The organism is Thermosipho ferrireducens (assembly GCF_017358165.1).
Classification (GTDB): Bacteria; Thermotogota; Thermotogae; order Thermotogales; family Fervidobacteriaceae; genus Thermosipho_B; species Thermosipho_B ferrireducens.
The window spans coordinates 922,747-1,038,089 of sequence record NZ_CP071446.1 but is presented as its reverse complement, the minus strand read 5'-3'; the positions used below and the strand labels follow the sequence as shown (position 1 = coordinate 1,038,089).

General features: G+C 32.7%; 118 protein-coding genes, 2 tRNA genes, 4 CRISPR repeat arrays and 1 riboswitch (2 of these 125 only partly in view). Of the genes, 80 read left to right on the top strand and 40 right to left on the bottom strand.

Annotation, left to right across the window (positions count from 1 at the left end):
• On the top strand, window positions 1-119 hold the 3' portion of the coding sequence (locus JYK00_RS05155) for a hypothetical protein (RefSeq protein ID WP_207565866.1). It extends 115 nt beyond the left edge of the window; only the last 119 of its 234 coding nucleotides appear in the window; its start codon lies off the left edge, out of view; it ends in the stop codon at window positions 117-119.
• A 31-nt stretch (window positions 120-150) separates the two neighbouring features.
• Window positions 151-1,032 (top strand): DUF1385 domain-containing protein, encoded by an 882-nt coding sequence (locus JYK00_RS05150; RefSeq protein ID WP_207565865.1) that lies wholly within the window; start codon window positions 151-153, stop codon window positions 1,030-1,032.
• On the opposite strand, the gene JYK00_RS05145 is transcribed toward JYK00_RS05150, so the two are convergent.
• The 8 genes from JYK00_RS05145 to JYK00_RS05110 all read right to left on the bottom strand — a co-directional run bounded on the left by JYK00_RS05145 (window position 928) and on the right by JYK00_RS05110 (window position 8,065).
• Window positions 928-1,659, bottom strand: a complete 732-nt coding sequence (locus tag JYK00_RS05145) for an MraY family glycosyltransferase (RefSeq protein WP_207565864.1) — start codon at window positions 1,657-1,659, stop codon at window positions 928-930. The two genes, JYK00_RS05150 and JYK00_RS05145, sit on opposite strands and share 105 nt — an antisense overlap.
• A gap of 152 nt (window positions 1,660-1,811) precedes the next feature.
• On the bottom strand, window positions 1,812-2,699 hold the full coding sequence (locus JYK00_RS05140) for a phospho-N-acetylmuramoyl-pentapeptide-transferase (RefSeq protein WP_207565863.1): 888 nt from the start codon (window positions 2,697-2,699) through the stop codon (window positions 1,812-1,814).
• A 55-nt stretch (window positions 2,700-2,754) separates the two neighbouring features.
• Window positions 2,755-3,222 (bottom strand): hypothetical protein, encoded by a 468-nt coding sequence (locus JYK00_RS05135; protein WP_207565862.1) that lies wholly within the window; start codon window positions 3,220-3,222, stop codon window positions 2,755-2,757.
• A complete protein-coding gene (locus JYK00_RS05130) occupies window positions 3,219-4,697 on the bottom strand; it encodes a UDP-N-acetylmuramoyl-L-alanyl-D-glutamate--2,6-diaminopimelate ligase (protein WP_207565861.1) in 1,479 nt (492 codons plus the stop codon). The genes JYK00_RS05135 and JYK00_RS05130 overlap by 4 nt, the downstream gene beginning before the upstream one ends.
• Before the next feature lie 156 nt (window positions 4,698-4,853).
• Complete coding sequence (gene asnS / locus JYK00_RS05125; RefSeq protein WP_207565860.1) at window positions 4,854-6,149, bottom strand: asparagine--tRNA ligase; 1,296 nt, start codon at window positions 6,147-6,149, stop codon at window positions 4,854-4,856.
• A 42-nt stretch (window positions 6,150-6,191) separates the two neighbouring features.
• Window positions 6,192-6,818 carry a hypothetical protein gene (locus tag JYK00_RS05120; protein WP_228288112.1) on the bottom strand — a complete coding sequence of 209 codons (627 nt, stop codon included), beginning with the start codon at window positions 6,816-6,818 and terminating at the stop codon, window positions 6,192-6,194.
• Between the two features lie 46 nt (window positions 6,819-6,864).
• Entirely contained in the window at window positions 6,865-7,668 is an 804-nt protein-coding gene (locus JYK00_RS05115; RefSeq protein ID WP_207565859.1) for an HAD family hydrolase, read from the bottom strand.
• A 13-nt stretch (window positions 7,669-7,681) separates the two neighbouring features.
• Window positions 7,682-8,065, bottom strand: a complete 384-nt coding sequence (locus tag JYK00_RS05110) for a methylglyoxal synthase (protein ID WP_207565858.1) — start codon at window positions 8,063-8,065, stop codon at window positions 7,682-7,684.
• A gap of 190 nt (window positions 8,066-8,255) precedes the next feature.
• On the opposite strand from JYK00_RS05110, the gene JYK00_RS05105 reads away from it, so the two are divergent.
• The 3 genes from JYK00_RS05105 to JYK00_RS05095 are packed head-to-tail and all read left to right on the top strand — an operon-like array spanning window position 8,256 to window position 11,507.
• Window positions 8,256-8,573 carry a (2Fe-2S)-binding protein gene (locus tag JYK00_RS05105; RefSeq protein ID WP_407701715.1) on the top strand — a complete coding sequence of 106 codons (318 nt, stop codon included), beginning with the start codon at window positions 8,256-8,258 and terminating at the stop codon, window positions 8,571-8,573.
• On the top strand, window positions 8,567-10,372 hold the full coding sequence (locus JYK00_RS05100) for an FAD-dependent oxidoreductase (RefSeq protein WP_207565857.1): 1,806 nt from the start codon (window positions 8,567-8,569) through the stop codon (window positions 10,370-10,372). Before JYK00_RS05105 ends, JYK00_RS05100 begins: the two co-directional genes overlap by 7 nt.
• A complete protein-coding gene (locus JYK00_RS05095) occupies window positions 10,365-11,507 on the top strand; it encodes an NAD(P)/FAD-dependent oxidoreductase (protein ID WP_207565856.1) in 1,143 nt (380 codons plus the stop codon). The genes JYK00_RS05100 and JYK00_RS05095 overlap by 8 nt, the downstream gene beginning before the upstream one ends.
• Before the next feature lie 45 nt (window positions 11,508-11,552).
• Here the strand turns inward: JYK00_RS05095 and JYK00_RS05090 are convergent, their stop codons facing one another.
• Window positions 11,553-11,912: a hypothetical protein gene (locus JYK00_RS05090; protein ID WP_207565854.1), complete on the bottom strand. Its 360-nt coding sequence runs from the start codon at window positions 11,910-11,912 to the stop codon at window positions 11,553-11,555.
• A 23-nt stretch (window positions 11,913-11,935) separates the two neighbouring features.
• A complete protein-coding gene (locus JYK00_RS05085; RefSeq protein WP_207565853.1) occupies window positions 11,936-12,616 on the bottom strand; it encodes a 16S rRNA (uracil(1498)-N(3))-methyltransferase in 681 nt (226 codons plus the stop codon).
• Between the two features lie 298 nt (window positions 12,617-12,914).
• Between JYK00_RS05085 and leuS the strand changes: the two genes are divergently transcribed.
• The 37 genes from leuS (at window position 12,915) to JYK00_RS04900 (ending at window position 47,447) form a co-directional block, all read left to right on the top strand.
• The gene (gene leuS, locus JYK00_RS05080) at window positions 12,915-15,392 is read left to right on the top strand and encodes a leucine--tRNA ligase (RefSeq protein WP_207565852.1); all 2,478 of its coding nucleotides are present in this window, start codon (window positions 12,915-12,917) and stop codon (window positions 15,390-15,392) included.
• Between the two features lie 21 nt (window positions 15,393-15,413).
• Window positions 15,414-16,448 carry a peptidyl-prolyl cis-trans isomerase gene (locus tag JYK00_RS05075; RefSeq protein WP_207565851.1) on the top strand — a complete coding sequence of 345 codons (1,035 nt, stop codon included), beginning with the start codon at window positions 15,414-15,416 and terminating at the stop codon, window positions 16,446-16,448.
• Window positions 16,449-16,466: 18 nt separating this feature from the next.
• Window positions 16,467-17,513: an S-methyl-5-thioribose-1-phosphate isomerase gene (gene mtnA / locus JYK00_RS05070; protein ID WP_207565850.1), complete on the top strand. Its 1,047-nt coding sequence runs from the start codon at window positions 16,467-16,469 to the stop codon at window positions 17,511-17,513.
• 4 nt (window positions 17,514-17,517) lie between these two features.
• Complete coding sequence (serS, locus tag JYK00_RS05065; RefSeq protein WP_207565849.1) at window positions 17,518-18,792, top strand: serine--tRNA ligase; 1,275 nt, start codon at window positions 17,518-17,520, stop codon at window positions 18,790-18,792.
• A gap of 96 nt (window positions 18,793-18,888) precedes the next feature.
• Window positions 18,889-20,730 carry a 1-deoxy-D-xylulose-5-phosphate synthase gene (gene dxs, locus JYK00_RS05060; RefSeq protein ID WP_207565848.1) on the top strand — a complete coding sequence of 614 codons (1,842 nt, stop codon included), beginning with the start codon at window positions 18,889-18,891 and terminating at the stop codon, window positions 20,728-20,730.
• On the top strand, window positions 20,705-21,034 hold the full coding sequence (locus JYK00_RS05055) for an Asp23/Gls24 family envelope stress response protein (RefSeq protein WP_207565847.1): 330 nt from the start codon (window positions 20,705-20,707) through the stop codon (window positions 21,032-21,034). Before dxs ends, JYK00_RS05055 begins: the two co-directional genes overlap by 26 nt.
• Window positions 21,035-21,047: 13 nt before the next feature.
• Window positions 21,048-22,667 (top strand): DAK2 domain-containing protein, encoded by a 1,620-nt coding sequence (locus JYK00_RS05050; RefSeq protein ID WP_228288110.1) that lies wholly within the window; start codon window positions 21,048-21,050, stop codon window positions 22,665-22,667.
• Between the two features lie 12 nt (window positions 22,668-22,679).
• Window positions 22,680-23,069 carry a SoxR reducing system RseC family protein gene (locus tag JYK00_RS05045; protein ID WP_207565846.1) on the top strand — a complete coding sequence of 130 codons (390 nt, stop codon included), beginning with the start codon at window positions 22,680-22,682 and terminating at the stop codon, window positions 23,067-23,069.
• A 22-nt stretch (window positions 23,070-23,091) separates the two neighbouring features.
• The gene (locus JYK00_RS05040; RefSeq protein WP_207565845.1) at window positions 23,092-23,862 is read left to right on the top strand and encodes an alpha/beta hydrolase; all 771 of its coding nucleotides are present in this window, start codon (window positions 23,092-23,094) and stop codon (window positions 23,860-23,862) included.
• Between the two features lie 5 nt (window positions 23,863-23,867).
• Entirely contained in the window at window positions 23,868-24,314 is a 447-nt protein-coding gene (fliW, locus tag JYK00_RS05035; RefSeq protein WP_207565844.1) for a flagellar assembly protein FliW, read from the top strand.
• Between the two features lie 5 nt (window positions 24,315-24,319).
• Window positions 24,320-24,550, top strand: coding sequence for a carbon storage regulator CsrA (gene csrA / locus JYK00_RS05030; protein WP_207565843.1), 231 nt, complete (start codon window positions 24,320-24,322; stop codon window positions 24,548-24,550).
• Window positions 24,534-24,815 carry an Asp-tRNA(Asn)/Glu-tRNA(Gln) amidotransferase subunit GatC gene (gatC, locus tag JYK00_RS05025; RefSeq protein WP_207565842.1) on the top strand — a complete coding sequence of 94 codons (282 nt, stop codon included), beginning with the start codon at window positions 24,534-24,536 and terminating at the stop codon, window positions 24,813-24,815. The genes csrA and gatC overlap by 17 nt, the downstream gene beginning before the upstream one ends.
• Complete coding sequence (locus JYK00_RS05020; RefSeq protein ID WP_207567634.1) at window positions 24,769-25,158, top strand: YraN family protein; 390 nt, start codon at window positions 24,769-24,771, stop codon at window positions 25,156-25,158. Before gatC ends, JYK00_RS05020 begins: the two co-directional genes overlap by 47 nt.
• A 19-nt stretch (window positions 25,159-25,177) precedes the next feature.
• Window positions 25,178-25,627: an SsrA-binding protein SmpB gene (smpB, locus tag JYK00_RS05015; protein WP_207565841.1), complete on the top strand. Its 450-nt coding sequence runs from the start codon at window positions 25,178-25,180 to the stop codon at window positions 25,625-25,627.
• A gap of 12 nt (window positions 25,628-25,639) precedes the next feature.
• Window positions 25,640-26,359, top strand: a complete 720-nt coding sequence (gene deoC / locus JYK00_RS05010) for a deoxyribose-phosphate aldolase (RefSeq protein WP_207565840.1) — start codon at window positions 25,640-25,642, stop codon at window positions 26,357-26,359.
• 4 nt (window positions 26,360-26,363) lie between these two features.
• Window positions 26,364-27,479: a glucose-1-phosphate adenylyltransferase subunit GlgD gene (gene glgD, locus JYK00_RS05005; RefSeq protein ID WP_207565839.1), complete on the top strand. Its 1,116-nt coding sequence runs from the start codon at window positions 26,364-26,366 to the stop codon at window positions 27,477-27,479.
• 11 nt (window positions 27,480-27,490) lie between these two features.
• Entirely contained in the window at window positions 27,491-28,735 is a 1,245-nt protein-coding gene (locus JYK00_RS05000) for a glucose-1-phosphate adenylyltransferase (protein WP_207565838.1), read from the top strand.
• A 24-nt stretch (window positions 28,736-28,759) separates the two neighbouring features.
• On the top strand, window positions 28,760-29,749 hold the full coding sequence (locus tag JYK00_RS04995) for a DUF4899 domain-containing protein (RefSeq protein ID WP_207565837.1): 990 nt from the start codon (window positions 28,760-28,762) through the stop codon (window positions 29,747-29,749).
• 19 nt (window positions 29,750-29,768) lie between these two features.
• On the top strand, window positions 29,769-30,764 hold the full coding sequence (locus JYK00_RS04990) for a 2-C-methyl-D-erythritol 2,4-cyclodiphosphate synthase (protein ID WP_207565836.1): 996 nt from the start codon (window positions 29,769-29,771) through the stop codon (window positions 30,762-30,764).
• A gap of 118 nt (window positions 30,765-30,882) precedes the next feature.
• Window positions 30,883-31,494, top strand: coding sequence for a hypothetical protein (locus JYK00_RS04985; protein WP_207565835.1), 612 nt, complete (start codon window positions 30,883-30,885; stop codon window positions 31,492-31,494).
• Window positions 31,491-32,291, top strand: a complete 801-nt coding sequence (gene rsmA, locus JYK00_RS04980) for a 16S rRNA (adenine(1518)-N(6)/adenine(1519)-N(6))-dimethyltransferase RsmA (protein WP_207565834.1) — start codon at window positions 31,491-31,493, stop codon at window positions 32,289-32,291. Before JYK00_RS04985 ends, rsmA begins: the two co-directional genes overlap by 4 nt.
• 35 nt (window positions 32,292-32,326) lie before the next feature.
• Complete coding sequence (fmt, locus tag JYK00_RS04975; protein ID WP_207565833.1) at window positions 32,327-33,244, top strand: methionyl-tRNA formyltransferase; 918 nt, start codon at window positions 32,327-32,329, stop codon at window positions 33,242-33,244.
• On the top strand, window positions 33,234-34,550 hold the full coding sequence (gene trmFO, locus JYK00_RS04970; RefSeq protein WP_207565832.1) for a methylenetetrahydrofolate--tRNA-(uracil(54)-C(5))-methyltransferase (FADH(2)-oxidizing) TrmFO: 1,317 nt from the start codon (window positions 33,234-33,236) through the stop codon (window positions 34,548-34,550). Before fmt ends, trmFO begins: the two co-directional genes overlap by 11 nt.
• 125 nt (window positions 34,551-34,675) lie before the next feature.
• On the top strand, window positions 34,676-35,953 hold the full coding sequence (murD, locus tag JYK00_RS04965) for a UDP-N-acetylmuramoyl-L-alanine--D-glutamate ligase (RefSeq protein ID WP_207565831.1): 1,278 nt from the start codon (window positions 34,676-34,678) through the stop codon (window positions 35,951-35,953).
• A complete protein-coding gene (gene lepA / locus JYK00_RS04960; protein ID WP_207565830.1) occupies window positions 35,950-37,755 on the top strand; it encodes a translation elongation factor 4 in 1,806 nt (601 codons plus the stop codon). Before murD ends, lepA begins: the two co-directional genes overlap by 4 nt.
• Complete coding sequence (locus JYK00_RS04955) at window positions 37,752-38,624, top strand: phospholipase D-like domain-containing protein (RefSeq protein ID WP_207565829.1); 873 nt, start codon at window positions 37,752-37,754, stop codon at window positions 38,622-38,624. Before lepA ends, JYK00_RS04955 begins: the two co-directional genes overlap by 4 nt.
• A complete protein-coding gene (locus JYK00_RS04950) occupies window positions 38,599-39,597 on the top strand; it encodes an L-threonylcarbamoyladenylate synthase (protein ID WP_207565828.1) in 999 nt (332 codons plus the stop codon). Before JYK00_RS04955 ends, JYK00_RS04950 begins: the two co-directional genes overlap by 26 nt.
• A 4-nt stretch (window positions 39,598-39,601) precedes the next feature.
• Entirely contained in the window at window positions 39,602-40,150 is a 549-nt protein-coding gene (hslV, locus tag JYK00_RS04945; protein ID WP_207565827.1) for an ATP-dependent protease subunit HslV, read from the top strand.
• Window positions 40,151-40,429: a DUF503 domain-containing protein gene (locus JYK00_RS04940; protein ID WP_207565826.1), complete on the top strand. Its 279-nt coding sequence runs from the start codon at window positions 40,151-40,153 to the stop codon at window positions 40,427-40,429.
• Window positions 40,426-41,013 (top strand): bis(5'-nucleosyl)-tetraphosphatase (symmetrical) YqeK, encoded by a 588-nt coding sequence (yqeK, locus tag JYK00_RS04935; protein ID WP_228288109.1) that lies wholly within the window; start codon window positions 40,426-40,428, stop codon window positions 41,011-41,013. Before JYK00_RS04940 ends, yqeK begins: the two co-directional genes overlap by 4 nt.
• Window positions 41,014-41,025: 12 nt before the next feature.
• Window positions 41,026-41,703 carry a hypothetical protein gene (locus JYK00_RS04930; protein WP_207565825.1) on the top strand — a complete coding sequence of 226 codons (678 nt, stop codon included), beginning with the start codon at window positions 41,026-41,028 and terminating at the stop codon, window positions 41,701-41,703.
• 4 nt (window positions 41,704-41,707) lie between these two features.
• Window positions 41,708-42,193: a hypothetical protein gene (locus JYK00_RS04925; protein WP_207565824.1), complete on the top strand. Its 486-nt coding sequence runs from the start codon at window positions 41,708-41,710 to the stop codon at window positions 42,191-42,193.
• Window positions 42,194-42,208: 15 nt separating this feature from the next.
• On the top strand, window positions 42,209-42,994 hold the full coding sequence (locus JYK00_RS04920) for a tRNA (adenine-N1)-methyltransferase (protein WP_207565823.1): 786 nt from the start codon (window positions 42,209-42,211) through the stop codon (window positions 42,992-42,994).
• Window positions 42,994-44,202 (top strand): S41 family peptidase, encoded by a 1,209-nt coding sequence (locus tag JYK00_RS04915; protein ID WP_207565822.1) that lies wholly within the window; start codon window positions 42,994-42,996, stop codon window positions 44,200-44,202. The genes JYK00_RS04920 and JYK00_RS04915 overlap by 1 nt, the downstream gene beginning before the upstream one ends.
• Before the next feature lie 94 nt (window positions 44,203-44,296).
• Complete coding sequence (locus tag JYK00_RS04910) at window positions 44,297-44,734, top strand: hypothetical protein (protein WP_207565821.1); 438 nt, start codon at window positions 44,297-44,299, stop codon at window positions 44,732-44,734.
• A complete protein-coding gene (locus tag JYK00_RS04905) occupies window positions 44,731-45,150 on the top strand; it encodes a hypothetical protein (protein ID WP_207565820.1) in 420 nt (139 codons plus the stop codon). The genes JYK00_RS04910 and JYK00_RS04905 overlap by 4 nt, the downstream gene beginning before the upstream one ends.
• On the top strand, window positions 45,120-47,447 hold the full coding sequence (locus JYK00_RS04900) for an efflux RND transporter permease subunit (RefSeq protein ID WP_207567564.1): 2,328 nt from the start codon (window positions 45,120-45,122) through the stop codon (window positions 47,445-47,447). Before JYK00_RS04905 ends, JYK00_RS04900 begins: the two co-directional genes overlap by 31 nt.
• On the opposite strand, the gene JYK00_RS04895 is transcribed toward JYK00_RS04900, so the two are convergent.
• The 13 genes from JYK00_RS04895 to JYK00_RS04835 are packed head-to-tail and all read right to left on the bottom strand — an operon-like array spanning window position 47,431 to window position 58,705.
• Entirely contained in the window at window positions 47,431-48,435 is a 1,005-nt protein-coding gene (locus JYK00_RS04895) for a lysylphosphatidylglycerol synthase transmembrane domain-containing protein (protein ID WP_207567563.1), read from the bottom strand. The two genes, JYK00_RS04900 and JYK00_RS04895, sit on opposite strands and share 17 nt — an antisense overlap.
• The gene (locus tag JYK00_RS04890) at window positions 48,432-49,181 is read right to left on the bottom strand and encodes a glycosyltransferase (protein WP_207567562.1); all 750 of its coding nucleotides are present in this window, start codon (window positions 49,179-49,181) and stop codon (window positions 48,432-48,434) included. Before JYK00_RS04890 ends, JYK00_RS04895 begins: the two co-directional genes overlap by 4 nt.
• Before the next feature lie 11 nt (window positions 49,182-49,192).
• Complete coding sequence (locus tag JYK00_RS04885; RefSeq protein WP_207567561.1) at window positions 49,193-50,332, bottom strand: glycosyltransferase; 1,140 nt, start codon at window positions 50,330-50,332, stop codon at window positions 49,193-49,195.
• A 19-nt stretch (window positions 50,333-50,351) separates the two neighbouring features.
• Entirely contained in the window at window positions 50,352-51,815 is a 1,464-nt protein-coding gene (locus JYK00_RS04880) for a hypothetical protein (RefSeq protein WP_207567560.1), read from the bottom strand.
• A complete protein-coding gene (locus tag JYK00_RS04875; RefSeq protein WP_207567559.1) occupies window positions 51,812-52,987 on the bottom strand; it encodes a hypothetical protein in 1,176 nt (391 codons plus the stop codon). The genes JYK00_RS04880 and JYK00_RS04875 overlap by 4 nt, the downstream gene beginning before the upstream one ends.
• Before the next feature lie 9 nt (window positions 52,988-52,996).
• Window positions 52,997-53,644, bottom strand: coding sequence for a RadC family protein (gene radC / locus JYK00_RS04870; protein WP_207567558.1), 648 nt, complete (start codon window positions 53,642-53,644; stop codon window positions 52,997-52,999).
• Complete coding sequence (locus JYK00_RS04865; protein ID WP_207567557.1) at window positions 53,601-54,197, bottom strand: Maf family protein; 597 nt, start codon at window positions 54,195-54,197, stop codon at window positions 53,601-53,603. The genes radC and JYK00_RS04865 overlap by 44 nt, the downstream gene beginning before the upstream one ends.
• Window positions 54,103-54,660, bottom strand: coding sequence for a Gx transporter family protein (locus tag JYK00_RS04860; protein ID WP_207567556.1), 558 nt, complete (start codon window positions 54,658-54,660; stop codon window positions 54,103-54,105). Before JYK00_RS04860 ends, JYK00_RS04865 begins: the two co-directional genes overlap by 95 nt.
• Window positions 54,654-55,022, bottom strand: coding sequence for a NusG domain II-containing protein (locus tag JYK00_RS04855; RefSeq protein WP_207567555.1), 369 nt, complete (start codon window positions 55,020-55,022; stop codon window positions 54,654-54,656). Before JYK00_RS04855 ends, JYK00_RS04860 begins: the two co-directional genes overlap by 7 nt.
• Window positions 55,006-56,205, bottom strand: a complete 1,200-nt coding sequence (gene hutI / locus JYK00_RS04850) for an imidazolonepropionase (RefSeq protein WP_207567554.1) — start codon at window positions 56,203-56,205, stop codon at window positions 55,006-55,008. Before hutI ends, JYK00_RS04855 begins: the two co-directional genes overlap by 17 nt.
• Window positions 56,206-56,220: 15 nt before the next feature.
• The gene (locus JYK00_RS04845) at window positions 56,221-56,964 is read right to left on the bottom strand and encodes an undecaprenyl-diphosphate phosphatase (protein WP_207567553.1); all 744 of its coding nucleotides are present in this window, start codon (window positions 56,962-56,964) and stop codon (window positions 56,221-56,223) included.
• 21 nt (window positions 56,965-56,985) lie between these two features.
• On the bottom strand, window positions 56,986-57,654 hold the full coding sequence (locus tag JYK00_RS04840) for a hypothetical protein (RefSeq protein WP_228288214.1): 669 nt from the start codon (window positions 57,652-57,654) through the stop codon (window positions 56,986-56,988).
• A gap of 46 nt (window positions 57,655-57,700) precedes the next feature.
• On the bottom strand, window positions 57,701-58,705 hold the full coding sequence (locus JYK00_RS04835; RefSeq protein WP_207567552.1) for a M42 family metallopeptidase: 1,005 nt from the start codon (window positions 58,703-58,705) through the stop codon (window positions 57,701-57,703).
• Window positions 58,706-59,028: 323 nt separating this feature from the next.
• Here JYK00_RS04835 and tilS point away from each other — a divergent pair, with 323 nt between their 5' ends.
• From tilS to JYK00_RS04810, 5 genes are all read left to right on the top strand, one after another.
• Complete coding sequence (tilS, locus tag JYK00_RS04830; RefSeq protein ID WP_207567551.1) at window positions 59,029-60,330, top strand: tRNA lysidine(34) synthetase TilS; 1,302 nt, start codon at window positions 59,029-59,031, stop codon at window positions 60,328-60,330.
• Window positions 60,327-62,180 carry an ATP-dependent zinc metalloprotease FtsH gene (ftsH, locus tag JYK00_RS04825; RefSeq protein ID WP_207567550.1) on the top strand — a complete coding sequence of 618 codons (1,854 nt, stop codon included), beginning with the start codon at window positions 60,327-60,329 and terminating at the stop codon, window positions 62,178-62,180. The genes tilS and ftsH overlap by 4 nt, the downstream gene beginning before the upstream one ends.
• Entirely contained in the window at window positions 62,164-62,544 is a 381-nt protein-coding gene (locus JYK00_RS04820; protein WP_228288213.1) for a thioesterase family protein, read from the top strand. The genes ftsH and JYK00_RS04820 overlap by 17 nt, the downstream gene beginning before the upstream one ends.
• Window positions 62,522-63,937 (top strand): B12-binding domain-containing radical SAM protein, encoded by a 1,416-nt coding sequence (locus JYK00_RS04815; RefSeq protein ID WP_207567548.1) that lies wholly within the window; start codon window positions 62,522-62,524, stop codon window positions 63,935-63,937. Before JYK00_RS04820 ends, JYK00_RS04815 begins: the two co-directional genes overlap by 23 nt.
• 260 nt (window positions 63,938-64,197) lie before the next feature.
• Window positions 64,198-64,964: direct repeats of the CRISPR family, unit length 30 nt; unit sequence GTTTTTACCGTACCTATGAGGAATTGAAAC.
• 181 nt (window positions 64,965-65,145) lie between these two features.
• Window positions 65,146-65,221, top strand: a tRNA-Met gene (locus JYK00_RS04810).
• A 97-nt stretch (window positions 65,222-65,318) separates the two neighbouring features.
• Here JYK00_RS04810 and JYK00_RS09870 read toward each other — a convergent pair.
• Both JYK00_RS09870 and JYK00_RS04800 read right to left on the bottom strand, forming a co-directional pair.
• The gene (locus JYK00_RS09870) at window positions 65,319-66,197 is read right to left on the bottom strand and encodes a M23 family metallopeptidase (RefSeq protein WP_207567547.1); all 879 of its coding nucleotides are present in this window, start codon (window positions 66,195-66,197) and stop codon (window positions 65,319-65,321) included.
• A 77-nt stretch (window positions 66,198-66,274) separates the two neighbouring features.
• Complete coding sequence (locus JYK00_RS04800; RefSeq protein ID WP_207567546.1) at window positions 66,275-67,213, bottom strand: Gfo/Idh/MocA family protein; 939 nt, start codon at window positions 67,211-67,213, stop codon at window positions 66,275-66,277.
• A gap of 173 nt (window positions 67,214-67,386) precedes the next feature.
• Between JYK00_RS04800 and JYK00_RS04795 the strand changes: the two genes are divergently transcribed.
• The 8 genes from JYK00_RS04795 (at window position 67,387) to mutL (ending at window position 75,514) form a co-directional block, all read left to right on the top strand.
• Window positions 67,387-68,493 carry an NAD(P)H-dependent flavin oxidoreductase gene (locus tag JYK00_RS04795; protein ID WP_207567545.1) on the top strand — a complete coding sequence of 369 codons (1,107 nt, stop codon included), beginning with the start codon at window positions 67,387-67,389 and terminating at the stop codon, window positions 68,491-68,493.
• Window positions 68,494-68,644: 151 nt separating this feature from the next.
• Window positions 68,645-69,019, top strand: coding sequence for a DUF2089 domain-containing protein (locus JYK00_RS04790; protein ID WP_207567544.1), 375 nt, complete (start codon window positions 68,645-68,647; stop codon window positions 69,017-69,019).
• On the top strand, window positions 69,012-69,974 hold the full coding sequence (locus tag JYK00_RS04785; protein WP_207567543.1) for a bactofilin family protein: 963 nt from the start codon (window positions 69,012-69,014) through the stop codon (window positions 69,972-69,974). Before JYK00_RS04790 ends, JYK00_RS04785 begins: the two co-directional genes overlap by 8 nt.
• A 209-nt stretch (window positions 69,975-70,183) precedes the next feature.
• A complete protein-coding gene (locus JYK00_RS04780; RefSeq protein ID WP_207567542.1) occupies window positions 70,184-71,128 on the top strand; it encodes an ABC transporter ATP-binding protein in 945 nt (314 codons plus the stop codon).
• The gene (locus JYK00_RS04775; RefSeq protein ID WP_207567541.1) at window positions 71,125-71,880 is read left to right on the top strand and encodes a hypothetical protein; all 756 of its coding nucleotides are present in this window, start codon (window positions 71,125-71,127) and stop codon (window positions 71,878-71,880) included. The genes JYK00_RS04780 and JYK00_RS04775 overlap by 4 nt, the downstream gene beginning before the upstream one ends.
• A 105-nt stretch (window positions 71,881-71,985) precedes the next feature.
• Entirely contained in the window at window positions 71,986-72,471 is a 486-nt protein-coding gene (locus JYK00_RS04770) for a metallophosphoesterase family protein (RefSeq protein ID WP_207567540.1), read from the top strand.
• A complete protein-coding gene (locus tag JYK00_RS04765; RefSeq protein ID WP_207567539.1) occupies window positions 72,465-73,832 on the top strand; it encodes an alpha-amylase family glycosyl hydrolase in 1,368 nt (455 codons plus the stop codon). The genes JYK00_RS04770 and JYK00_RS04765 overlap by 7 nt, the downstream gene beginning before the upstream one ends.
• On the top strand, window positions 73,832-75,514 hold the full coding sequence (gene mutL / locus JYK00_RS04760) for a DNA mismatch repair endonuclease MutL (protein WP_207567538.1): 1,683 nt from the start codon (window positions 73,832-73,834) through the stop codon (window positions 75,512-75,514). The genes JYK00_RS04765 and mutL overlap by 1 nt, the downstream gene beginning before the upstream one ends.
• A gap of 1 nt (window position 75,515) precedes the next feature.
• Here the strand turns inward: mutL and JYK00_RS04755 are convergent, their stop codons facing one another.
• Together JYK00_RS04755 and JYK00_RS04750 are read right to left on the bottom strand one after the other, a co-directional pair.
• Window positions 75,516-76,499 (bottom strand): LacI family DNA-binding transcriptional regulator, encoded by a 984-nt coding sequence (locus JYK00_RS04755; protein WP_207567537.1) that lies wholly within the window; start codon window positions 76,497-76,499, stop codon window positions 75,516-75,518.
• Entirely contained in the window at window positions 76,496-77,716 is a 1,221-nt protein-coding gene (locus tag JYK00_RS04750) for a competence/damage-inducible protein A (protein WP_207567536.1), read from the bottom strand. Before JYK00_RS04750 ends, JYK00_RS04755 begins: the two co-directional genes overlap by 4 nt.
• 132 nt (window positions 77,717-77,848) lie before the next feature.
• Here JYK00_RS04750 and JYK00_RS04745 point away from each other — a divergent pair, with 132 nt between their 5' ends.
• The 3 genes from JYK00_RS04745 to JYK00_RS04735 are packed head-to-tail and all read left to right on the top strand — an operon-like array spanning window position 77,849 to window position 80,772.
• Window positions 77,849-78,472: a hypothetical protein gene (locus JYK00_RS04745; protein ID WP_207567535.1), complete on the top strand. Its 624-nt coding sequence runs from the start codon at window positions 77,849-77,851 to the stop codon at window positions 78,470-78,472.
• A 14-nt stretch (window positions 78,473-78,486) separates the two neighbouring features.
• Window positions 78,487-79,659: a vWA domain-containing protein gene (locus JYK00_RS04740; RefSeq protein ID WP_228288212.1), complete on the top strand. Its 1,173-nt coding sequence runs from the start codon at window positions 78,487-78,489 to the stop codon at window positions 79,657-79,659.
• A 15-nt stretch (window positions 79,660-79,674) separates the two neighbouring features.
• A complete protein-coding gene (locus tag JYK00_RS04735; protein ID WP_207567534.1) occupies window positions 79,675-80,772 on the top strand; it encodes an ABC transporter permease in 1,098 nt (365 codons plus the stop codon).
• A 22-nt stretch (window positions 80,773-80,794) separates the two neighbouring features.
• Here JYK00_RS04735 and ndk read toward each other — a convergent pair whose 3' ends face one another.
• From ndk to JYK00_RS04680, 11 genes are all read right to left on the bottom strand, one after another.
• Entirely contained in the window at window positions 80,795-81,238 is a 444-nt protein-coding gene (gene ndk / locus JYK00_RS04730; protein ID WP_207567533.1) for a nucleoside-diphosphate kinase, read from the bottom strand.
• Window positions 81,214-81,759 carry a hypothetical protein gene (locus JYK00_RS04725; RefSeq protein WP_207567532.1) on the bottom strand — a complete coding sequence of 182 codons (546 nt, stop codon included), beginning with the start codon at window positions 81,757-81,759 and terminating at the stop codon, window positions 81,214-81,216. The genes ndk and JYK00_RS04725 overlap by 25 nt, the downstream gene beginning before the upstream one ends.
• Before the next feature lies 1 nt (window position 81,760).
• Window positions 81,761-83,668: a transglycosylase domain-containing protein gene (locus tag JYK00_RS04720; RefSeq protein ID WP_207567531.1), complete on the bottom strand. Its 1,908-nt coding sequence runs from the start codon at window positions 83,666-83,668 to the stop codon at window positions 81,761-81,763.
• Between the two features lie 7 nt (window positions 83,669-83,675).
• Window positions 83,676-84,278, bottom strand: coding sequence for an MBL fold metallo-hydrolase (locus tag JYK00_RS04715; RefSeq protein ID WP_207567530.1), 603 nt, complete (start codon window positions 84,276-84,278; stop codon window positions 83,676-83,678).
• A 22-nt stretch (window positions 84,279-84,300) separates the two neighbouring features.
• Window positions 84,301-85,437, bottom strand: a complete 1,137-nt coding sequence (gene aspC, locus JYK00_RS04710; RefSeq protein WP_207567529.1) for an aspartate aminotransferase — start codon at window positions 85,435-85,437, stop codon at window positions 84,301-84,303.
• Window positions 85,438-85,450: 13 nt separating this feature from the next.
• Window positions 85,451-86,449: a polysaccharide deacetylase family protein gene (locus JYK00_RS04705; RefSeq protein ID WP_207567528.1), complete on the bottom strand. Its 999-nt coding sequence runs from the start codon at window positions 86,447-86,449 to the stop codon at window positions 85,451-85,453.
• 123 nt (window positions 86,450-86,572) lie between these two features.
• Window positions 86,573-87,463, bottom strand: coding sequence for a tRNA dihydrouridine synthase (locus JYK00_RS04700; protein WP_207567527.1), 891 nt, complete (start codon window positions 87,461-87,463; stop codon window positions 86,573-86,575).
• The gene (gene nadD, locus JYK00_RS04695; RefSeq protein ID WP_207567526.1) at window positions 87,453-88,085 is read right to left on the bottom strand and encodes a nicotinate (nicotinamide) nucleotide adenylyltransferase; all 633 of its coding nucleotides are present in this window, start codon (window positions 88,083-88,085) and stop codon (window positions 87,453-87,455) included. The genes JYK00_RS04700 and nadD overlap by 11 nt, the downstream gene beginning before the upstream one ends.
• Window positions 88,036-89,343, bottom strand: coding sequence for a GTPase ObgE (gene obgE, locus JYK00_RS04690; protein ID WP_207567525.1), 1,308 nt, complete (start codon window positions 89,341-89,343; stop codon window positions 88,036-88,038). The genes nadD and obgE overlap by 50 nt, the downstream gene beginning before the upstream one ends.
• 69 nt (window positions 89,344-89,412) lie before the next feature.
• Window positions 89,413-89,488: transfer RNA gene (locus JYK00_RS04685), tRNA-Thr, on the bottom strand.
• Between the two features lie 578 nt (window positions 89,489-90,066).
• Window positions 90,067-90,660: a CRISPR direct-repeat array (repeat unit 30 nt; unit sequence GTTTAGCTTCTACCTATAAGGAATGAAAAC).
• A 293-nt stretch (window positions 90,661-90,953) separates the two neighbouring features.
• Window positions 90,954-92,114 (bottom strand): IS110 family RNA-guided transposase, encoded by a 1,161-nt coding sequence (locus JYK00_RS04680; RefSeq protein ID WP_207567524.1) that lies wholly within the window; start codon window positions 92,112-92,114, stop codon window positions 90,954-90,956.
• Between the two features lie 412 nt (window positions 92,115-92,526).
• On the opposite strand from JYK00_RS04680, the gene JYK00_RS04675 reads away from it, so the two are divergent.
• The 4 genes from JYK00_RS04675 to JYK00_RS04660 all read left to right on the top strand — a co-directional run bounded on the left by JYK00_RS04675 (window position 92,527) and on the right by JYK00_RS04660 (window position 94,463).
• Entirely contained in the window at window positions 92,527-92,715 is a 189-nt protein-coding gene (locus JYK00_RS04675) for a hypothetical protein (protein WP_207567523.1), read from the top strand.
• 49 nt (window positions 92,716-92,764) lie between these two features.
• A complete protein-coding gene (locus tag JYK00_RS04670) occupies window positions 92,765-92,959 on the top strand; it encodes a hypothetical protein (RefSeq protein WP_207567522.1) in 195 nt (64 codons plus the stop codon).
• An 84-nt stretch (window positions 92,960-93,043) separates the two neighbouring features.
• Entirely contained in the window at window positions 93,044-93,802 is a 759-nt protein-coding gene (locus JYK00_RS04665; RefSeq protein ID WP_228288222.1) for a DUF4433 domain-containing protein, read from the top strand.
• Between the two features lies 1 nt (window position 93,803).
• Window positions 93,804-94,463, top strand: a complete 660-nt coding sequence (locus tag JYK00_RS04660) for a macro domain-containing protein (protein WP_207567520.1) — start codon at window positions 93,804-93,806, stop codon at window positions 94,461-94,463.
• A gap of 509 nt (window positions 94,464-94,972) precedes the next feature.
• Window positions 94,973-95,910: a CRISPR direct-repeat array (repeat unit 30 nt; unit sequence GTTTAGCTTCTACCTATAAGGAATGAAAAC).
• A gap of 184 nt (window positions 95,911-96,094) precedes the next feature.
• On the opposite strand, the gene JYK00_RS04655 is transcribed toward JYK00_RS04660, so the two are convergent.
• Window positions 96,095-96,358, bottom strand: a complete 264-nt coding sequence (locus tag JYK00_RS04655) for a hypothetical protein (RefSeq protein ID WP_207567519.1) — start codon at window positions 96,356-96,358, stop codon at window positions 96,095-96,097.
• A gap of 339 nt (window positions 96,359-96,697) precedes the next feature.
• On the opposite strand from JYK00_RS04655, the gene JYK00_RS04650 reads away from it, so the two are divergent.
• The 16 genes from JYK00_RS04650 to cas6 all read left to right on the top strand — a co-directional run bounded on the left by JYK00_RS04650 (window position 96,698) and on the right by cas6 (window position 110,723).
• Window positions 96,698-97,330, top strand: a complete 633-nt coding sequence (locus JYK00_RS04650; RefSeq protein ID WP_207567518.1) for a hypothetical protein — start codon at window positions 96,698-96,700, stop codon at window positions 97,328-97,330.
• A 104-nt stretch (window positions 97,331-97,434) separates the two neighbouring features.
• Complete coding sequence (cas2, locus tag JYK00_RS04645) at window positions 97,435-97,695, top strand: CRISPR-associated endonuclease Cas2 (protein WP_207567517.1); 261 nt, start codon at window positions 97,435-97,437, stop codon at window positions 97,693-97,695.
• An 11-nt stretch (window positions 97,696-97,706) separates the two neighbouring features.
• Complete coding sequence (gene cas1b, locus JYK00_RS04640; RefSeq protein ID WP_207567516.1) at window positions 97,707-98,693, top strand: type I-B CRISPR-associated endonuclease Cas1b; 987 nt, start codon at window positions 97,707-97,709, stop codon at window positions 98,691-98,693.
• Complete coding sequence (gene cas2, locus JYK00_RS04635) at window positions 98,690-98,968, top strand: CRISPR-associated endonuclease Cas2 (protein WP_207567515.1); 279 nt, start codon at window positions 98,690-98,692, stop codon at window positions 98,966-98,968. The genes cas1b and cas2 (JYK00_RS04635) overlap by 4 nt, the downstream gene beginning before the upstream one ends.
• A gap of 69 nt (window positions 98,969-99,037) precedes the next feature.
• Entirely contained in the window at window positions 99,038-99,457 is a 420-nt protein-coding gene (locus JYK00_RS04630) for a hypothetical protein (RefSeq protein ID WP_207567514.1), read from the top strand.
• Window position 99,458: 1 nt separating this feature from the next.
• Entirely contained in the window at window positions 99,459-100,112 is a 654-nt protein-coding gene (locus tag JYK00_RS04625) for a sigma-70 RNA polymerase sigma factor region 4 domain-containing protein (RefSeq protein ID WP_207567513.1), read from the top strand.
• Window positions 100,113-100,129: 17 nt separating this feature from the next.
• Window positions 100,130-100,921 (top strand): hypothetical protein, encoded by a 792-nt coding sequence (locus JYK00_RS04620; RefSeq protein WP_207567512.1) that lies wholly within the window; start codon window positions 100,130-100,132, stop codon window positions 100,919-100,921.
• 2 nt (window positions 100,922-100,923) lie between these two features.
• Window positions 100,924-102,354: an SAVED domain-containing protein gene (locus JYK00_RS04615; RefSeq protein WP_228288211.1), complete on the top strand. Its 1,431-nt coding sequence runs from the start codon at window positions 100,924-100,926 to the stop codon at window positions 102,352-102,354.
• Between the two features lie 6 nt (window positions 102,355-102,360).
• Window positions 102,361-103,743 carry a CRISPR-associated CARF protein Csx1 gene (csx1, locus tag JYK00_RS04610; protein WP_207567511.1) on the top strand — a complete coding sequence of 461 codons (1,383 nt, stop codon included), beginning with the start codon at window positions 102,361-102,363 and terminating at the stop codon, window positions 103,741-103,743.
• Between the two features lie 55 nt (window positions 103,744-103,798).
• Window positions 103,799-106,096, top strand: coding sequence for a type III-A CRISPR-associated protein Cas10/Csm1 (cas10, locus tag JYK00_RS04605; RefSeq protein WP_323128249.1), 2,298 nt, complete (start codon window positions 103,799-103,801; stop codon window positions 106,094-106,096).
• Complete coding sequence (csm2, locus tag JYK00_RS04600) at window positions 106,086-106,550, top strand: type III-A CRISPR-associated protein Csm2 (protein WP_207567509.1); 465 nt, start codon at window positions 106,086-106,088, stop codon at window positions 106,548-106,550. Before cas10 ends, csm2 begins: the two co-directional genes overlap by 11 nt.
• 16 nt (window positions 106,551-106,566) lie before the next feature.
• Entirely contained in the window at window positions 106,567-107,391 is an 825-nt protein-coding gene (gene csm3, locus JYK00_RS04595) for a type III-A CRISPR-associated RAMP protein Csm3 (RefSeq protein ID WP_207567508.1), read from the top strand.
• Window positions 107,392-107,395: 4 nt separating this feature from the next.
• Window positions 107,396-108,325, top strand: a complete 930-nt coding sequence (gene csm4 / locus JYK00_RS04590) for a type III-A CRISPR-associated RAMP protein Csm4 (RefSeq protein ID WP_207567507.1) — start codon at window positions 107,396-107,398, stop codon at window positions 108,323-108,325.
• Complete coding sequence (gene csm5 / locus JYK00_RS04585; protein ID WP_207567506.1) at window positions 108,322-109,362, top strand: type III-A CRISPR-associated RAMP protein Csm5; 1,041 nt, start codon at window positions 108,322-108,324, stop codon at window positions 109,360-109,362. Before csm4 ends, csm5 begins: the two co-directional genes overlap by 4 nt.
• Before the next feature lie 9 nt (window positions 109,363-109,371).
• Entirely contained in the window at window positions 109,372-109,992 is a 621-nt protein-coding gene (locus tag JYK00_RS04580) for a hypothetical protein (RefSeq protein ID WP_207567505.1), read from the top strand.
• Entirely contained in the window at window positions 109,968-110,723 is a 756-nt protein-coding gene (gene cas6, locus JYK00_RS04575; protein ID WP_323128254.1) for a CRISPR-associated endoribonuclease Cas6, read from the top strand. Before JYK00_RS04580 ends, cas6 begins: the two co-directional genes overlap by 25 nt.
• 640 nt (window positions 110,724-111,363) lie before the next feature.
• A CRISPR array of direct repeats spans window positions 111,364-112,293; the repeat unit is 30 nt; unit sequence GTTTAGCTTCTACCTATAAGGAATGAAAAC.
• Between the two features lie 299 nt (window positions 112,294-112,592).
• Here the strand turns inward: cas6 and JYK00_RS04570 are convergent.
• Window positions 112,593-113,834: an SDR family NAD(P)-dependent oxidoreductase gene (locus JYK00_RS04570; protein WP_207567503.1), complete on the bottom strand. Its 1,242-nt coding sequence runs from the start codon at window positions 113,832-113,834 to the stop codon at window positions 112,593-112,595.
• A 213-nt stretch (window positions 113,835-114,047) separates the two neighbouring features.
• Window positions 114,048-114,224: riboswitch (Lysine riboswitch) on the top strand.
• 78 nt (window positions 114,225-114,302) lie between these two features.
• Between JYK00_RS04570 and JYK00_RS04565 the strand changes: the two genes are divergently transcribed.
• Window positions 114,303-115,271, top strand: coding sequence for an aspartate-semialdehyde dehydrogenase (locus tag JYK00_RS04565; protein ID WP_207567502.1), 969 nt, complete (start codon window positions 114,303-114,305; stop codon window positions 115,269-115,271).
• Window positions 115,268-115,343 carry the 5' end (the start) of a diaminopimelate epimerase gene (gene dapF, locus JYK00_RS04560; RefSeq protein ID WP_207567501.1) on the top strand. 653 nt of this gene lie beyond the right edge of the window, so only the first 76 of its 729 coding nucleotides appear in the window; its start codon is at window positions 115,268-115,270; its stop codon lies off the right edge, out of view. Before JYK00_RS04565 ends, dapF begins: the two co-directional genes overlap by 4 nt.

Here is a 115,343-nt window from a genome sequence, read left to right as displayed (position 1 = left end):
TTCGCAAGTATTTTTTATTAAAAAACAGTGAAGAAGATCAAGAGGCCTACAAATTTTTTAAAGTTATTTTAAAAGATAAGAACGCGTTAAAAATTTTAGAATTTATTGGGTGCAAATAGCACCCTTTTCTATTGGAAATGGAGGGAAAAGATGAAAATAGGTGGTCAGGCAATCATTGAAGGTGTATTAATGATGGGAAAACGAGTAGCAATCGCTGTTAGAAATAAAGATGGTGAAATTGTCACTGAAGAGATAGGAAAAATCAAAAAAACAAAATTTCTTAAAATTCCGTTCATTAGAGGACTTTTCAGCCTTTTTTATTCTTTATATTTTGGCATAAAGGCCCTGGATCGCTCTGCAGAAATAGCAACGGGAGAAGAAATGAAAAAATCAGAAACAGTTTTTTCATTTCTAATAGCTTTAGTTTTAGGTATAGGACTCTTTGTTATATTACCTGTGTGGATAACACAACTTTTGGGTTTTAAAAATAACGAATTTACCTTTTCGCTCGTTGATGGTTTTCTACGAATATCTTTTTTCCTCATATACGTCTGGGTTATTTCCTTTTTTAAAGATGTAAAGAGAGTATTTCAATACCATGGAGCGGAACACAAAACTATACATGCTTTTGAAAAAAACGAACAGCTTTTACCCGAAAACGTTAAGAAATATACCACCATACATCCAAGATGTGGAACAAATTTTATAATGATATTTTTAATTGTAGCTGTTATAATTTTTAGTTTATTTGGATTTTACAAACCACTCAATGGATTGGAAAGAATATTAATCAGAATAGTGTTTATACCAATTGTTGCCTCTATATCGTATGAGTTTTTAAAATTTTTTGACAAATTCAAATTCCTGAGTTTTTTATCATTTCCAGGACTAATCCTTCAAAAGCTTACAACTGCTGAGCCCGATAATTCACAAATTGAAGTGGCTATTGCCGCTCTCAAATTTTCTCTGGAAGGAATAGATAAAAAAGCAAACACCAATGTAGATAATGATACTATAGAATTTATGGGGTAAAACACCAAAAAACAACGCTAATGAATACGCCATGACCAGGAATAAACGTTCACCAATTTTCTTTGTAAACACATGATGCAGATGTCCGCGATCTGCTAAAAATGGATTTTTCTTTGAAAATATTCTTCTCAAAAAACTGGAAGCAACTTCGTATGAAGGATAACCAAAAAATATTGTTAGATACAAAAGATCATTGCTTATTTCTGTGGAAAATTTTATGATCATATAGGAAAGAAAAAACGTTCCTGAATCACCAAGGAAAATCTTCCCATAAATATTAAATAAAAATACCGGGAATATAGTCCATATCCACGTCACATTTCCCGTCAATAAAAAATAAATGATAAAAATTCCGGTAGAAAGTCCATTTAACCCATCAACCATATTAAATCCATTAGTTACAGCAAGAAACCAGAAAAACGTAATTATATATACCAGGTTTCCATGGAAACTAAATAGAGTCATGTCATTTTGTAAAACAAATATAAATGCCACAACACTTCCTAAAAAAAATTTTAACTTATACGTTAAATGTAACATATCATCTAAAAATCCCGCAGCGAAAGCCGCTATAAGTCCTAAATCCAGGTTTCTATTGTTAACTACTGCGGTGACAAGATAAACCAAAAATAAAACAATACCTCCTATTTGCGGAGTAGGCTTTTGGTGATTTTTCCTATCGGTAGGGTAATCTATAAAAACATTCAGTTTTCTGGACACCCAATAAAATATCACAGTAAACGTTAACGATAAAGTGAATAAAATATATCCCACCAAAATCACCACATCTTGTAAACAATGAAAGTTAAAGCAATCAATAAGTTAATTCCTGCGAATATCCCAACAATTTTCTCCTCTTTCCATCCCAGAAGCTCAAAGTGATGATGAATAGGAGACATTTTAAATAGTCTTTTATTAAAAAGTTTGAAAGAAGAAACCTGTATAATAACACTAAGAGTCTCTACAATAAATATAGTGGATGTAAATACTAACGCGTCTTCTGCGTTGTAATGCATTGCAAATGTTGCCAGAAACGCTCCCAGAGCAAGTGAGCCAGTATCTCCCATAAAAATAGAAGCTGGTCTTGTATTATAAAGCAAAAAAGACAATACTGCCGCAGCCACTATTATTGCGAAAATGTCCTGTTTCAAAAATCCAAATGGTAAAATAGCTGTTATAAACACCCAGCCCGCCAAACCATCTAAACCATCAGTAAGATTTACAGCATTCGAAGCTCCCACTATTACAAAAATCCAGAAAATATTATACAAAGTTCTTGAAACTTCTACTCCAAAAATCGGTTTTGTACTTTCTAAACTTACAAGTCCAAAAGCAAAAATAATTTGCAATAAAAATTTTTGCCAGGCTTTGAGACCTAACGCATCTTTTTTATAAATACTTGCTACATCATCCATAAATCCAATAAGGCCGAAAAGCGATAGGGAAAGCAAAAACACCAGGGGAACTTTTAATATAACTCCGAATAATACTGAAATTAAAATAAACAAAATTCCCCCAGCTGTGGGAGTTCCTGTTTTGTAATTGTGTAGATCTGGACCTTCTTCTCTTATATATTGACCTATGTTTTTTATCTTTAACATCCTTATAAATAAAGGATAAAGAATCGCCGCAAGAACAAACGATAAACCTATAAAATATGCTTCCATTTCATCCCTTCCTTTTAATAAAATTTCAGGAGGTAAAATTCTACCCCCTCCACTCTTATAATAATTCCGCTGTGAGAAAAACAGATACCAAAAAATGAAGGATTTCATCATTAGAAAGCATTTTTCTGAAAATAAATATTCCTTTTTCGTTTCTCATTTTTACAATATATCTAAAAAAATTATCAGAACTTTTAAAATCTGCAATACTATAATCCCCGGAATTTATACCTATAAAGCCTGCTATTTCTAAGTTTGCAATGTCCCTAATTATTACAACATCGGAATCGATTATTTTGCCCGATTTTAAATGAATAAGATCTTTTTTTGCAATTAAATAATCTATTTTTTCACCATTACTTTTTCTTGCATCGTTAATTTCCTTAAATTCCACAAATCCAAAAGGAACGTTCTCATATAAAGTTTTCGACTTTTTTAAATCTTCATGTGAAAAAACAGGTATTTTTATTCCAGAGTATTTACATATAAGTTCGGCACTTAACCCCAGAAGTCCTATTATTTTCATCTAAAACTTTTTTCTCCCTTATTTATTTTATGAAGAATTATATCCATGGCAACATCTCTATCTTTAAAATGGATTTTTCGGTGATCATCAAAAACCTGATAAGGTTCATGACCACGCCCGGCTATAAGAACAACGTCTCCTTTATTCGCAAGCGTTATAGCAGTATCTATGGCCTCTTTCCTATCGATAATAGATAAATGTAAACTGTTTGGAATCAATCCTTTCTCAATATCACTGATTATTTCTCTTGGATCTTCCCCCCTTGGATCATCGGTTGTTACAATGGTTATATCAGCATATTTTGAAACTATCTCCCCCATCATTGGTCTTTTTCCTTTATCTGATTGGCCCCCTGCACCAAAAACTACTATTATCCTTCCTTTTGAAAGCTTTCTCAAAGATATTATAACCTTTTCCAGGGCATCTGGTGTATGGGCAAAATCAATTACCACTTCTATTCCCAGTTTTTTCGCTTCTGGAATCACTTCAAACCGTCCATCCACGCCTCTAAAGGTTTTCACAGCTTCTATTACTTCATCTATATCATAACCGATTTCAACAAGACCAGCAATAACCAGGGTTACATTGTAGGCATTGTATCCTCCTATTAGTTGTGTATAAACTCTTTTAGCCCCATAAGGTGTTTCAAGAATAAAATTTGTACCTGACCAATTAGTGTTAACATCCTTTATCACGTAATGTGCTTTACTATTTGTTCCAAAAGTTATTATGCGCAAATTACCGTTTCTTACATCACTAAAATAATCATAGTTTATTACCGCTATTCCGTTAGGTTTAAGCAAATCAATAATATGGAGCTTCGCTCTCTTATAATTTTCAAAAGTAATATGAAAATCCAAGTGATCCCTGGTAATATTAGTTAATCCAACAATATCGTATCTTATACTTTCAACCCTATACTGATCAAGTGCATGGGAAGAAACTTCCATTCCATAATATTCTCCTCCATCATTCAACGTTTTTGCCATGTTTCTAAGAATTTCAATGGCACTTGGTGTGGTATTTTGATGATAAAACTTATCTCCCATGATGTCATTCATCACTGTTCCGCTAATACTTCCTCTGTTTCCAAACATATGCATTACATGATGAAATAAATGCACACATGTAGTTTTACCATTTGTTCCAGTAACACCAAAAGTAATAAGTTTTTCATAAGGTTTTCCATAAAACTCACCTGCTAAAACTGCCTCTGCAATTCTTGAATCAACAACCTGAATATGTGGAAATTCTTTTGAAACATCCTTTTCAACTATGAAGGCTGTAGCTCCTTGCTGGTACACTTTATCTATTATCGCATGGGAGTCAAAAGAATATCCTTCACGACATATAAAAAGCGTCCCCTCTCTCACCTCTCGAGAATCCGAAGAAATGTGAGAAATCTCTAAGTTATTATCACAATTAACTTTTAAAATAAGAGGCTGTAACAAATCTAAAAGGGTGGAAATATTCAAAAATTATCACTCCTTAAAGGGAAGGTAGTGTCTTGTTAATATTATATAATGATTTTTTAAATTATTCAAGAGTAAATATTTAGAAACAGTTTAAACTAAAAGATTTTTGATAAATCATAAAATGTATTTAACATTAAAAGGCGAGAAAACTCGCCTTTATGGATAAACTCTATAAAGTGTTCTTGCAAAAGGTATGGCTTCTCTAATATGCTCAAGTCCCGCTATCCATGCAATAGTCCTTTCTACTCCCAATCCAAATCCACTGTGAGGAACTGTTCCAAATTTTCTGAGATCAAGATACCAGTCGTAAGCTTCTACAGGTAAATTAAATTCTTTTAACCTTTCTAAAAGCAAATCATAATCATGTATTCTTTGAGAAGCTCCTATTATCTCTCCATAACCCTCAGGGGCAAGTAAGTCATCACATAAGACCACTTCTGGATTATCCGGATCAGGTTGCATATAAAATGCTTTGGCTTTTCTGGGATAATGTGTAACAAAAACAGGTTTCTCAAATTGTTTAGCTATTTCAGTTTCCTCATCGCCACCGAAATCTTTTCCCCATTCAATATCGTATCCTTTCTTTTGAAGAAATTTCACCGCTTCAGTGTAAGTAATCCTCGGGAAAGGTGCTTCTACTTTCTCAAGTTTTGTAATGTCTCTTCCAAGGGCCTTCAAATGTTCTCCAGCGTTTTCTATCACATATTTAACTATATAACTTACTAAATCTTCCTGAAGTTTCAAATTGTCATCATGTTCATAATAAGCCACTTCCGCCTCGTTCATCCAGAATTCTATTAAATGGCGCCTTGTTTTTGACTTTTCCGCTCTAAATGTTGGACCTAAATTGTACACCTTTCCTAAAGCCATGCAGGCAGCCTCAAGATATAACTGACCAGTTTGTGCAAGATATACTTTACCGTAATCAAAATAATCTAATTCAAATAAATTACCAGCCGCTTCACCAATTGCCCCGGTAAAAATGGGAGTATCCACCTGAACAAAACCTCTCTCCCAGTAAAATTTTCTTATTGCCTTTAACACAGCATCTCTGATATTTAATATGTGCACCTGTCGCCTTGAACGAATCCAGAGATGTCTGTGTTCCATTAAATAATCTATACTGTGATCCGGCTTCTGTATGGGAAAATCATCCTTAGGAATCTGAATGGGTTCAACTTCACTTGCAAATATTTCAATACCACCTGGAGCCCGAGGCTCTTCTTTTACCTTACCCCTTACTATAAGTGAAGATTCCAATCTTAACATTTTAGTATTTTTAAAAACTTCTGGCGATACACTGGATGCCTCTACAACAACCTGAACTATCCCTGTACCATCCCGCAGGTTTACAAACGCAATTTTTCCACTACTTCTACTTCTCCATACCCATCCTCTCAATTCCACTTCTTTGCCTATATGTTTTTTCAAATCCTTAACATAAACCCACACGAAAGCCACCTCCAAACTATCGACATTTATAACTATTAATCATCATTTCCATGGAATCCTTCCTGGTGCTGTTTCATAACCTTTTAATACATCATAAGCTCTTGAAATAATTTCTGGCTCATCTGAAAAAACCAATATCCCATCTTTAACAAAAGGCTCCTTTACGTGAACATCCCCGCCTCTGGAAATCATAACTATTGAATTCAGCAATATCTCTAATCTTGTTTTTTCTATGTCCTGTCTATTATATATAGGTGTCCAGAAAAATTTTAACCTCTCAACAGAGCTTTCCAAACTATCGTAAATTAAGATTCTACCTTTGTATCCAAGATTTTCCAGATACAATTTTTTTGATTGATTCTCAACAAGAACAGGAAACATAGCCTTTCTGGTTACAAGAGACACCACAATAGATTTTTCTATTTTTCCACGTCCATCAATTATTGGTACAACCCCCGCAGCTGACAAACCCTTTCCCATGAGCTCATACACATAAGCAGTTATAAACGGTGATGCATTAACTCTATTTAAAGGAGTTGCGTCGTCCTGACTTAAAGTATCAAGACTTCCTATAACATAATAGTCATATCCTTTACTTTTTAAAATAACGCCTGTATAATAACCCGCTTCAAATGCCAGAGTTAAATCGCCCAGGCTCCCCAAGGTCATTAAAGACACGTTTTTTAGTATATCTTGCAGTGGAGCGAAAGAAATATCAATCGATAAGCTCAGGGAAGAAATTAACAAAAAAGCTATATATACCATCTTCATCATTGGACGGTACAACATAATCAGCCACCTCTTTTAACTCTTTAACCGCATTTTTTACAGCAACTCCAACATTTGCTACTTCAAATAAAGGAACATCGTTATGGTTATCTCCAAAAGCTATTATTTTTTCATTCTCTTTTCCAGATTCTTCCAACATCACTTTCAAAGCAACTGCTTTATTAATTCCACGTGGAACTATATCCAGAAAATTTTTCATACTCTTAAAAATATCCACACTTAATTTGAAATCAGTCAAATCCTTTTTTATTTTATCCAGCATATCAGGCTCACCAATTGCAAGAATCTTAGTAGCCTTTCTCTTTTCGTCTTTAATTAATTCCAATAAATCTTCGCACAAATAATAATCAACATTCGCGTGTCTGGCATACATCTTTATTTCATCATTGTCTTCTTCTGAATACAACTTATCATTTATATAAATTTGCCTGTGAATTTTTTTCTCTCTCAAAAACTGTATGATTTTAACACTTGTATCAAAATCTAACCCCGTTTCAAAAATAATACCTTTTTCAGGATGCCAGACAATAGAACCGTTATATGCGATTACTGGAAATTCTTTTTTGAAATGGCTTAAAATTATTTTTTTTACAGAAATCAACATTCTCCCACTTGCAAAAATAACAACATGTCCATCTCTATCTAACTTATTTATTATTCCTGTCATATTTTCAGATATTCTGTAGTTTTTTAAAAGCAATGTTCCATCAAGATCGAAAACAAAAACCATTTTTTACCTCCCGCTAAATTTTTTCTAATTTCTTTTTTATCTCAAGCACAAGCCCTTCTGCAGTTGCAAGATTTGTTGCGAGTGGAATGTTATGAACATCACAAACCCTTAACAATGCGGATACATCTGGTTCATGAGGTTGGGCAGTCAACGGATCTCTCAAAAATATAACAAAGTTAATTTTACCTTCAACAATTAATGAACCTATTTGTAAATCTCCACCATATGGACCTGATTCCATTTTATTAACTAAAAGTCCTATTTTTTCTTCTAAAATTCTTCCTGTAGATCTTGTAGCATATAAATCGCATTTCTCAAATACTTCCTTCCATTCTTTTACAAACATCGCAAGATCTAATTTTTTCTTATCGTGAGCTATTAAAGCTATTTCTAACATTGCACCCCCTCCTTCTCCTCTTCAAAAACATTATACCATCAATCTTTCTCAAATGGCTAAAAAAAACATTTCTGGCCAAAAACATCGCAAATATTACGGTATGCTCCTTTGCTCTATATTTCACTTTTATTACATCAAAAATATATAATTAAGTTGTACAATCTTTAAAAATACCAGGGGGGGATTGGTGTTGAAAAGACGTGTACTTGACCATCCAATACTCGGACATAAAACCGACCACAGGGAAGAAATTGAATTTTTCTTTGAAGGAGAAAAGTTAAAAGCTTATCCTGATGACACCATTGCAAGCGCATTAATAGCAAACGGAATAGACATATTTGGATTCTCCTCTTCAGGAAAACCTCGTGGACTTTTCTGTGCAATTGGCAAATGTTCATCCTGCCTTGTAGAAGTCAACGGTATCCCGAACATAAGAGCGTGTATAACTCCTGTAAAAAACGGGATAAAAGTTAAACGACAAAAAGGAAAGGGGAAACCAACATGGTAAAACATCAGGCATTAGTTATCGGAGCTGGCCCTGCAGGCTTATGTGGAGCAATCGCAATGGCTGAAAATGGTGTGGATGTTCTCGTTGTAGATGAAGGTTTAGAACCTGGGGGTCAATTACCAAAACAAACCCATAAATTTTTTGGACATGAAGGATTTTTTGCCTCATTAAGAGGATTTGAAATAGGGAAAATTTTAATAGAACGCGCCAGAAAAAATGGGGTAAAGCTACTTTTAAAAACAACAGTCGCAGGTATATACGAAGATGCTATAGTTCTTTATAATAGAGAACTTGAAAAGACTCAGGAACTAAAAGTTGATTACATACTTATCGCTACAGGTGCTTCAGAAAAATTTATTTCCTTTAAAAAGAATTATTTACCTGGTATTTATGGTGCTGGAGCGGTTCAAACTTTGATGAATCAATATAGAACTCTTCCAGGGAAAAATTTCATAATAATCGGTGCCGGAAATATTGGACTCATCCTTGGATATCAACTTTTGCAGGCAGGTGCTAACGTTAAAGCTATTATAGAGGCTTCTTCTAAAGTTGGTGGTTATGCAGTTCATGCTAACAAAATTAAACGTATGGGAGTTCCTATAATATTGAACCACACTATTGTAGAGGCAATTGGTGAGGAAAAAGTCAATGGGGCAATAATTGCAAAAGTGGATGCAAGTTTTAAGCCAATTCCTGGAACTGAACGTGAATTTGTCGTTGATACCATTTGCCTTGCAGTGGGCTTACAACCTAATGTTGAACTTGCTGCACAAATCGGAGCCAGAATAGAATATGTTCCAAAACTTGGAGGATATGTTCCATACAGGGACGAAAATATGAAAACCAGCCTTGAGAATGTTTATATCGCTGGCGATCTTGCAAGTATAGAAGAAGCTACAACAGCTATGATAGAAGGTTATATTGCAGGTTACAACATTGCTCAAAAAATAACAGGAAAAGATTTTTCTGAACAAATTACCAAAATGAAACGAGAACTTGTCGAATTTAGAAAAGGTCCTTTCTCGCAAAAAGTCCGCGAAGGCCTTAAACATTTTAATATAAGTTTTTCCGAAGGAGGTTATAGAACAAAAATTCAGAACAACGAAGAACCTGTTGGAAAATTACGTGTAAAAATAGAATGCCCGCAAAATATCCCATGTAATCCCTGTGAAACTTCCTGCCCGACTGGAGCAATAACTGTAGGTGAAAATATAAATGGCATACCTCATGTGGACTATGATAAATGTATTGGCTGCGGTATATGTGTCACAAAATGCCCGGGCCTTGCTATATTCCTTATCCAGGAATTTGAAAAAAGTTCTATTGTTGGTATCCCATATGAATTTGAATTACCAGATGAAAACGAAAAAGTTATCTTGCTCGATAAAAACGGTAATGAAATAGGTTATGGAAAAGTTGAAAAAATAGTGAAAAACAATAGATTCCACACTCATATAGTCTTTCTTAACATTCCTAAAGGATTTGAAAATGATGTCAGACATTTCAAAAAAATAGTGAAAAACTATGAAGAAATTATTTGTAGATGTGAAAGCATAACACGTAAAGAAATTGAAGACGCCATAGAAGAGGGCTTTACAGATTTTGAAGAGTTACGGCGCTATCTCCGAATTTCCATGGGGCCCTGTGGAGGACGTGTTTGTAGATTACAAACGCTATCGATAATCTCAGAAAAAACAGGAATCCCTATAAGTGAACTGGATTCCGGCCGATACAGGCCTCCCAGTATCCCTCTTTCATTTAAAGCTATACTAAATGGAGAGGATGATAAAAATGAGTAAAAAATATAAAGTTTGTATAATTGGTGGTGGAATAATAGGAACTGCTATTGCCTACAATCTTTGCAGATTGGGAGAAACATCCGTAGCAATTTTTGAGAAAAGATATTTATCATCTGGAGCTACTGGAAGATGCGGGGGAGGAATTCGTCAGCAATGGAGCACAAAAGCAAATGTAAAATTGGCTATGCGAAGTGTAAAGCTGTTTGAAAGATACAAAGAGGATATAGGAATGGACATTGAATATACTCAGGGAGGTTATCTCCTTTTATCCTATTCTGAAGAGGAAGCTGAACAGTTCGAAAAAAATGTTAAATTACAGCGGGAAGAAGGCCTTAATGTTGAAATCATATCCCCAAAAACTGTTAAGAAAAAATATCCATTTATAAACACTGAAAAACTTGTTCTGGCAACTTTTTGCCAGACTGACGGTCACGCAAACCCACATAAAGCAACGTTTGGATACGCAAAAGCCGCTAAAACAATGGGAGCAGATATTTTCACGCACACAGAGGTATTTGGAATAGATATTGTAAACAAAACCGTTAAGGGAGTTCACACTTCGAAGGGATTTTTCGAATGTGAAATAGTTGTAAACGCCGCAGGCGCATGGTCAAAAGATGTAGGCAAAATGGCAAATCTTAATATTCCAACAGAAAGCTACAGGCACCAGATCTTTGTAACAGAGCCTTTAGAATATTTCTTCCCATTCATGGCTATCAGTTTTTCAGGTAACTTTTATATGAGACAGGCTTTACATGGACAATTCATAATGGGACAGGGTGACAAAGACGAGAAGCCCGGCATAAATGAAAATGTAACTTTTAAATTTGAAAAAGAAATGGCCAGAAAAATGACACGTATTTTTCCGTTTTTAAAAAATTTAAGGATCTTAAGACACTGGTCAGGTGAATACAATATGTCACCAGATGCCCAGCCCATAATAGGAGAAAGCAAAGACATAAAAGGGTATTATTACGCAGTAGGATTCTCGGGTCACGGATTTATGCTTGCCCCTGCTGTCGGTGAAGCTGTAGCAGAGCTAATAACCTTTGGAAAATCCATTCACAACGATATATCACACCTGAACACAGATCGTTTATCAAAAGCCACAGAAATTGAGAAAAATGTAGTATAAAAAAGGGTGGTCAAAAATGACCACCCTTTTTCGACATTATTTAACCTAAACATTTCTCATATTAAAATAATTTGTATTTTCATCATTCTCTATTTTTAAATATCGATGAAATGCTGTATGATAAAATCTATCTATAATAGCTTTTAAATCGCTATTTTCAAAGTATTTTTCCATTACCTCCTTTAACCTTCCATGGAATCCATATCCATCTTTTGAAAAAGTGATATACTCTCTAAAGGAGCTATCAATATTTTCTCCTATCTTTTCCAATAACGTTAATACAAAATCTGCAAACACTTCTCTTACTTCCGATTTTCTTTTCGCCTCTGTTAGTCTCTCTCTATACTCAGATTCAAGCTCATGCTCATATTTTACGTAAGACATCATTTTTTCACTATTTCTCATAATTCCACCCCTTTCTCCTTTCATCAAATTTTCGAAAGTTTATATGCCAACATCCCAAGGCCGAGAAGGGCTGCCGTTTCGTATCTTAACACTTTATCTCCAAGTGAGACTGGAATATACCTGGATTGCAAAATTTCCTTTTCCTGAGAAGAAAATCCACCTTCAGGTCCAACTATTAAACCAACATCACCTGTGAATTGTTCTGGAAATCGCTTTCCATTAAAATCCAGATAAAAAGTAGATTTCGGAGCAAACTTTGTTACTTCAGAAAAACTTATCGCACGAACTTCAGGAAAAACATACCTTACACACTGTTTACAACTGTCCCTTACAACCAGATTGATTTTTTCCATTTTTTCAAAATATTTTCTATTAGAATATTCCGTATGCATTATATAAATTTTATCCACTCCCAATTCTACAGATTTTTCCAGCAACCATCTTAACCTTTCCCAACGACCAGCTGGAGCAAAAAAAGTTAATTTAATGTTAACTTTATTACCTACATATTTAGACTCAACTATTTCTCCAAAAGATTCCTTTTTACCTATTTTTTTTATTTTCACCTTATACAAATTCCCTTTTCCATCTGTACATTCCACTATATCATCTAATTTAATTCGAAGCACTTTTAAATGTTCTGTTTCATGTTTGTCGAAATATATTATATCATATTTAGTATTTCCAAAAAAAATGTTTGGCATCTAATCACTCCTTCAAAACTTTTCCTAAAATAAATTATACTAAACTTATACCACGAAATAAACTGTTCAAAATAAATATTTTTGTTAAAAAAATTAACGTTTAGCATTTGATAATATAATATTTTCTTATTCGTTTCACAAAACGTAACAACGAGAAATTTTTACCTAACAAACTTAATAAAACAATTCACATTCTACTGGCAGAGACTTTGAATATTCAAAATTTGTGTAAATCAGTTGTTTGTAGTATAATTTCCATGATATAATGACTAAAAAAATGCTTATCAGGAGGGATTGTATGAAAGAATACACACCCGCAAAAATAGAACAAAAATGGCAAAAAATTTGGGAAGAAGAGAAAATGTTTGAAACTCCTCAGTTTTCTGATAAAGATAAATACTATGTTCTTGTAATGTTTCCTTATCCTTCTGGCACATTACACGTTGGACACGTTAAAAATTATGTAATAGGAGATATAGTAGCCAGATACAAAAAAATGAAAGGATTTAACGTGCTTCATCCTTTCGGCTATGACGCTTTTGGACTTCCAGCAGAAAATGCCGCTATAAAAAATAGAATCCATCCTGAAGACTGGACATTAAAAAACATCGAAACAATAAGAAATCAGATCAAAAAGATAGGTATAAGTTATGACTGGAATAGAGAAATTAAAACTTGCTCTGAAGATTATTATAAATGGACACAATGGCTATTTTTAAAACTTTATGAGAAAGGGCTCGCATATAAGAAAAAAGGTGCAGTAAATTGGTGCCCCAGCTGTCAAACAGTTTTAGCAAATGAACAGGTTAAAGACGGAAAATGTGAAAGATGCGGCACAGAAGTTACAATAAAACATTTAGAGCAGTGGTATTTTAAAATAACAGAGTATGCGGAAAGACTATTAAAAGATATAGAAAAGCTCAAAGGATGGCCTGAACACGTTAAAACAATGCAAAAAAATTGGATAGGAAAAAGTGTCGGAGCAGAAATTGATTTTCCGGTAAAGGATCTTGATATGAAAATCAGAGTTTTTACAACACGACCGGATACACTCTGGGGAGTTACTTTTATGGCTCTGGCTCCTGAATCACCCCTCGTTGAACTTTTAGTAACCGACGACAGAAAAGAAGGGCTTGAAAAATTTCTAAAAAAGGTATCCCTTGAAGATAGATTTAAACGCACAAGTACAGAGGCTGAAAAAGAAGGATATTTTCTGGGAAGATATGCTATTAACCCCGTTAACGGAGAACACATACCTATTTATGTTGCGAACTACATACTTTATGAATACGGCACAGGCGCTATAATGGCAGTGCCTGCACATGATCAAAGAGATTTTGAATTTGCAAGAAAATATAATTTACCAATTAGAGTGGTTATAGATAATCCAGAAAAACACCTTGAACCAGATACCATGAATGGTGCATATGAAAGTGATGGCATAATGATTAACTCTGGGCCTTTTGATGGAATTAATAATAAAGAAGCTATAGATAAAATTACAAAATATCTTGAAGAAAAGGGAATTGGAAAAAAAAGTGTTCAATACAAATTAAGAGACTGGCTCATATCAAGGCAAAGATATTGGGGCGCACCTATACCTATAATTTACTGTGATGAGTGTGGAACAGTACCCGTGCCTGAAAAAGACTTACCCGTAAAACTTCCGAAAAATGTGGAGTTTTTGCCTACAGGTAAATCTCCGCTGCTTTCAAATCAACAATTTATAAACACAGTTTGCCCTAAATGTGGAAAACCCGCAAAACGTGATGTAGATACAATGGATACTTTTGTAGATAGTTCCTGGTATTACCTGAGATATATAAATCCTCGCCTCGATGATATGGCTTTCAAAACTGAAGATGTGAACTACTGGCTCCCGGTAGATCAGTATATAGGAGGCGTTGAACATGCAGTGCTCCATTTGCTCTATTCTCGATTTATTACAAAAGTACTTTATGATTTAGGTTATGTGAATTTTGAAGAACCTTTCACCAACCTTTTCACCCAAGGTATGATTTACAAAGATGGGTGGAAAATGAGTAAATCAAAGGGGAATGTAGTTTCTCCAGATGATATGATATTAAAGTATGGAGCCGATACGTTAAGAACTTACATCTTATTCATGGCGCCTCCTGAAAAAGATGCCGAATGGAGTGAAGCTGGAATAGAAGGGGTTCACAGATTTTTAAAAAGGCTCTGGAATAACTTCTATACCATTCTTCCTGCAATAAAAGAAGAAACTTCAGAAAATGTCTTGGTCAAAAATAAAGCAGAAAAAGAGCTCAGAAGAAAGCTTCACCAATCGATAAAGAAAATAACAGAAGACATAGAAGGAGGCTTTAAATTCAACACAGCAATCGCCGGTCTCATGGAATTTAATAATCATTTAAGTGAATATTTAAACAGCACGCCACAAAACGAATGGAATGTTCCTTTATTAAAAGAAATAGGGGAAAATCTCTGTTTAATACTTTCACCATTTGCTCCTCATATGGCAGAAGAAATGTGGCATGATTTAGGAAAATCAACCTTTATAGTTAAAGAAAATTGGCCGTCTTATGATAAAAATGCACTGGAAATTGATGAAATTACTATAGTAGTACAGATAAACGGAAAAGTTCGTGGCAAAGTAGTTGTGCCTGCTAATGAAACAGAAGAAAATATCAAAAAGGCTGCTCTTCAAAATCCTAAAATAGCTTCATATACTAAAAATAAGCAGATTATAAAAATAATATTTGTACCAAATAAACTCATGAATATCGTTGTTAAATAAAATTATTAGGAGGCGATCTTAATGAAGAAATTTTTTATGGTAGTTTTTCTGATCGGAATTTTATCAACAACAATTTTCGCAGTGGATACTTCTTCAAAAACAGCTACCACTACAACCAGTAACGCCACAACAGTTGTAGCACTTGTTAATGGTGAACCTATAACATTAGATATCCTTAACTCCGAAGCAAATATTCAAAATCTCCTCATCAGCATAAATCAGGTCAATGAAACTTTTTTCAATGTTTTGACAAACACTCAAGAAGGCATTAATTTAATAATGCGATATAAAAGAGCCGTCCTTGATAATATGGTTCAAAAGCTGTTAATAGTTCAATTTGCTCAGAAATACAACTTAAGACCATCTGATATAGAAGTTACAAACCTTGTTAATAAGCAAGTTAAAGAATATTTAACTTCTCAGGGAATAGACGAACAAACATTTGATTCCTATTTAAAATATGCAAACATGGGCTCATTGGAAGACTTTAAAAAAAGACTCTATTTCAATACTTTAGTAAATCTCTCACTCAAAAATTTATACGATTTTGTGGCTAAAAACGCTACTGTTACAAACGAAGAAATAAAAATCTATTATGAAAACAATATAACGCGTTTTTCTACCCCTGCTCAATATGATTTATACTTACTAAACTTTAACAGCAACATTGAAGCAAATGCTGCAAAGCAAAAGCTCCTTTCCGGCGAATCTTTCGAAAATATTGCAGGGAATTATGGGATTAATAACCCACTTTTAGAAAAAATTGAAGACGGAAATAAACTCATCCCGGAAAAGATCTGGAATTACATCAGAAACTCACTTCCCGGTTCCATACTTGGACCCATCGAAGCTGATGGAAAATATTATTTAATTAGACTGTTAAATGTTATTCCAGCTCAAACAAAAAAATTAGAAGACGTGAAAAACGACATAATCAGTATTATATTGAATGAGAAGCAAAGTAAAATCTGGGCAAAATTTATAGACAATGAATTTTCGAAATTCAAACAGCAAAGTGATATTAAGATTTTTTATAACATCGAAACCAAGAAATAAACAGAGGAGGGATTAGTTTTGAAACTTAAAACTATGACTTTAGAATGGACTGGGGAATCTCTTATACTCATAGATCAACGAAAAATACCACTTGAAGAAACATATATAGAATGCACAAATTACAAGGAAGTAGCTACTGCTATTAAAGAAATGGTTGTTCGCGGAGCACCTGCAATAGGTGCAACTGCAGCTTTTGGATTCGTACTTGGAGCCAGAGAATACATTAATACCAGCAGTTCTTTCGAGATTTTTTTAGAAAAAATGAATGAAGTCAAAGAAACTTTAGCAAATACCAGACCAACTGCCGTTAATCTTTTCTGGGCATTAAATAGAATGGAAAAAACATTAAAAAATTATGGTTATTTTGAAAAAATATTAGAAGTATTAGAAAATGAAGCTATAAATATTGCTAATGAAGACATAACCGCAAACAAACAGATGGGTGCTTACGGAGCCAGCCTGTTAAAGGATGGTGATACTGTACTTACACATTGCAACGCTGGAGCATTAGCCACAGTAGATTACGGGACAGCACTTGGCGTAATAAGAGCCGCCGTTGAACAGGGGAAAAAAATAAAAGTTTTTGCTGATGAAACTCGACCTTACCTCCAGGGCGCCAGATTAACTGCGTGGGAACTTATGAAAGATGGTATAGAAGTAACTCTAATAAGTGATAATATGGCTGGATGGGCGATGAAGCTGGGGAAAATAAATGCAGTGATAGTAGGTGCTGACAGGATTGCCGCAAATGGTGATGTTGCAAATAAAATAGGTACGTACATGGTTGCGGTACTTGCAAAAAGACATGGAATTCCCTTCTATGTCGCAGCACCAACGAGTACTATAGATTTAAATACACCAACTGGAAAAGATATTCCTATAGAAGAAAGAAATCATAAAGAAGTCACTCACTGTGGTGGTAAAAGAATCGCCCCGGAAAATGTAAATGTTTTCAATCCAGCATTTGATGTAACAGATGCTGAATTAGTAACGGCAATTATAACGGAAAAAGGAATTGTTTATCCTCCATATAATGAAAATTTAAAAAAGCTTTTTGAGGAGTGATCTTATGATAGATATTAAACTTTTAAGAAAAAATCCAGAAATATTTAAAGAAGCTTTAAGTAAGCGGAACACGAGTAGTGATGTAATCAGCAAAATATTAAAATTAGACAAAGAGTGGCGCGAACTTACCACAAAAGTCAATGAACTAAAAGCAAAACGAAACACCCTCTCAAAATTGGTTGCCAAAGCAAAAGCCGAAAAAAATGAATCAGAAGCAAAAAGAATTATTGATGAAAGTAAAGAAATAGGAGAAAAAATAAAACAGGTAGAAGAAAAGCAACGACTAATCGAAGATGAAATAGAAACACTTGCTTTAAATATTCCTAACATTCCGCACGAAAGTGTGCCTTATGGAAAAGACGAAAATGAAAACATTGTTGTTAGAACATGGGGGACTCCCAGAAAATTTGATTTTACTCCAAAAGCCCACTGGGACTTAGGTCCTGAGCTTGGTCTTATGGATTTTGAACGCGCTGCTAAATTAAGTGGAGCAAGATTCGCTGTCATGTATGGTTGGCTTGCTCGCCTTGAAAGAGCTTTAGTTCAATTTATGTTAGATGTTCACATAAAAGAACATGGATACACAGAAGTCTGGCTCCCACATCTTGTAAAAAGAGACGTAATGCTCTGGACCGGTAAATTACCAAAATTTGAAGAAGAAGCGTATCTTATAGAAAAAGATGATTTATTCTTAATCCCAACAGCTGAAGTGCCTTTAGTTGCCCTTCACGCAGAAGAAATATTGGCGGAAAAAGAACTGCCAAAAAAATACGTAGCTTACACCCCATCCTATCGTAGAGAGGCAGGCAGTTATGGAAAAGACGTAAGAGGAATAATTAGACAACATCAATTTGATAAAGTTGAGCTTGTATGGATTACCACACCAGAAACTTCTTTTGAAGACCTGGAAACATTAACTGAAAATGCAGAAAAAATATTGCAATTACTGAAACTCCCTTATAGAGTCGTCTCTTTGTGTACAGGGGATCTTGGATTTGCAGCTGCTAAAACGTACGATCTGGAAGTCTGGTTACCATCTTATAATGATTATAAAGAAGTTTCTTCATGTAGCAATGACACTGATTTTCAGTCACGGCGAGCAAATATAAGATACCGAGGCTCAGACAACAAACTCCACTTCACACACACATTAAATGGTTCCGGACTCGCCATTGGAAGGACACTTGTCGCTGTAATTGAAAACTATCAAAATCCTGACGGCTCAATTACAGTTCCAGAAGTACTCGTACCTTATATGGGAACAGAAAGAATACCTTAATAAAATGAACCCGCTTGGCCTGAAAGCGGGTTTAATAATGACTTTATGGTAAAATATAAATGCAAAAAAATTGCGAGGAGGATAAAACCAATTACAATGGATTATATTAAAAAAATCCGTGAAATGAATTATAAAGATTTGAATAAATTTGCTCAGCAGATTCGAGAATATATCATAGATGTGATTTCCAGGAATGGCGGTCATCTTGCATCAAATTTAGGTGTTGTAGAGCTTACAATAGCTCTTTATAGAGTTTTTAACCCATTTGAAGATTACATAATATGGGATACCGGTCACCAGACATATACCCATAAATTGTTAACCGGTCGATGGGAGCTGTTCCCTTCCATTAGAAAGTTTGGAGGAATCAGTGGATACACAAATATAGCAGAGTCCCAGGCTGATAGGTTTGGGGCTGGCCATGTAGGAACATCAATAGCGGCAGCCTTAGGAATTGAACAAGCTTTGAGAAAAGAAAATAAAAAAGTAAATGTTGTTGTAGTGATAGGAGACGGAGCCTTCACTTCCGGCGAAGCTCTTGAAGCTTTAAATCAAATAAAATCTTTAAATTCAAAGATAAAAATAATTGTAAATAGTAACTCAATGTCTATATCAAAAAACGTTGGGGGACTTTCTCATTTTCTCGATAACCTGAGAACAAGTAAAGTTTACCTTGATATAAAAAATATTATGAAACGGAATATCAGTGAACCGTTAGAGGATGAATTAAAAAGGATAAGAGACGCAATAAAAGTTACGTTTTCCGGTGACGACTTTTTTGAAGCTCTTGGTTTAAAACACCTTGGGCCTTTAAATGGACATAACATTCAGGAAATGGAAAAAGTGTTCACACGAGTCAAAGATTATGATTATCCCACAGTTATAACAGTTAACACTATAAAAGGGAAGGGATACAATTCATCGGAAGATGATCCCGAATCCTTTCACAGTGCCAGCAAATTTGATATTTCTTCTGGAACATTTTTAAGTAAAAGTGGTTTCATATCATATAGTGAAGCTTTTGGAAATATTCTTGTTAAACTTGCTGAAAAAGACGAACATATAATTGCTATAACAGCTGCAATGAAAACAGGTACTGGATTATCTTTGTTTGCTCAAAAATTTCCTGACAGATTTTTTGATCTGGGAATAACTGAACAATCGTGTGTAACTTTCGCTGGAGGTCTGGCTATTTCCGGATTTAAACCTGTCTTTGCGGTATATTCAACATTTTTGCAAAGAGGTTTTGATCAACTAATACACGATATTGCTTTGCAAAACCTTCCTGTAATATTTGCAATAGATAGAGCAGGCGTAGTCGGTGAAGATGGACCAACTCACCACGGACTATTTGATATTGCTTACTTAAAAATGATACCAAATATTCGAATACTGGCCCCCATGAATATTCAGGATTTAGTTAACACAATTTATACCGTGTTCAAATTTCCAATAGACGCTCCTATAGCTATAAGATATCCCCGAGATTCAGAATTTGGAGACTTTAAAAAGATTTATGATAAAATACAACTTGTAGAACTTTATAAATGGGAGATCCTAAGAACAGGAAAAAATGTAGCTATAATCTCAACCGGGACAATTACCCAAGAAGCAGTTAAAGCTGCTCAAAAAAATAATTGGACTGTAGTTTTTGCTCGTTCCATTAAGCCTGTAGATATTAACACAATAAAATGGGTTTTAAATAACCATAATTATGTTTTTACCCTTGAAGAAGGTACAACCTATGGAGGATTTGGTGAAAGCGTGGCGCGATACGGAAAAGTTACAATCCTGGGTATAGAGGATATTTTTCCGACTCATGGAAGCAGGAGAGAACTTTTGAAATTTTTAAAACTCGATAAAGATGGCATAGAAACTAAAATATTTGAATCTATTGAAAGGGGGCAATATTATGAAAATGCAAACAGAATTTGGTGAACTTGATATTACTCTAAATGCTATAAGAAAATTGGTATATTTTGCCATTTTAGAAACTTATGGACCTGTGAATATTTCTTCAGATAGCTGGTTCTCAAAATTGGTTAGTAGTGAAGAGGGAAGGGTAAAAATTCAAGAAGATGAGTTTGGACATATAAAAGTTGACGCTTTTGTCGAACTTGAGTATGGAACAAAAATTTCAGAAGTTGGAAGGAATATTATTGAAAATGTAAAACACAAACTTAAGACACTCGCAGGTTGCGATAATGTTGAAGTTAATGTCCATGTAATAGATGTAAAATAAGGAGGGTCTCATTTTGAAAAAGCTTACACCCGAAAAGCTGATGTTTTGTTTTATGAAAGGGACAGAAAATCTTTTAATGCACAAAGATGAAATAAATGCATTAAATGTTTTCCCCGTACCCGATGGGGATACAGGTTCTAACATGTCAGCTACAATGCTGGAAGGATGTAAATATTTAGAATCACTTGAGACAAAAGATATGAGTTCCATATTAGATGCGATAAAAAATGGAACCCTTATGGGTGCCAGAGGAAACTCAGGAGTCATACTTTCGCAAATTTTCAGGGGCTTTTGCGACTCGTTAAAAGGAAAAAAACAGATTTCTATTTCAGAATTTTCGCATGCTATAAAATCTGCTAAAGAAGTTGCTTATGGAGCAGTTATGAAACCCGTAGAAGGGACAATTTTAACGGCAGTTAGGTACCTGGCTGAAAATGTTGAATTGTTAAACAGTCAACCTGATTATGAAAGTCTTTTTGAAAAAATGGTAGAAATTTTGAAAAAAGCTGTCCATGACACCCCAACTATGTTAAAAAAATTGCGAGATGCTGGAGTAGTAGATGCCGGAGCGAAAGGATTTTATTATATAATAGAAGGTTTTTATAAATACATAAAAGGGGATACAACTATCGACCTCGACATAAAAACTACAGCAAAACCTGTTGAAGAAATTCAGATGATACCTGAGGATCTTACCTATCAATATTGTACAGAACTTGTTGTAAAATCTTATGGAGAAGTCGAAAATAACACTGTAGAAGAAATCAGAGACTTTTTACACAGGATAGGAAATTCTGTTGTATTTTTTGTCCAGGATAATATCTTCAAACTTCATGTACATACGAATAACCCGGGAAATGTTATAGAAAAACTTATTACTTTTGGTGAACTTGTAAAAGTAAAAATAGACAATATGAAACTTCAACATGAGCATTTCGTTTCCACGGATTTAAAAGAGGAACTCCAGAAAAAGAAAAATGGATTAGTTGCAGTGTCTCCCAGTGAAGGAATATCAAAAATTTTCACAGACTTTGGAGTTGATTCCATAGTAATTGGTGGTCAAACAATGAATCCAAGTACAGCAGATATAAAAATAGCTGTTGAAGCAGTCAATGCTGAAAACATTTATGTATTTCCAAATAATTCAAATATCATACTTGCAGCTCAGCAGGTAGCAAAAAGTATAGAAGACAAAAATGTTCACGTAATACCAACAAAAAACGTTCAACAATGTGTCGCTGCACTGATAAGATATATTCCTGAGGAAGATAGTGATATACTTATAAAAACTTTTGAAGAAGCAATTAAAGAAATAATAACAATATCTATAACCCGCGCTGTTAGGGATGCAAAACTCAACGGAGAAAAAATCAAAAAGAACGAGTACCTGGTATTTCTCGACAACAAACTTTCAAGTCACAATCTTGATTTCAAAGCTGCTTTGCTAAAAACATTCGAAAAGATTGGAGACATATCAGAGCGTGAAATTATAACAGTATTTGTCGGAAAAGACGCTACTCCAATAGAAAACAATATATTAAGAAAGATTATTGATGAACAATACAATCACTTAGAACTTGAAACATACGAAGGCGGACAACCTCATTATCCTTTTCTTATAATGATAGAATGAGGAGGTATAAAATTGAAGGAGATTTTAAAAGTTTCAAGAGTTGACGAACAATATATATACCTTGAGAAAGATTTATCAGCTTGTGGAAGCTGTCAACTTTCTGGAAGTTGTAGTGTAAAAAGTAAAAGTGAAATAAAAGTTAAAAAAAGTTCAGATGTTCAAGTTACCCCAGGGGATGAAGTGGTTGTTGATATAAAACTGCGCGGTGCAGCAGTTGCGTTTTTTCTCTACGGATTACCAATTATTGCTTTAATCACTGGAATGGGTATTGGTTATCTCTTTTCTTTAAACGACATTGAAAGTTTCGGGATAGGTTTTATTTTCATGTCTCTGGCTTTTGTCCAAAATTATTTTTTAGAAAAGAAGTATTCTCCTGAGATCATAGAAGTAAAAAAAGATTAGAAAGGGGAAGAGGGGGGAAGCTGTGCTTCATTCTTTCAAAAAAGGAACTCCAGAAAAAGGTTGGGTCGTTTTAATTCATGGACTGGGTGAACATATTGGAAGATACGAAAAATTAGTTTCCAATTTAGTAAATAGAAACTTTGGTGTAATAGGTTTTGACCTTCCCGGACATGGTAAAAGTCCCGGGAAGAGGGGTCATACATCAATTGAAAAAGTTTTAAAGATAATAGATGAACTTACAGACACAATCGATAAGTTTTTTATATTTGGCCATAGTCTTGGGGGATTAATTGCTATTAGATATGCGCAGGAAAACAATAATAAAATACGTGGGCTCATTGCTTCTTCGCCTGCGCTACATATAAAAACCACTTCATTAAAAAAATTCCTTTCAAACGTTCTGGACTTGTTTGTACCATCTATTACTATGTCAAACGGAATTGACCCTGAATTATTATCAAGAAACAAAGAAGCTGTTGAAAACTATTTGTCTGATGAATTGGTACACGACAGGATTAGCGTTAGGTTAGGGAAAAGTTTGCTCAAAAATATAAAGCTTGCTCATGAAAAAGTAGGATTAATTTTTACTCCAACTCTTTTACTTGTTGGAACTAAAGACAGAATAACCCCTATAACAGGAAGTATACTATTTTATAATGATCTTCAAGTAATGGATAAGAAAATTATTCGGTTTGATGGAGGATTTCACGAACTTTTCGAAGATCCCGAACATGGTGAAGAGTTTTACAATATTATATACAATTGGTTAGAAGAACATGCAGAAAAGAGGTGACACTTTTGATATTCAAAACAAAGTTTGGAGAAATAGATCTTCAAGAAAATGAAATCATAACATTTCCAAATGGATTACCAGGATTTGATAACCTAAGAAAGTTTGCAATAATTTCTTTTGAAAATACTTCTCCTATACTGTGGCTCGTATCTTTAGAAGACTCAAACATTACATTACCTATTGTGGATCCATGGATTTTTTTAAAAGATTATGAATTTGAAATTTCTGAAGAAGATATAAAAGAATTACAAATAAATTCTGAAGAAGACATAGCTATCTGGGCTGTTCTTACTATTCCAAAAGGAAAACCAAAAGAAACCACAATAAATCTTTTAGCACCTATTGTAATAAATATAAAAAAAGGAATCGGCAAACAGATCATACTCAATACGGAAAAATATACTATAAAGCATCATTTGAGAGAACTTGTTAGAAGTCAGCAGAAGAGGTGACGCATGTGCTTGTACTGTCAAGAAAAATAGGGGAAAGTATAATTGTTGGAAATAACATAGAAATTGTAGTAATAAGGATTGATGGAAACACAGTCAAACTGGGTATCAATGCTCCCAGAACTATAAAAGTTTATAGAAAAGAAATATATGATCAACTTCTTGAAGAAAACAGAAAAGCTATTGAATTCGATTTAAAAGACATATCGGAGGTGACCAAATTTGATAATAAACGATAAAATTGTTCACGATACGGCAATGCTCGCAAGAATTAAAATAGATGATGTAGAATTATTTAAAAGAGAAATGCAAAAAATTGTGGATTACTTTGAAATTCTATCGGAACTGGATGTTTCTGACGAAACTCCTATGTACAATCCTATAGAAACTCCCACTACTTTGAGAGGGAATGATGTGATATGTTTTGAAAACACAGAAAAAATTATTCAAAACTTTCCTGAAAAAGAAGAAAGATTTATTAAAATCCCAGGAATCCACAAATAACTCAACAAGGTTCTCTTGGAAATCAGCCGAAAATGCTGCAATATCTTTTTTGAAAAGAAAAGGATATAAAATATTATCCAGAAATTTCAGGACTAAATTTGGCGAAATAGATATTATCGCGTTAGACGATGATACTTTAGTTTTTATAGAAGTAAAATCGGGAAATAGCGACAAAGTAGATCCTTTTGAAAGAATAACCAATCAAAAAATATCAAAAATAGAAAGAGTGGCAGAGTTTTATATGAACTATAACAGAAATTTTGTTTATTCCAGAACCAGAATAGATGCTATAAAAGTTCATAAGAATAAAATCTTTCACCAAAAAGGAATTACAGATCTTTGATTTTCAAGGAGGATTTTCAATGAAAATAATAGCTAAAAATAAAAAAGCATACACAGATTATCACTTGCTTGAAACTTATGAAGCAGGTATTGAATTAAAAGGTACAGAAGTTAAATCTTTACGAGAAGCAGGGGCAAATTTCAAAGACAGTTTTTGTAGAATCAAAAATGGAGAAATTTTTTTGCTAAATTTAAACATACCACCGTATAAAAGTGGAAATATATTTAATCACGATCCAGAAAGACCCCGAAAACTTTTATTACACAAAAAAGAAATTCATAGATTAATGGGCAAAGTAAAAGAACAGGGATTAACGATAATACCGACAAAAATCTATTTCAATAATCGAAATCTTGCAAAAGTAGAAATTGCCGTAGCTAAAGGTAAAAAATTGTACGACAAACGCGAAGAAATCAAGAAAAAAGAAATAAACAAAAGAATGAAAGAATATTTAAAAAAGAAAAGATAGGAGGGAAATTTCATGACAATTCTCGACAAAATTGAAGCGAAAATCAATGAATACAGGAAAAACTATGCTCCAAAGGAATTTTCAACAGAAAATGTGGATGTTGCAAAATATATTGAACACACTAATCTCAAACCAACCGCTACCGAAGAAGATATCAAAAAATTATGCGAGGAAGCTATAAAATATTCTTTCAGAGGTGTATGTGTAAATCCATCTTTTGTAAGCTTAGTAAAAAATATATTAAATGGAACGGATGTAAAAATAGTTACAGTAGTGGGATTTCCATTGGGAAGCACACTTTCAGAGGTAAAAGTTCAGGAAACTTCATCGGTGGTACTGGCAGGCGCCGATGAAGTAGACATGGTGTTACACATTGGACATCTCAAAGCTAAAAATTACGATTACGTCTATGAAGAAATCAAAAAAGTTGTTAATGCAGCAAATGTACCTGTCAAAGTTATAATTGAAACATGTTATTTAACAACCGAAGAAAAAATAGCAGCCTGTGTTATATCAAAAGAAGCTGGTGCCGCTTTTGTTAAGACATCTACAGGTTTCGGTACTGCTGGTGCAAAAGTTGAAGACATTCAATTAATGAGGTGGTGCGTGGGAGACAACATGGGAGTAAAGGCTTCAGGAGGTGTTAAAAGTTATCAGGACGCACTTAATATGATCAAGGCAGGGGCTAACAGTATAGGAACGAGTTCTGGTGTTCAAATAATCAAGGGGTGATAGATTGAAAGTCCTCGGACTGATTTTAGCCGGTGGTAAAAGTGAAAGATTGGGAAAACTCGTTTATAAAAGAGCAAGTGCTGCTGTTCCTATTGCCGGGAAATACCGTGCAATTGATTTTACTCTTAGCAATATGGTTAACTCTGACATAATAAAAGTAGGAGTTCTAACTCAGTATAATCCAAGAAGTCTTATGGATCATCTTGGTTCGGGGAAAGAGTGGAACCTGGACAGAAAAAAAGGTGGGTTATATATTCTTCAACCGTATCTGGGGTTGACTGGAGAATATTGGTATAAAGGCACTGCTGATGCCATTTTTCAAAATATGTCAGTTTTAAAAAGAAGTGAAGAAGATTACGTTCTTATAGGATCAGGAGATCATATTTATAAAATGATCTACAACAATTTGTATATGTTCCACTTTCAAAAATCTGCCGACGTAACGCTTCTGACAAAAAATCTGGATGAAAGCTATAATATGTCAGATTATGGAAGTGTAATAGTTGACAAGGACATGCGAATAATTGACATTCGTGAAAAAGTTAAAAACCCTCCTTCAAACAGAGCTTTTCTGGGGGTATACTTTATAAACAAACATCTTTTAATGGAACTCTTGTATTCTTCTGTTCCAGCAGGTGGGAATGATCTGCTTCTTGATATCATAATACCAAGACTTAAAGAACTTAGAGTTTTTGCATATGATTTTAACGGCTATTGGAGAAATATAAAAAAAGGAATAAACGAATATTTTAAAACAAACATGGAAATACTCCTGAATAAAGAAATTAGAAGGGAGCTTTTTTATAGACATGGAAAAGTATACACAAAATTAAAAGATTATCCACCGGCTAAATTCACTTCTACCTCCAAAATAAAAAATTCAATAATAGCAGACGGTTGTATTGTATCTGGAACTGTTGAAAACTCAATTCTTTTTCGAGGGGTTGTTGTAAAAGCAGGTGCTTGCATAGAAAACTCAATAATAATGCAGGATTCAATTGTTGAAGAAGGAGCAGTAGTTAGAAATGCAATTTTAGATAAAAACTGCATTATCAGATCAGAACAAAAACTCATAGGCGATTTTGAACCTGTAGTTATGGAAAAAAGAATGGTACTTTAGGAGTGATTTAAATGAGAAATATAGTTGCACTTATACTTGCCGGTGGTCAGGGAACACGCCTGGGCGTTTTAACAGATAAAATAGCAAAACCCGCCGTGCAGTTTGGTGGTAAATATAGATTAATTGATTTCACACTAAGCAACTGTGTCAACTCAGGTATCTACAAAGTTGGGGTTCTAACACAATATAAACCCCATCTTCTCAATAAACACATTGGTATTGGAAAACCATGGGATCTCGACCGTAAAGACGGTGGAGTTACGATCCTTCAGCCTTTTTTCACTGAAAAACAAAAAGTGTGGTTCAACGGTACAGCAGATGCTGTTTATCAAAATATAGAATTTGTAGATGAATACGATCCAGAATATATTCTGGTGCTTTCTGGTGATCATGTTTATTCCATGGATTATAACGAACTTATAGATTTTAATATATCTAAAGGTGGTGTAGCAACAGTCGCTTGCATAGAAGTACCTTTAAATGAAGCCAGCAGATTTGGAATAATGGTTACGGATCTGGAAGACAGAATAATAGAATTTCAAGAAAAACCTGAAAAACCAAAATCAACACTTGCTTCACTTGGAATTTATGTATTCCAGTGGGATTTTATCAAACAGGTTTTAATTGAGGATGCCAGAAATCCGGAAAGTTCACATGATTTTGGAAAAAATATAATTCCAAAAATTATAGAAACCAACAAAGTTTTTGCCTTTCCTTTTGAAGGATACTGGAAAGACGTAGGAACTATAAAATCCTATTGGGAAGCCAATTTAGAATTAACAAGACCAATACCACCCTTTAATATTTACGATAAAAATTGGAGAATATATACACACTCAGAAGAAATGCCCCCTGCATATATATCTAACGATACTTACATTAGAAATTCAATAATAAGTGAGGGTTGTGAAATTTACGGACAAGTTGAAAACTCTGTTCTTTCTCAGGGAGTGGAAGTAGGAAAAAATACCATAATAAAAAATTCTGTAATAATGACAAAGGTAAAAATCGGAAACAATTGTTACATTGAAAATACCATAGTCGCAGAAAACTGTGTGATAGAAGACAATGTCAAAATAGGTGTCGGAGATTTCTCAAAAAGCAAACTTGACAACAAAATTTATAATTCAGAAATTACTGTGATAGGAATGGATAGTGTTATAAAACAAAACGTAACCATAGGGAAAAATTGTGTGGTTGGTGTAGAAAAAACAATAACCAATAATACTAAGATACCATCAGGTGGATACTTTTAACCATTCTAAGGAGGTTATTCAAGAGTGGATTTATACTTTGTGAAAGTGAAGGGAAGAAGCAAAGCAACTGCTGAAGAGTTCATAGGATATTTCTTCGGAAAAGCAAACAATGCTCCGGAATATGATTTTATAATAGTTCCCATGAGGTTCTCTGAACATCTGGATTCTTTTACTATGGAAGAAAATATCATCGAATTTCGAGAAAAACTCGAAAAACTAAAAAAAGACCTTTTAGAAGAGGAAACTGTAGTATCTGATCTTACATTATCCTTCAACACATTTTTAAATACCATGATGAACAAACGTGGCAAACTTGCACTTGGCATAGAATTTACAACGGCAGTAAAAGAAAATGATGAAGGTGTTCTTGAACTCATTATCTCCAACCTCATAGAAGATTGGTCTCCAAAAGCTGAGTTGAAAATAGCTTTTGATGGTATAAGTCTGGAGGAATATTCCGCACTAACCGTTTTAGAAATGAAAGGAGACTTTGAGGATGAAGAGATAGCAAAAATTTACAAACGACCAGACTTAGAAAACATTCCGGAATTTTTCCCGGTAATTGATCCAATCAACGGAGTTTCCATAACCAAGTTTGATATAGAAGATATATTATATGTCGTACCTGTAGATATAAGTTCAACGGAAGAAAAATTAAAGGAAGTATATCCTAACAATTTTTCAGGTTCGAAAATCAAACCTTTCCCTGGAAAGATCATAGGAAAAGAAATCATAAAAACGAAAAAAGGAAATCTCTTTTTAATAAAAATCGACCTTGGAGAAAATATAATCGGAAAGTTTGTCGTAAGCCCAAGCCTAAAATTACTACATGATGAAACTTTACTAAAAAGCTCAAAAAGAGTTGAAGAAATTAAAACCCATGGAAAAATTAAAGTTATACGCCCTTCTCATTCCCCTGTATTTACCGGTTCAGAACTCCTTATAGCATTCCTGACTACTATGTTTTTTGCTGGTTTCCTGATTATAATATTATACATACTTAAAATTCTTTAGTTACAAACGAGGTGTAAAAATGAGAATAACAAAAATAAACAAAAACAACATAAAAATGTGTGCAGAACTAATTTATAAAGAAAAGAAAAATTATTATGATTATCTTTTCAAAAATGCAAGTTTTGTTTTAGAAAAAGCTCTTTCTTTAAACATTCCGCCATTTTTATCAGAAAACTCTATAGTGCTGGAAAACGAGGATGGAGAAGTTCTGGGGATACTCCTTTACGCCACTAAAGAAGCGTTTAGACATCGATACGAAAGGTGGTTCAGAATTCTTGGTCTAAAAGTTTTAGGTACTGGTATAAAATTAGCATCAGTTATTGGTCAAATTCTTATAGATTTTAGCACAGATGATGTATATATAATATCACTTGTAGGAAAAACCCCTGACATTACAGCTGAATTATTATACATACTTATAAGACAGTTTGAGTTCTCAAGAATCATAACAGACATACTTGAAGAAGAAGTAGAAAAATACAAAAATTTAGGATTCATTTTAAGTGGAAAACCAAATAAAATTATGACAAGAATGTTTAGAACAACACGCTATAGAACAATTAGTGGAATAGGCTGGGATACACATCCCACAACAAAAAACAAAAAACTCTTTTTAGGTGGTGTTCAGATACCTGCGGATTTTGGTCTCGAAGGTCACTCAGACGCAGATGTAATAATTCATAGCATAATAGATTCGATAGTTGGCGTTTCTTTACAGAAAGACATAGGTGAATTATTCCCAAAATCTGTTACACCAAAAGGCTTCAGCAGTAAAAAGATGTTACTCGATGTGTTACGCTTAGTAAAAGAAAAAGGCTTTTTTCCAATAAATGTAGATTGTGTTATTATTTCAGGTTTTATGCTCGGTAAATTTAGAACACAGATATCAGAAAGCTTAACTTCCATTTTAAAATGTCCGGTAAGTCTTAAATTCAAAACTGGAAATAATATATACCCGGAATCAGAAGGAAAGTGCATCACAGCTTTTTGCGTAACTGACATGATATCAATATAGTCAGACTAAACCAAGCATTCATGTGCAGGGAGGACCTGAATTACTTTAGTTATATGATAACTCAGAGTTGGATTGATTTGCAAATTTTTCTACTACATTATACACGAGGAGGGATTTTGTGAAAAAAATTCTGGTATTACTTATAGTAAGCATTCTTTTTCTAACATTAGTAAACGCAGAAACTTACACTATCAGAATAGGGGACACTATTCTTGGTACATCTATTGTCAATAAGATTTCTCCAGAAAGTTACCATGTAACTACAACTATAGATTACGGTATAGTTTACACAGTAGAATCCACAACTACATACAACGGAGAATTCTTCAAAAATTATCTGGTAACTTTTACAGTAGATGGTACTGTAACCGCTAAAATATCTGGACAATACGATGGTACAGAAGCATTATTTGTTTTCGAAACGCCTCAAAGTTCAAAAACATTTAAGTTGACTAAAAAAAATCTAATTATACTTGATAATAATTTTATGATTCCACATTATGAAAAACTTCTTGAAACTCCGTCGCCTATTTTTGAAATAGTAATTCCTCAAGCCCTTTTTAACCCAGGAAAAACAAAAGACGCAGTAGGAATCGCAACCCTGAAAAAACTTGATGATTCTTTTCAACTTTTATACAAAAACGAAAAAGTTAATATTGAAAAAGATGAATCTGGAATTGTAAAAATGGAATTTCCGGGTTTTGTGACTGTGGAGAGGAGTTTAAGATGAAAACTTCCGAACTACTTAAACTTTATGGAATAAAATTAAATAAAAATCTGGGGCAAAATTTTTTGAGTAACATTTCAGTTGCCGAAAAAATAGTAAATATTGCAAACGTAAAAGACGATGATGTTATTTTAGAAATAGGAGCAGGAGCTGGAACGCTCACAGAAGCGCTCTTGAAAACGGGAGCATTTGTATATGCTGTGGAAATTGACTTACAATTAAAAGATGTCCTTTACAGGCTTAAACACTATAAAAATTTACACCTCATATTTGATGATATTTTAAAACTGGACCTTTCATTTTTACCAGAAAATTTCAGGTGTATTTCCAATATTCCATACTCTATAACTGGACATGTTATAAAAAAAATATTATTTTCAAATTTTTTTGATGCATATTTAATGGTTCAAAAAGAAGTAGGGGAAAGATTGCTTTCTAAACCTGGAGATTCAAATAGAGGCTTTTTAACTGTAGTTGTTCAAAGTATCTGTGAAATCAAAAAAGTTCTTAATGTCTCAAAAAGTAACTTCGTTCCAAATCCGGAAATCGACAGTAGTGTTATTTTCTTTAAAAAAAAGAAAGAAAGCCTTAAAAACGAAAACCTTGAACTTTATTGGCAATTTGTTTCTAATTGTTTTAGACAAAAAAGAAAAACTTTAAGAAATAACCTGAAAACGTTTTTGAACAAAGAACAAATTGAACTCCTTGAAAAAGAAATAGATTTAACGAAAAGACCGGAAGATATCAGCGAAAGAGATTTTCTAAAAATGTGGAAAATCGTGTACAAAAAGCCCCTATAAAGGGGCTTAGATTTTAAAAAATAGGAGGGAGTTTTGTGAAAATTCTTTTTCTTGGTACCCCTGAATTTGCAGCAGAACACTTAAAATACTTATTAGAAAAAAAATACAATGTGGTAGGTGTAATATCACAACCGGATAAACCAAGAGGCCGTGGGAAAAAACTGGAGCCAACGCCGGTAAAAACAATTGCTCAAAGATTTAAAATCCCTGTATTTCAACCAAAATCCCTTTCAAAAGAAGGGATAAAAATAATCGATGAAACAAAACCAGACATAGGCATTGTTGTTGCTTACGGTAAACTTTTAAAACAACCATTTTTAGACCAGATACCTTTTTATAATATTCATGCATCACTCTTACCAAAATATCGTGGAGCCGCTCCTATTCAAAGAGCTTTAGAAAATGGCGAAAACAAAACAGGTATAACTATTTTCAAAATAGGAGAAGGAATGGACAATGGACCAATTGCATTAAAAAAAGAAACAAAAATTGGAATGTACGAAACATACGGAGAACTTTATGAAAAACTTATCATTATTGGAAAAGAACTGCTTATAGAGTTTTTAGAAAAATACCCTTTAAAATTAACTCCTCAAGATGAACATCTTGCCACTTATGCTCCTAAAATATCAAAAAGCGACTTAAAAATAGATTTTCACAATAGTTTTGAAAAAGTGAAAAACAAAATCAGGGCTTATGATCCATTCCCGGGAGCTCAAACATTTATTCATGGAAAAAATGTAAAAGTTTTTCATGTTTTTTACCACGCACCTGAAAAATTACAATTTGCTCCAGGAAAGATTATAAATATATCAAAAGAAGGAGCTACTATCTGTTGTAATGATGGAATTATAAAAGTTAAATATATCCAATTTCCAGGGAAAAAGAAAATAACATTCTTTGAAGCTAAAAACGGAAAATTAATAAAGGAAGGTGACATATTTGAATCTTGAAGTAAATATCATTGGAGCTGGTTTAGCTGGGGTGGAAGTAGCCTGGCAACTATCTAAATACAACAATATTGAAATTAAACTTTTTGAGCAAAAACCTGTAAAATTTTCACCGGTTCACAGTTCTGAAAATTTCGCAGAACTTGTATGCAGCAATTCGTTAAAATCTGAAAAGTTAGAAAATGCAGAAGGCGTTTTAAAAGCTGAAATGGAAATGCTGGATTCTTTAGTAATAAAATGCGCTAAAAAAACAAGAATCCCAGCTGGTAAAGCCTTAGCTGTTGATAGAAAATTATTTTCAGAATGCATAACAAATAAAATAAAACTCTTACCAAACGTTGAAATCATTAGAAAAGAGATTACAGAAATCGACTTATCCAATCCCAGCAAAATATGGGTTATCGCTACAGGTCCTACTACCGATGGAAAATTAGCAGAATGGCTCTCTAAAATAACCAATGGTTTTCTAAATTTTTTCGACGCTGTATCCCCTATAATTTCTGCAGAAAGCATAAACTATGACATTTGCTTCTTTGGCGATAGGTATGGAGTCGGAACAGGTGATTATATAAATTGCCCCTTAACAAAAAAGGAATACGAGAGATTTTATAATGCTCTTATATCTTCTCAAATTGTAAAAATAGAGGGGTTTGATAGAAAGCTTTTGTTCGAAAGATGTCAACCAATAGAGGAAATTGCAAAGACTGGGATAGATTCACTTAGATACGGACCAATGAAACCAGTGGGAATAACAGACCCTAAAAGTGGTAAGAAACCGTACGCAGTTGTTCAACTAAGAAAAGAAAATGAAGAAGGAACAATGTACAATATAGTTGGATTCCAAACAAGGCTCAAATGGAAAGAACAATCCAGAATCATTAAAATGATCCCGGGACTTGAGAATGCTGAGATTTTACGCTATGGTGTAATGCATAGAAACACCTATATCGATTCACCACACGTTTTAGACAAATTTTTGAGACACAAAAAATACAAAAACCTTTTCTTTGCAGGACAAATTACAGGGGTAGAAGGATACGCAGAATCAGCAGCAACAGGCATTTATGTTGGAATAAACATACGAAGAATTTTAACAGGTGAAAAAATGTTACCTTTTCCAAAAAAGACCATGATTGGCGCATTGTTAGATTACATAACATCTGCAAAAGAATTAAAACCCATGTATGCTAATTTTGGCCTTCTTCCTCTGGAAAAAATTATAAAAAACAAAAATGATAGAAGAAAATATTTGTCTAATCGTTGCCTGGAGATAATGAGAAACTTTGTGAAAAATGAACTTTGTATATAAACATTCAAATTTTCTGAATTATCATTCCTATAACTATTTCTGTACCTTTACAGAAACTTTTTCTTTGTTAACTTATGTTTGTATGTTAAAATTGTGAGAGAAACAAAAGTCAGGAGTGGAAAAACATGAAATATTCCCTGCTTGGTTTTGGGCTTAGTAATAAAGAAATTCTTAAGTATCTTTTGGGAAAAAAAGTAGAAATTTTCGTCAGCGAAGCGAAAAAATTAAAAGATTCAGATAGAAAATTTTTAATAAAACATGGAATCGACTTTGAAGAGCTGGGACACACCAATAAAGTGTTAAATGCAGATATTATTTTGGTAAGTCCAGGGATTATATACAACCATCCAATAATTGAAAATGCATTAAAAGAAAACATTAAAATCTCTACAGAATTGTCTTTCTGTATCAATGAACTAAAAAATACAGGTTGGTCACCGAAAATCATAGCAGTAACTGGCTCTGTAGGTAAGAGCACAACTGTTTCTATAATTAATCATGTTCTATTAAAGCAAACATCTTCTACTATAGGAGGTAATATTGGAATACCTGTTTCAACACTTTTGAATAACAACATAAGAACAGAATACCTTGTATTAGAAGTAAGTAGTTTTCAACTTTACTGGTCAGATTATTTCAAGCCAGATGTCGCTGCCATTTTAAATATATACCCGAATCATCTAAATTGGCATCCCGATATGGAACATTATGTAATGTCAAAGTTCAAAATTACTGCTTTTCAGAATAGAAATGACATATTTGTTTACAACGCATATGATCCTGAAATTTTCAAAAAATTATCAATTGTTAAAGCAAAAAAAATTCCATTCTATCCTGAACTTGAATTCTCCAACTTACCTCCTCATTTACGTTACAAACAAAACATAGAAAATATCACTGCTGCAAAGGTAATAATAGAAAGTATTGGGTTCAAATTTAACATAGACTATTTAAAAGACTTTAAGAATCTTCCGCACCGTATGGAGTATGTTTCGGAAATTAACGGTATAAAATTTTTTAATGATTCTAAAGCAACAAACGCCGCTGCAGTTATAAAAGCTATAGAAAATTTTGATGAAAATCTTCTTTTAATACTTGCTGGCGTAGGTAAAAATGAAGACTACACCGAACTCGTTAATACAATTAAAAACCATGCAAAATTCGTAACTATTGTTGGTCCCATTGCAAAAAATTTGAAACCCTATCTGGAGAACATTGGAATATTTTATAAAGAATTCCCCGATATAGAAAAAGCTGTAAATTTTTGTTTTCAAAACGCTCAAAAAGGTGACGTAATACTTTTAAGCCCTGCTGGCGCAAGTTTTGATGCTTACAAAAATTTTGAGGAACGAGGAGCCCATTTTAAAAAAATTGTTGAAAGTCTTAAGGAGGCGGAATTTTGAAAAACATTAAAAATATATGCATTATCGCACATATAGATCACGGGAAAACTACTCTCAGTGACAGAATTCTGGAAATCACAGGTGCAATAGAACCTCGTAAAATGCGTGAGCAATACTTAGATAGTATGGATATAGAAAGGGAAAGAGGTATAACCATAAAATCACATCCACTTCGTGTTTTTTATAAATCAAAGAAGGGAGAGTTGTACGAAATAAATATAGTGGATACACCTGGACACGTGGACTTCACTTACGAAGTCGACCGAAGTATGGCTGCAGTCGAAGGTGCTATCCTCCTTGTTGATGCCACACAAGGTGTGCAGGCACAGACAGTTGCAAATACATATAAAGCTCTGGAACATGACCTTGAAATTATTCCAGTGATTAATAAAATAGATCTTCCAAATGCAAACATAGAAGAGACAGAATCAGAGATAGAAGATCTTATAGGAATTCCAAGAGATGAAATCCATAAAATTAGCGCAAAAGAAGGAACTGGCGTAGAAGAACTTCTCGAACTAATTTTAGAAAAAATACCTGCACCAACAGGTAACGAATCAAATAAACTTAAAGCACTAATATTTGATGCAAAATATGATAAATATAGGGGAGTTATTATATATGTCCGCGTTTTTGATGGAATTGTAAAACCTGGAGACAAAATAATGATTTTTTCAAATCGCCAGACATACGAAGTAAGTGAAGTTGGCGCCTTTACTCCTGAAATGACTCCTACCAAATCTCTCAAAGCTGGAGATATAGGATACATAATAGCAGGAATAAAAGAAGTTTCTCTCGCACGTGTTGGTGATACTATAACAAGTGCGATTGAACCAATTGAAACACCACTACCAGGTTATCAGGAGATAAAACCAATGGTTTATGCAGGAATGTACCCAGGTGTACCTGAATATTACGAAGAACTCAGAAAGGCTCTGGAAAAACTCAAACTCAACGACTCAGCATTAGTTTATAAGCCTGATCATTCTCCAGCGCTGGGATTTGGATTTCGCTGCGGTTTTTTAGGGTTATTACATATGGATGTTGTAAAAGAAAGACTAACAAGAGAATTTGATATGACAGTAATACTAACTGCTCCTAATGTTGAATATAAAATTATCTTGAAAGATGGAACTGAAATTTTAATAAATGATCCCGCCAAGTTTCCAGAAGAAGGTGAAATTCAGGAAATCTATGAACCATATATAAAACTTTCAATTATAACCCCGCCAGAATACATAGGAAAACTTATGAATCTTGTCCAGACTGAAAGACGCGGTGTTATGATTTCCACGGAAAACGCCGGGCATGAAAGAGTCGTATTAATTTTTGAAGTTCCTCTTGCAGAAATCGTTTTCGATTTCTTTGATAGGATGAAAGCCGTAAGTCGAGGATACGCTTCAATGGATTATGAATTCATAGGATACAGAAAAAGCGATCTCGTAAAGGTCGCCGTACTGGTCAACAAAGAACCTGTAGATGCTCTTTCTATCATTGCCCACAAAAGCAAAGCTTATACAGTTGCCCGTAAACTTGTTGATAAACTTGCCGAACTAATCCCACAACATCAGTTTGAAATTCCTATTCAGGCAAAAGCCGGAGGAAGAATTATTGCGCGTTCCACCATAAAGGCCCTAAGAAAAGATGTACTTGCTAAATGTTACGGTGGTGATGTTACAAGAAAAATGAAACTTCTTGAAAAACAAAAAGAAGGTAAAAAACGCATGAGAGAAATTGGACGAGTGAGTATTCCTCAAGAAGCTTTTCTCGCTATGTTAAGAATAGGAGATGAAGACAATTGATACGTTTTTATACACTTTCTATATGCATAATGTTAACATATCTTCTAACAGCTCAGGTTTATTTCACAGAATATGGTCCTTTAACTAATTTAATAGTTTCCTTTATTGAAAGCTCGAAAAAATTTCTCTATATATCCTCATATAGTATTTCTGAACCAGATGTTATTAACGCCATAAAAAGCGCCATTAAAAAAGATGTAGATGTAAAAATAATCTCTGAAAAGCCTGTACCAGAACTTGGAAAGTTTGTAAAAATAGATATGGAAAAAAGTTTGCACCATGCAAAATTTATGGTCAACGAAAATGGCATTCTGTTTGGCTCAGCTAATTTCACAGAAAGTGGTTTGATAACAGGGTTTAATGATATCCTGGTTATGAGTAAATACCAGCAAAATCTTAAAAACTTTTTCGAAAGTCTATGGTTTGAAAAAGAAACAGTACTACCTTTTCCATTTATTGTAACAAGTGCGAATAATATGGAAAATTACATTTTAACTGAAATATCAAAAGCAAAAAAAAGAATACTTCTTGCAGTTTATGCATTTACAAATCCCAAAATCTACACATTACTTAAGTACAAAGAATCTTCAGGGTTAGATGTGAAAATAGTTACCGACAAATGGTTTAAAAACTCACCACTGGAAAAGTTCCCTAATGGAAACGTTAAAATAATTTCAAATCCAATGCTTCACCATAAATTTATAATTATAGATGATAAAATCATTGTTGGCTCAGCTAATTACACTATAAGTGGTTTAACAAGGAACCTTGAAATAATTTACAAAACAAATAACTACTTAAACGAATATCTAAAGATTTTCCAATTTTTGTGGAGGTACAATAATGGAAACGATAGTATTGAAAATTAATCCAGCACATGACTTTGACATAACTATTCCATGTGAAATCCTAAAAACCGGGGGATTAGTTGCTTTTCCAACTGAAACTGTCTATGGATTGGGAGCCACCATTTATGAACAAAAAGCAATCTCAAAAATTTTTACAGTAAAAGGTCGACCACAAGATAATCCATTAATAATACATGTGGGAAATATTAACCAATTAGAAAAAGTCGGGTTTCTTGAAAAAAAATATCGAAAAATCGTGGAAAAATTAACCCCGGGTCCTATCACTTTTGTGGTAAAAAGAAAAGAAATTGTACCTGACATCGCAACTGCCGGATTGCCAACTGTTGGCATTAGAATTCCAGCTCATCCTGTCGCTCAGAAACTCTGCTTATGTGCAGGGCCAATTGCTGCACCAAGTGCAAATATTTCTGGAAAACCAAGCCCAACTGATGGTAAAGCTGTAATAGAAGATTTGATGAACAAAATAGAATGTATCATAGACTCCGGTGAAACTCCTTTTGGAATAGAATCATCTATTATAGACATTTCAAAAGATAAACCAATATTACTTCGACCAGGTCCAATAACTATAGAAACATTGAAAGAATTGTTCGACGATCTTGAAGTACCCGAATTTGTAAAAAAAGCTAAAAGCGTAACAACCCCAGAAGCACCTGGTATGAAATACAGACACTATGCCCCAGAAAAACCGCTATATTTAATAGAAAACGAGAAAGATATTATTGACAAAATAAATGACTTAAACGCTGTTGTCATCTGTCCAGAAGAACATGCACACTTATATCCAAAAAATAAAGTAGTAATTCTGGGGTCATTAAAAAAACCATATACAATTGCCCAAAATCTTTTTAAAACACTGCGAAAAATAGATAAGCTGGATTGTGATTTAGCATTTGTCGAAGCATTTGAAGAACGTGGTATACTATTTTCTGTAATGAATCGATTAAAAAAAGCAGCTAAAAAATGGGGGTGAACGAATGATTGATTCGTTTAAACAGGACTGGCATTCTACAACTGTAGTATGTGTCAGAAGAAATGGAAAAGTAGCTATGATTTCTGATGGACAGGTAACATACGGTAACACCATTTTAAAAGGAAATGCAAAAAAGGTTAGAAAAATGGGAGACGGAAAAGTTTTAGCTGGATTTGCAGGTTCAGTTGCTGATGCTATGGCTCTTTTTGATAGATTTGAAGCAAAATACAGAGAGTGGGGCGGAAATCTCCTGAAAGCTGCCGTGGAACTTGCCAAAGATTGGAGAATGGATAAAATATTGAGAAGATTAGAAGCGCTACTGTTAGTAGCTGACAGAGAATACACTTTTATAATTTCAGGAACTGGTGAGGTTATTCAACCAGAAGATGATATAGCCGCAATAGGCTCCGGTTCTCCATATGCTCTGGCTGCTGGAAGAGCATTACTTAGATACACCGATTTAGACGCAAAAACATTAGCTCTTGAATCAATAAAAATTGCAAGTGAAATCTGCATATATACCAATAACAATTTTACGATCGAGGAGTTATAAATGGTTGTGGGATTTATAAAGATAAAGATTCGTATATTTGGCATAAATTCTTTGAAAGAAAAACGTTCGCTCGTAAAAAGAATTTTAAATAGTGTTAGATCACATTTCAACGTTTCGGCTATCGAAGGTGATATGCAGGATTCAAAACAGTACATTTGCCTGGGAATTTCTATGGTCAATCTAAATTATGATTTAATTTATAATACCATGGAAAAAATCGAGAATTTTCTGGAAACCCAATACACAGTAGAAGACGTTATAAGGGAGGTATATGGGTGATTGAAATACCAATAGCAAAAATAGAAAAAATAAAAAATTATGCCCAAATTATGGTTTCCAAAAAACGAATGCCACATGTTATTGGTACCGTTAAGTTTGCCACTACACTTGCAAGAATTCACGGATTTAACGAAAATGTAGCGGAGTTTATGGGTTATGCGCACGATCTGTTTAGAGAGGTTGATTGGTCTAAACTTTTAAAAATAGCAAAAATTTATGGAATAAAAACAAACATTCAGGATAAAGTTCGACCAGTTTTATTACATGGAAAGATAGCAGCGCTCTTTATTAAAAAAAGATTCAAAATAGAAGAGGAAGATATCCTGTCTGGAATATCTTATCATACCTCAGGGTATAAAGATTTTGGAACTTACGGAAAAATTCTTTTTTTAGCAGATTCGCTGGAAGAAACTCGAATATATCCTAAAATAGACGAACTAAGACTGCTCGCTTACAAAGACCTGGACATGGCCTTCTATGAAGTTTTGAGAAACAAAATTTCTTACGCTGTTTCAAGGGATCTCTTAGTATTACCGGAAACCGTTGAAGCCTGGAATGAGTCAGTAATAAAAAGAAATATGTAAAGGAGGTTTTTTATGAGAAGAAGAAAAAGAAAAGATACTAAAGGACTGTGGATAGTATTAGCTATTGTGATAGCAGGTATACTCATTGGGGCGGGAGTTTTTAAAGTGTATTCTGTAAAAAATTCTCCCGAATTCAACGCTTCTTTTATTTCCCATTATTTGCTCGTAAACAAAGACATCGGATATTTTATAAGAATCGATGGTGACAAACGTGTAGTTTACATTGTAAAAATCAAAGAATACACTTACGATCCAACAACCAACCATTCTATAGACATAAACAGCCCTTTATCTGCTTTAAATCTTTTACAGTCATTATTAGATATACAAAGCTCGTATAATTACTACGTCATTCTAAACGATACTGGTTTTAATACATTAACAGATTCTTTGAATATTTCCACAAACAATCTTAACGATTTTTTCAGGATACTTTCCAAAAGAGGGTTAAAATACACAGACTATTTCAAGTTTAACGGAATAATAAAAGCGTTAAGACCCGATACCACTTTAACAGCTCCAGCTCTTGCAAAGTTACTCTATGCTTTCAGAAATTACAACATTAGAAACTATGATTTACCAACATTAACAGAGAAACCTGTAAAAATCACTGTAGGGCAAAAGACTTACGAAAGAATCTACATAGATGTAGAAGCAATAGATAGTCTAAAGAATGCATTTAGGAGGTAAGAATATGCAAAACAATAACTATAAAATATCTTTTTTCATAGTTATAATAAACCTGGTTCTGTTATCTTCTTTAACAGCTTTTGGATTTGACCTTTCAGTGAACTGGAACTGGAACATTTCACAGGATACATCTTATAAAAGCTTTTTTGGTGCAGCCTTTTTTATTTCTCTAAACGATTCTAAAAATACAGACTTTGGAATATCTCTGGAATATCTTAATATTGAAACAGCTACTGAAACAGGTTTTATTGGTTTTTCCTCATATGGCAAATATTACACGGAAACATCATTTGGAACATTCTCAATATACGGTAAGGGAGGGGGAATATTTCCGTTAAATTTTGACTTTTCCTCTACAGGATATCTTGTTTCCGCAGGTGCAAGATATTATGTAACAAACTTTTTTATCGGCTTTAACTACTCAGTTTTGTATCTTTACAACGATATTAAATTAGATATCATTCCTATAGAAATAGGAATTCATTTTTAGCAAGGAGGATCAAAGTTGATTAAAGAAGGGGATAAAGTTTTACTTTATGGAGAAGATGGCAGTAAATTTATTATAACAGTAGAAGCCAACAAAAAAAAGGGAACACACTTAGGACATATTGATATGGAGGAGCTTATTGGAAAAAAATTTGGAGAAATCATTCATATTGGGAAAAAAAGAAAGAAATTTTTTCTTTTAAAGCCGACATTCATAGACCTTATATTTTCTATGAAAAGGAAAACTCAGATAATTTATCCAAAAGATGCCTCTTATATCCTTTTTAAGCTCGATGTAAAGCCAGGCGATAGAATAATTGATACAGGAGTAGGCAGTGGCGCAATGTGTGGGGCTTTTGCAAGAGTAGTAGGACCACACGGAAAGGTGTATGGCTACGAAAAAAGGAAAGATTTTTACGCACTTGCGCAAAAAAATTTAAAAGAATGGGGATTGCTTGAAAACGTTGAAATCAAATTGAGAGACATAATATATGGTTTCGATGAAAAAGAAGTCAACGCATTACTTCTTGACGTACCTGATCCTTATAATTATCTTGAAAAGTGCTGGGAAGCTCTTACCGGTGGAGGAAAAATTGGGATAATTTGCCCTACAACAAATCAAGTTCAGGAAACGCTGGAAAAACTTTATGAACTTCCTTTCGTGGAAATTGAAGTGTGGGAAAATTTAATGCGAAAATACAAGCCTGTTCCACAAAGACTTCGACCAGTTGACCGAATGGTTGCCCACACTACATATATGATTTTCGCTACAAAAGTTTTAGAGAAAACTGGAGGTGTTTTATAATGACTTCTAAAAAAAGATTTATAGGCATAATGAGCATTATTTTAACTGTAATTCTTGGAAGCCTCATACTTACCGGAGCAAGTGAAAAAGCGTTTCAAAATAATTTGGCTCCTATTGCGGAAACTCTATACTACATAATGAACTATTATTACGGAAGCGATAATTTGGATGTAAATAAAGTTGTTGACTATGGAATAGATGGGTTAATAAAAGGATTAGGAGATGATTTCAGTTATTATTACAACCAGCAGGCCTATGAAGAACAATCAATTGATACAAAGGGAGAATATGGAGGACTCGGTATTGAGGTAACGTATGATTCTGAATACAAAGCAATTAAAGTAATAAGTCCCATGTACGGAACACCAGCCTGGAAAGCCGGTCTTAAAAGCGGAGACTTAATAATAGAAGTTGATGGAACACCTGTAAAAAATATTTCCTATATGGAAGCAATTAATATGATGAGAGGGGAACCTGGAACCAAAGTAAAGCTCACTATACTTCGTGGAGAAGAAACACTTACGTTTGAAATAACTCGCGAAAAAATTCATTTAATTCCCGTAAAATATGGTTTTATAGAAAGCGATATTGGTAGAATTGGATATGTAAGATTAACAAAATTCAACGAACCTGCTACAAAAGAACTGGAAAAAGTGCTAAAAACCGTTTATGAAAAGGGAATCGTTGCACTGATATTTGACCTTCGAAATAATCCCGGAGGTCTTTTAGATACAGCAGTTGATGTGGCAAGCATGTTTCTTGATGCAAATAAACTGATAGTCACTGTAAAGCCAAAAGTAGGTGCTGAAGAAAGATATGTGAGCAAAGGAAATAACTTCCCGGAGGTACCTTTGGTTTTACTCGTCAACGAAGGTTCAGCTTCAGCTTCTGAAATTGTTACCGCAGCGCTCAAAGAAAACAACAGAGCAATAGTTATAGGTAAAAAAACATTTGGTAAAGGTTCAGTTCAAAGAGGCTTCCCGTTAAGTAACGGCGGTGTGGCATTTTTAACAATTGCACATTATCAAACACCAAGCGGGAAGGATATTCACAAAGTCGGAATAGAACCAAACATATGGATAACTTCAGATGCTACTGAAAACAACCACAAGCAAGAAGTTGTTGAGTACACAAAAACTCATATAAGTGTTAATGTCGACGATCCTTACATTAAGGAAGCCTTAAAATATTTAATTGAAAATCGTTAAAATGAAAGGCACATTTGGAGTATTTATACTCTTACTTATTACCTTTGCATTTTTAATATTGACCAAAACAATAATTATGCAGGAAGGAGAAAGTATGGAAATACTTTCTCCTCCTCAAGTTCTATTGAATAACCCTTTCAGAGATTACTTTCTCAATATAAAAAAGCAAATGATATCTCAAAAACTTATATCTGAATTTAATCTGGTTGGGAAACAAGCCTATTTAGTTGAAAATGTAAAAAAGCTATCTGAACTTGAACAGGCTATAAAAAGATTCGGGATTCATTACAAAAAAAGTGAAAAAACAAAAACATTGTGGTGGGGAAAAACATATAAAATAATTTATATAAATGTTAATGGCAAAATCTTTTATTACATTCCAAATTTAACCTTTGATGAAAACGGGACCAAAAACGTTGGAAAAGCAGTGGTTTCTGCTCTCAAAGGTATACCGCAGAAACTGAATTTAGACATCGAGGAGAATAAAACTTTAAAAACAATTTTAAAAAGATACGGAGTTGAAATAAAATGAAGCAGAAAAAGTGGCAGTATACGATTTTAATATTGCTATTTTCTTTTTTAAGTTATGTGGTATCCTCATACGCCCTGAAAGTGAATTTATTCACTGTTCAAAAGATGATATTAATATTCTATTCCATATATTTCATTTTATTCAGTTTTATTGTAAGTGTCAAAGGTAAAGAATTTTTATTTGCAGAAATAGAAAGATTCTGGGTATATATTTTCGTCCCGGTGTTCGCATATTTATTAAATCTGATAAATGCAAATGTATATTTCTCGTTTATTATATGTTTTGTAATTTCGAATACGTATAAAGCGAATTTTGAAAAACGACTCTGGGTTATCATAGTAAGGGCAGGCGCTTTATTAATTTTTTTGACGGGGGTGACAACTAATTGGTCAATATTATCTCAAATTTTATTATAAAAAACTCAAAAATAGTAATACTTATAATTTTTATACTGGGAAGTTTTTTAGGACTCTACAGCCTTTTAAACTTAAAAGTAGATGCGGAGTTAACTCAACTTGCCCCAGCTGATGAGGCAGATTTCAACGATCAGCTAAAATTTACAGCAGAGAAAGTGATATCCAATACATTGCTTGTGGTAGCAAAAGTTTCAAACGTCAACGACATAGATAAGTTTGTTTTTGAACTAAAAGAAATGTTTGAGAATACTCCCTATGTATCTATGGCGGAACCTTTTGATAATCCTGAAACATTGATAAAATACGGACTCTTTGCAGTTGACAAAAAAAACTTGAATAATGTCATAAATTACTATAAATCATTATTTTTTATAGAACCAAGATCAATCATAGATTTTCGCTTCTGGAGAAATGTTGGAACAGCACTTTATAATGTTACAAGCTTTGCTAACGCTTTTCTTTCAAGAAGCGGCATAAAAAAATACTATTTAATATCTTCAGATAAAGACATCTTATTGATGAATTTTTCTATGGCAAAGCCTGTAACAGATGTTAATTTTGTCAACAAAGCAATTCCTTATTTAAAAAATTTATCAAAAAAAATATCAGAAAAATGGAATAGTCAAATTTTATTTAGCGGTTCAGCAATGAGCAACTATGAGGGAAATATTCAGGTTACTAAAGATTTTCAAATAACTACTCTTATTTCTCTTTTTGGAATCTCTTTACTTTTATTGTTATCTTATGGAAGTACTTCTACAATGCTTTTCCTTTTCGTTTCAATGCTTCTTAGCATGGGAATAAGTATGGGTATTATTGTTTTATTGTTTAAAAAGATTAATATTATCACTTCTTTTGTTAATGCTATGCTTTTGGGGCTTGGAATAGATTATGGTATTCATATAACAGCTAAAATACACGAAAACATTAGATTGCACGGAAAAACAAAGCAAAGTATTACAGAAGCCATAAAAGAAAATTTAGTCCCCTCAAGCGTTTCAGCAATTACAACATCAGTGGCACTTGGTGTTATAGCTCTAAGTCCATCTCAACCTTTAAAGCAAATGGGAATATCTTCTGCCGTTGGAGTTATTATTTTTTATCTTATCATGAATTTATTAATCCCCTCGTTTTATATAACCTTTTTGCATAGAATTAGAGTTCCAAAAAAAGAATATTTTTCAAGATTTATAGAGCTTGTTAGAAAGTTCAAACCTATTACAATTGCTATATGGGTAATACTGATTGGTTTCTCTTATTTTGGTTACGAAGCTATGAAAAATTTTTCTTACACACCTCCTGGGCTTATTCCAGGGAAATCTGAATCAATAATTGCTGGAGAAATAGCACTGAAAAAATTTGGAGAATTTGGTATTGGAAATGTGATTATTGGTGCAAAAACTTTCGAAGAACTGAAAAAAATAAAAGAAGATTTAGACAAGAGTCCTTTATTCTCAGGTACCTTTTCTATATTAAACTTTGTTGAAAATCCACAAATGCTTGCAGAAGTAAAAGAAACCTTCTACAAACAACTCTTTGATATCATAAATGAACCAATGCTTGATATAGTTTTTAGAAAATATAAACTGTACGACAGTCTTATAGAAACACTAACTTTATTGCGAAATGCAAAAACTTTTGAAGATATTTTTGTTAGTTTAGAAAAAGATATCCCCACATTATTTTTCTATGATACAAAAGGGAATAGATATTTTTTGATTTATGCAAAAGAAACAGTACCTTTATGGGAAAACAATGGCCTTCAATTAATATATGGAGATGTATTAAAAAACTATAAAGTCTTTGGTTATCCCGCTTTATTTTATAAAGTGATGAAATATTTAATCAATTCCACGATAAAAGCCGCTTATTTTGTAATTGTTGCAATATTAATTGTTCTTATGATAGACCAACTCAATCTTATTAAAGGAATCAAGATTACTTTCTATGTCTTTTTAACCATTGCTTCTGCTATAGGTCTTGGATATTTTGTATTCAACATCGAACTTACATTCTTAAATCTACTAATAATCCCTATTTTCATGGGTATTGGTGTTGATAGTATGATTCACCTATCTCACAGTATAAAATATGGAAGGGAAAGCATTGTAAAAACTGAAAAGGCAGTTACTGTTTCAAATTTAACTACCATAATAGCATTTGGAAGCTTTTTGTTTGCAAAAGGTGAACTTTTGAGAGAATTTGGAATTTTAGTAGTTATAGGATTGATAATATCATGGTTTGTGAGCATATTCCTATATTTAAACAGTGAAGATAAAATCAAGATTTCGAAGTAGCACTCTTTTTTGCAAAAACAATAAGAATAATTATCCCAACAGCTAAAACTAAATAATATACAAGAAATCTATAAAACAAAACACCTTTAATTATGGCTTCAGTATTTTGAGCAAAGGGTGCAAGTGCCTGTGAATAAATAAACTCAAAACTTCCACTAGCACCCGGGGTTGGTACAAGAAAAACAACTGTGTTTACAATATTTACAATTGAAAGAAACTGTAAAAAGTTAATATGTACTGGTACAAATATCTTAATGGCGTAATAAAAAACCCAACTTTGGATAATTAATAGAACAAACATCATAATAAAATCCAAAAACACTAACCATTTATGCTCCAGAAAAGTTGTTTTTACCACATAATCTAATTTATAAAACCACTCCTCTATTGAGTTTCTATCTATATATTTTTCCAGAAAAGGAATTCTAATAAGTGACAAAATTCTTGCTATTTTTTTTGGAAAAAGCATACCAAGAATCACCACAATAGAAGTTGCCAGAGTAAGAACTAAACCCAGATTTATTAAACTGCCTGAAATACCGCTAATACTTCCTGAAAAAAGGAAAATATAAGTCGCGTCTATCAAAAACATAAGAAAAATCATCTCAAAAAAACGCAACATTACAACATTCATTGAGTATGTTGATTCAACACCTTTTTTGTTTAAATATACCATTTGAAATGGTTGACCACCTGCAGAAAAAGGAGTCACCGCAGAAAAAAAAGCGAGAATAAAACAAGAATTTATAGCATCTAACAAAGTGATTTCCTGACCTAACGTTTTCAAAACTATATAATGCTTCACTCCATCAAACCCGAAAGCAAACAATGTTAATAATATGGCAATAAATATCTGGGAAAGTTTAACCGAACTAAAAATATTGAGTATTATATTCTTGTTTAAAGAAAAGCTATAAATATATATAACAATAGCGCTTATAATTACCGCAATTATACTTCCAACAATTACTCTTGTTTCTTTTCTCATTTCCCGTTCTTCCTTTCTTTTTCCCTGTAATAATCTTTTGTATAATAGTCCTCATAAGTCAATTTATTCTTATTGAAGGCAACATCCGCCCAGAACTTAAGGGATTGGAAAAAGCCTTTGATCATCCCTGCTTTTTCATATCTTCTATAAGACGTTCTCACAATAAGTAACGGTAAAAATTTTACCTTTCCTAATTTTGATAACCTTTTTGCAAGCCTAAAGTCTTGAGAAGCAAGATTCTCTTGAGCCGTATATCCACCCACCTCAAAATATGCCGATTTTTTTATAGCAAAATTTGCCGCACCTACTATGTAAGTTTTTGTAAATATTCTTGATAAAAAGTCAAGAATAACATAAGAAACCCAGATAAAAAAATTAAAAATTGGACCTTTCTCAACAAAAACAAAAGGTCCATACAATGCTACTATGTTTTTAGTTTTTTGAAAAGTACTTACAATCTTTTCTAAATAATTTTCATCGTAAACACTATCCGCATCACAAGCCAGTATTATTTCCCCATCTGCATTTTCAAAGCCTTTCTTCATAGCGTTTATAGACCCCTTCTTACTCTCAAATAATACCTTATCTGCATATTTTTTAGCTATCTCAACACTTTCGTCTGTACTACCATTGTCTACCACTATTAATTCAAAGTCTCTAAATTTTTGAAGTTTTAATTTTTTCAAAGTCTGTTCAAGGATTTCTCCTTCGTTTAATACAGGAACAATTATACTTATTAGTGCCATTTAAGCCCTCCTTATATTCTATCACGCTCAACTCTATGCCACTTCTTAACTTTGTTAAATGGACCAAGAATTAAACTTACAAGTAATACCAAAAATTCAAATCCCATCATTACTGGAGTGTAAAGTATCGCATAAAAAAGAGAAAACAATCCCATTTTTCTGCTGTCAAATGAACTTACAGAGATCAAAGCATAAATTCCAAATAGAAGCGCACTGACAAATGTGAAGGTATGCAGACCAAACAAAATGTCAAAAATTAATGAAAGAACAGGCAAAAGTACTATAAAACCAACAAACAAATAGAGAAACAAATAACCTTTATTTCCTTCCTTATACTTTTTAAACATCTCTCTAAAACCGCCAACATACCACCTCTTGTGTTGCTTCCAGAGATCTTTAAAATTTAATGCATATTGAATTTCTATATAAGGATATGTAGAATAGTATTCTTTAACTTTCATTTTTGATAACTTCGTTGCCATACTAAAATCATCTACTAATGTTTGAGGATCAATAGGTAATAATTTCTCTATAAGCTTTCTTCGGAAAAACAGGCCATTCCCCATAAAGATCATTCTAACAAACAAATTAGAATAAAATATCGCTTTTACAAAATTAAAATATATTTCCTGCACAATAAACACTGGTCTAAATCTAAAATTATATGACTCAAAATTTGTGAAAATCATATCTACATTTGGATTGGAAAAACAGAATATATGTGATGAAATATAATTTTCTGGAATCCTCGCATCTGCATCAAGAAACAATATTATTTCACCTTTTGCTATTTTCATTGCTTCATTAATAGATTGTGGTTTCCCACGAACTCCTTGCTTTTTTACAACAACAAGATTATCATAATCCTTTTCTAATTTTTTAGCAATTTCATATGTCATATCAGTAGAATTATCATCGATCACTATAACTTCAATTTTTCCATAACTACTTTTCATAACAGTTTTAATAGTATTTTCTATAACCTCTTCTTCATTCCATGTTGGAATCACAACACTAACCAAAGGATTATAATCAGGATTCCTGTTCTCATGCAAGTAGTTTGTTCTCTTTTCATTTTTATACTTACCAAGTAAAACAATTATAAGCGACACCAACACATTATAAAGAACGTACAAAATCCAATTTTCCATTTATCTCACCTCATCATTCTTAAAACCCAAATGAAATCCCTATCAAATACCTTTCATTGACAACTTTTGTATATAAAACCACACTGTGATATTTTACACTAAAAGTCACTATATTGTAAAGTATATCCTTTCCTTTATAAGGAATTTCAGGTTCAGGAATATCTTCTTTTTTATCTACATTTCCTGGCCACGAGTCCCAGAACCATTTCCACCTTTCAACATCTCCATCAACTACTGTTCCCTTTAACAAAAAATTATATTCAAACGATATTTTAGTATCAAAAATGTCTGTTTGAAACCCCAAAGAAACCATTGTCGCATCTGGTCCATATTTAAATCCAAGCGGATAATCCACAAGTGCACGCTGCGGAGAAGTTTTGTTGTCCATATAAAAATGCCTTACATTTATTCTCAAATAAGGTAAATAATTTGTAATATACATCCACTCACTTGAAAAAGTGTATTCCCCCCAGAAACTGAAATTTTTCAATGAATATTTGAATCCAAAATTATATGCATAAGCAGTAGGTTTGTAATCAGAACCACCTTCGGTAAAAGGTACCTGGTAATCATCTAAAGAAAATTCACCATATAAAAATACGGAATCAGAAACTTCATAATCAAAATCTAAAGAAGCAACAACATTGGAAAAACCTTCTCCATATGTATTATGAAAAATTGTTATTGGGTTAAAATCTATTAAATCAGGATATTTCCCTCCAACGACGTTTAGTTCGCCAATTCCCCATCTAAAATTCCCAAGCTTAAAATCAAATCGGTGGGCTATTATAGATTTACACGGTTCAAAAAAATAGCGTTCTGGTGTATGCCCGTCATAATAATTTTTTTGAATATATAATTCTTCGTTTGAAAGAAGGGGATAAGAAGATATAAAATGGAAAGTATACCTCATATCTTCAAATTTAATGGAAAATGTGATATTATCCTGATATGTTGTATCAGAAATTGTAACAGGATAATGTGCCACGCCCCATTTTATTGGAAACCTGCCAACTGATACAAAAAAATTGTCATTTGCATAATAAATGTACGCAAGCTCTGGAAAGTTCATATCAAACGAATATTTAGACAAATCAAATAATTCCGCCGATAAAAGATTTGTACTATACTCTTTTACACGAGTAAAATATTCTCTTTGAACAGAAATATCTAAAAAAAGAGAGAACCCATTACTATTATAATTAAATATAATGTCTATAAGCGGTGGTATTTCCGTAGAGATGTAAAAAACCTTTTCCCCGGGGTTTGTAGGAGTTCCCCATCCCCAGACATATTTAGTTACAAAATTTGTTTCCCAGTTTCCTATAGAAATCCATGGGGTCACTTTAAAAACTACTCCATTGAAATTAATATTACTTTCCTCTGACCATTGCTCAGGAATTGGAGACACGAACGAATTATACAGCAAACCTGAAAATAAAACTCCTGGAATCAAAAATATCAGGAAAAAAACTGTCCTCATTTGTTTCCTTCCCCATATAAACTTTTACAATGTTTTTCTGAAAAAAGCAGTCTTATCATTTCTGAATCGTAATAATGAACGAATAGATCCTTATTCTCAAACTTTTCAAGGGCAGAAAAGATCCCCATTTTTACTATTGTGCTTCCCGTAAAGAATTGAAAAAACTGCCTGATTCCAACCTTTTTATCTTTTAATTCTTTCACGTGTATCTCAAAAAATTCCACGCTATTTTCAAAATCCTCAAAGAACTTTTTAGCCTTATCTTTTTCATTTTTATTATAATAATAAAATCCAAAAAACAGTTTATATTCTGGGGTTTTAGCAAATAAATTTAGAAAATCCAGATCAATTTCTTTCCCTGATAAATAACTTTTTGCAGCTACCGCCATATTTCCCTTTACACAATATTTTGGAATCTTCGAAAAATAGTCTCCTTTCAGATATGATTTATGGAAAGCCAAACATGTATGTTTGCTTTGAAATTTGTCTGGCGACTCACCTGAAATATACGCATTAAAAAGAAAAATTAAAGGAATAAACAGTTTTTCTCTAATCATAAATTTCAAAGATTCTTCATTTTTTTTCTTCATGTAGACATCTTTCACAAAAGCAAAAACTTTGCTCATTTTTTCCAAAATATTCAGTATCCTTGAAAATTGATTAGAATTACCCTGAGATAGTTCATACTCTAAAAGCAATAAGTACGGGTAAATACTTTTCGGATATTGTTTAATAAAATTCAAAATTTCTTGGGCTACATTTTTACCATCATATAATTCTGATAAAATCGCATTATATTCTCCAATAAAATGATCAGATTCTTTAAACTTTTCAAAAGCCACTTTAAAGTTACCGTCAAGCAGCTCTATTAAACCATTGTAAATATTAACTTTCCATAAATCACGAGATTCAGCTGAAAATTTTTTCAGAGTTCTTTTAACACTTTCAATATCAGCATCATAATCCTGAGAATTTATATCAAAAATGCTATAACTCTTTTCAGGTAATATATTAGCAAACCCCATAATCTTTTCTCTTAACTCTTTTGAAATACTGTCTTTGCCTTTCCCTGAACCTGAACGTTTTTCTATTTTTTTTATTAAACCTTTCTTTTTTAAATCTTTTTCTAATTCTTCCTTAAGTTTCAAAATATTTTTTAGTTTGTCATCCATTTTTCCACCTCATAATAATCCCTTTTGTTTAAAACTGTAATAGCCGTTCCCTACTATTATATGATCAACTAATTCTATATCAATTATTTTTCCAGCTTCTTTTATTTTTTGAGTAGCTTTTATATCCTCAGAACTCGGAGAGACTTCTCCTGAAGGGTGATTGTGTACCATTATTATAGATACTGCACCACTTCTAATAGCTTCTCTGAAAATCTCTCGCGGATGAACTAAACTACTTGTTACTGTTCCCAGTGTAACATCCCTATAACTGAAAGCTTTTAACTTACTATCTAAAAGTATAACACGAACTGTTTCCTGTTTTAAAAAAGTCATATCAAGGCAATATTCGTAGACTTTCTCAGGCTTATTTAAAACCCTTCCTTCATAATTTTCCCTAACAACTCTTTTGGCGATCTCCATCACAGCTTTAATTGTAATTGCTTTAACAACGCCAAGACCTCTAATCTCTGTCAACTCTTCCAGGCTTGCATCAGCCAACTTCTTTAAACTTCCTTCATATTTCTCCAAAAGTAACGTAGCTGTTCTTACCACGTTTTGTCCAGAACTACCTGTCCGAAGTACAATCGCTATTAACTCTTCATTGGTTAATCTTTCAGCTCCGTGATTCAAAAGTTTTTCGCGTGGCCCCCCCATCATATCTTATATACCCCCTCGAATATAACTCAAACCATAAACGAGATATTGGTAACCCAACAACATTGTAATAATCTCCAACTATTTTTTCAACAAATAGCCCCCCAACCTCCTGGATCCCATATCCTCCTGCCTTGTCAAAAGGATTACCACTGGCAATGTAATATCGTATAAATTCATCAGGTATGTCTCTAAACTTTACATAAGTTTTTTCAAAAAAGCCAAAACTTTCAAAATTTGTTATCACAAAAACTCCTGTGTAAACCTGATGCCAATTTCCAGAAAGCAATTTCAAAATATCATATGCTTCTTCAAAATTATCGGGCTTTCCTAAAACTTTATTTTCTATAGAAACCACTGTATCAGCAGCCACTATTATTTCTTCTTCTCCATAATTAACCGCCATTGCTTTTTTCCGGGCAAGAGAGATCACAATACTTTCTGGAGTACCAGTGATTTTTTCATCTATTTTTGGTATTTCTATTCGATACGGAAGACCAAGAAGTTTTATTAGTTTTCTCCTTCTTGGGGATCCAGAAGCTAACACTATTCTCATTCATTACATCCTCCATCTTCTTTGCTAAGTATGCATTGGCAATAGCTGAAATGGTTCCAAGAAACATCATCACAGGCAAAAATGCGTATATTGCCGAGCTTTTTATAAGAAAAGACCCTATCAAGAGCTGAACCAGGTTATTTACTATCATTCCTCCTATACTCAAACCTACATATCCAAAAATAAACAACCTGGCCAGAATACCTTGCAAAATTGCTGCAAATAATACTCCTGTAAATCCCATCATAAACGCTGGAGAAAATAGTGTACCTGTAAATAAAGAGCCAAGTAAAGATTTTAAAGTTGCTACAACAATCGCAGGAATCACTCCCAGATTTACAGCGCTAAAAAGCACAACAAAATTTGAAAATCCCCATTTTCCTCCTGGAACAGGATAGGGAATGATGGTTTCAACAACATACATAACTGAAGATATAGAAATCAGGAAAGAATAAATTACCACGTTTGTATATCTTGCTTTTCTCTGGTATTGCCTACTTCTATTACTATTTTGTTGGGAACGCAGATTATTTTTCCTCCTCCGCCTACTTTTCCAGTCTTTTCACATATTTTTAAAGGACAATCTGAGTTGGTCACCCAGGCAACTTTTCCATCAAAATGCACTATACTATGCACCTTTCCATCTTTGCCACGTATCTCATAAGTTCCAGGCGTTCTTATAGTTTTATAAAGCTCTCCGGCAACTCTTACCTGAACTATGTCTACCTGATCAGAACCTCCACGAAAGCTATACAACAATCCTCCAAAAGTCAATGTAATGAGCACCAGAAGAAACAATATATCTGCTTTACGGAACATTTTCATATAATTTCACCTTTCCATTTATAACAACCCCTGACAAAAAGTTATACTGAAACATATATGGAATATCTAAAAACTCTGTAGTATTCCACAATGCAATATCGCATTTTCTACCAGGAAGTATTGCACCATTTTCAATTCCAAGCACATACGCTGCATTTAAGGTATAAGCAGTGAGTATCTCTTCTGGTTCCATTTTCAAGAATTTTAATGCAAGGTGCATAACAAACGCTGGCTCATAAACTGGACAGGAACCTGGATTAAAATCAGATGCCAGAGCAACTGCTGCTCCATATTCTATTAACTTTCTTGCAGGAGCATATTCTTCTCCCAGATAAAAGCTTGTCCCAGGCATAAGCACAGCAACAGTGTCCGAATTACTTACTTCTCTTATATCATCATCTGTGATTTTCAAAAGATGATCTGCTGAAACTGCCCCAAGTTTTACCGCGAGTCTTGTGGCTCCAACATTTTTAATTTCATCTGCGTGAAATCTTAACTTAAAACCATTTTTCTTAAGCTCTACAAAAAACCCTTCTATATCCTCTGGAAGAAAAACTCCGTAATCGCAAAACACATCTACAGTATCTGAAAAAGCTTTTACATCATCAAGCCACGTCTTTACTGTACCTACATAATCTTCTTTTTCTCTATCCAGCGGAATAGCGTGAAATCCCAGGAAAGTTGGCGCAATATGAACTTCCTGTACCTCGTTGAGAATTTTTAACGCTTTGAGTTGCTTTAGTTCTGTGAATTTGTCGAGACCGTACCCGCTTTTTCCTTCAATTGCAACCACACCTCTTCTTAAAAATTCTTTCAAAAAAGGTAAATTAAAATTTACTATTTCTCCAATTGTCGCATTTCTCACAAATCTTACAGTACTGTGTATACCTCCACCTTCTGAAAATATCTCTGAATAGCTTTTCCCTCTACTTCGCATATAAAACTCTTTTGCTCTTCTCCCATAAAATGGTATATGAGTATGTGGATCTATAAGTCCAGGAGTCGCAAGTTTAACATGTAATGTGAAATCCTTGACAGACTTGTGCTTTAATATATCAACAACTTTTCCTTTCTCAAGCACTATATCAACGTCAAACTCTTCCATTATTTTTGACATTTCTTTCCCTTTCTTAGGAGCTTCTCCTATCGGTGTAAGCAACCGTTCCGCATGTACATAAATCATTTCTTATCACCCCAACTAAATAACTAAAGTTACTATTCCTATGACAAAACAATAATATGCAAAATATTTTAACTTTTTATTTAATGTAAACTTTTTAAGCAAATAAAGTCCTAACAATCCAACTAAAAAGGCCGCTACACCAGCCCATAATATTTGTGTTGAAACAGTCACTTTTTTCATCTCAAGCATTCCAGCTCCAAATATAATAGGTAAACTCATTAAAAATGAATATTTTAACGCCTTTTCTCTTCCCATACCAATGAGCAACGCTCCAAAAAGTGTAAATCCACTTCTCGAAATACCCGGAAAAATGGCAAAAGCTTGAAATAACCCGATGATTAATGCATCAAAAAAAGTTAATGAGTAAAAGTCTTTATTTTTCCCAAGTTTATCGGATATGTAAAGTGCCGCAGATGTCATAAAAAAGAATATAGCTATTATCTTTGTCATACTAAAAGCCTCATTTACCTTAGATTCTGCCAGTACCCCAAAAACTGCAGCGGGTAATGTTGAAATAACAAGTTTCATAATCAAAGAATACACTTTTCTATTAAAACTAAAGATTCCTTTTATTATTTCAACCAATTCTTGCCAGACAAACACCAATACAGCAAAAAATGTGGCTAAATGCAAGACTGCAAACATAGCTACATTCGTATCAATATCTAATATGTGAGAAATTATCGCTAAATGACCGGAACTCGATATAGGGAGAAATTCAGTTGCTCCTTGAATTATCCCCAATATTAATTCCTTCAACACTGTCAACTCCTTCCACGCTCAGGGTGTAACTCTTCCTACATAAGCTCCATAAACATAGATAGATTTTCTAATTTCCTCAAGATCAAACACATTATCATAATAATACTGGGCAGCATCTTTATCAGGAAATGCCCCTAAACACAAAGCGTAATATGTTACATCACCTTTTTTAAATTTCATAGCATACGATGTGTACCCTTTGCTTCTTAAATTGATAATATCCTCAAATATCTGCCTTGCGTTTGTTCCTGACTTTAAAAAAATCGTATAAACAGATTTCCCAGCAAGTAATCCAGGATACTTCCTATTCCCCTCAACAACAACAAAATATGATTCTTCAGAAAGTTTATTTATAAGATAATTACCTTGATACGAACGTATTATTTTTAGTGCATCCTCAGAATTCACAACAAAAGTGGAAACCACAGTACCAGCTTCTATGACATCCAGTGTATATGCCACAATGGTGGGATAATCAAATTTTTCAAATGATATTCCAACATCACTCGCTTCTAAATCAGCAACTATTGCTTCATTTTCCTCTGTTGCTGGAACTTCTATCTCTGGTAACTTTGATTCCTCTGGTATATAAACAACCTTTACATCAACTGAGGACTTTTTAAAATACAAATATATTGTTGAAATAGTGAGCCCTAATGATAAAAGTGACAGAACTATTATTATCAACGCAAGGACCCGTATTTCAAATGGCTGAAATTTACGTTTGGCCAGATTATATTCCCTCCTCAACATATTTTGAGAGCAAATCCACAGTAGCCTCAACATCTTTCTTATGGACCAATTCATTTGGAGTATGCAAATACCTTGTAGCTATAGAAACTGTAGCGCTTGGTACACCTGCTTTTGTTTTTTGGTAACCTGCCGCATCAGTCCCACCGAAAATTAAAACTTCCATTTGATAAGGAATATTATATTTAGTCGCTATTTCTTTAAGTTTTTCCACTATTCTCCTATCGCTTATCGAATACCCATCCTTTATTTTTATACATACCCCTTTACCAAGTTCCATAGAAACTCTTTTAAAACCTTTGGGAGTATCTCCCGCTCCAGTTACATCTATAGCAATAGCAACATCTGGATCTATGTCATATCCTGCAACAAAAGCTCCTACCAAGCCTATTTCCTCCTGAACAGCAAAAACTCCATAGACTGTGTTAGTTGGTTCTTTCAGTCTTTTAAAAACCTCTATTATCACCGCACAACCTATTCTATCATCCATAGATTTAGATATATAAAAATCGCCTTGTCTGGTAAAATAACTATCAAATGTGCCAAACGTTCCTATTGGACACAATTTTTCTGCTTCTTCCTTGCTTTTAGCACCAATATCAACATATAGGACATCAAAACTTAAATTTTTAACGTTATTTGTATAATCAGACAGTGTTTCACTTTCTATCCCAACAACACCTATTACGTCACCAAATTTTATTCTACGATTGAACAAAGTATATGGAGAAACACCTCCAACTTTATCTATTCTTAAAAAACCTTTTTCATCAATGTTTGTTACAACCACACCTATCTCATCCATATGAGCATCTAAAAGAACTTTTTTATCTGTCTTTCCATTTTTCCAGACAATCAAGTTCCCCAGTTTATCCACACGATAACCGTCTATAAATCCTTCTAATTCATTAATAATAACCTTTCTTATGGTATCCTCCCTACCGCTTGGGCTGGTTGTTTCTGTTAACTTTTTAATCAACTCATCCATTTTAATACCTCCTCATATTTTCATTCAGTTTAAATTATACACTAACAAAAACCGTTTTGACAAATAAAAACAATTAACCAGAATAAATATATAATCTTGATATTAGTATTTCTTGCTTTTACAACAGCTAAGCAGAGGGTTTTCAACACTTTGATTATAAATTTTTTTGAACAACATATGAAACCTTTAAAAAGAACACCCATTTATTTATTCTTTTGCCAGCGAAATTAATTAAGATTATTCTAATTTAATTTTAAAGTTTAAATGATATAATTGTTTTAGTAAAACTCGGATAGTTAATAAAGAAAAGTCGGGATGATAAAATGTTAAACCTGATCACGTTTAAAGAAAAAATCACCAGATGGAATATAATACAAGAAAATGATCAAATTCTGATAGCAGTTTCAGGTGGTGCTGATTCAATCACATTACTGCACCTGCTTTATGCTTTAAAAAAAGAAAAGAATTTTGAAATTTTTTGCGCCACTTTAAATCATGGAATAAGAGATGACGCTGAAAAAGATGTGGAATTTGTAAAAAAGTTTTGCAAAGAATTGAACGTACAGTGTTTTGAAGGAAAAATAGATACCATAAATTATGCAAAATCAAATAAATTATCTTTAGAAGAGGCAGGAAGGATATTGCGATATGATTTTTTAATAAAGCTTTCGCAAAGATTGAAGTGCAATAAAATTGCTATAGCACATAATTTAAATGACCTTGTCGAGAATGTAATCTTTAGAATTTCTCGTGGTACAGGAACATTTGGAATACCTGGCATGAAACCTGTGAATTTGCCATATATACGCCCTCTGATTTTTTTCTCTCGCTCTGAAATTTTAGATTACATTTACAAGAACAACCTAAAATACGTTGAAGATTATACAAATAAAGATATTAAATATACGAGAAATTTCATAAGGCACAGAATTGTACCACTCCTAAAAAACATAAACCCAAATCTGGAAAAGGCAATACTTCATCTTTCAGAAAATGTGTGGGAATTAGACGAATATATAGATAAAAAAACGAATATTAAAGCAGAAAGATTACGCGGAAGATTATACTTTGACCTTCCAGAAGAAAAAACAATAATAATTGAAACTATAAGACGATTGTGCATTAAATATTTTAAAAAAGTTCCCGATAAAGAAAAACTTGATAGACTAAAAGCAAATTTAGGAAAAACAACTTTTAAAATTAGTTTCTGGGGAAATTTTGGAGTGGAAATATCGTATGGAAAAGTGCTTTTAGGAGAATTCGTTGAAAGAAAAGAATATGAATACAAAATAAATACTAATTTAATGAACCAGAAATATTACATAGATCCTTATCTGGTAGAAATAGGAAAAGGTGGTATAATATTTAATAAAGAAAAAATAAATGGAGATTTAATTTTGAGAAATTGGCGAGATGGCGACAAAACAAAAAGTGGAAAAAAATTAAAAAAAATATTTGTTGCAAAAAAAATTCCTTCTTTTATAAGAAGGATAATACCTGTTCTAACAGACAACGATGGAATAATTTACGTGCCAAAGGTATACATCTGGAAAGACGGATTAACTAAAGATTCAAGAAAAGGAATATCGGTACGTGTGGTTTTGAAAGGAGGGCTTTTATTTTGAATAAAGGAATTGGTTCATTAATCATAGGATTGCTTATTATTTTGGCACTTTTCTGGATTTTTGAAGGGATCTTCACGGGGAACAAAATGCCAGAAGTTAATATGCCTTACAGCGAGTTCATAAAAAGGGTAAACAGCTCGGAATCAGACATCACTAATGTGACGATAAAAGATGATGGTAACATAAGTATCACAACTATTTCTGGAAGGAAATACAACATATATGCCCCCTGGGTTCAATACGACATAACTTTAATTAACAATCTTGTAGATAAAGGGATACGGGTTACCGGTGAAAAAGGAATTGACAGTTCTTTCTGGGTAAATATAGTTGGAAATTTACTATTTTTTGTGCTAATGTTATTTATCTTCGGTTTCCTTATAAGAGGCCTTGGCGGAAGAAATACGCAAGCTTTTAGTTTCACTAAAAGCCGTGCCGAGAAAGTATTGCCAGGTAAGAAAAAAATTACATTTAAAGATGTAGCTGGTGTAGACGAAGCAGTAGAGGAATTAAAAGAAGTCGTAGAATTCCTAAAAAATCCTTTGCGTTTTAACAAAATTGGTGCAAGAATGCCAAAAGGTATCCTCCTCGTTGGACCTCCAGGGACAGGTAAGACTTTGCTCGCACGAGCTGTTGCTGGTGAAGCTAACGTTCCATTTTTCCATATAAGTGGCTCTGACTTTGTTGAACTTTTTGTCGGTGTTGGTGCTGCACGTGTAAGAGACCTTTTTAACCAGGCCAAAGCAAACGCTCCATGTATTGTCTTTATAGACGAAATAGATGCAGTTGGAAGACATAGAGGCGCTGGGCTTGGTGGCGGACATGATGAAAGAGAACAAACACTTAACCAGCTACTTGTAGAAATGGATGGTTTTGATGTAAAAGAAGGTATAATAGTTATGGCGGCTACAAATAGACCTGATATTTTAGATCCTGCATTACTTCGACCAGGAAGATTCGATAAAAAAGTAATTATAGATCCACCTGATGTTAAAGGAAGAGAAGAAATTTTAAAAATACATCTTCGAGGTAAACCTTTAGAAGAAGATGTAGATGTTAAAGTACTTGCTAAAAGAACCACAGGATTTGTAGGTGCTGACCTGGAAAACTTAATCAACGAAGCTGCACTGCTTGCTGCAAAAGAAGGCAGAGACAAAATGAAGATGGTCGATTTTGAAGAAGCAATTGACAGGGTAATAGCAGGCCCTGCAAGAAAGTCCCGTGTCATATCCGATAAGCAAAAAGAAATAGTGGCATATCATGAACTGGGACATGCAATAGTTGGAACAGCTCTTCCTCATTCAGACCCTGTTCACAAAGTTTCAATAATCCCTCGAGGATATCGAGCACTTGGTTTTACACTTCACTTACCTGTTGAAGATAAATATCTTATAAGCAAAAACGAACTTCTTGATAATATTACCGCAATTCTTGGAGGTAGAGCTGCTGAAGAAATTGTATTCAACGATGTAACAAGTGGTGCAGCAAATGATATAGAAAGAGCAACAGAAATGGCCAGAAAAATGGTATGCGAGCTTGGCATGAGTGAAAAATTTGGCCCTCTTGCCTGGGGAAAAACAGAGCAGGAAATATTCCTCGGTAAAGAGTTAACAAGGATAAAAAATTATAGTGAAGAGGTTGCAAGATGGATAGACGAAGAGGTTCAAAAGATAATAAATAAATGTTATGGAAAAGCTAAAGAAATTTTGCAAAAGCATCGAGAAAAACTCGATGAACTCGCAAGAATATTGCTTGAAAAAGAAGAAATAAGTGGAGAAGAATTACGAAAGTTACTCGAAGGGGATGGTATAGTTGTGGAGGAAAATCCTTGGATTGAGCCGAACAGTTGACTTTACTCCAGATGAATTTAATATATGGGATGAAGATGAAGAAATGAAAGCTTTTCACTTTGTATCAACATCAACCATTTTAAAACAGGTTGTTAAAGTTGGCGCCGATATCTTACACGACGTTTTACCAGAAGATTTGATCTCTGTAGTTACAAGCGCTCAGATTAAACATATTTCACCTGTTATATCCGGGAAAACTCTGGTAATAGGCGTAAGAGTCATCGATGTAAAAGAAAATCAAATTTATTTTCGCGGCATTGTGACATATAACAACAAAAAGGTCGCAGACGTAGAGTTTTCACGTTCCATAGTATCGAGAAACTATCTCAGGAGGAAAGCTGTTGAGACGGCCTCGAAGGAGTGAAGATTTTAAAGAATTCTCATATGTCCAGAAATTTTCTTCAAGTGAGATTAGATTCTTAAAGTTCAGTGGCAACCGTGAGGTTGCTTTAATTTTCCCTTCTACCTATCGAGTTGCTGCATCTTCCTTAGCATGGAGCTGGGTTCAACAATTGCTTGTACAAAATGATGTTGCAGTTGAAAGATTTTTCTATGAAAAATGGTTTAAAAAATTTTATTCCATAGAAACTCAAACCCCTCTTGACGAGTTCAGAATTTTAATGTTTTCCTTTCAATTTGAATTAGATTTTTTTAATATAATAGACACGCTCCTAAAATTAGGCATCCCTCCTTTGTGGTATAATCGAAACGAAAATCATCCTACCATAATAATAGGTGGCCCGGTAACACTATTCAACCCTGATATTGTAAAACCTATAGCAGATATAATTTATGTCGGTGATCTTGAAAATAATGTAAGCCAATTCTCCGAAGGTATAAAAATATTACTCCGAAATAAAAAAGAAGGAATAAAACATCTTTCAAAATTTCCTTATATTCTCTCGCATGTTAATGAGAAAAACACATTACAGCCAAAAAAAGAGATTTTAAATTTCGACATTCAGAAAAAAGTTCCCATTTCCCACTTTATAACCCCTTATTCAGAATTTCCGAACAAAGTCCTTATAGAGATTGGAAGAGGTTGTATCAGAAGATGTGCTTTTTGTGTTACAGGTTATACAAAAAAGCCTGTCAAATTTGTAAAACCAGAATTCTTAGAAGAACTTATCAAAAAATATAAATACCCAATCGGGATAATAAGCGCTACAATAACAGATTATCCCTGGATAGATAAACTTCTCAATATTTTAGAAAAATATAAAGTGACATTTTCCGTATCTTCCATGCGAGCTGACAAAGTAAATATAAAACTCTTAGAGCTTTTAAAAAAAGGCGGACAAAATTCATTCACTATTGCCCCAGAAGGCATTTCAGAAAAACTGAGACAGGTCATGTTAAAAGACTTACAAGAAAGCGAGATTTTAAACGCTTTAGAACTTGGAAGACAAATTGGCTTTAAAAATGTTAAAGCTTATTATATCATAGGCCTTCAAGAAGAAACTCCCGAAGATTTTTTAGAACTAAAAAGTTTTATAAAAAAAGTTAAAAAATTGGGCTATAAGAAAATCACTTTAAGCGTTAATCCGCTTATTCCAAAAAAATGTACACCATTTTCTGAACGCAAGCTTATAGATCGAAAAAGTTATACCAGAAAAATAAAATGGCTTAAAGAAAATTTAAAAGCAGTTAAAATTATCTCCGAAAGTTATAAATCTGCAGAGTTACAATACACTCTCAATAATTTTAATGAAAAAGAAGCAGAAAATTTTGTTGAGAATTATATAAGAACAAAATAAAATTTCTTGTCGTTTTTTATCAAAAGATTAAATATTTTTCAAAAAGGTAACTAACACAAAATGTGAACCTATTAGAAAAATTCTGTCGATATGAAGTACGAAAAAAATCCCTGGGGATCGACAGAAAAATAGCAAAATATTTTATTTTGAATTAACATTTAATTAACCTTAAAAAAATTATTATATGTTAGAATTAACAACACAGGAAAGTAAAGTAATAAAAATATAAAAAATGTAACTAAGTTTATATGATTTTTAGTGTTTTTACCGTACCTATGAGGAATTGAAACAAGTATATGATGATATAGAGATACGGCAAGAATCCGTTTTTACCGTACCTATGAGGAATTGAAACGTTTCTACATTGATTGGTTGCAACGCTGGCGTAAAGTTTTTACCGTACCTATGAGGAATTGAAACAAATTTCTTTCAAATTATCATATGCACCCTGCCATCGTTTTTACCGTACCTATGAGGAATTGAAACTCTTCTGTAGGTGTATATGTGTCAGGCCATCCTGCTATGTTTTTACCGTACCTATGAGGAATTGAAACATGATTGCATGGAAAGGTATTGAAACAGCAGTTTTTACACGTTTTTACCGTACCTATGAGGAATTGAAACGTTGACAAGCAAAGGAATGGTATGTTAGGCGAAAATATTGTTTTTACCGTACCTATGAGGAATTGAAACGATCTATTGTATTTGTAGTCCCATCTCCATGTGTTTAAGTTTTTACCGTACCTATGAGGAATTGAAACGTACATTTCTTTTGCTTTCTTTTTTAGCTGCGATAAGTTTTTACCGTACCTATGAGGAATTGAAACGTACATTTCTTTTGCTTTCTTTTTTAGCTGCGATAAGTTTTTACCGTACCTATGAGGAATTGAAACAAGTCGTATACAATGTTGTAGTTGTAGTATTCTTCGGTTTTTACCGTACCTATGAGGAATTGAAACTCTGTCCCAATTCTAAAAACAACAGAATTACCATGTATGTTTTTACCGTACCTATGAGGAATTGAAACAATTGCTTTATTAATCGGAGTCTCCTAAATCTTAAAGTTAACAGTTATAAAGATTCTAAATAGGAAAAATTTTATTAGAAAATTACAGAAATTAATTGTGGGTAATCATATCTATGACTTTCAAATAAGGCCCCCTTAAAACATTGACACAGTCTCAGTTTTGTGATAATATAATTTTCGCGGCGGCGTAGCTCAGAGGCTAGAGCAACTGATTCATAATCAGTGTGTCATGGGTTCGAGTCCCATCGCCGCCACCAAAATAAATGTGGAGCCTCTCTGGCTCCACTATATTTTTGCTACATTGCTTAAATAATCAGAAATACAACAACCCATTTTTTATAAGATTTGTAAAACTTATTCCAAATTTTTGACTTGCATTCCCTTATTAATATACCCTGATTTTATAAACTTTTTATCTTCCATGTTCAGAGTTTTTGAAATAAAGTTTGTAAACCTTATTGGGAGACCCATTGAAAAGAAAAAGTTTGGACGATCCTGTACATGAAAGTGAAGATGAGGCTCGGTAGAATGTCCAGAATTTCCACATAGTCCTATTATCTGTCCTCTTTTAACTTTGTCTCCTACCTTAACCTTTACACTTCCCTGTTTTAAATGAGCAAGAAAACTGTATTCATTTTTGCTGTGCTGTATAATAACAAAATTGCCTCTAAAATCTTTACTTTTCCAATCAATCTTCCCAATTTTTGCACTATCTGGCACATCATCTCTTATCTGAACGATTACCCCATCTGCCGGTGCCATTATTGGTTTTTCATACGCATAATAATCCTCAAGTTTTTTTCCATTATTTCTATATGTTTTACCATGATTATCTTTTATTACAAAATCGTAAGCATATCGCTGATTAATAACTTCCCAGGAGTGTGAAGTATCTTTAGTCACTCCACCATTTTCAACAAACCAGAATCCTTTAAATGGTAAAGAAAATTCTGTGCTTTGCTTATAATTTTCTGGTTTTTGAAATCTAAACATATATCTTAAACTTACCAATAGTTGACCAATTGTATGAAGCGAGATCTGATATAAAAGATGGAAATTGAAAAATACGGGATTTTTAAAAAAATCGAATATTAGTGGTATCCCGAGTAGCAAAAAAAATAAATAGAAAAACTCAAAAATCTTCAATTTCTCATAAAACGTTCCAAATAATCCAAGAACTCCTAACCACCATAATTTTTCAAAAATATTCTTGTTAAACATCTTTATTTTCAATATTTCTCCCTCCTCTTAAAAAAGTACAAGGTCTTATTGCATACGCTATCTGAAAAATTCCTTACTTATTTTGATAATTAACTCAACACATTTTCAGTAAAAGCGGCAAGTTCTATAGACTCATCTATACTTATTTCCGGATCTTTTCCAGCACTTACTGTCTCAGAAAAGTGCTTAATTTCCAGAACATATGGCAAAGCATTTTCTGTTATTACTTTCTCGTTTTCTGAATTTTTTTCTTTACTTATAATAATAAGCTTATGATTTTCTCTGCCAAGAACTCCATAAGGAACTGTTACATACGCTTTTTCAAAAATAAGAGTAATTGACGCGGAAAAGGATACAAATGATAAATAAGCAGTTGCAAAAATGTCATCTAATTTCGTAACTATAATATCTTCTATGTCAACACCATTATCGTGTCTCATATTTTTATAGACAAGTTCAGGCATTTTTCCAGTTATCCAACGAACAAAGTCTACAAAATAACATCCAAGATCATACATTGCTCCTCCACCATACTCAGGATAACATCTGTAATTTGAAAAATTTTGTGCTTTCCATTGATTCCATTTATCTATGGCAAATAGAAAATCAATATGTTTTAATTTTCCATATCTTTTACTCATTACCATACCCTTTAATATTTTATGTATCGGATGAAATCTGTACATAAAAGCTTCCATAAAGAACTTACCTGTTTCTCTTGATACCTCTTTTACTTTGATGCCTTCTTCTTTTTTCATAAAAGCAGGTTTCTCACATAAAACATGTTTTCCCGCTTTCATTGCATTTATTGCATATTTTGCGTGCATGTTGTTGGGAAGGGCAATATAAACAGCGTCAATTTCTGGGTCTTCCAACAACTTTTCATAATCATCATAAAATTTTTCCGGTTCCCCTACAACCCTTCCAGATTTACTTGCAAGAGCAACAAATTTTTCAGATGACAAACGTTTAATACTATCTATAAAAGTTTTTGAAATATTCCCGCCACCTAAAACTCCCCACTTCATAATTTCACCTCCTTCTTAAAATTTTACCACATTTGCACTTAAAAATATTTATGGTAAAATAAGGACAATCAATGACGTTTAAATAAGTTTGAGGAATTTAACTTTGTTAGTAAAGATTAATAATTCAACTTATCAATATTTTAGATTAATTTATTGAACGGAGGTTGAGATTTATGTTTTTAAAAAAAATCCCGAAATTGAAAATAGGAAATTTCGAAGCCAAAATTCCTATAATCCAGGGGGGAATGAGTGTAGGTATTTCCTTATCAGGTCTGGCTTCTGCTGTTGCAAATGAAGGTGGAATAGGTGTTATTGGAGCTGCAGGAATAGGAATGTTTGAACCAGATTTTCAAACCAACCTAAAAGAAGCAAATAAAAGAGCTTTAAAAAAAGAAATTAAGAAGGCACGGAAAAAGACAAACGGCATCATAGGAGTAAATATAATGGTTGCCTTATCTGATTTCTACGAACTCTTAATAACTGCTATAGAAGAAAAAATAGATTTAGTTTTCCTTGGAGCTGGTCTTCCCTTAAAACTTCCCAAAAAACTATTATCAGAAGGCCTTAAAAAAATTTACACAAAATTCGTTCCTATTGTATCCTCAGAAAGAGCAGCTTCCACTATTTTTAGATACTGGGCAAAACATTACAATCACGTACCAGACGCTGTTGTTGTTGAAGGACCCCTCGCAGGAGGACATCTTGGGTTTAAAAAAGAACAAATAAACGATCCAGACTATTCATTAGAAAAAATAATACCAAAAGTTATTTCAACAATAAAACCATATGAAAAAGATTTCAAGAAAGAAATCCCTGTTATTGCTGCGGGAGGAATATACACAGGAAAAGATATATATAAATTTTTGAAATTAGGAGCTAACGGAGTACAAATGGCCACTCGATTTGTAGCTACTTACGAATGTGATGCTGATATAAAATTTAAGCAAGCGTATTTAAACTGTAAAAAAGAGGACCTAACAATTATAGATAGCCCTGTAGGACTTCCAGGCAGAGCTATAAAAAATAAATTCCTGGAAGATGTTGCAGCAGGAATAAAAAAACCAATCACCTGTCTCTGGAGATGTCTAAAAACATGCGATTTTAGAAAAGTTCCATACTGTATAGCACTCGCTTTAACTAACGCTAAAAAAGGGAGATTGTCTGAAGGGTTCGCTTTTGCAGGGGCTAACGCTTACAAAATTAACGAAATTATCCCGGTAAAAAAATTAATAGAAACGCTATTAAATGAATATATAGAGACATCAAACGCGAATGTATAAATAATTTTCTACTTAATTTTTTCTGATAAAAGGCAGTAGCACTACGGTGTTACTGCTTTTTTTATTTTACAAAATCAACTGTAATTTTTTGAAATGCTTGACAAATTTTTTGGGATATTATACAATATTTTTTGAAAGGAGGTGAATTATTTTGCTACCAACATGTCCGGTATGCGGAAAGCCAATGAAAATAACTGAATTAAAATGCACCCACGATAATGTGAAAGTTTCAGGAATGTTCCAGGTCTCACCATTAGCCTTTTTAGACAAAGAAGATATGAAATTTGTAATACTATTTTTAAGAAGCAGAGGAAATCTAAAAGAAATGGAAAGAGTAACAGGTGTAGGATATTTCACCTTAAGAGGTAAACTTGATAAGCTTCTCAATAAGTTAGGCCTAAAACCAATCGGTGATGATGTAGTTGATGAAGAAGATGTTTTCACAAAATTAGAGAAAAGACTTATCTCAATTGATGACGCACTTGCCATCCTTAGAAAAAAGAAAAGGGGGGAAAATGATGGATGATATTAAAAAAATTCTTGAAGCTTTAGAAAGAGGAGAAATTACCAAGGAAGAAGCAGAAGCGTTAATCGCAGCCGTCAAAACTGGAAACACTGAAGCTGAAAAAGTTATTGATTTCGACGAAGAAGAATACAAAAAGTGGACTGGTTCAAAAGATGTAATAGGTGGAAAAATAGTTATTGATGAAGGCGAAGTTCATGAAGGAGATTTAAATGTTGTTAAAGGTGATGTTGTTGTAAAAGGAACTATCCAGGGAGAACTTTCTGTTGTTATGGGAAAGCTGGAATTTTCTGGAAAAGTAACCAAAGATGCAAATGTTGTTGGCTCCACTGTGAACTGGAATGGTGGAATTATAGAAGGGGATCTTAATATTGTAGGGTGTAAAGAATCTGGAAAACCGCCTGTTGTAAATGGAAATCTTGTAAGATACAATAACGCTTTCATCAAAGGTATTCTTAGCTTTTTTGTTAAACCATTTCTCTCAGGTCTTGAAGTTCGTAACGGAAAAATTTTCTCAAAAAATTATGGACTCATAACAAACATTATGTCAGGTAAAAAAAGAAGAAAAAAAGAAATTGAAGAGCTCGTTGTTAAAGAAGGAGAAATATACGAAACAGAAGATGAATTGTTTGCAGAAAGAATTGTAGTTAAAGGAGAATTTATAGGAACAAATGTTGAAGCAGAAGAAATAATAATAAGTGGCAATCTTAAATGCGGAAATGTTTCTACAGAATCACTTTACTTAAACGAAGGTGCAATACTAAAATGCGGAAATATTTCAGCAGAAGAGATTGTTGTTGAAGAAAATGCAAAGATTAGTTGTGGCAACATTTCAAGCGAAACTATTAATGTAAATGGAAAAATTTCTGCAGGTTACGTAAATTGTGAACATATATATGGAAAAGGGAAAGTAAATGCCGGGTTTATTTCAGCCGAAAGCAACGAACTGAAAAACTGATTAATTACTATACTCACGCCCCTTTTATATATACAACTTAGCTTTTTTTGTTAAAAAGAATTTTCCTTTTTAGCATTTTATATTTGCAAAAATCATCTGGTGCGGTTTGTTATTTATCAATGCGGTAGCAAAAAACAAGATAAAAACCGCACCATTTTTAAATATCAAAAAATTCAAACAAATTAGTAAATAATCAAGGGGGAGTCTTTATGGAAACGTTAAAAGTCAAAAATTTAAAGAAAATATACAAAACTAAAAAGAAAGTCATTGAAGCAGTTAAAAATATATCTTTTTCTACTTATAAAGGAGAAATTTTTGCGATTTTAGGACCTAACGGTGCCGGCAAAACGACAACAATAAAATCTATTTTAAGGCTCGTTATTCCAGAAGATGGAGAAATTTCCGTGATGGGAATAAATTTAAAAAAACACCCAAAAAAGGCTCTTGAAAACATGAGCGCAGTTCTTGAAGGTAACAGAAATATTCACTGGCGTTTAACTGTGATGGAAAATTTAAAGTATTTTGGCTATATACGGGGTCTTGGAGGAAAATATCTGAAAAATCGTATCAATGAAGTAATAGAACTTGTTGAACTGTCTCACAAGAAAAAAGAATTAGCAGGCAAACTTTCTCGTGGGATGCAACAAAGACTCGCTATAGCCATAGCATTATTACCCGACACTCCTATTGTTCTTCTTGACGAGCCTACTCTTGGACTTGATGTTGAATCGACAATAAAGGTAAGAGAAATATTAAAAAAACTATCGGAAAATGGTAAAACCGTATTGTTATCATCACATGATATGCATCTTGTTGAAAGTATAGCAGATCGTGTAATGATAATAAACGATGGAAAAATCGTTGCTTACGATAAAAAGGATAATTTATTAAACGCCTTTAGAAAAAAAGCTTATAAAATAACCATAACTGGAATCCCCGATAAAAATAAACTTTCTTATCTCCAGATGTATGGAAATGTATATCACGAAGATGGAGATACCACACTTGAAATCCAGCTTGAAGATATTAAAGAACTTTACGAGATATTTGATAAATTTAAAGAAATGGAGCTCGAACTCAAGCATTTAGAAAGTATAATGGTTAACTTTGAAAAAGTATTTGTTAGTCTGGTTCAAAGGGGGAAAAATCTATGAAATATTTGAACCTTTTCAAAGGAACCCTCTTAAGGGTAATAGCAGAAATCAAAAGGTATTATTTGAATACTCTTTCAACTTTTGCAGTCATGATTTTAATATTCTACTTTATGGTAATAGGAATTAATCGATTTGGAAGTCCCGCTTCTCTGGGAAATAATCTCCAGGGAGTTGCGGTGGGATACTTTGTCTGGATAGCTTTACTTGGTGCGTTGGTTGATCTTTCATGGACAATCATAAATGAAATGAGTATAGGCATAATCGAACAATCGTTTTTATCTCCACTGGGGCCAGGTGTTATTTATCTTTTCTATCAATTATCAAATTTTATATTTATGATGCCACTTACTCTGTTTATGATGGTAGTTATTTTTAAGATGGCGGGTCTTTCAATATTAGTTCCAAAAGAATTTTTCATAATACTGATTTTACTGATATTTCAGGGTTATGGCATAGGATTTATACTAAGTGGAATAACTTTAAGATTCAAAAGAACTCAGGCACTGCTTCAGATAGTTCAGTTTGCAATAATATCATTTTTAATAGCCTCTTTCGATGGAATATACAAATTCCTTGTACCAGCTAATGCCTATGTTGTCGCTATGAGGATGACTATGAATAATAAACCAATAGATTCTTATTATTGGATTGGAATGATAGTCTCAACTTTAGCTTATTTAACAATTGGAATGTTGATATTTTCTTATTATTCAAACAAAGTAAGGAAAAAAGGAGAAATAGCTGTATATTAACGCTCTCACAATTTTCACAAAAGCGAGGCAGATGTCTCGCTTTTTATATAGATTTATATAGAAATGATAAATGATAAAATATTATTTAATGAAAGGAGGTAAAAAATGAAATATCTTGTTGTCTCTGATCTTCACGTTCCCACAAGAAACAGAGAAATACCTGATGTGATTTTAGAAGAAGCGGAAAAATGCGATGGAATATTCGCCCTTGGTGATTTTGTAGACATAAATACAGTTCTTTTACTACAACAAACAAACAAAAATTTTTTTGCAGTTTACGGAAATATGGATGAACCTGATGTAAAAGATTATCTGACTTCTCAAAAAATTGTTCAAATAGGTAACTTCACAATAGGACTGATCCATGGAAGTGGTTCTCATTTTAATATACCTGAGAGAATTAAAAATCATTTCGATAATGAAGTGAATGTTATTTTATACGGTCATAGTCATTTAGTCGACGATTCAACAAAATTTGGAAAGCGTTTCATAAATCCTGGTGCAGGGCACAAAACATACGGTATAATAGAAGTTAAAGGAGACAAACTAACATTTACAGTCAAAAAAATCAAAGGAGGGCTTTCATGGTAGGATATGAGATTTATATAAGATCCTTTTACGATTCAAATAGCAATGGAACAGGTGACTTCAACGGTATAGCCAAAGCTGTATGGTATCTAAAAGAACTTGGAGTTGAACTTGTATGGCTAATGCCCCATTTTAAATCACCGAGTTATCATGGCTACGATATCATCGACTTTTTCGACACAAATAGCACATATGGTAACATAGACGATATGAAGGCTATGATAAAAACACTCAAAGAACATGGAATAAAAGTAATAATAGATCTCCCTTTAAATCACGTATCTTCAAGACATCCCTGGTTCAAAGAAGCTTTAAATGGAAGCCAGAAATATAAAGACTTTTTTCTCTGGGGAAACGAGAAGATCAATCTCTATGAAAAAAGACCGTGGGATAATGAACCGCTCTGGCATAATATGAAAGGCAAATGGTATTATGGAGTTTTCGGGGGCTCTTCACCAGATCTTAATTATGAAAATCCAGAAGTAATTGAAAAAGCTTTAGAAATAGTTGAATTCTGGCTAAAAGTGGGAGTTGATGGCTTTAGATTTGATGCTGCTAAACATATTTACGATTATAACTTAGCAGAAGGTCGGTTCCATTATAATCATGAAAAAAATATAAAATTCTGGAATCTTATCATGGAAAAAGCAAAAAATATAAAAAACGACGTCTTTGCTGTTACAGAAGTCTGGGATAATCCAGAAATAGTTTCCGAATATGCAAAAACGATAGGATGTTCTTTTAATTTCTATTTCACAGAAGCTTTAAGAGAATCGATAAGTCATGGTACAACTTATAAAATCGTCGATTGCTTTTCAAAAACACTAACAAACAAAGAACAAGTCTATATTCAGGCAAATTTTAGCGGAAATCACGATATGACACGAGTTGCTTCAGTAATCCAGTCTGAAGAACAGAGAAAAGTCTTCTTTGCCATGTTATTAACCACTCCTGGAATACCTTTTATATATTACGGAGATGAGCTCGGAATGAAAGGAGTTTATGATCCATATTTTACTGAACATGTACTTGAACCAATGCCATGGTATGCCTCCCTTTCCGGGGAAGGGCAAACTTTATGGAAATCCATAGGATTCAATTATGCTTTTACAGGTGTTTCTGTAGAGGAACAATCACAAAGGGCTGATAGTCTTTTAAATACAGTTAAGTACTGGATAAAATTTAGAAAAGAAAATTCATGGCTTACTAATTCATGGATAGAAGACATACACAACTCTCAATTCATAATAGGATATACGATAACTGATGGAAAAAACTCAATGAGAATTTACCACAACATTGCAGGGCATAGTGAGGAAATAGATGGAATAAAATTAGAAGCTTATGAAACGAAGGTGTTGTAATGATCAGACGTCTACCTGAGTCGGTAGTTAGCAGAATTGCAGCTGGAGAAGTTGTCATAGGCCCATTTTCTGTTGTGAAAGAACTTGTAGAAAATTCAATTGACGCCGGAGCAAATTCTATAGAAATAGAACTACGCAACGGCGGAAAAAGTTACATCAAAGTAAAAGATAACGGCCACGGAATGTCAAAAGATGAACTTATTATAGCCGTTAAAGAACATACAACGAGCAAAATAGAAAAATTCGAAGATATTTATAAATTATCAACGTACGGCTTTCGGGGAGAAGCTCTTTCTGCAATTGCAAGAGTAAGTAGATTAATAATTACCTCCAGTAGCGGGGTTGAATCTCATAGACTGGAAATAATAGGAGGTCGAGTAAAAAGTATAGAAGAATACCCTCACAGTCGTGGCACCACAATAGAAGTGTATGACCTGTTTTTCAACGTACCGGCAAGAAGAAAGTTCTTAAAATCAGCAATTTCAGAACAAAGAATGGTTACAGAAATTGTTGAAAAATTTATTTTAAGTACCCCTCAAATAAGTATACTGTACAAAAACGAACAAGAAATAATTTACCACGCAAAAACAGGCACCCTGAAAGAAAGGTTTACACTCGTATTTCCAGAAGTTAAAGAATTTACCGAAATGAAAGGAACATATGTTAGCGGAATAATTTCTTCACCGGATTATTACAGAAAAAATAGAACTGGACAAATCTTTTTTGTCCAGGGAAGATATGTCGTAGATAAAATGCTATATTCAGTATTTGAAACTGGGTATGGCGAAGCCATTACTACAGGGAGGCATCCATACGGCGTAATTTTTATAAATATCCCCCCAGAAAAAGTTGATGTAAACGTACACCCACAAAAACTGGAAGTGAAATTTTCAAATCCAAAAGAAATCTATTCTGACATAATAAGAACTATAAGAGAAGCAATAAAAACTTTCATTTCCAAAAAAATTTATATTATCAACGAGCACTCTTTTAAAGAGAGTCAGAAAGATTACATAACAAAAAATACCTTTAAATCTCAACAAATATTTCAAAGTACAAAAAACGAATCTGAAGAAAACAAATATGTTGAACAATTTCTGCTCAATGCCAATCAGAAAAACATAGAATACAAAAATAATTTGTTGATAATTAAAAAACGATATGTCCTATTTGAAGGGGAAGATGGAATTTATATAATGGACTTTCACGCTGCACATGAAAGAATACTTTATGAAGAACTTCTAAAAAACTTTGAAAAAAAAGTAGATTCTTTAAATTTAATTGTTCCAATAAAGATTCAAGCTGGAAAAAGCTTTAAAGAATTGATAAATGAAAAACTTCCGGACTTTACCTCCCTGGGATTTGAAATAAAAATAGAGAAAAACGAAATTCTGGTTTTATCAGTACCTCGATTCATAAAATTATCACTTGTTCCGGAAATTATCCAGGAAGCCGTTAATGAACTACAGGTTTCTGAAAAGAGCTCAAAAGAACTCAGACACATAATCGCTGACAAAGCATGTAAAGCAGCGGTAAAAACAGGCTATGACATAACTTTTGAAGAGGCTCAAAAACTCATAAAAACTGTTTTTGACAGGAAATTATTAACATGTCCTCATGGGCGTCCACTGTTCCTTAAAATAACATACACCGAAATTGATAAGTTCTTCGAAAGAACTTAAATTATGTTTTTCTCACAATCAACTCTGGTTTTAAAACAATTGCTCTTGGCTTTCTCGAGTACCCTTTAATTCTCTTTAAAAGAATTTCACCTGCCATTCTTCCCATTTCATAAATCGGTTGCTTTATCGTTGTTATATTTAAAATATTCGACAATGTTAAATTATCAAATCCACACAAATAAAAGTCTTTTTTTCCCTCAAGTCCGAGCAATCTTGCAACTTCAACTATAGGAAAAGCAAAATAATCAGTAGCGGCAAAAATCAAGCTCCTTTTTACACGTCTGAATATTCCCTTGGCTATGTTAAAAGCCTGAAGCCAATCAAGAGGTATTTCAAAAATTTCTGATACCTTCTTTCCTTTTCTCTCTATCGACTCAATAAAACCATTAACCCTTTCGTCAAACACTGTACTTTCAAGCTCACTTTCAGGCCTATGGGTAACAATAAAAATTTCACCTTCAAAAGATGCTATATAATCTCCAGCAAGCATACCACCATAAAAATTATCAACCAAAACTGAATCATAATTGGACGACTCATATTCCAGAGAAACTACAGGGGTATTTCTTGGAATGTACTGAGAAAGTAACCTATCAACATTCAATGCATCAATTATCAACCCGTCTGTACCGAGAACAAAATCTGAAGATTCTTTTACAAACCTGTATCTATTATCACTGTAAAGCGGATAAACAAAAGACGTATACCCTTCGTTTTCTAAAACTCTGTCTATCCCCATTAATAGTAACTGATGAAACTCTCCAACCATCTGTGGAAATATTGTGGTAATTATTCCAGAATGTCCACTTGAAAGTCTCCTGGCATGTGGATTTGGAATATATCCAAGCTCTTCGATAACCTTCAAAACATGCATTCGGGTTTTTGGATTCACATGCGGGCTATTGTTTAATACTCTTGAAACTGTACCAACCCCAACCCCTGCCTTTTTTGCTACATCTTTTATTGTGAGTCCTTTTTTCCTCATCTCAACGCCCTCCTTAGCATATCAAAAGCCTGGAGAACACTCCTGCTTCTTATCATATTTCTATCTCCTCTAAAATTATATTTTTGAGAATAATGCACATCATTTCTAACATTATAAATGCAAATCCAGACTGTACCAACAGGCTTTTGAGGAGTACCACCAGAAGGACCCGCTACACCAGAAATCGCCACGCCGAAGTCACTCCGTAATAATTCGGCAACTCCTTTACTCATCTCCTCAACACATTCTCTGCTAACAGCTCCATAATTTTTTATGGTTTTTAAACGAACACCTAATAAATTTATCTTCACTTCATTTGAATATGCTATTATACCTCCTTTAAACACGGAAGAAACACCAGGTATTTTTACAAACTCTGATGATAAAAGACCTCCAGTACATGACTCAGCAAATGAAACTGTCATGTTGCTTTCCAAAAGTTGTTTATAAACCACTTCTTCTATTGTAGAATCGTCATAAGCATATATATTATCTTTTATTGCCAGTGTAAGTTCCTTGACTATATTATCTATAACATCCTTCAATTCAACGGGTCCGGTAAATCGCAATTCTACCCCACTTTTGTGGCTCGCCATAGTTGCAACGTTTACATTCTTATTGGAATAAATTATGTGTTTATATTCATCAACAAGAACAACTTCTGGAATTCCAACGGTTTTAACTCTTCTCATATAAAATCCCGGCAATTCCCTTAAATTTTCTATTGCCTTTTTAAACATAGGAATAAGTTCAGAAGGTGGCCCTGGTAAAAGGATTATATGTTTACCAGAAATATTCAAGAACTGTCCAGGAGCTGTACCTACTGGATTTTCTATTATTTCCGCGCCTTCTATTACATAAGCCTGTCTGTTTATAATTTCAGGAACATTTTCATAAAAGGCTTTTGCTTTTTTTATTATACTCTCAGATAAATTTTTAGAAAAAACCAACTTTTTATTGAGAGCTTCGGCAACTGCTTCCCTTGTTAAATCGTCCTCTGTTGGGCCCAATCCTCCTATAGTTATAACTAAATCGGATCGTGATATAGAATCTTTTAACTCATAAACTAACAAATCAAAATCATCTGGAACACTTTTAATTAGTAAAGTTTCATAACCTACATTAAACAACTCACGAGAAATATATTTAGAATTTGTATCAACGATAAGTCCCTGTACCAGTTCATTTCCAACAGCAAGAATTATTGCTTTTTTCATAAAAAACACTCCCCATTAAAAAATGGAACGTTTCCATACAATTAATAATACCATAAAAATTACACGTTTTTCACCTTTATAAATATGATATAATCAAAAATGCATGATACTATTTGAGAAAGGAGTACCCAGATGACCAGAATTTTTGTTGTGGTTGTTTTACTCTTGATAAGTTCTTTAATATTGGGGACTTATTTTGGTTTTTCAGTAAACGAAGGAATATGGGTAAAAGAAACTTTTAAAAATGTTGAAATGCGAATTGGTTACCCTTACTCCTCAATAAAATTTTTCAAAGAAGGGCTTTTATCTTTTGAAGGAGATTTCGGTTATAGTTTTGCAAACGAGCAATTTATAGGTTCATTTGGCCTTTTTTCAAAAGTTGAATTTTTCAGTTTTAAAAGTTTTATAAAAATAACTTTCCATAATTTAAGAAATGTAGATGGTACAACAGAAATTGGAAGAATGTATTTTGGAATAAATCCAGAATTTCAATTTAAAAATACAAAAACATTTCTTATTCTTGAAACGTCAACCTTTTACCTTTATTACGATCCATCCACTGGAATAGATTTTGGTTCAATTTTTAATTCAGACGATATTTTCAGATATAAAGTAACAGCTGGAATAAAACACCACATAACACCTGATATAGAATTAAGTATATCTCTTGGAACAAATTACAAATGGGTCCCTTACCTATCCTTCCCTATACTGGGAAATGAATTTTTTGACGCAGGAATCGTTGTAAAATTTTAAAGGTGGTAGATGGCGTGATAGACAAGGCTCTAAATGAAATCAAGAAAGAAAGTCCTTTTTATACATACCTTTTACTCGGTATCCAATTTCAGGAAAACTATAGCATTAGAAATCTGGCTATCAAGTTTGCCAGAACCGGTGATATTGTGTTACTTTACAATCCTTCTTCTGTAAAGAAAAAGCCATTGTGGTTTTTAAAAGCACTTATTTTGCATGAAATAATGCACATAATAAACCAGCACTTCCGTATTAAACCAAAAAATGCTAAAGAAAAAAAGATATGGGATCTTGCAATGGATGCTGCCATAAATCAATATATTCCAGAACTTGATGCAAGAAGCGTTCCATTAAATGTGTTAATTGAAGAAGGCCATGGAACTGACAATGATACCATTTTTGTAGGGCCTCCTGCCTTTATGATAAACGCTACTGCCGAGGAATATTTTGAATGGATAATGAATGAATTCGAAAAACGCAAAGACTTTGACGTTGAAGCTCTTCCAGACACATTTGATGATCACTCTTCCTTATATAACAATCCCGAAACAACTCTTGAAATGATACTTGAAATAACACAAAATAAGATAGGAAAAGCCTTTAACATGTTCGGAAAAGAATTAGATTCTGGTTTAAAACAAATGATTTCACTCTCTTTGCAAAACTCAAAAGTTGACTGGAAAACAGCACTAAGAAAATTTTCTGGCGCATCAAAAAAAGGTGAAAGATATATGACGCCTTTACGGCCGAATCGCCGGTATGAAAACCTCCCTGGCTGGAAACAAGAATATAAATCCAAAATAGCCGTAATTATGGATACAAGTGCAAGCATAATAGATGAAGAATTAAATCAATTTATAACCGAAATAGAAAAATTATCAAAATATGATGTTGACATAGTTCTCATTCAGATAGATAAATCTGTTACTCTGGTTACAAAATATATTTCCGGCAAATGGAAAAATCTGGAAGTATACGGTGGAGGGGAGACTAATTTACAACCGGCAATTGATTATGCTGAAAAAGAACTCAACATAGAAGGACTAATTATTTTTACAGACGGGTTCGTAGATATTCCCCATATAAAAAGGAGAGCGCTTTTTGTTTTATCTTCAAAGTACAATCATGAATTTCTGGAAGACGCTATTAAAATTTATGGAAAATCTTCAGTTATAGTACTAAAGAATTAGAAAGGAGTATCTACCATGAGATTCTGGTTAGAATTAAAAAGAATTATCAGAAAACCAGCAAATTTACTGTTGATTTTGATGGTTCCAGCGCTGCTTACAATTGGTGGAATAATATTTTTTAATGGCTTTGGAGTAAGTTCTATAAAACTTGGTGTTTATAACAAAGATAACTCTCCATTTTCGCGATTCACAATAAAACTTGTAATGTCCTTTTTTCAGGGGAGTACTTTAACCTATGTGGATGAAAACTATCAGGCTCTTCTTCAAAATGGTAGTCTTAATGCTATTCTGGTAATACCAGAAAATTTTACAGATGGTCTTTATAATGGAGAACAGGTAAATATCAGTTTTATACCAAGTCCAGTTGACCTGCAATTATCCGTTGGAATTTACAACGTAATAAACTCCATTTTCAAAGATTTAAGTGGAAGCCCCTTTTTCAACCCGCAGGTTCTAAAATATCTGTTTGTTGGTGAAGGAACACCTGCTCCAAAAATCGTTCCAAAAACCGAAAATTTTGAAACAACCTTTGGTAACTTATTTTCTCCAGCTATTTTATTCCTTTCAGTTGTATTCTTAACACTTTCAATAGGAGTTTTAAGTATAATCAACGATAGAGAAAACGGTTTAATTGCTATTTTTAAAGTGAACAACGAAAAATGGTATTGGTACGCCCTTTTAAAGTTTCTACCTCTCATGGTATTGGGATTATTAGTCTCCTTTATAGTTTACACTATAGGATATATTTTCGGAATTAAAATACCATTGAAAATATTTTTACCTTTGAGTCTTTTATGTTCAATTTTCCATGCAAGTTTAGCTCTTATACTATCTTCCCTATCACCCACTCGCACAATAGCCAACATTTCCAGCATAGCTCTGTCAATGTTTTTCTTTTTCACAAGTGGAAGCATAACACCTGTAAGTACTTTACCATCTTATATCTACAAAATATCAACTTTTACCCCAATATATAAAACTATCTATGCTATCAGAAACTATCAGCTTACTAATTCTCCAATTTCAGCCGAACTCAAGTATATTAGTATCGTATCTATCATCACACTTATAGGTATGCTTTTGATAATCAAAAAAGAATTCTCAAAAAAATAACCACTACAAATTAACGAAAAAACTATATATCATCCTGAACGTCCAGGTAATAATCCACTTTTTCTGTATCTTCAAAGAAAATTCTTGATTCTCTTTCAAAATTTTCTTTTGAATCACTTGCATGAATAAGATTTTTTGTAATGGTTAAAGCAAACTCTCCTCTTACAGTCCCGGCCTCTGCTTTTAAGGGGTCAGTATTACCTATTATATGTCTTACCATTTCAATAACTCTTGGAGCTTCAAGAATCATAGCAACAACAGGTCCGCTTGTAACAAATTCGACTAACTCTTCATAAAATGATTTCCCCTTATGCATTTCATAAAGTCTTTCAGCTTGTTCTTCCGTAAGCCACATCATTTTTAACGCTATTATCTTTATTCCACGTTGTTCGAAACGTTTTATTATTTCACCTATCAAGCCTCTTCTCACAGCATTTGGTTTTAAGAAAACAAACGTTCTTTCCATGTCATCACCTCCGTATATTGATAATTCGTGGACAATGCTTTTAAAACTTCCCACATTTCACCATGGGGATATTTGGTTAATACAAAAATAAAATTATCCTCATAAATTTTCGGAATGTCCTTCACAATATTTAAAGAACCCAAATATTCTGGATAAATTTTACTCTTATATTTTTCGAGATTTTTATGTTCCTGAACAATTGGATATCCTATCAACTTTTCCAACGAAATACCTGAAATTTTGCTGTACAACTCTCTAAACGCTGCATCTATTGCAAAAGTTACCTTAGGATGATCTGGAAAATGCAAATTCAATTTGTCTACAATCCAAAATGCATCTTCATAATCAGCTTTTTCGACAATTGGCCTATACTCTTCTATTGCTCCCATTATTGTCTTATAGTTTTCACCTCTTACCTTCTCGGGAAAAATTGCACCAAGCCCGGAATTATTTCCATCAGTTACTTCTACAACAACGTATTCTCCAAATTCGGAACGAGCCAGATTATAAAAAAACTTCAAATCAATCACCCCTTAACCTTTCCCATAATTGAAGAGTTATCTCCTGAGACACCTGATTTACATATGACAAAAATTCGATCATGGACTGTTGATCAAATGTTTTTAAAAGCGATACCATTTCATTTAAAGAAATTTCTCCTTTTTTAATCTTCTCAACCAGATAATTGTAATCAATATATTTTAAAGGATTGTTTTTTAGAACTTCCACCTTAGTATAGTCCTTACTAACAAAAAATGGAGTAGAACCTATACTTATTTCCCTGGCTATTTTCTTCCATAAAGGTGCTACATCCCTTCCACCAAGTAGATCTCTTCCATCCTTAGATACTATCATAAGCGTTGCCCCATCAGCTCCCATAAACCAGGCAAATTGCGCCGCCGTTCCTGTTTTTCCAACAATATATTTTCCAGGAATATTTGCCCTTATTCCTGTACCCTTTACCACAACTTCTCTAAGAAGCTTTATCATCATTGAACTTGCCTCATAAGCGGATCTTTTCTCAGGAGTAATTACATTTATTATCTTAGGAGAAGCCCTATAATATACCATTCCATCATTGCCTATTATTTCATCAATCATTCTGGGGCTAATTACTATTCCACCGTTTAAAATAGCGGAAAATCCTTTAAAGAGCTCCTCATGACTTGTTTCTAAAGTTCCAAGTGCAAGTGTTAAATCCGGGGGATAATAACCGCTTATCTTTAATTCATTTATCAAAAAATTTCGTATATTATTATCTCCCATCATCAAATATAAATTCACAGAAGGAACATTTTTAGAATGCACAAGAGCATCTTCCAGAGTAACCTGGCCTGTAAAATTTTTTTCAAAGTTTTGTGGAGTCCAATCGCCTATTTTTATAGGCATATCAAACAATTTCGTATCAAGATTATACCCATCAAGTAAGGCTTTATAATAATACAAAGGTTTTATAAGAGAACCAGTTTGCCTGCGACCTTTATTAATTCCTTCACCAAAATAAGCAAGTATTTCTCCTGTTAAATAATTGACCACAAGAACACCATTATTTTCCTCGGAAAACTTTTCTACATAGCTGGTATATTTTTTGTTCAACGTGGTTTTTACAACAAACCCTTTTCTTAAATAATCAAGTGAAAAACCTATATTTTTGAGTTCCTCTATACACCGCCAAAAAACTTGCTCATTGTAAGAAAAATCCGTTACTTTTTTTACATTAACAGAACCAAGTTCATTAACATAATCATCAAATTTCTTATCTGAAATTACCCCCTCGTTTAAAAGTCTTTTTAGAACTATCTTTGCTCTATTGTAATTACCCCTCAACGCTTTAGGATTAAAATTTTCAGGAGATTTTACAGTATTAACAAGTATAGCAATTTCCGGAAGTGTCAATTCACCTGGTTCTTTACCAAAATAATATTTCGCAGCAGTTCCAAAACCGTAAATACCATTTCCCATATAGGCGGTATTAAGATAAAGTTCCAATATTTCATCTTTTGTCCTTATCTTTTCTAAATAAAATGCAACAAAAAACTCTCGAACTTTTCTTTCAATTGTTCTATGCTGGGTTAAATATAAACTTCTGGCAAGCTGTTGAGTTATGGTACTGCCCCCCTGAAGTGTTTTTCTAAATAATGTAACATATATTGCTCTTAAAAAGCCAAGGGTATCTATTCCCATATGATTGTAAAAATCCTCATCTTCCGAAAGAATAAGAGTATTTATCAACTCCTGAGGATATTTAGAGAGGTCGTACCATAAAGCACGAGGAAGGTAAAAAGGCGTACCATCAGAATATTGAATAACCAGACTTGATGGTACCACCGACTCAGGTTCAGGAAGTGAATGAGTAAAATAATAATAGGCACCAAAAAGAGTTATGAACCCAACAAAAATTCCCGTAAAAAAAGCCAACCAGTACTTCATTTTACGCTTAAACTCCTTTAAAAAATGGATTAACTTTGAGCAACTCTTTCAAAGTACAAATATTTTCATGTCCTGGTAATATAACATAATCCGGCGACCATTTTCTAAACAAACCATTTAAACTTCTTATAGTCTCTTCCATTAATTTTTTTGATCCGCCAAGATCACTACGCCCAATAGTATTGCAAAAAACAGTATCGCCTGTAAATACGTAGTTATTAACTCTGATAATTCTCGATCCAATTGTATGTCCCGGAACTTTAATTGTTTCAATATAATCATCTATGTTCTCAATTTTTCCTTCATAAACAAATGGTTGATTGAAAAACTGCGAAAAATTTGCTATCGGATCTTGCAAAAGTTCCCTATCTTCAAGCGAAACAAATACACTTTCAATGTTCAATTCAGATAAACCGAGAATGTGATCAAAATGTCCATGAGTTAACAGTACCACTACCTTTTCTTTCACAAAGTCCCCTATTCCTTTACCTGGGTCTACTACATGCAGCCTGTTTTTGTACTCAAAAATATACGTATTTGTCATAAATATTCCAGAAGTTTTTATTAAATTTAGACCAGGTTTTACAGCATTCAGTTTTTTCAATGTCATATATTCACCTATCTCCTAATAATCAAGGATTTATATTCTCTTTTAAAAATTCACCTATCCTTTTAAAACCTTCAGAAAGAATTTCAATTGAATTTGCAAAAGATAATCTGACAAATCCATTTGCATTAAAAGCACTGCCAGGTACAAGAGCCACAAGCTTCTTTTCAAGAAGTTCCTTACAAAAAGCTTCATCATCTTCAACAGGAGATTTAAAGAAAAGATAAAACGCACCTTTTGGGTTCACAAAATCTAAACCTATTTCTTTTGCTTTTTCTACAGCAAAATTTCTTCTTTTTCGAAATTCCTCAACCATTTTTGAATTGTCTGTAACTGTAGCTTCTATAGCAGCATATTGTGATATCGAATTTGTCGAAGATGTTGTATGACTTTGAAGTTTTGCAATTCTTCTATATACAACCTCATTTTTAGTCGCAACAAAGCCTATTCGCCAGCCAGTCATTGAATATGCTTTTGAAAACGCATTCACATATATTAACAAATCCTCATTCACCATACCGTAAAGTGAAGTAAAACTTCCATCGTACACAAGTGAATCATAAACCTCGTCTGCTATAACAAAAATATTATTTTTATTGGCAATTTCTGCTATCTCTTCTAAAATCTCTTTTGAATAAACTGATCCTGTAGGATTATTTGGTGAGTTTATAAGTATAACCTTAGTTTTATCTGTAAGTTTCGATATTATATCTTCTTTTGTAGGAAGAAAATCATTTTCAAATTTTGTCTCAACAATCACAGGTTCTGCACCAACAAGCATAACCATTGGAATATAACTAACCCACAGCGGGGAAAAGAGAATAATTTCGTCACCTTTATCCAGAATAGACATAATAGAATTAAAAATAGCCTGTTTTCCTCCATTTGTAACAACAATCTCATCATTAGAAAAATAAATACCTTTACCTTTAAGCATTGTAGAAATCGCTTCTCTTAATTCATATATTCCTTTACTATCTGTATATTTTGTAAAATTGTTTTTAAGAGCTTCTTTTGCTTTTTCCTTAATTGGTTCTGGTGTAGGGAAATCCGGTTCGCCTGTTGTTAAATTTATTATATCTTTTCCCTGAGACTTTAATTTCTTAGCAATCGCATTTATTTCTAATGTCTTGGATGTTGGGATGGAATCAATAATATCCACTATAGATACCTCCTTAATAACTTTGCTTTCTTATAAGAAAATATCTTACATACTCTTTATTATCTTTTCCTCGAACACTAATCATCAAACTATTATACTCATTATTAATTACAAAAGGACCGGCTACTATATTATCACCAGCTTTCTTTGAACTTACAATTCCTTTTTCTCTTATATATACAACCTGATTTTTTATATATTCTGGATAAACTATTCGGGCTTTTACATAAAATTTTCCATCTTTCCAATAATAAGGCGTCCCTTCAACAATCAGTGCTTCACGAGATAATATATATCTTACATGCTCCTCTGTTGCCCAATCTTCAAGTAAGGCTTCTCTTGGAATTTCATATGGTGAAATTTCTTTCGTATATGGTCCTGATAGCTGCATAAAAGCAAGTACATACCCATGTTTTTTCAAAATGTTAATCATGTCTTTGTTATAATAACCATAAGGATATGCGTAATATTTTAATCTTGTTCCCATATGCTTCTCCCATATTTCTTCACCTTGTTGCAAATCTTTTTCAAAAAATTCTATAAATTTCTTTCTTCCCAGTTTTTCATAAAACGAAGGAAACTTTTCATGCGAATAGGAATGGTTCCCAAATTCTACTCCCCATTCTTTCATCTCACGTATCATATCCCATGTAAGGTATTCTGAAGAATTTCCCACTCCTTTAAAATAAAGAAAAACAGAAAATGGTACATCATATTTTTTAAACACAGGGAAAGCTTTCGTATAAACCGTAACATATCCATCATCAATTGTAAAAATTACAGCATTTTCTTTTTCTTTACGACCGTAAATATAATCCTCTAAATCTTTGAGTGTCCAGACTTTATATCCAAGCCTCTTAACCATTTTTATGTGAAGCTCAAGCTCAGAAATCCATGTATTAGTCGTGGGATATCTCTCATCATCAAATCTATGATAAATAAAAATCACAATGTTAGAAAATGATGTAAATGATAAGATTATTAACAACAAAAAAAAGATTATACGTCTCATGAATCCACTCCTTTAACTCGCAACTTATCTCTCGATTTTATTATATAATACTCTAACAAAAGCTTCTAAGGCTATAAAACTTTTTTTAACAAACATATACTTAAAAATGTCAAGAACTCTACTTTATGCTGCTAATTTCTCAAAATACAACGTAAATGTCGTTTTTAACTCTTCAACATCTAAAATCTTCATAACACTTACACGAAATTCCCGGGCATTCCTTAGATTCTTAGTGTATCCAGAAACAAATTTCCTGAACTCCACAGCTGCCCTTTCACCGACTTCTTCGTAAAGTAAATCTATGTGCCTCAATATTATTTCCAGGCGTTCAACCAAACCAATTTGATTCTTAGAAAATATCCACGGACTTCCTATCGCTCCTCTTCCTATCAAAACCCCATCAGCTCCTGAAATTTCCTTTGCTATTTTTGCTATTTCAAGAGAGTTAATATCTCCATTTATGTAAAATGGTATATAACCTTCGTTTTTCAACTCCCATGTTGCCTTCCCTGAGTACATTTGCTTTGCTGTTCTTCCATGAACAAAGATTGCATCAGCACCTGCTTCCACCACCGCATTATATATTTTTTCAAACTCATTTTTCTCCCAGCCAAGTCTAACCTTTACAGACACCTTGCAATTGACATTCTTTTTCACTTCATATATTATTTGTTTCAACCTTTTTAAATCCCTTAATAAAGCACTACCCGCCCCTCGTTTTACTATTTTTTTAACAGGACATCCAGCATTTATATCTATCCAGGCACCTTTTCCTTCAACGATTTTCGCAGCTTGAGCCATAATAAAAGGATCAGAACCAAAAATCTGGACAGCCACTTTATCTTTCTCTTCACATCTGGGAAAATATTTATTATTAATTGATATATTTCTCACAACACTATCAGCGCTTATCATTTCAGTAAATGCAAATTGCGCACCATATTCAAAACACAACTTTCTAAAACTCCAATTAGTCACTCCGGCCATAGGAGCTAATCCAATTTCACCGAGCACTTTTTTTATAAACCTCCTCAACAATTGGTATTATACTTTCTGGTACAAAACCATAAACACTAAGCCCTTTTTTCACACGATCACGTATAAACGTGGACGAAATCTGAATAATTGGTAAATCAAGCATATAAATTTTTTCTGCAAGCTCTCCAAGTACTGAATTAGCCCTTTCCACAAGACTCTCATCTTTATAACGAGGATAAACAATCATTATCACTTTTTTCAAAAGTTCCTCATATTTGTACCATTTTTCTATACTCGCCAGAGCATCTTCACCTACAAGATAAAAAATGTTATCAAAAAACTTTTTATAATAATTAACTGTGTTTACAGCATAACTTATCCCACCCAACTTGTATTCGGTATCTACAACTTTTACACCTTTTATTTTTGAAAATGCTATCCGGGCCATCTCATATCGCTTTAAAAATTCTATACTCACTTTTTTATGAGGTGGAGTCGCACTTGGAACAATATGAAATTCCATACCTTTAAACAGTTCTATCACTAAATTTGCAATCATCACATGTCCGTTGTGGGGTGGATTAAACGAGCCACCAAAAATGATTAAACTATTCTCTAAATTCAAAAGCTCTTCCGGCAATCCAAACTGTATCGCCATCTTTTGCACCAGCCTCTTTTAATTTCTGGTCTATACCATTCTTTTGAAGAAGTTCCATAAACTTATCAAATCCATCTCTTTGAGAAAGGTTAAATCTCTTTGCCCATTCTTCCACATATTTACCTCCAACAATAAATTCACCATCTGAATCTCTTTTTATCTCAATAGGAAAACGCTCAGGTAACTTTTTCCAGATTGGTTTAGGCCTTCTTATATGTTCATTTACAATCTTTTTAGTATGCACCAAAACTTTACTTTTTTTCACATGATTATACAATTCATAAAGTACTTCCTTGAGCCCTTCTCCAGTAATTGTACTTGTTGGGTATACCTTTTTCCCGGTTCTGTCAGAAAGCAACTTAACTCTTTCTTTCCATATTGCTTTATCTATAAGATCAATTTTATTGGCTATAATTATTTCTTCTTTTTTCGCTAAATTTTCGCTAAAATATTCCAGCTCTTTTCTTATATCAAAATAATCTTCTATGGGATCTCTACCTTCATAGCCTGAAATATCCACAATATGAGCTATAACAGAACACCTTTCCACATGCCTTAAAAAGAGATTTCCAAGTCCAACTCCCTGACTGGCCCCCTTTATAAGGCCTGGGATATCAGCTATTACAAATTGAGTATCCTCAACTTCGACAACTCCAAGGTTCGGTATCAGAGTTGTAAACGGATATTCTGCTATTTTCGGTTTCGCATTACTCACACGAGCTATAAAAGAACTTTTACCAACATTAGGATACCCAACAAGTCCTACATCAGCTAAAAGCTTTAGTTCTAATATAAGATTCTTCTCTTCACCTTCTGCCCCCTTTTCAGCAATTCTTGGGGCTTGCATTGTAGAACTTTTAAAGTGAACGTTACCCCTACCACCTCGGCCACCTCTTGCTACACAAACTACCATGCCAGGGGTGTCCATATCTGCTATAATTTTTCCCGTACTTTCCTCTATCACAATAGTACCAACTGGAACATCAATAATCACATCTTCACCATTTCTTCCATGCATCTTCTTTCCCATACCATTTTTTCCATTTTCTGCTATATACTTTCTTTTCTCTGCTAAAGTCAACAAAGTGGAAAGATTTGGATTAGCCCTTAAAAAAACATAACCACCATTTCCGCCATCGCCACCATCTGGCCCACCTTTTGGAACATATTTTTCATGTCTAAAACTTACAGCTCCGTCTCCGCCTTTTCCAGCTCTCACATAAATTTTAACCCTATCTATAAAATCCGCTCTTTTCATATAATCACCTCTACATAGTATTTTACCATCAAAACAAAAAATCCCCCTATTTCGGGGGAATTCTTTAACTGGAGCCAACGGAGGGACTCGAACCCTCAACCTACGCATTACGAATGCGCCGCTCTACCGATTGAGCTACGTTGGCAACTAATATCCCAATACATTGTTTATTTTAACAACATCAATATACATTGTCAATATTATTAGCGAGGTTACCTCTTCCCCATGTCATTCCGAACCCGAAGGGTGAGGAATCTTATAATTGACGGGGTTAGCGAGATTGGCGAGATTGGCGAGATTGGCGAGTTTAGCGAAGTTAGCGAGGGTTGGCAAAAACAAGATCCCTCGTCACTTCGTTCCTCGGGATGACAAAAAAAGAGAATGTCATTCCAAAGAGCAAGAAGGCAAGGAATTCTTCCTCTGTGTCATTCCGAACCCGAAGGGTGAGGAATCTTAAATAATAAAATTAACAGGTTATCTTCATATCACCCTCGTTCACCATCCGTTAACATTTTATATCTAAACCAGCATAAATAAACAATCACGCTTTCTTAACATTGTAAAGTTTAAGTAAACGAGTGAAAAATGGTGAAAAACAGCCAATTTTATCGGGACAAAAAACACACGTAAAGGCGCATAAATAAACGACTTTACTTTTAATTAACTTCTTTCTAATCGGAATGTAACTTTTCGCAAAGCCTTATATTATATAATTTCTTACGGGTTTAGCTTCTACCTATAAGGAATGAAAACTTATAGAGTAGCTTATCTCTGTCAAAAAAACTTTCACTGTTGTTTAGCTTCTACCTATAAGGAATGAAAACTCAACTTTTTCTACATCAATTGCTTCATCGCTAACCAGTTTAGCTTCTACCTATAAGGAATGAAAACGATCTTGCAAGGCGTTTTTTACTATTGCCGACACAATTAGTTTAGCTTCTACCTATAAGGAATGAAAACCAAGACTTCCATCTTGGAGAAACCAAATTTCATCAAATCCTGTTTAGCTTCTACCTATAAGGAATGAAAACTCCCGGGGACAAAATTCCTATCATCGATAATGGTAATTTTGTTTAGCTTCTACCTATAAGGAATGAAAACAAATCTTCAACTATTCTTAAGTCTTGATAGCTTAAATCTTCTGTTTAGCTTCTACCTATAAGGAATGAAAACTTTTCTTATAACTTTTAACAATTTTGACGGTAATTTACGTGTTTAGCTTCTACCTATAAGGAATGAAAACTTGTTTCTTGTTAACTCACACTCCTTGTACTTTGCGGCTTTTCTGTTTAGCTTCTACCTATAAGGAATGAAAACGATGTGTTGTAAGGATGGGTAAGGGGGGAATAAAAAAGCGAATGACAAATGACAATTGATGAGGGAGTAGGATGTAAAGGATGGGGAGTGACGGGGACGATGGGTGGGGATAATGGGCGGAGATGTCGGATTATGGGTGAGGAGGGCCCCCCTTTTTGTTTAGCTTCTATCAATGAAGAGTGCAAGTATATTTATAGAAGAAGAATAATATTTATCAGTCACCGGTAATAAGTCAAGAGCAAAAAGAGAAAAAGGCAAAATTGTAACAAAAGGTACAAAAGGTCATTGAAAGATTAGTTTGACACATGGGTTGTTTCAAAAGGTTTGTAAGGGACGTTGTTTTTAAGCATATAGTAGATACTTCTTACAAGTTTTCTAGCAGTAAGTACAACAGCAGCTTTGTGAGCTTTACCTTCATTTCGTTTGGATTTGTAGTAATCTCTAAGCACAGGATCGAATCTAATAGCACTTGAAGCTGCCTGGTAGAGATAATAACGTAAATACTTATTACCTTTCTTAGAGAGTGACTTGTGGTTATTAACCACTTTACCAGAATCGTTTAAATCCCAGCGAAGGCCAGCGTATGAGGCTAACTTAGAATGGGATTTAAAGCGATTAATATCAACTATCTCTGAAATAATAGAAACAGCAAGGACAACAGATATACCTGGGATAGTATGGAGAGTAGTATTGAGTCTATCAAAATAAAACTTAAGCTGTTTATCAATGGATTTAATCTGACTTTTTAAGAGTTTAACTCTGTCAAAGGTTAGAGAAATAGTAAAATTAGCGGTATTAAAATCATTTAAAGTAGAGCGATAAACCTTAGAGATAATACTTTTAAGTTTTTTAGTAAAGTCAATATTAAGTCTTTTTTTGGAAAGAGAAGAGACAATATCGAACAATTCATCAATGGACATATTAACAATATCCTCAGCAGAATAATCGGATAAGATATTGAGTAAAGTATTGGACAAATTAAGATTAGAAGAAAGACCGGGGAAATAAGAAGAAATAAGATTAGCAAGATAAGTTTTTTCTTTAACAAGCTGAGAAGAAAGATAAAATCTAAACCTGGTAAGTTCTTTAAGAGAAATAAAAAAAGACTCATTTGGAAGAAAAGGAACGAGTTTTTCAGGAAACTTTAGAGCAACTTTTTGAATAAGGATAGCATCCAGTTTGTCAGTTTTAGGAAGATTAAGAATCTTTCTGGTTTTGGAAACATCAAATGGAGAAACATAAAAAAGATTCTTAAAACCATGAGAGAAAAGAAAACCAAAAAGATTCTTGGAATAAACACCAGTAGATTCAAGAACAAAAGAAGTAGACTTATCTGGGAATAAAGAAACAAGAGATTCATAACCATCGATAGAGTTTGGAAGGATGCCTTTTAAGGAGTTATTAAAAAAGAAAGAAAAAAAGTCTTTGGAAATATCAATACCAACAAAAGACATAAAAAACACATCCTTTCAAATAAAATCCAACTCTGGGTATGAAGGCAAAAGACTCTCGCACTATGTAGGAGCTCAAAGCTCATTCACCGAGTAACAATTCAACCTTCATACCAAAGTTAGTCAGACTAAACCAGGCACTTACGTGCAAGGAGGGACTGAATTACTTTAGTTATATGATAACTCAGAGTTGGATTGATTTGCAAATTTCTCAACAACATTATACACGAGGAGGGATGAGTACTTGTGGAGTTTAAAGAGGTTAAGTTAAGTTTAATAATATCCTGGTTAAGAAGTTATTACAAATTAAACATTCGAAAGGAATATTTGTTAAATAACTATAGTGATGAAGAGCTAGAAATTATTTTTAAATTTTTTTACCATATGTTTGGTGGAGGAAGGTGGTAGGTAGTCTATGGAAAAGAAAATTGTGAAAATTGAAAAAGATATACTAGAAAAAGTTGTGTATGCTTTATTTAAGACGCGGGATATAGAAGTTGACAAAGGTTATTTGAAAAATTGTACAGGCGAAGAACTGCTCATAATTTTAAAATTTTGTAACATTATTGAACCATATGTTCCAGATGAAGATTATTATTATTAAGTAATAGTAAGTTAAATTGGATTTAAAAATATAAAGAGAGGTGTTTGTAATGGAAAAAAACCCGGACATTAAGAATAAACAAAAGTTAGTAGATGTTGATATCGATGAAATACGTCATGTTATTCGCGAAATAACAAAGTATTTAGGTTATGAGGTTGGGAAATTTAGTATAAAAAGTCTTTTTAATGAGTATGAACTTAAAGTTATTTTAAAATTTCTGGTGAATCTTCCTACATTTAAATGATTCTATCTATTGTTGATTGACCTACCTTTGGCTTTGTAAGAATTTTGTTTATTGCAATAAAATTAATAGAGGTGAATTAATTTGATGGAGAAAAGCCAATTAATAAATTATATAAATGAAAAATTAAAAAGGTTAGGGTATGTATTCCGCCCTTACCCAGAAAGTTTTACGTATGAAGAATTAAACTTTATTTTTGATATTTTTAAAAAAGGGAGGATAAGAAAGATAGAAAATATTAAATTTTTGTATTATATAGTTCCTATTGAAAATTTGGAAAATATCATAAAATCTGGTAAAATAGAATGCAGAAACAATGTTTTAAAAAAAGGAAAAAGAATAAATGACCCATCTGATAAAAATGTGCAAAAGCGAAGGGCAGAGAAGTACATATATAGGAAATATAATATCCATAACTTTGTAGGATTATATATTAATCCACGAAATGCTATGTTGTATAGATATATTGTAAAAAAAGTAAATTTTGCTGTTTTACAAATTTCAAATAGGATTTTGGAGGATTTCAGACATATTTTTTATTCATATAAAAATGCGTCGGCTTCTGATGCGCAAATAAGTGAAAATCCCAGGATGATTAATTTAAACATAAAAAAAATAATGAGCGATTCCTGGAAAAATGATGATAATTTAAAAAAGATAATACAATCTGAAGTTTTGGTCTTAGGTTATGTACCTTTAAAATATGTAAAAAGAATATTTGTAAAAGATGCAAATTTAGGTAAAGTTAAAAGTATTTTGAAGCGATATCCCTATAAAATACCTGTTGAAACGAAATGTTATCACATAAAAGATTTGTTTTTTGAATCATGGTTGAGGAGTGACTAACATGATTGAATTATCACCTTATTCTGTGTTTGAACATGTCGATATTGCTGATGCTATAATTAATACCATAAATACAAAAGGGTATATGGGAAAAGGTTTAGCATTAGAATTTGCTTTGAGGTTTCCAGAAATGAATGAAGAGTATAAAAAGTTATGCCAGAAAAATGAAATAAAACCTGGCGGAATATTTAAATCAGAGCAAAATATTTCTTATTATAGTTCTTTAGCTCCAGAAAAGCGTAGTAAAAAGAAAATATTAATATATAACATGGCAACTAAAGATGATTATAAATTACCTTCAAAGTATGAGTGGATAGAAAAAGGTTTGAAAGAACTATTAAAATTTATAAATGAAGATAAAGTAAGAACAATTGTAATTCCAAAATTAGGAGCTGGTTTAGGAAAGCTCAAGTGGGATAAGGTTGAAGAATTAATAGTACGTTATTTACATGCTTTAAATCTAAAAATTGTTATAGCACTTGACCTGTATAGTGGTCCTGTTGAAAATTATGCAATAAAAAAAGTAGAAAATAAATTGTTTTTAAAAGATACTTTGTTTGAAAAGAAAATAGGTGTAAAAATAGAGAGATTCAGAGACTTGATGAAATTAGAAGGAATTGGCAAGAAAAAATACTCTAAATTGCTTAATGAGTGTTTCTAAAAAATAAATAAGGTTGGTAAAAAAACAAGATCCTTCGCTACGCTCAGGATAACAAAAAAGGTTGACATTCCAAGGAGCGTAAAAGGCAAGGGATCCCCCTCCCCCGTCATTCCGAGGAGCATATGTGACGAGGAATTTAACCCATCCCTGTCATTCCGAGGAGCTCAGCGACGAGGAATCTTATAACTGGCGAGGCTCCCCCTTCTCCATGTCATTCCGAATCCGAAGGGTGAGGAATCTTAAATAATAAAATTAACAGGTTATCTTCATATCACCCTCGTTCACCATCCGTTAACATTTTATATCTAAACCAGCATAAATAAACAATCACGCTTTCTTAACAGTGTAAAGTTTAAGTAAACGAGTGAAAAATGGTGAAAAACAGCCAATTTTATCGGGACAAAAAACGCACGTAAAGGCGCATAAATAAACGACTTTACTTTTAATTAACTTCTTTCTAATCGGAATGTAACTTTTCGCAAAGCCTTATATTATATAATTTCTTACGGGTTTAGCTTCTACCTATAAGGAATGAAAACTCCGCTGTAATCTGAGTAGCTTTGCTGCGATATGTTGAGTTTAGCTTCTACCTATAAGGAATGAAAACTTATTTGATACCCGTGTCAATGTAACTGTTAGTTTTCGTTTAGCTTCTACCTATAAGGAATGAAAACAAATGATTATCTGTTTCTATCTCAATCCCCGAAGAGAAAAGTTTAGCTTCTACCTATAAGGAATGAAAACCTATACGGGAGAAAAATTACTTCGAAGTAATCAAATGTTTGTTTAGCTTCTACCTATAAGGAATGAAAACCTCTATCACGTCACGTGCGTATTGCTGGGTGTAATAATAGTTTAGCTTCTACCTATAAGGAATGAAAACTCACCTCCTCCCATTTAACTAAATTGGGTGAGAGGGTACATGTTTAGCTTCTACCTATAAGGAATGAAAACAAATTTCTGTCATCAACAATTATTACTTTTCTAAACATAAAGTTTAGCTTCTACCTATAAGGAATGAAAACCATTCTACTTCTGCATGCCCAGTTCTAAAAACAACAATAAGTTTAGCTTCTACCTATAAGGAATGAAAACCTATTCTGTGCGTGACCCCTAATTCTTTAAGAACATATTTGATGGTTTAGCTTCTACCTATAAGGAATGAAAACCCAAATTTGACGTTATCTGTAATTAATGTTCTCAACATACGTTTAGCTTCTACCTATAAGGAATGAAAACTCATAATCCTGCTCGATGCTGTCAATACTCTTAATAAAATTCAGTTTAGCTTCTACCTATAAGGAATGAAAACTCAAGTTTTTCGTATTTAATGTTGTTTTCTTCCAAAAGTTTAGCTTCTACCTATAAGGAATGAAAACCTTGGTCTAATATCCAGACCAATATTAGCTATTAATTCGTTTAGCTTCTACCTATAAGGAATGAAAACTAAATTAAAACCCGCGGATTAAACCGCGGGTTTGTTTGTATTTAGTTTATTATTTACAAAAAGTAAAAACTAAGATTTATGTTATTGCATAGTATATTCAATTTATAAACTACATATTCCCTCAACTATTTATTATACCTGTTAGTACACTTACCTGTCTTTTTCACAACACTTTTTTATAGTTTTAATCCTTTGAACCAGATAAAATATCTATATTTTTAACAGCAAGTTTTTTGTGATGATCTTCAGCGTCGTGTTTAATTATATCTAAAGTTATATATTCGTTTTCAAAATTTGCCTCAGGCTCTTCATTCCACAAAATAGTCTTCTGTTTTGTCTTTTTGTTTTTTGTTAAAAAGTAATAACCGGAGTCTTTTGTAAATAAAACACTATAACCATCAATAAAATTTTTACCTTCCCAGAGAATTTCATAATTTTGTTTTTTCATAAAATTCGCTCCTTTCTTTTTTCGTTTTTAAGAAATTACTGAATTGTGTTTGGAATTTTCCTATAAATAACAAACCATCTTTTTATGTATTCTACCATTTAAAATTACTGGATATTCCTTTTGAAAGTAGAAACTGCTGGTGATAAATTTTATTCCTTATTTTGTTATCTGTCAGAAATAGGTGTTATTGTTCGTTGTTTATATTAGAAGCGTTAATTGTGAAAAAGGCAGTAAAAAGTTATCAATATGTTTTAGGTTGAAAGGGGGTGATTTTTAAAATAATTTTTTATTTATTTTGTTGAGGCTGAAAATAATTTTCTGATAGCAGGAGGTGACATTTTGGCGAAGCAGTTTTTGGTGTTTGCTTTATTAGTAATTACCAGTGTTATTTTGTTTTCAAGTTCTATAGAAATTGTTGCTTTAAATCTTAACCCATTTACAGATTTTAGTAGTATCAATTTTATCGGTGAATTAAGAGTTACTTTATCTAATGTTTATTTTGGCGTTTCAAAAGACTTAGCTGATATGACTGGCTCGGATACAACTTTTGTAGGAGGATTTTATTATAAAGATAGTTTTAGTGGGATACTTTATGATTTTGGTTTAAGTTATACGACAACATCAATGGATCTATCTCTATCTTATTCGGACTTTAGTATGAATTATTCAATTTTTGGTTTTGGTGTGGAAATAAACTATGAAAATGTATTTGCTTATTTAGGTTATGGAATTATAAATGGAGAGGCCAGTTTTGAATATTTCTATTCAACTTATACCGTGGATATTTCTGGGAATACTTATAATCTAACGGCAGGTTACACATATTGGCTTAATAATTATACGAAAGGATTTTACATAAAACCCTATGTTACTTTTAACTATACTTCTATAAGGTTTGAGTATTCAGATGAAGCTGCGGAGACTAAAGATGGAAGTATGGGAGTTGGCTTAACTTTAGGTTATTCTTTTTAGTTAGTTACTTTTTGGGGGAGAGTAATCTCCCCAATTTTTTTATTTTTTATGTCAGAAATTTTTTAATTTTTTCGTATTTATTTATTGGTAGGAGGTGAGAAAGAATGTATGTAATAATGATTTATGATGTCAATACTAAAAGGGTAGCAAAGGTTTTAAGAATTGCAAGAAAATATTTAAGATGGGTGCAAAAGTCTGTGCTTGAAGGGATGATCACTGAAAAAAATTATAAAGAACTTCGTGAAAAGATAAGGAAAATAATTTCAGAAGAAGATTCAGTGTACTGGTACATTTTAAACCCGGAATTTGTACCTTATAGAAAAGTAATAGGAGATTTTAAACCAAATGTCTCTAATTTTGTGTAAGGAGGGAGCAAATGGAAACATTATATATTTTTACAGATGGCGAGTTAAAAAGAAAAAATAGTGCTTTGTACTTGATCCCTTTGAAAAAGAGTGAAAAAGCTATATTTATTCCATTAAAAAGTTTTTCCTCGATTATGGTGTTTTCTGAAGTAACCATGAATAAACGTTTTTTAGATTTGTTATCAAAAGAGGGTATTCCAATATTTTTTTACAATTACTATGGGAATTTTTTAGGAAGTTTTTATCCACGAGAAATTAACAAAACAGGCGAAATGCTTATTCTTCAATTTAATCATTATATGGATATAAAGCGTAGACTTGAAATTGCAAAATCTATTTTAGAAGCAGCTGTGGATAATATGTTGTATGTTCTTAAAAACTATAAAAAATTAGTACAACGAGAGATAAATTATGTAAAAAAATTGAAAGGTACATTTGAAAGACAAAAGAATATAGCAGCGTTAATGGCTATAGAAGGAAATATTCGAAAAACTTATTATAAAGCTATTGGAAAAATAGTAGGAAAAAAAGATTTTGAATTTGAAGAAAGAAGAAAGAATCCTCCAAAAGATGAAGTAAATGCATTGATAAGTTTTGGAAATACCATTTTGTATAACATTGTGTTAGCTGAAATATATAAAACTTCGCTTGAACCAAGTATAAGTTTTTTACACGAGCCAAATAAACGAAAATTCTCATTACAGCTTGATATAGCGGAAATTTTTAAACCAATTATTGTTGATAAAGTAATATTAAAAGTGATAAATTCAAATGTCATAAAGAAAGAAGATTTTGAGGAAGTGAAGAACGGTGTTTATTTATCCGGGAAAGGGAAAAAGAAGTTCGTTGAAGAATTTGAAAAAAGACTTGAGCATAAAGTAACTCTATATAATGACAACAAGGTATCTTTTAAAACAGTAATTTTGCATGAATGTTATAAACTTATCAGGCATCTTAAAGGAGAGGAAAAATTTAAAGGATTCCGTTTGGGAGAGTGATAGATATTAAGTACGTATTGGTTGTGTATGATATTAACGAAAAAAGAGTGAATAAAATTCACAAAATTTTGAAAAAGTACATTATCTGGCAGCAAAATTCTACTTTTGAAGGATATATAACACAATCTAACATAAAAAAGATGATAGGGGAAATAAAGAGGAAAATAAATCCAGAAGAAGATAATATTGTCATTTATTTTTTTAATTCGAAAAATGTGATAAAAAAAGAGGTTGATGGGACAGAAAAATGGAATGTTTCAAGTAATATTTTATAATTAGAAACGTATATGTTATAATATATCAGGAATGTTACGGAATTAATTATAAAACTTGGAGGTTTTTTAATGCGGAAACTTATCGAAGATATTTTCGTTAAGCCTGAGTACAAGGAGCTCTATAAAACCTCTATAGGCTTTATAGAAGATTTAAAATCATTTTCTAAAGAATTAAAAATCGGTGATGGGCTGTGGAATTCTAAACAAGGAGAGCGTGAAAAAAGGCCAGTTATAGTTGAAAATTCCGGCAATAACTGTAAAATTATGTTTTTATCAACCAAAAACTATTCAAAGATTAAAGTAGATATATGGAACGATTGTAATATTTCAAGTGATGAATTTTGCAAGTTCCAACAAAAACCGTCTTATGTGTTTGAATATAATCATAGGTATGTATTTTTAATACCAAAAGAACTTTTGAAAAGATTTTTCACACGTTGCGGGGTATGTAAGAAATGTATAAAAGACTTCCTGTTGAGGTGGTATTGAAGTGAAAAAAGATCTGTCAAACTATATAAATAACAATATTTTAACTGAAAGGTTTTTAGAAACGATTCAAAATATAGTTAGCAAAATTGTACATACTAACCCTTATTATCTAAAAACTTTACTTGGGAAATATGGAAACAAAGATTCAATAATTGATGAAATAACAAATAATATTTTAATTAAAATAAAGGAAAAAAAAGATCTTTTCTTAAAATGTGAAAAAGGAATTGAAGGGTATTTATATACAATGATAAAAAATCATATAGTTGATATTTTAAGAAAATCTCGTGAAACTTACTCATTGGATAAAGAAATTTACGATGGTGAGGAAAACATGCAAGAACGTTTCATATATGATATAGGAAATGTTAACCCTGAAAGTGAAATAATTGCAGAAGCGTTTGTTGAGGAACTTAATCAGATGAATATTCAACATTTATGTTATTATTTTTATAAATCTATGTACTCTAAAGAAATATTGTTTAAAGAAAAATCGGCAAGCGCGAAATATAAAATTGTTGAAAGAATAAAGAAAAAACTTAGAGAATTAGTTTTAGAAAGTGGAATATCGGAAATAGAGTTTTCCATAGCGATACGCAAATTTATGTCAGAAACGTGTGAAAAGATACGTAATGATAATATGGAAAGAAATTAAAAAATCAGGAGGTTATCATGAGCTTTCTAAAAGATGAATTTGAATTATACAAGCAATTTAATCTGGAAAAAGTAGAGGAAAATTACAAGTTCAAGGAAATTAAAAGTAATACACTAAAAATAGGAGATATATTTGTTATATATACAACACATTTTCCAATATATGGAATTGTTGCAGAAAAAATAGGTGAAATGTACGAATGTATTTATTTAACACCAGAACTTTTCCTGGCAAGTCCTCTTGCCAAAAGAATCGAATTGGATCATCTGGTAAGTATAGTAGCAATTACGCACATTAGGTTTTATGTATTTAAAGATTTTGCTGAAAAGCACTGCGAAGTGATTAAAAATGAAAAGGAAAAGTTGAAGGACATAATTGAAAATTCAACAAAGCTGAACAATGAATTTTATACAGGTTACAGAAAGAAGTTCTTTGAGATCGAAGTTAAGAAATTGAGTAAATTATTTGAAATCTTTTTCGAAAGAATGGAAAAAATAATAATTCAAGAGGAAACAAAAAATAATATTGTGATCTTATCTGTTTCTGAAGAATTAAAAAGTGGATTGAACAAAGAACGGTTGGTTGCCGCAACTGAGGGAATTAGAGGATATAATTTCCTTGCTATTTTTGAAGGGGAAGTTTTAAAGATCTATCCAGAAGATGAATTTGTAGGAAAACAAGGAAAAATAGTGTTCAAAGATGAAGTTTTATATGAAGGAAAGCTACCAAAAACAATAATTGTCGAGAACATTGCAGATTTAGATAATGAAACAATTAGAAAAAATCTCAAGATTATAAGGGAGGGTTAGAGTTGTATTCTGAATTTATGAGAGACGATCCAATAGCTTTTGTAAAACTTTTTAAAGGCGATCAAATAACTTTTCAGGAAGCTGTAGAAACTTATTTAAATGCAGGTGATTTTTTTGGAAAAGAATATGTTTTTTTTGAAATAGTTAAAAAACTTGTCAATTATAAAAATAAGGCAATTGCACTTAATTTCTTAGTAAAGCTCATGACTGATGAAGAAATCGCGGTTGATATGTATAGAAATAAATTTACCGAAGTTATGTTCCCTATAGTTGGAAATAGTAATGGAAAAATTGTTAGAGCTCTTGTATTTGAAACAACAAAAACATATGTTAATATTCCAGAGCTTTATGAGGAGATAAAGGATATAGAAAAAATAGTTAATAAGACCCTGGGAGTCATATTTGATGATGAATTTTCAGGTAAGTCGTATATGCTGGCGGTGACAATAGGTGCACTTGTAAATAAACTTCCAGATAATATAGCATTTTCTGGAGAAGTTATTGAAAATGGAAAAGTAAAAAGCAATGTAAGCCATATTGAGTTGAAGCAAAAGATATGTGAAGAATCTGGGATAAAGTTGATTAGTGCTCTTGATATAAATGACGTTTACGAATTAAAAGACTTTTTTGAAGCAAAAAAATACCATGTACCAGTTTTACTTGTATTCAAAGAGCTTGATCAAGATTATATAGAAGCTTCATACGAAAGACTTAAAGAAGCAGTGGCAAGGAAATACCCTTTGAAATATGTAAATATTTTTGAAAAGATATTTGATATAAAGAAAATCTATGTGTCAAAAAGTATAAAAAAAGATGAGTGGGAAAATTCACTAAAAAAAGCAAAAGAAGTTTTATTCGACATTATTTCCAAAAGAGGAGTTCCACATGTAGCAATGATTGGTCCTGTTGCAATGGCGATGGCTTTAGGAATAGCATTAGGTCCACACAACCCGGTAGTTTTTTATCATGGACAAACAGAATATTATCCAGTTTTAGATTTGACTGATAATATTAGGAAAATAAAAACAATAAGAAATGATTATAAACAAATTAATTACTCCATAAAAGGCTCTGGTAAAAATTGTGCTTTTGTTATTTATTTAGCTTCTCATAGTCCAAGAAAAGATGCAGAGCTGTTTATTGAGAAAAATAAACTAAATGCAAAAATGGTTTTTATAGAATACCAGCATGGGAAAGGAAATATTAAGATAGACGATTGGTCAGATATAGTATCTGAAATGATGAGTGTAACTCAAAATGTGAAATCAAAATATGAGTGTGCAAGAAATTATTTTTTTATGAGTTGCCCTTTACCTATTGCGTTTGGATTTGGTATGGCTTATGGAGATTTTTCAAAAGGAATAATATATCAATACGATAAAAACGAAGGGGGATACATTGAAGCATTTAAAATTGAAGATATAAGGGGGTAATTGATTGTGAACATATTAATTTGTTCTCTGGGAAATATAAGGCAGTATAAAGAAGACATTGTTTACACTATACATCATGATGATAAAGAAAAAAATGGACATTTTCTGCAGAAATTATTGATAGATTTTTTTGATATCAGTTTAACAAGTATTTTCTTATTGGACACTCTTTCCAAAATAAATAATGATTATGGCGAAATGTGCAAGGAATTAAAGAAGGAATATAAAGAATATTTTCTCAAAAAAGCAAATGAAAAGACGGATAAAAAAGTAAATGCTCAAGATGTTGATGTTCACATAATTCCAGGAGTAGGAGTTTATCAAAATTGTCATTTTATGGGAAATGTGACAGACGCGTATTTTTTAGCATTATATGAAATGTATAAGATATTCACTTCAAAAGAAATTATAAAATCGAAAGAATTGAAAGTCATTTTTGATATTAGCCTGGGCATTAATTATCAATCAAATATTTTATATAGAGCACTAAATGAAATACTTGGAGTAATAGCATATTTTAAACCTGTGAAACTTGTTGTAGTAAATTCAGAACCTGTGTTTTCTACAAATACACCAAATATTCACATTATCGAAGAAAAAGACATAGTGCAAAACGTCATTTTTGAATCTGAAGTTAAAAAAAGGGTTTCAAATCCATATAGTAAACTTCCAAAAGAAATGAAAATTGAAGTTAATAAAAGAGTTTTTTCAAAGCTTGGTGAAATCATAGAAACGAGAAAAGAAGCAGTTAGAAATACCCTCGAAAATTCACATCTTTTTCTAAAATCAATTTATTACGGTCTCCCACTTCTGTTTATCATCGTTCATAAGAAAATAAAGTATAAAGGATTTATTGATCAAATTATAAACCTATTTAGAGAATTCATTGAGGTAAAAAATAATGAGGAAGTGTGTGAAGTTCTTAGAAAATTAGAATTATCCAGTGGGTTAAAAGATATAATATTCTCTCAATTGTTTATGGAGCACTTTGAAGAACTGTTTGGAAAAATTGAAACCGAAAAAATTCTATTTAGTAAGTTGAAGGAAATGATTAATTTCATCTGGAAAATCAAAGATAATTTAGGTAAATCACAGGTTTCTTCTTTTTTAAATAAAGAGATTAAAGAGCTTGAAAAAAACTTTCCTTATATAAAAGATGGAGAAGAGATGATATATGATTATAACAAAATAAAAATGCTTGCTCAAGGTAAAAATACTGAGGGTTTTAACAAAACAGAAAATACAAAAGTTAAAAACTCTGATTTTGACGAGAAAAGAAATTTCCTTGCTCATTCAGGTATGTCCAGTAAAACATTCAAAATATTAAAGGAAAACTCTGAAGTTTTTATAATCCCAGATGTTAAGAAAATACTTGGTTTAGCACGTTAGAAGAGATGTTGCTGAGAATTTATATAAACATCGAACTTAATTAGATATGTAAATAATGGTAAGGGGTGAAAATATGGGTATTCTATCGACAGAAACAATATTTTTAGCAGGAATTTTTCATGATATAGGAAAATTTTATCAGAGAACAAAGAACTCAAAAATAAAAAAAGAAATATTAAAAGAATATGAATATTTTATCAAACAAGATAACGCATTTTCTCCCAGGCATCAAGAATGGGGGGCGTATTTTTATAAAAATTCTAATTTGCCTTTTAAAGATGAGGTAGAAGCTGCTATCTTAAATCATCACAAACCTAATAATATTTTGTCAAGATTAATTAGAATAGCAGATAGAGTTTCGTCATCCGAGAGAGAAGATATTGAAAATGAAGAAAAAATAAAAAATATGGTTTCCATACTTTCAGAAGTAAAATTAAAAAGAAATTCCTCTAATCCAAAATATAAAAAAATAACAAAATTATCAAAATTTACTGATTTAATCGAGAATGAAGAAGAAAATGTGGAAAATTCATATAGAAAGTTATGGGAAGAGTTTTCACAATTAATTGTTAATGAAGATGATTTTGAACGCATGTATTATATTTTGAAAGAATATACTTCCAATATTCCATCAGCATTTTATTATTCAAAACCTGATATTTCCTTGTTTTCACATTTAACTACTACGGCAGCTATTGCGGTGGGTCTGTTCAAGCAGTTTGAAGAAGATTTAAAAAATAACAATGAAAAACCATTAGATCTCCTTGAGCAGTATTTGGTTAATGATTTAAATGATGAAAAGGTTTTGGGGTTTGTAAAAGGAGATATTTCAGGTATACAAAATTTCATTTATAACATTTCTCAAGAAGGTGCGGTAAAGAAATTAAGGGGAAGATCTTTCTATGTTTCGTATTTAATGGAAATAATCGCAAGATATATAGTAGAAAAAGAAGGTTTAACCATTTCAAACATATTATTTAATGGTGGAGGTCATTTTTATTTAATTGTTCCAGCAAAGACAATCAATAATTTAAGAAAGTATCAAGAATATATTGATAGAGTCATGTATGAGGCGCATGGGCTTGAATTGTCAGTGCATCTTGGGGGGGTTAAGTTAGGATTAAATGAATTAACTGGTGAAATTTTTCAAAAAGTCTCTGAAGAATTAGAAAAAAGGAAAAATAGAAATTATGATACTATCATTGAGAAAATATTTAATGAAAAATTTAAAAAATTAAATGAATTTTCATGTCCGTATTGTAGAAGGGATACTAATGAGGCTGGAATTTGTAGTTTTTGTGAATCATTCGCTGAACTAGGTCAAGAATTATCTAAGAGCAAATATTTAAGGTTTAAAACATTCAATTCAAAAATAGAACAAATTGATTCGTACAGAAAAGTATTTAATAAATTCGGATATGATATAGAATTTCCTAAAAATGCTTCAAAAGATGCATACTTAATTGAAAAAGTTGGAGAAATAAATTTAAAAACAGCTAAATATTATTTAAAGACTGCGAATTATGTATGTAAATTGGAAAATAATAATGTTTCTGATTTAGAAACCATAGCTAGTAGTTCAAAAGGTTTAAAAAGATGGGGGGTGTTAAGGGGAGATGTTGATAATCTGGGAACAATTTTTCATAAGGGTTTAGGTGAAAAAGCTCCAATTTCAAAAATTGCAACTTTATCCTCAGAGCTGGAAGAATTTTTTGGTAAATTTCTTGAAGATATTGTCTCTCAAAAATATAAGCATTCAAGTGTTATTTATTCAGGAGGGGATGACTTTTTTATTCTTGGCCCTTGGAGTGAGTTAATTCCATTAGCTGAAGATCTAAATATGAGTTTTAAAAGATATTGTGGAAAAAATCCAGATCTATCTATTTCAATGGCAATAGATATTGCCCCCGCAAAGAAATTTCCGGTGTATAGGGTTGCCAGTTCTGCAGGTGATTATTTAGATAAAGCCAAAGAGTATAAAAGAAAGGATCTGGAAAAAAGTGCGTTATATTTCTTAGGGGATGTTATAGGTTGGGAAGAGTTTGAAGAATACAAGAATATGAAAGAAATGTTATTTGATATTGTTACAGATAAAAAGGTTACAAAATCGATTCTCTTTGTTTTGAGAAAAATGTATGAAGATTCAAAAAAATCAAAAGATATATTCAAAGTATGGAGACTATTTTATTATTTAACGAGATTAAAGGAAAGATATAAAAATGCAAAAGAATCAATTGATAATCTTATACACAGTAACACATTTTTGAGAAATGGAAATAGGTTATATGAAAAATTAGGTTCTGTAACTTTATGGGTTGAATACGAAACAAAGGAGGGATATTATGAATGGTGAATATGTTAAACAAAACGACAGATTTATAATTAATGAAGAACTTGCAGATAAAATTTTAGATGACAAAAAAGATCCAGATGGTCAACTTTTGTTTGAATATTCTAAAAGCTTGGCAAAGCTAATCGCGCCAAAAAAGGACTCTAAAAATGGTGAAAAATCAAAGAAAGATAAAAAAGAAAATGAAAAAAAAGAACTATCTTCTACACAATTAAGAAAATATTTTAGTTTTGTAAAACGAATTAGCACAGAAAATTACAAATATGAATTAAAAAGATTTATGGCTGTATTCTTGTATAGCATTAAAAAGAAGGGGTTTAGCAATAAGGAATTTGTAGATTCAATAAAAACTCTTGTATTGAAAGTATCTGAAAAAGATGAGGAAGCTTTTAAAAGATTTAAAGATTTTTTCGAAGCTCTTATAGCTTATCATAAATATTATGGTGGGAAAGAATAATAAAGGGGGTAAAAATATGAAAGAGATAAAGTTTGTTGGAAAATTTATAATTGAGAGTGAGATCGAATTAGAAACAGGTTTACATATTGGCACAGAAGAAAATAATATGGAAATTGGTGGTATAGATAATCCTGTAATTAAAGATTCATTGGGAAGACCGTATATTCCTGGTTCAAGTTTAAAGGGGAAATTAAGAACTTTGATGGAATATTATCATGAGAAGATAAAACCTGATTTGTTAGTTTACACAGTAAAAAAAGATAGTGAAAGCCAAAGTATAAAAATTCATATGTGCGATGAAGAGGATTGTCCAGTATGCAATTTGTTTGGACGAAACCACGGAAAACATAAATTTGTTAGTGACAAAGAAAAAAAAGAAGAAGAATTTAAAAACTTAATGCCAACAAGATTAATTGTAAGGGATTCTTTGCTAATTGAAGATAGTATTACACCTGAAATGATGGAGTATTTGGAAACTAAATATACAGAAGTTAAAAATGAAAATAATCTGGATAGAATTACAGCAATTGCACATCCAAGGAAAACCGAAAGAGTTCCAGCTGGTGCAAGATTTTCATCTGAATTTGTGATTAATGTATATGAAGGGGATGGAATTAAATATTTAAAAGAGTTTTTAAGGGCAATGATGCTACTTGAGGATGATTATTTAGGTGGTAGTGGTTCAAGGGGATATGGAAAGATAAAGTTTAAAGATGTAAAGATAAAGTTCAGGAATAAAAACTTTTATGAAAATCCAAAAATTGGTGAAAAATGTGTGGAAGTTAATCTTGAAGAGGTTAATTGGGAGGAATTAGAAAATAAATTATTAAGTGGGGAATGATAATATGAAAAGTTATAGGGTGAAATTAAAATTTAAATCTCCTTTTCATATAGGGATTAAAGAGGGAGTTTACAATTTAACAGATTCTATTATTCATTCAGATACTTTGTTTTCTGGAATAACTAATGCATATAATTTGTTATATGGTAAGGAAAAAACTGAGAAATTTGTAAATAAATTATTGAAAAACCCTGAAGTTTTTTCGTTATCTTCTGCTTTTTATTATATAGACGGTAAGTATTTTTATCCAAAACCTCTGGGTTATAGGTTTGTAAAAGGTCAAGGTTATGATTTTAAAAAATTAAAAAAAGTTAAGTACGTTAGTGAGGAAATTTTAATAGGAAAATATGACAAATTAATTGTTGATGGAATATTTGCTTCAGATGATGAGGTTATTTTTCCTTTCAACATTGAAGAAAGGCCTCGGATAGCAGTTGACAGAATCACTAATGAAACCAATATTTATTATTTTTCTTCTGTTAGGTTTAAAGAAAATGCGGGACTTTGGTTTGTACTTGATGTTGATGAATCTTTGGAGAAAGAAATACTAGCATCATTAAAGTTGTTAAGTGATGAGGGATTAGGGGGCGAAAGAACCTATGGACTGGGAAATTTTGATTTTGAATTGGAGGAAATAAAATTTGAACAAAAAGATGATTCAAATTATTTGTTACTTTCTTTGTGCTTTCCAAAAAATTCGGAAGAAGTTTCGAAGTTTAAGTATTATAAATTAGCAGAAAAAACTGGATTTATTTATTCACTTTACGATTCTACCAAAAGACAGCCTTTAATAAGATTCTTTGAAGAAGGAAGTGTTTTGGAAGGAAGAATAGTTGGAAAAATTTTAGATACAACTCCGGATTTATTTAAACATAAGGTATTAAAATTTGGCCGTGCCTATTTAATCCCAATTAATAAAGGAGGCACAATATGAAAATAAAAAAATATAAGTATGAACTTGAAATAATTACCCCATTGGCAATTTGTTCAGGAGAAGTTATTCAGAGTTTCGAAGTAATTAAAGATGGGAATAGTGCATATGTTTTAGATTTTCAGAAGTTAATGTCTCAAGAAGAAAATTTCCTTAATTATTTAATTGAATATCCAGAAATATTAGAAAGTTCTGAAGAAATAAAAAAAGTATTAAGGTTTTTTAATGTGGATTATTCAAAATACATAAAACATAGTTTGAAAGGATATTTGCCAAGAAACCTTAGAATAAATGAATTTGTAAAAACGGCTGGGAGGCCTTACATACCAGGTTCTTCTTTAAAAGGAGCTATAAGGACTTTTTTGATTAAAGGTACAAAGTATACAGAAAAATATTCTGTGAAATTATTCAAAACTTCATATGGAAAATCAAAATTTTTTGATGATACTGTTGATAGAGAGTTATTTGGAACTCCTAATGAATCACCTTTTAGGATGTTAAAAATTTTTGATAGTGAAACAATTGATGTTAAAAATCTAAAGGTTAAGATGATAGAAGTTGTAAAGTTGAATGAAAATAAGAAATCTATCCCTTTGTACTATGAAGTTTTGGATAAAGGTATAAAACTACGTGGAGAAATTGTAATAGATTATAGATTTATGAATAGTAATTTTATAAAAAATTCAGAAATACTTGATAACTTCGTCGAAAGATTAAAAAAAGGATATGAAGATTATGTTGATCATGAATTAAGTATCTTGGAACGTTATAAAGTTTTACCTTTACTTAAGTTTTACAAATATTTAAGCTCAATAAAATTGTCTGAAAATCAATTTTTAGTACAGTTGGGTGCTTCAACAGGTTTTTATTCTAAAACACTTGTGAAAAGTATGGATTCTAAAAGTATAGGGAATTTGAAAAAAATTTTAGGAAATAGAGGGAGGAAAATTAGTGTTAAGCTTTTTCCTAAAACTAGAAGAGTAATAAAAGAGGGAAATTATTGGATTCCTTTAGGTTGGGCTAAAATTACTTTAAATTAAGGAGCAATTATGTTTGGCGTGAATATAAATATTGAATTTTATTTCAAATTCCCATTTTTGTTAGACTCTAGAAGATTACAAAATTTAAAATTTACTTTTGATAAGATAGGATTTGAATATTACAACTTTTTTGGTTTTTTTGCTAAAAAGAAATTTCGTTCCGAGAATGGGTGCTATATATTAGGAAAGTCTTTCATTTCAATTAAAACTTTATATTGTGAAAAATTATCGTCTACTATTCCTAGATTGTTGAATTATAACTTTTTTGGTAAAGAAAGGCCACAAAATGTTTTCGTTAAAAAAATCGAGCAATTTTATGAAGGATACTTAATTTCACAAGTGAAACAGTATAGTGGAAATCAAATAATTATGAGCGAATCAATAAGGAAAAAACTTATTGAAAAATATAGAAGAATTTTCAATAAAGAACCAGATAACAATTCTTTTTTAATTATTTTTAGAGAATCAAAGAAAGAAAAATTTAAAAAAATTTATTTATATGGATCATCTGAATTAATTTATTTGGCAAATATATTAGGTTTAGACAGTGATTCAGGTTTTTCAGGTTATATTATGGGTAATCAAGATTTTAGAAAAAATAATAGATATATTATGGAGGGATTTTTCTGAGGTTATACGTTAATTTCTCCCTTGATACTGTTGAACTTCCCATTGATTACAACCATATGTTACAAGCTGCTATTTTGAATCTAATAAATAGTGACGAATATAGAAAATTTATTCACGATGAGGGATTTGCTTTTGAAAAAAGAAAATTTAAATTATACACATTTTCTCGACTTTTAGGAAATTTTGAAATAAATAAAGAAAAAAATAGTATAATGTTTTTTAACAAAGTAAAGTTGATAATATCTTCCATGGACGATAATTTCTGCAATTATTTAATGCAAACTTTATTGAAATTTGGAGAAATAAGATTAGGAAGGAATATATTACAAATAGATACTGTTATAGCAAAAAATTTCGAGCCAGCTGATGAATTAAAAGTAGTTACCAGATCACCGGTAACTGTATACTCAACATATTTAGATAATTTTGGAAGGAAAAAGACTTTGTTTTATCATCCAGATGATAAAAAGTTCCAGGAGTTATTGGAGAAGAATTTGATTAAAAAATATCAAACAATACATTCAAAACTACCTGAGGGTAGAATTTCAGTAATTCATGCAGGAAAAAAACCAAAAAAAGTTCAAGTTATATACAAAGGATTTAAAATAACAGGGTGGATGACTGCGTTTGATTTATATGGTGATCCTATGCTTTTGAAAATAGCTTATGAAACAGGACTTGGTGCTAAAAATTCATTAGGATTTGGCTTGATTGAAACTATAAAAAAATAATATATGTTTTTCTATTATTAATGTAAATTGCGTATTTAGCAAGGCTATAGAGATTTAGTAAAAAACAAGATCTCTTACATACGCTTAGGTTAGCGAGATTGGCGAGTTTAGCGAAGTTAGCGAGGTTGGCGAGAGTTAACAAGGTTGGTAAAAAAACAAGATCCTTCGCTACGCTCAGGATGACAAAAAAGGTTGACATTCCAAGGAGCGTAAAAGGCAAGGAACCCCCCTCCCCCGTCATTCCGAGGAGCGTATGTGACGAGGAATTTAACCCATCCCTGTCATTCCGAGGAGCTCAGCGACGAGGAATCTTATAACTGGCGAGGCTCCCCCTTCTCCATGTCATTCCGAATCCGAAGGGCGGGGAATCTTAAATAATAAAATTAACAAAATATCTCTATATCACCCTCGTTCACCATCCGTTAACATTTTATATCTAAACCAGCGTGAATAAACAACCACGCTTTCTTAACATTGTAAAGTTTAAGTAAACGAGTGAAAAATGGTGAAAAACAGCCAATTTTATCGGGACAAAAAACGCATGTAAAGGCGCATAAATAAACGACTTTACTTTTAATTAACTTCTTTCTAATCGGAATGTAACTTTTCGCAAAGCCTTATATTATATAATTTCTTACGGGTTTAGCTTCTACCTATAAGGAATGAAAACCCTGATTTAAATTCCTTAAACAACGCCAATTTATCCATAAGTTTAGCTTCTACCTATAAGGAATGAAAACAGTATGAACCTGCCAATGGTATTATGTTCGTACATTGAGGGTTTAGCTTCTACCTATAAGGAATGAAAACATATATCGGCTTTTAGTCAAGCTTATCAGTATGAACGTTTAGCTTCTACCTATAAGGAATGAAAACAAACTTCTTTAAATCATTATATAACCTCTTCATTTGTTGTTTAGCTTCTACCTATAAGGAATGAAAACATTTGGCTTGTGCATTGTCTAAAGCTTCTTTTATAATATCGGTTTAGCTTCTACCTATAAGGAATGAAAACAAAACCACCTCCATACTACTCCTCTACTATCAAGGGCCTGGTTTAGCTTCTACCTATAAGGAATGAAAACAAGCCATCCCCAGTCCTTCAATTCTTGTATTATTTCAGGTTTAGCTTCTACCTATAAGGAATGAAAACCCCTATTCGGGTTTCCTGGCTATTCACTTTTCAAAGAGGTTTAGCTTCTACCTATAAGGAATGAAAACATAGATGGATTAATTACTAAGAATGCAAACTATGTATGGTTTAGCTTCTACCTATAAGGAATGAAAACTTTTGCCTGCGGGGGGTAACATTATTCTTCTACTATCGGTTTAGCTTCTACCTATAAGGAATGAAAACATGAAAACAACATCCACAAAATAATAGTGCTTTCGTTCGTACGGTTTAGCTTCTACCTATAAGGAATGAAAACACCAATAATAATCATTATTTTTTTAAACATAAATTTCGGTTTAGCTTCTACCTATAAGGAATGAAAACGAGCTTACTTGCTCCACTTTTTTTCTAAATCCTTTATAAAATGTTTAGCTTCTACCTATAAGGAATGAATTTTTGAATTACATCTATTCAGATTATCCAGGGATTTTGCAATGATAAAAATACCAACAGGTATTCCTGTTCCAACATCCAGGTAAAATAAATGTAGAGATGTTATTGTTTCCGGGAAGACAGAAGAAGATACGCGAAAAATATCAGAGTTGTTTTTGATAAGAAACCTCAGATGTGGTGGGATTTACCAGTAACGGAATTTGAACCATGTATGATACATGATCCGAGGGCATTGCCCCCTGATAAATCAGCGATAGGACTTGATGCCGTCTTCATGTACAGAGTTCTGAAATTTTTGTGGCTTAACTGATTTTTTCCAGTTCAAGTATAAGTTTCTGTACAATATCCTGCCTTTCATTGAGAATTTTTAGCGCGTATTCAAGCTTTCCTGAATCTTTGAAATATCCTCGTGCATCCTGCTTATTTTTCTTGAAATATTCCGCAAGTCTTTCAAGATAAGGTTTCAACCAGGATACGGTGTTAAGAAATTCATTAACTTTACCCGTTTCTTTTTTCAAGTTTTCGAGCTGTTCAATCAGCTTTGCAATATTTTCAATCCAGTTTTTTATGCTCATTCCTGTTCTTTGCTGAAATGCTCGATTAACCCACATTCGCCTGAATAAATCAAGCTCGTTAGTTTCTCTTTCAACATCCCCAAGTACTTTCTTAACTTTTGTGGTAAGTTCCAATATCAATTTCAATTCTTGTGAATCGATTTCGCTTCTTTTTCCTGAACATGAGAATTTTAAGATACCTGTCCTGATAAGTGGCTGGAAAGGATCGACAACCTGTCCATGGTATTCGTTGGCGTAAGCGATAAGATATGCCAGACCTGCTGCACATGCCTCAGGCGGCATTAAACCATCAAATCCTGGATTTGGACTCATAGCTACGAATTCCTGATATGTCATTCCGTACTTTGGAGCTAACGCCTCAAATGCCGCATTTCCACCAGGTGTATCGACCATTCCCGGGGCAAAGACAAATGCGTACACACCAGTGTTTTTAAGTTCCTGAGCAAGGGAAAGACCTATGGATCTCAAAGCAGCTTTTGATGCAAAGTATGACGCCATGTACGGCATCCCTTCACTGGAAGTAACAGTTACGATCACACCATGTCCCTGCTGAAGCATATCCGGGAGGAAGGCTTTAATTCCCATTACAGCTCCACGAATGTTAACTCTGTAGACCTCATCCCATGTTTCGATGGGAAGCTCAAGTATAGAACCAGGTCGGTATATAATCGCGTTGTTAACCAATATATCAACTTTACCAAATTTTTTAGCGACTATTTTCTTTAAGTTGTAAATACTTTTCCTGTCCCCCACATCGGCTCGAACAAACAGTACTGTCCCATCTTCAGAACGTATTTGTTTTTCGGTTTCCACTCCTGTTTTTTCGTTTATTTCTGCAATAATAACTCTTGCTCCAAGCCATGCAAGAGCCCTTGCTAATTCTTTTCCTATTCCCTGACCAGCTCCTGTTACTACAGCAGTTTTACCTGTAAAAGTTTTTCGATCTAAACCTAATTTCTCTATTAGCATTTCATAATCTCTCCTTGAACAATTTTTAATACTTTATTTTACCATATTTTATAATATTTAACTCTCGACACAAATACACACGAAAATTGGTCGCAACAATTAATATTCATATGTTAAAACTTCTCACATCTTCCGTCGTGTTTGTTAACTTTTTTGTAACACATAAATATAGAATTTTGTGTACAATTAAACCAAAGTTAATAATTTGCTTTATGAACGATCGGAGGCGCGTCTGAGATGAGTAAGGCTTTCCATCAATGGGGGATATAGGGAAAGCCTGAAAGGCGAAGACGCCGAAGGGTGTAAGGTTTCCCCTACCTTACATGCCTGGGGGCACAGGGAATACCTGTGTCACTGTCACGGATTTTTCCGTGGAGAGCCGATCGGAGCGGAGTATCTACAACTATATTATCACCGCAACGATCGCCTCTCCAGGAGGCGATTTTTTTATTACCAGGAGGTGGTAGAGTGAAAATAGGTATTGTAGGAGCAACTGGTGAAGTTGGACGTGCAATGATAAAAGTGCTGGAAGATTTCAAGCTTCAAATTGATGAATTAAGATTATTTACTTCAAAAAAGTCTACAGGTAGAATTCTCACTTACAAGGATATTCCAATAGAAACAGAAACATTAACAGAGGAAGCTATGAAAGAAAAGTTTGACTTTCTTCTATTTTCTGCCGGAGCTTCTGTATCGGAACATTTCGCTCCAATTGCTGCAAAACATGGAAATATAGTTATAGATAACTCGTCTGCTTTTAGAATGAATCCAGAAATCCCTTTGATAGTTCCTGAAATAAATGGTTACCTGCTTAAAAATTATAAAGGTATCGTTGCTAACCCTAACTGCTCAACTATACAAATGGTACTTTCTTTGTATAAAATCCATGAAAAATTTGGAATAGAAGAAATTTTTGTATCAACTTACCAGGCAGTTTCAGGAGCGGGTCATAAAGCAATTATTGAAATGGAAAAACAATTTCGTGGTGAAAAAATCAATAATGTATTTCCAAAACAAATAGCATATAATGTTATACCATTAGTGGGGACAATCAATGAAGATGGATTTTCGGAAGAAGAACATAAAATGATTAATGAAACCAGAAAAATTTTAGACGACCAATCCATTCAAATCTATCCAACAACTGTTAGAGTTCCCGTGTATTACGGTCATTCGGAAAGCATAGTTGTAAAAACTAAAAAAGAGTTTGACTCTCTCTCTAACATCATAAAAACACTCAAAATCTCAGAAAATGTAATTGTAACCGATGAAATAATAACACCTATAGAAGTTGCCGGAAGCGATCTTGTGTATGTTTCACGTCTTAGAACAATAGATAATAGCAGATTTGCCTTCTGGAATGTTGCTGACAATATAAGGGTAGGAGCTGCAACAAATGCTGTGAAGATATTAATGACAATGGCGGGGATATTATGAAAATTGAAAAGTACACTGCTACTGGGAATTCTTTTATAATTTGTGATACAAAAAACACAAAACTTACTGATG

Excerpts from the sequence above, each read along its gene's own strand:
- JYK00_RS04880 (WP_207567560.1), bottom strand. The coding sequence starts at position 51,815 with ATGAGGACAGTTTTTTTCCTGATATTTTTGATTCCAGGAGTTTTATTT.
- JYK00_RS04855 (WP_207567555.1), bottom strand. The coding sequence starts at position 55,022 with ATGAAAATGTTCCGTAAAGCAGATATATTGTTTCTTCTGGTGCTCATT.
- obgE (WP_207567525.1), bottom strand. The coding sequence starts at position 89,343 with ATGAAAAGAGCGGATTTTATAGATAGGGTTAAAATTTATGTGAGAGCT.
- JYK00_RS04630 (WP_207567514.1), top strand. The coding sequence starts at position 99,038 with ATGCGGAAACTTATCGAAGATATTTTCGTTAAGCCTGAGTACAAGGAG.
- JYK00_RS04930 (WP_207565825.1), top strand. The coding sequence starts at position 41,026 with ATGAGAAGAAGAAAAAGAAAAGATACTAAAGGACTGTGGATAGTATTA.
- JYK00_RS04735 (WP_207567534.1), top strand. The coding sequence starts at position 79,675 with ATGAGATTCTGGTTAGAATTAAAAAGAATTATCAGAAAACCAGCAAAT.
- JYK00_RS04885 (WP_207567561.1), bottom strand. The coding sequence starts at position 50,332 with ATGGAAAATTGGATTTTGTACGTTCTTTATAATGTGTTGGTGTCGCTT.
- JYK00_RS04785 (WP_207567543.1), top strand. The coding sequence starts at position 69,012 with ATGGATGATATTAAAAAAATTCTTGAAGCTTTAGAAAGAGGAGAAATT.
- csm5 (WP_207567506.1), top strand. The coding sequence starts at position 108,322 with ATGAAAATAAAAAAATATAAGTATGAACTTGAAATAATTACCCCATTG.
- JYK00_RS04865 (WP_207567557.1), bottom strand. The coding sequence starts at position 54,197 with ATGAGAATAGTGTTAGCTTCTGGATCCCCAAGAAGGAGAAAACTAATA.
- JYK00_RS05085 (WP_207565853.1), bottom strand. The coding sequence starts at position 12,616 with ATGCCAAACATTTTTTTTGGAAATACTAAATATGATATAATATATTTC.
- JYK00_RS04715 (WP_207567530.1), bottom strand. The coding sequence starts at position 84,278 with ATGACATTGAAAAAACTGAATGCTGTAAAACCTGGTCTAAATTTAATA.
- JYK00_RS05100 (WP_207565857.1), top strand. The coding sequence starts at position 8,567 with ATGGTAAAACATCAGGCATTAGTTATCGGAGCTGGCCCTGCAGGCTTA.
- JYK00_RS05120 (WP_228288112.1), bottom strand. The coding sequence starts at position 6,818 with ATGACCTTGGGGAGCCTGGGCGATTTAACTCTGGCATTTGAAGCGGGT.
- JYK00_RS05140 (WP_207565863.1), bottom strand. The coding sequence starts at position 2,699 with ATGGAAGCATATTTTATAGGTTTATCGTTTGTTCTTGCGGCGATTCTT.
- hslV (WP_207565827.1), top strand. The coding sequence starts at position 39,602 with ATGATTGATTCGTTTAAACAGGACTGGCATTCTACAACTGTAGTATGT.
- csm3 (WP_207567508.1), top strand. The coding sequence starts at position 106,567 with ATGAAAGAGATAAAGTTTGTTGGAAAATTTATAATTGAGAGTGAGATC.
- JYK00_RS04675 (WP_207567523.1), top strand. The coding sequence starts at position 92,527 with ATGGAAAAGAAAATTGTGAAAATTGAAAAAGATATACTAGAAAAAGTT.
- JYK00_RS05150 (WP_207565865.1), top strand. The coding sequence starts at position 151 with ATGAAAATAGGTGGTCAGGCAATCATTGAAGGTGTATTAATGATGGGA.
- dxs (WP_207565848.1), top strand. The coding sequence starts at position 18,889 with ATGGATTATATTAAAAAAATCCGTGAAATGAATTATAAAGATTTGAAT.
- JYK00_RS04895 (WP_207567563.1), bottom strand. The coding sequence starts at position 48,435 with ATGAGAAAAGAAACAAGAGTAATTGTTGGAAGTATAATTGCGGTAATT.
- JYK00_RS04795 (WP_207567545.1), top strand. The coding sequence starts at position 67,387 with ATGTTTTTAAAAAAAATCCCGAAATTGAAAATAGGAAATTTCGAAGCC.
- JYK00_RS04765 (WP_207567539.1), top strand. The coding sequence starts at position 72,465 with ATGGTAGGATATGAGATTTATATAAGATCCTTTTACGATTCAAATAGC.
- JYK00_RS04910 (WP_207565821.1), top strand. The coding sequence starts at position 44,297 with ATGGAAATACTTTCTCCTCCTCAAGTTCTATTGAATAACCCTTTCAGA.
- JYK00_RS04580 (WP_207567505.1), top strand. The coding sequence starts at position 109,372 with ATGTTTGGCGTGAATATAAATATTGAATTTTATTTCAAATTCCCATTT.
- hutI (WP_207567554.1), bottom strand. The coding sequence starts at position 56,205 with ATGATTTATGTACATGCGGAACGGTTGCTTACACCGATAGGAGAAGCT.
- cas2 (WP_207567517.1), top strand. The coding sequence starts at position 97,435 with ATGTATGTAATAATGATTTATGATGTCAATACTAAAAGGGTAGCAAAG.
- rsmA (WP_207565834.1), top strand. The coding sequence starts at position 31,491 with ATGAAAACTTCCGAACTACTTAAACTTTATGGAATAAAATTAAATAAA.
- JYK00_RS04755 (WP_207567537.1), bottom strand. The coding sequence starts at position 76,499 with ATGAGGAAAAAAGGACTCACAATAAAAGATGTAGCAAAAAAGGCAGGG.
- JYK00_RS04800 (WP_207567546.1), bottom strand. The coding sequence starts at position 67,213 with ATGAAGTGGGGAGTTTTAGGTGGCGGGAATATTTCAAAAACTTTTATA.
- JYK00_RS04940 (WP_207565826.1), top strand. The coding sequence starts at position 40,151 with ATGGTTGTGGGATTTATAAAGATAAAGATTCGTATATTTGGCATAAAT.
- leuS (WP_207565852.1), top strand. The coding sequence starts at position 12,915 with ATGAAAGAATACACACCCGCAAAAATAGAACAAAAATGGCAAAAAATT.
- JYK00_RS04745 (WP_207567535.1), top strand. The coding sequence starts at position 77,849 with ATGACCAGAATTTTTGTTGTGGTTGTTTTACTCTTGATAAGTTCTTTA.
- JYK00_RS04875 (WP_207567559.1), bottom strand. The coding sequence starts at position 52,987 with ATGGATGACAAACTAAAAAATATTTTGAAACTTAAGGAAGAATTAGAA.
- JYK00_RS05000 (WP_207565838.1), top strand. The coding sequence starts at position 27,491 with ATGAGAAATATAGTTGCACTTATACTTGCCGGTGGTCAGGGAACACGC.
- JYK00_RS05095 (WP_207565856.1), top strand. The coding sequence starts at position 10,365 with ATGAGTAAAAAATATAAAGTTTGTATAATTGGTGGTGGAATAATAGGA.
- JYK00_RS04990 (WP_207565836.1), top strand. The coding sequence starts at position 29,769 with ATGAGAATAACAAAAATAAACAAAAACAACATAAAAATGTGTGCAGAA.
- serS (WP_207565849.1), top strand. The coding sequence starts at position 17,518 with ATGATAGATATTAAACTTTTAAGAAAAAATCCAGAAATATTTAAAGAA.
- JYK00_RS04835 (WP_207567552.1), bottom strand. The coding sequence starts at position 58,705 with ATGGATGAGTTGATTAAAAAGTTAACAGAAACAACCAGCCCAAGCGGT.
- cas10 (WP_323128249.1), top strand. The coding sequence starts at position 103,799 with ATGGTAAGGGGTGAAAATATGGGTATTCTATCGACAGAAACAATATTT.
- murD (WP_207565831.1), top strand. The coding sequence starts at position 34,676 with ATGAAATATTCCCTGCTTGGTTTTGGGCTTAGTAATAAAGAAATTCTT.
- JYK00_RS04670 (WP_207567522.1), top strand. The coding sequence starts at position 92,765 with ATGGAAAAAAACCCGGACATTAAGAATAAACAAAAGTTAGTAGATGTT.
- JYK00_RS05110 (WP_207565858.1), bottom strand. The coding sequence starts at position 8,065 with ATGTTAGAAATAGCTTTAATAGCTCACGATAAGAAAAAATTAGATCTT.
- JYK00_RS04660 (WP_207567520.1), top strand. The coding sequence starts at position 93,804 with ATGATTGAATTATCACCTTATTCTGTGTTTGAACATGTCGATATTGCT.
- JYK00_RS04570 (WP_207567503.1), bottom strand. The coding sequence starts at position 113,834 with ATGCTAATAGAGAAATTAGGTTTAGATCGAAAAACTTTTACAGGTAAA.
- csm4 (WP_207567507.1), top strand. The coding sequence starts at position 107,396 with ATGAAAAGTTATAGGGTGAAATTAAAATTTAAATCTCCTTTTCATATA.
- JYK00_RS04915 (WP_207565822.1), top strand. The coding sequence starts at position 42,994 with ATGACTTCTAAAAAAAGATTTATAGGCATAATGAGCATTATTTTAACT.
- JYK00_RS04775 (WP_207567541.1), top strand. The coding sequence starts at position 71,125 with ATGAAATATTTGAACCTTTTCAAAGGAACCCTCTTAAGGGTAATAGCA.
- JYK00_RS04750 (WP_207567536.1), bottom strand. The coding sequence starts at position 77,716 with ATGAAAAAAGCAATAATTCTTGCTGTTGGAAATGAACTGGTACAGGGA.
- tilS (WP_207567551.1), top strand. The coding sequence starts at position 59,029 with ATGTTAAACCTGATCACGTTTAAAGAAAAAATCACCAGATGGAATATA.
- JYK00_RS04950 (WP_207565828.1), top strand. The coding sequence starts at position 38,599 with ATGGAAACGATAGTATTGAAAATTAATCCAGCACATGACTTTGACATA.
- JYK00_RS04655 (WP_207567519.1), bottom strand. The coding sequence starts at position 96,358 with ATGAAAAAACAAAATTATGAAATTCTCTGGGAAGGTAAAAATTTTATT.
- deoC (WP_207565840.1), top strand. The coding sequence starts at position 25,640 with ATGACAATTCTCGACAAAATTGAAGCGAAAATCAATGAATACAGGAAA.
- JYK00_RS05075 (WP_207565851.1), top strand. The coding sequence starts at position 15,414 with ATGAAGAAATTTTTTATGGTAGTTTTTCTGATCGGAATTTTATCAACA.
- ndk (WP_207567533.1), bottom strand. The coding sequence starts at position 81,238 with ATGGAAAGAACGTTTGTTTTCTTAAAACCAAATGCTGTGAGAAGAGGC.
- JYK00_RS04925 (WP_207565824.1), top strand. The coding sequence starts at position 41,708 with ATGCAAAACAATAACTATAAAATATCTTTTTTCATAGTTATAATAAAC.
- JYK00_RS04905 (WP_207565820.1), top strand. The coding sequence starts at position 44,731 with ATGAAGCAGAAAAAGTGGCAGTATACGATTTTAATATTGCTATTTTCT.
- radC (WP_207567558.1), bottom strand. The coding sequence starts at position 53,644 with ATGATGGGGGGGCCACGCGAAAAACTTTTGAATCACGGAGCTGAAAGA.
- csm2 (WP_207567509.1), top strand. The coding sequence starts at position 106,086 with ATGAATGGTGAATATGTTAAACAAAACGACAGATTTATAATTAATGAA.
- JYK00_RS04680 (WP_207567524.1), bottom strand. The coding sequence starts at position 92,114 with ATGTCTTTTGTTGGTATTGATATTTCCAAAGACTTTTTTTCTTTCTTT.
- JYK00_RS04770 (WP_207567540.1), top strand. The coding sequence starts at position 71,986 with ATGAAATATCTTGTTGTCTCTGATCTTCACGTTCCCACAAGAAACAGA.
- JYK00_RS05090 (WP_207565854.1), bottom strand. The coding sequence starts at position 11,912 with ATGAGAAATAGTGAAAAAATGATGTCTTACGTAAAATATGAGCATGAG.
- JYK00_RS04890 (WP_207567562.1), bottom strand. The coding sequence starts at position 49,181 with ATGGCACTAATAAGTATAATTGTTCCTGTATTAAACGAAGGAGAAATC.
- JYK00_RS04705 (WP_207567528.1), bottom strand. The coding sequence starts at position 86,449 with ATGAGACGTATAATCTTTTTTTTGTTGTTAATAATCTTATCATTTACA.
- nadD (WP_207567526.1), bottom strand. The coding sequence starts at position 88,085 with ATGGCGATACAGTTTGGATTGCCGGAAGAGCTTTTGAATTTAGAGAAT.
- JYK00_RS05135 (WP_207565862.1), bottom strand. The coding sequence starts at position 3,222 with ATGAAAATAATAGGACTTCTGGGGTTAAGTGCCGAACTTATATGTAAA.
- smpB (WP_207565841.1), top strand. The coding sequence starts at position 25,178 with ATGAAAATAATAGCTAAAAATAAAAAAGCATACACAGATTATCACTTG.
- JYK00_RS04620 (WP_207567512.1), top strand. The coding sequence starts at position 100,130 with ATGAGCTTTCTAAAAGATGAATTTGAATTATACAAGCAATTTAATCTG.
- JYK00_RS04780 (WP_207567542.1), top strand. The coding sequence starts at position 70,184 with ATGGAAACGTTAAAAGTCAAAAATTTAAAGAAAATATACAAAACTAAA.
- cas1b (WP_207567516.1), top strand. The coding sequence starts at position 97,707 with ATGGAAACATTATATATTTTTACAGATGGCGAGTTAAAAAGAAAAAAT.
- JYK00_RS04665 (WP_228288222.1), top strand. The coding sequence starts at position 93,044 with ATGGAGAAAAGCCAATTAATAAATTATATAAATGAAAAATTAAAAAGG.
- mutL (WP_207567538.1), top strand. The coding sequence starts at position 73,832 with ATGATCAGACGTCTACCTGAGTCGGTAGTTAGCAGAATTGCAGCTGGA.
- JYK00_RS04720 (WP_207567531.1), bottom strand. The coding sequence starts at position 83,668 with ATGAAGTACTGGTTGGCTTTTTTTACGGGAATTTTTGTTGGGTTCATA.
- JYK00_RS05115 (WP_207565859.1), bottom strand. The coding sequence starts at position 7,668 with ATGGTTTTTGTTTTCGATCTTGATGGAACATTGCTTTTAAAAAACTAC.
- JYK00_RS05055 (WP_207565847.1), top strand. The coding sequence starts at position 20,705 with ATGAAAATGCAAACAGAATTTGGTGAACTTGATATTACTCTAAATGCT.